The sequence below is a fragment of the Kitasatospora sp. MAA4 genome (assembly GCF_029893355.1).
GTDB lineage: Bacteria > Actinomycetota > Actinomycetes > Streptomycetales > Streptomycetaceae > Kitasatospora.
On record NZ_JARZAI010000021.1, the window covers coordinates 57,672 to 139,874 of the forward strand.

Annotated in this window: 75 protein-coding genes, 1 tRNA gene and 1 rRNA gene (1 of these 77 cut by a window edge); 46 read left to right on the forward strand and 31 right to left on the reverse strand. The window is 72.1% G+C overall.

Annotated features, from left to right (window positions below):
• The 9 genes from P3T37_RS25925 to P3T37_RS25965 form a co-directional block, all read left to right on the forward strand.
• A protein-coding gene (locus tag P3T37_RS25925) for an ATP-grasp domain-containing protein (protein ID WP_280726272.1) crosses the window boundary here: on the forward strand, positions 1-204 show its 3' portion. The gene continues 1,029 nt to the left of window position 1, outside the view; the window shows 204 of its 1,233 coding nt (coding positions 1,030-1,233); its start codon lies beyond the left edge, outside the window; the stop codon is at positions 202-204.
• 1 nt (position 205) lies between these two features.
• A complete protein-coding gene (locus tag P3T37_RS25930; protein WP_280726273.1) occupies positions 206-1,474 on the forward strand; it encodes an ATP-grasp domain-containing protein in 1,269 nt (422 codons plus the stop codon).
• Positions 1,475-1,530: 56 nt separating this feature from the next.
• Positions 1,531-2,280 (forward strand): FAD-dependent thymidylate synthase, encoded by a 750-nt coding sequence (gene thyX, locus P3T37_RS25935; RefSeq protein WP_280726274.1) that lies wholly within the window; start codon positions 1,531-1,533, stop codon positions 2,278-2,280.
• Positions 2,280-2,840 carry a TIGR00730 family Rossman fold protein gene (locus P3T37_RS25940; protein WP_280726275.1) on the forward strand — a complete coding sequence of 187 codons (561 nt, stop codon included), beginning with the start codon at positions 2,280-2,282 and terminating at the stop codon, positions 2,838-2,840. The genes thyX and P3T37_RS25940 overlap by 1 nt, the downstream gene beginning before the upstream one ends.
• Before the next feature lie 48 nt (positions 2,841-2,888).
• Positions 2,889-3,878: an aspartyl/asparaginyl beta-hydroxylase domain-containing protein gene (locus P3T37_RS25945; protein ID WP_280726276.1), complete on the forward strand. Its 990-nt coding sequence runs from the start codon at positions 2,889-2,891 to the stop codon at positions 3,876-3,878.
• A 30-nt stretch (positions 3,879-3,908) separates the two neighbouring features.
• Positions 3,909-4,952, forward strand: a complete 1,044-nt coding sequence (locus tag P3T37_RS25950; RefSeq protein WP_280726277.1) for a 2-oxoglutarate and iron-dependent oxygenase domain-containing protein — start codon at positions 3,909-3,911, stop codon at positions 4,950-4,952.
• 78 nt (positions 4,953-5,030) lie between these two features.
• The gene (locus P3T37_RS25955) at positions 5,031-6,326 is read left to right on the forward strand and encodes an MFS transporter (RefSeq protein ID WP_280726278.1); all 1,296 of its coding nucleotides are present in this window, start codon (positions 5,031-5,033) and stop codon (positions 6,324-6,326) included.
• Between the two features lies 1 nt (position 6,327).
• The gene (locus P3T37_RS25960; RefSeq protein ID WP_280726279.1) at positions 6,328-7,101 is read left to right on the forward strand and encodes an alpha/beta fold hydrolase; all 774 of its coding nucleotides are present in this window, start codon (positions 6,328-6,330) and stop codon (positions 7,099-7,101) included.
• 66 nt (positions 7,102-7,167) lie between these two features.
• Entirely contained in the window at positions 7,168-8,544 is a 1,377-nt protein-coding gene (locus P3T37_RS25965; RefSeq protein WP_280726280.1) for a hypothetical protein, read from the forward strand.
• A gap of 3 nt (positions 8,545-8,547) precedes the next feature.
• On the opposite strand, the gene P3T37_RS25970 is transcribed toward P3T37_RS25965, so the two are convergent.
• The 6 genes from P3T37_RS25970 to P3T37_RS25995 form a co-directional block, all read right to left on the reverse strand.
• A complete protein-coding gene (locus P3T37_RS25970; RefSeq protein WP_280726281.1) occupies positions 8,548-9,075 on the reverse strand; it encodes a helix-turn-helix domain-containing protein in 528 nt (175 codons plus the stop codon).
• Between the two features lie 49 nt (positions 9,076-9,124).
• Positions 9,125-9,490: a hypothetical protein gene (locus P3T37_RS25975; protein ID WP_280726282.1), complete on the reverse strand. Its 366-nt coding sequence runs from the start codon at positions 9,488-9,490 to the stop codon at positions 9,125-9,127.
• Positions 9,491-9,558: 68 nt separating this feature from the next.
• Positions 9,559-10,185, reverse strand: coding sequence for a DedA family protein (locus tag P3T37_RS25980; RefSeq protein ID WP_280726283.1), 627 nt, complete (start codon positions 10,183-10,185; stop codon positions 9,559-9,561).
• Between the two features lie 29 nt (positions 10,186-10,214).
• Entirely contained in the window at positions 10,215-10,820 is a 606-nt protein-coding gene (locus P3T37_RS25985) for a DUF4291 domain-containing protein (protein ID WP_280726284.1), read from the reverse strand.
• Positions 10,817-11,389: a nucleosidase gene (locus P3T37_RS25990; protein ID WP_280726285.1), complete on the reverse strand. Its 573-nt coding sequence runs from the start codon at positions 11,387-11,389 to the stop codon at positions 10,817-10,819. The genes P3T37_RS25985 and P3T37_RS25990 overlap by 4 nt, the downstream gene beginning before the upstream one ends.
• A gap of 19 nt (positions 11,390-11,408) precedes the next feature.
• Positions 11,409-12,422: a cytochrome c oxidase assembly protein gene (locus P3T37_RS25995; protein ID WP_280726286.1), complete on the reverse strand. Its 1,014-nt coding sequence runs from the start codon at positions 12,420-12,422 to the stop codon at positions 11,409-11,411.
• A gap of 263 nt (positions 12,423-12,685) precedes the next feature.
• Here P3T37_RS25995 and P3T37_RS26000 point away from each other — a divergent pair, with 263 nt between their 5' ends.
• The 7 genes from P3T37_RS26000 (at position 12,686) to P3T37_RS26030 (ending at position 22,628) form a co-directional block, all read left to right on the forward strand.
• A complete protein-coding gene (locus P3T37_RS26000) occupies positions 12,686-14,068 on the forward strand; it encodes a hypothetical protein (RefSeq protein WP_280726287.1) in 1,383 nt (460 codons plus the stop codon).
• Between the two features lie 14 nt (positions 14,069-14,082).
• Positions 14,083-15,027, forward strand: coding sequence for a glutamate ABC transporter substrate-binding protein (locus P3T37_RS26005; RefSeq protein WP_280726288.1), 945 nt, complete (start codon positions 14,083-14,085; stop codon positions 15,025-15,027).
• 32 nt (positions 15,028-15,059) lie between these two features.
• On the forward strand, positions 15,060-16,436 hold the full coding sequence (locus P3T37_RS26010) for a hypothetical protein (protein ID WP_280726290.1): 1,377 nt from the start codon (positions 15,060-15,062) through the stop codon (positions 16,434-16,436).
• A gap of 5 nt (positions 16,437-16,441) precedes the next feature.
• The gene (locus P3T37_RS26015; protein WP_280726291.1) at positions 16,442-18,943 is read left to right on the forward strand and encodes a serine/threonine-protein kinase; all 2,502 of its coding nucleotides are present in this window, start codon (positions 16,442-16,444) and stop codon (positions 18,941-18,943) included.
• Between the two features lie 4 nt (positions 18,944-18,947).
• Positions 18,948-20,123 carry a PP2C family serine/threonine-protein phosphatase gene (locus P3T37_RS26020; protein ID WP_280726292.1) on the forward strand — a complete coding sequence of 392 codons (1,176 nt, stop codon included), beginning with the start codon at positions 18,948-18,950 and terminating at the stop codon, positions 20,121-20,123.
• Between the two features lie 54 nt (positions 20,124-20,177).
• On the forward strand, positions 20,178-21,527 hold the full coding sequence (locus tag P3T37_RS26025; protein WP_280726293.1) for a VWA domain-containing protein: 1,350 nt from the start codon (positions 20,178-20,180) through the stop codon (positions 21,525-21,527).
• A 216-nt stretch (positions 21,528-21,743) separates the two neighbouring features.
• Positions 21,744-22,628, forward strand: a complete 885-nt coding sequence (locus tag P3T37_RS26030) for an FHA domain-containing protein (protein WP_348533282.1) — start codon at positions 21,744-21,746, stop codon at positions 22,626-22,628.
• Positions 22,629-22,672: 44 nt separating this feature from the next.
• On the opposite strand, the gene P3T37_RS26035 is transcribed toward P3T37_RS26030, so the two are convergent.
• A complete protein-coding gene (locus P3T37_RS26035) occupies positions 22,673-23,476 on the reverse strand; it encodes a YhjD/YihY/BrkB family envelope integrity protein (RefSeq protein ID WP_280726296.1) in 804 nt (267 codons plus the stop codon).
• Positions 23,477-23,695: 219 nt separating this feature from the next.
• Here P3T37_RS26035 and P3T37_RS26040 point away from each other — a divergent pair, with 219 nt between their 5' ends.
• Positions 23,696-24,028 carry a VOC family protein gene (locus tag P3T37_RS26040; protein WP_280726297.1) on the forward strand — a complete coding sequence of 111 codons (333 nt, stop codon included), beginning with the start codon at positions 23,696-23,698 and terminating at the stop codon, positions 24,026-24,028.
• 10 nt (positions 24,029-24,038) lie between these two features.
• On the opposite strand, the gene P3T37_RS26045 is transcribed toward P3T37_RS26040, so the two are convergent.
• Complete coding sequence (locus tag P3T37_RS26045; RefSeq protein ID WP_280726298.1) at positions 24,039-25,274, reverse strand: hypothetical protein; 1,236 nt, start codon at positions 25,272-25,274, stop codon at positions 24,039-24,041.
• A gap of 54 nt (positions 25,275-25,328) precedes the next feature.
• The gene (locus P3T37_RS26050) at positions 25,329-25,865 is read right to left on the reverse strand and encodes an HAD domain-containing protein (RefSeq protein ID WP_280726299.1); all 537 of its coding nucleotides are present in this window, start codon (positions 25,863-25,865) and stop codon (positions 25,329-25,331) included.
• A 338-nt stretch (positions 25,866-26,203) separates the two neighbouring features.
• Here P3T37_RS26050 and P3T37_RS26055 point away from each other — a divergent pair, with 338 nt between their 5' ends.
• From P3T37_RS26055 to P3T37_RS26075, 5 genes are all read left to right on the forward strand, one after another.
• Positions 26,204-26,443, forward strand: a complete 240-nt coding sequence (locus P3T37_RS26055; protein WP_280726300.1) for a hypothetical protein — start codon at positions 26,204-26,206, stop codon at positions 26,441-26,443.
• Complete coding sequence (locus P3T37_RS26060) at positions 26,418-26,936, forward strand: DUF6879 family protein (protein ID WP_280726301.1); 519 nt, start codon at positions 26,418-26,420, stop codon at positions 26,934-26,936. Before P3T37_RS26055 ends, P3T37_RS26060 begins: the two co-directional genes overlap by 26 nt.
• A 39-nt stretch (positions 26,937-26,975) precedes the next feature.
• The gene (locus P3T37_RS26065) at positions 26,976-27,824 is read left to right on the forward strand and encodes a helix-turn-helix transcriptional regulator (protein ID WP_280726302.1); all 849 of its coding nucleotides are present in this window, start codon (positions 26,976-26,978) and stop codon (positions 27,822-27,824) included.
• A 146-nt stretch (positions 27,825-27,970) separates the two neighbouring features.
• On the forward strand, positions 27,971-28,447 hold the full coding sequence (locus P3T37_RS26070; protein WP_280726303.1) for a hypothetical protein: 477 nt from the start codon (positions 27,971-27,973) through the stop codon (positions 28,445-28,447).
• 280 nt (positions 28,448-28,727) lie between these two features.
• A complete protein-coding gene (locus P3T37_RS26075; RefSeq protein ID WP_280726305.1) occupies positions 28,728-29,321 on the forward strand; it encodes a phosphotransferase in 594 nt (197 codons plus the stop codon).
• Positions 29,322-29,356: 35 nt separating this feature from the next.
• Here P3T37_RS26075 and P3T37_RS26080 read toward each other — a convergent pair whose 3' ends face one another.
• Entirely contained in the window at positions 29,357-29,866 is a 510-nt protein-coding gene (locus P3T37_RS26080; RefSeq protein ID WP_280726306.1) for a carbonic anhydrase, read from the reverse strand.
• Positions 29,867-29,988: 122 nt separating this feature from the next.
• Between P3T37_RS26080 and P3T37_RS26085 the strand changes: the two genes are divergently transcribed.
• A complete protein-coding gene (locus P3T37_RS26085) occupies positions 29,989-31,032 on the forward strand; it encodes a helix-turn-helix domain-containing protein (RefSeq protein ID WP_280726308.1) in 1,044 nt (347 codons plus the stop codon).
• Here P3T37_RS26085 and P3T37_RS26090 read toward each other — a convergent pair.
• Positions 30,993-31,394: a VOC family protein gene (locus P3T37_RS26090; RefSeq protein WP_280726309.1), complete on the reverse strand. Its 402-nt coding sequence runs from the start codon at positions 31,392-31,394 to the stop codon at positions 30,993-30,995. The two genes, P3T37_RS26085 and P3T37_RS26090, sit on opposite strands and share 40 nt — an antisense overlap.
• 41 nt (positions 31,395-31,435) lie before the next feature.
• Between P3T37_RS26090 and P3T37_RS26095 the strand changes: the two genes are divergently transcribed.
• A complete protein-coding gene (locus tag P3T37_RS26095; protein WP_280726311.1) occupies positions 31,436-31,942 on the forward strand; it encodes an NUDIX domain-containing protein in 507 nt (168 codons plus the stop codon).
• Here the strand turns inward: P3T37_RS26095 and P3T37_RS26100 are convergent.
• Entirely contained in the window at positions 31,864-33,351 is a 1,488-nt protein-coding gene (locus P3T37_RS26100; RefSeq protein ID WP_280726312.1) for a PLP-dependent aminotransferase family protein, read from the reverse strand. The genes P3T37_RS26095 and P3T37_RS26100 overlap by 79 nt on opposite strands.
• Before the next feature lie 47 nt (positions 33,352-33,398).
• On the opposite strand from P3T37_RS26100, the gene P3T37_RS26105 reads away from it, so the two are divergent.
• Positions 33,399-33,872: a carboxymuconolactone decarboxylase family protein gene (locus tag P3T37_RS26105; RefSeq protein ID WP_280726313.1), complete on the forward strand. Its 474-nt coding sequence runs from the start codon at positions 33,399-33,401 to the stop codon at positions 33,870-33,872.
• A gap of 35 nt (positions 33,873-33,907) precedes the next feature.
• Positions 33,908-34,882, forward strand: coding sequence for a magnesium transporter CorA family protein (locus tag P3T37_RS26110; protein WP_280726314.1), 975 nt, complete (start codon positions 33,908-33,910; stop codon positions 34,880-34,882).
• A gap of 7 nt (positions 34,883-34,889) precedes the next feature.
• Here P3T37_RS26110 and P3T37_RS26115 read toward each other — a convergent pair whose 3' ends face one another.
• A complete protein-coding gene (locus tag P3T37_RS26115) occupies positions 34,890-36,338 on the reverse strand; it encodes a prolyl oligopeptidase family serine peptidase (RefSeq protein ID WP_280726315.1) in 1,449 nt (482 codons plus the stop codon).
• A gap of 180 nt (positions 36,339-36,518) precedes the next feature.
• Here P3T37_RS26115 and P3T37_RS26120 point away from each other — a divergent pair, with 180 nt between their 5' ends.
• The 6 genes from P3T37_RS26120 (at position 36,519) to P3T37_RS26145 (ending at position 46,425) form a co-directional block, all read left to right on the forward strand.
• On the forward strand, positions 36,519-37,370 hold the full coding sequence (locus tag P3T37_RS26120; RefSeq protein WP_348533283.1) for an ABC transporter ATP-binding protein: 852 nt from the start codon (positions 36,519-36,521) through the stop codon (positions 37,368-37,370).
• Entirely contained in the window at positions 37,367-38,479 is a 1,113-nt protein-coding gene (locus tag P3T37_RS26125; RefSeq protein WP_280726317.1) for an ABC transporter permease, read from the forward strand. Before P3T37_RS26120 ends, P3T37_RS26125 begins: the two co-directional genes overlap by 4 nt.
• 71 nt (positions 38,480-38,550) lie before the next feature.
• Positions 38,551-38,955 carry a globin gene (locus tag P3T37_RS26130; protein ID WP_280726318.1) on the forward strand — a complete coding sequence of 135 codons (405 nt, stop codon included), beginning with the start codon at positions 38,551-38,553 and terminating at the stop codon, positions 38,953-38,955.
• A 155-nt stretch (positions 38,956-39,110) separates the two neighbouring features.
• Entirely contained in the window at positions 39,111-42,461 is a 3,351-nt protein-coding gene (locus tag P3T37_RS26135; RefSeq protein ID WP_280726320.1) for an FtsX-like permease family protein, read from the forward strand.
• Entirely contained in the window at positions 42,458-45,448 is a 2,991-nt protein-coding gene (locus P3T37_RS26140; protein WP_280726321.1) for an FtsX-like permease family protein, read from the forward strand. The genes P3T37_RS26135 and P3T37_RS26140 overlap by 4 nt, the downstream gene beginning before the upstream one ends.
• The gene (locus P3T37_RS26145) at positions 45,445-46,425 is read left to right on the forward strand and encodes an ABC transporter ATP-binding protein (protein WP_280726323.1); all 981 of its coding nucleotides are present in this window, start codon (positions 45,445-45,447) and stop codon (positions 46,423-46,425) included. The genes P3T37_RS26140 and P3T37_RS26145 overlap by 4 nt, the downstream gene beginning before the upstream one ends.
• Positions 46,426-46,460: 35 nt before the next feature.
• On the opposite strand, the gene P3T37_RS26150 is transcribed toward P3T37_RS26145, so the two are convergent.
• From P3T37_RS26150 to P3T37_RS26170, 5 genes are all read right to left on the reverse strand, one after another.
• Complete coding sequence (locus tag P3T37_RS26150) at positions 46,461-47,165, reverse strand: hypothetical protein (protein ID WP_280726324.1); 705 nt, start codon at positions 47,163-47,165, stop codon at positions 46,461-46,463.
• Between the two features lie 53 nt (positions 47,166-47,218).
• Positions 47,219-47,662 carry a thioesterase family protein gene (locus tag P3T37_RS26155; RefSeq protein ID WP_280726325.1) on the reverse strand — a complete coding sequence of 148 codons (444 nt, stop codon included), beginning with the start codon at positions 47,660-47,662 and terminating at the stop codon, positions 47,219-47,221.
• A gap of 109 nt (positions 47,663-47,771) precedes the next feature.
• On the reverse strand, positions 47,772-49,436 hold the full coding sequence (gene ettA, locus P3T37_RS26160; protein WP_280726327.1) for an energy-dependent translational throttle protein EttA: 1,665 nt from the start codon (positions 49,434-49,436) through the stop codon (positions 47,772-47,774).
• 235 nt (positions 49,437-49,671) lie between these two features.
• Positions 49,672-50,892 carry a thioester domain-containing protein gene (locus P3T37_RS26165; protein WP_280726328.1) on the reverse strand — a complete coding sequence of 407 codons (1,221 nt, stop codon included), beginning with the start codon at positions 50,890-50,892 and terminating at the stop codon, positions 49,672-49,674.
• Between the two features lie 361 nt (positions 50,893-51,253).
• On the reverse strand, positions 51,254-52,198 hold the full coding sequence (locus P3T37_RS26170) for a single-stranded DNA-binding protein (RefSeq protein ID WP_280726330.1): 945 nt from the start codon (positions 52,196-52,198) through the stop codon (positions 51,254-51,256).
• Between the two features lie 620 nt (positions 52,199-52,818).
• Here P3T37_RS26170 and P3T37_RS26175 point away from each other — a divergent pair.
• Both P3T37_RS26175 and P3T37_RS26180 read left to right on the forward strand, forming a co-directional pair.
• A tRNA-Arg gene (locus P3T37_RS26175) sits at positions 52,819-52,894 on the forward strand.
• Positions 52,895-53,222: 328 nt separating this feature from the next.
• Entirely contained in the window at positions 53,223-54,893 is a 1,671-nt protein-coding gene (locus P3T37_RS26180; RefSeq protein WP_280726331.1) for a DUF262 domain-containing protein, read from the forward strand.
• A gap of 14 nt (positions 54,894-54,907) precedes the next feature.
• Here P3T37_RS26180 and P3T37_RS26185 read toward each other — a convergent pair whose 3' ends face one another.
• The 4 genes from P3T37_RS26185 to P3T37_RS26200 all read right to left on the reverse strand — a co-directional run bounded on the left by P3T37_RS26185 (position 54,908) and on the right by P3T37_RS26200 (position 58,853).
• Positions 54,908-55,924 (reverse strand): TIGR03842 family LLM class F420-dependent oxidoreductase, encoded by a 1,017-nt coding sequence (locus P3T37_RS26185; RefSeq protein WP_280726332.1) that lies wholly within the window; start codon positions 55,922-55,924, stop codon positions 54,908-54,910.
• Between the two features lie 30 nt (positions 55,925-55,954).
• Complete coding sequence (hydA, locus tag P3T37_RS26190; protein WP_280726333.1) at positions 55,955-57,364, reverse strand: dihydropyrimidinase; 1,410 nt, start codon at positions 57,362-57,364, stop codon at positions 55,955-55,957.
• Positions 57,365-57,395: 31 nt separating this feature from the next.
• Positions 57,396-58,238 (reverse strand): nitrilase-related carbon-nitrogen hydrolase, encoded by an 843-nt coding sequence (locus P3T37_RS26195; protein WP_280726334.1) that lies wholly within the window; start codon positions 58,236-58,238, stop codon positions 57,396-57,398.
• 123 nt (positions 58,239-58,361) lie between these two features.
• Positions 58,362-58,853, reverse strand: a complete 492-nt coding sequence (locus P3T37_RS26200) for an NUDIX hydrolase (protein WP_280726335.1) — start codon at positions 58,851-58,853, stop codon at positions 58,362-58,364.
• A gap of 105 nt (positions 58,854-58,958) precedes the next feature.
• On the opposite strand from P3T37_RS26200, the gene P3T37_RS26205 reads away from it, so the two are divergent.
• Positions 58,959-59,774: an enoyl-CoA hydratase/isomerase family protein gene (locus tag P3T37_RS26205; RefSeq protein ID WP_280726336.1), complete on the forward strand. Its 816-nt coding sequence runs from the start codon at positions 58,959-58,961 to the stop codon at positions 59,772-59,774.
• Between the two features lie 104 nt (positions 59,775-59,878).
• On the forward strand, positions 59,879-60,073 hold the full coding sequence (locus tag P3T37_RS26210) for a DUF1918 domain-containing protein (protein WP_280726337.1): 195 nt from the start codon (positions 59,879-59,881) through the stop codon (positions 60,071-60,073).
• Positions 60,074-60,084: 11 nt separating this feature from the next.
• On the opposite strand, the gene P3T37_RS26215 is transcribed toward P3T37_RS26210, so the two are convergent.
• Complete coding sequence (locus P3T37_RS26215) at positions 60,085-61,323, reverse strand: acyl-CoA dehydrogenase family protein (RefSeq protein ID WP_280726338.1); 1,239 nt, start codon at positions 61,321-61,323, stop codon at positions 60,085-60,087.
• A 147-nt stretch (positions 61,324-61,470) separates the two neighbouring features.
• Between P3T37_RS26215 and P3T37_RS26220 the strand changes: the two genes are divergently transcribed.
• Entirely contained in the window at positions 61,471-62,106 is a 636-nt protein-coding gene (locus P3T37_RS26220; protein WP_280726339.1) for a TetR/AcrR family transcriptional regulator, read from the forward strand.
• A 70-nt stretch (positions 62,107-62,176) separates the two neighbouring features.
• Positions 62,177-63,619: a cellulase family glycosylhydrolase gene (locus P3T37_RS26225; protein WP_280726341.1), complete on the forward strand. Its 1,443-nt coding sequence runs from the start codon at positions 62,177-62,179 to the stop codon at positions 63,617-63,619.
• On the opposite strand, the gene P3T37_RS26230 is transcribed toward P3T37_RS26225, so the two are convergent.
• The gene (locus tag P3T37_RS26230; protein WP_280726342.1) at positions 63,616-64,584 is read right to left on the reverse strand and encodes a LuxR C-terminal-related transcriptional regulator; all 969 of its coding nucleotides are present in this window, start codon (positions 64,582-64,584) and stop codon (positions 63,616-63,618) included. The two genes, P3T37_RS26225 and P3T37_RS26230, sit on opposite strands and share 4 nt — an antisense overlap.
• Before the next feature lie 255 nt (positions 64,585-64,839).
• Between P3T37_RS26230 and P3T37_RS26235 the strand changes: the two genes are divergently transcribed.
• Positions 64,840-65,547, forward strand: a complete 708-nt coding sequence (locus P3T37_RS26235) for a G1 family glutamic endopeptidase (protein ID WP_280726343.1) — start codon at positions 64,840-64,842, stop codon at positions 65,545-65,547.
• Between the two features lie 72 nt (positions 65,548-65,619).
• On the opposite strand, the gene P3T37_RS26240 is transcribed toward P3T37_RS26235, so the two are convergent.
• Positions 65,620-67,647: a M3 family metallopeptidase gene (locus P3T37_RS26240; protein WP_280726344.1), complete on the reverse strand. Its 2,028-nt coding sequence runs from the start codon at positions 67,645-67,647 to the stop codon at positions 65,620-65,622.
• 152 nt (positions 67,648-67,799) lie between these two features.
• On the opposite strand from P3T37_RS26240, the gene P3T37_RS26245 reads away from it, so the two are divergent.
• The gene (locus P3T37_RS26245; RefSeq protein ID WP_280726345.1) at positions 67,800-69,512 is read left to right on the forward strand and encodes a bifunctional 3'-5' exonuclease/DNA polymerase; all 1,713 of its coding nucleotides are present in this window, start codon (positions 67,800-67,802) and stop codon (positions 69,510-69,512) included.
• Between the two features lie 28 nt (positions 69,513-69,540).
• Here P3T37_RS26245 and dhaM read toward each other — a convergent pair whose 3' ends face one another.
• Entirely contained in the window at positions 69,541-69,936 is a 396-nt protein-coding gene (gene dhaM, locus P3T37_RS26250; protein ID WP_280726346.1) for a dihydroxyacetone kinase phosphoryl donor subunit DhaM, read from the reverse strand.
• 78 nt (positions 69,937-70,014) lie between these two features.
• Here dhaM and dhaK point away from each other — a divergent pair, with 78 nt between their 5' ends.
• Both dhaK and dhaL read left to right on the forward strand, forming a co-directional pair.
• Positions 70,015-71,010, forward strand: coding sequence for a dihydroxyacetone kinase subunit DhaK (gene dhaK / locus P3T37_RS26255; protein ID WP_280726347.1), 996 nt, complete (start codon positions 70,015-70,017; stop codon positions 71,008-71,010).
• Between the two features lie 21 nt (positions 71,011-71,031).
• Positions 71,032-71,658 (forward strand): dihydroxyacetone kinase subunit DhaL, encoded by a 627-nt coding sequence (gene dhaL, locus P3T37_RS26260; protein ID WP_280726349.1) that lies wholly within the window; start codon positions 71,032-71,034, stop codon positions 71,656-71,658.
• Between the two features lie 10 nt (positions 71,659-71,668).
• On the opposite strand, the gene P3T37_RS26265 is transcribed toward dhaL, so the two are convergent.
• Positions 71,669-72,838, reverse strand: coding sequence for a PP2C family protein-serine/threonine phosphatase (locus P3T37_RS26265; protein WP_280726350.1), 1,170 nt, complete (start codon positions 72,836-72,838; stop codon positions 71,669-71,671).
• Between the two features lie 180 nt (positions 72,839-73,018).
• On the opposite strand from P3T37_RS26265, the gene P3T37_RS26270 reads away from it, so the two are divergent.
• Positions 73,019-73,237: a cation transporter gene (locus tag P3T37_RS26270; RefSeq protein ID WP_280726351.1), complete on the forward strand. Its 219-nt coding sequence runs from the start codon at positions 73,019-73,021 to the stop codon at positions 73,235-73,237.
• 61 nt (positions 73,238-73,298) lie between these two features.
• Entirely contained in the window at positions 73,299-75,572 is a 2,274-nt protein-coding gene (locus tag P3T37_RS26275) for a heavy metal translocating P-type ATPase (RefSeq protein WP_280726352.1), read from the forward strand.
• A gap of 28 nt (positions 75,573-75,600) precedes the next feature.
• Here P3T37_RS26275 and P3T37_RS26280 read toward each other — a convergent pair whose 3' ends face one another.
• The 3 genes from P3T37_RS26280 to P3T37_RS26290 form a co-directional block, all read right to left on the reverse strand.
• The gene (locus P3T37_RS26280; RefSeq protein ID WP_280726353.1) at positions 75,601-76,320 is read right to left on the reverse strand and encodes an SDR family oxidoreductase; all 720 of its coding nucleotides are present in this window, start codon (positions 76,318-76,320) and stop codon (positions 75,601-75,603) included.
• A 500-nt stretch (positions 76,321-76,820) separates the two neighbouring features.
• The gene (locus P3T37_RS26285) at positions 76,821-78,125 is read right to left on the reverse strand and encodes a citrate synthase (protein ID WP_280726354.1); all 1,305 of its coding nucleotides are present in this window, start codon (positions 78,123-78,125) and stop codon (positions 76,821-76,823) included.
• Between the two features lie 242 nt (positions 78,126-78,367).
• Entirely contained in the window at positions 78,368-80,599 is a 2,232-nt protein-coding gene (locus tag P3T37_RS26290; RefSeq protein ID WP_280726355.1) for an ATP-dependent RecD-like DNA helicase, read from the reverse strand.
• A gap of 188 nt (positions 80,600-80,787) precedes the next feature.
• Between P3T37_RS26290 and P3T37_RS26295 the strand changes: the two genes are divergently transcribed.
• Both P3T37_RS26295 and P3T37_RS26300 read left to right on the forward strand, forming a co-directional pair.
• On the forward strand, positions 80,788-81,579 hold the full coding sequence (locus tag P3T37_RS26295; protein ID WP_280726356.1) for a VOC family protein: 792 nt from the start codon (positions 80,788-80,790) through the stop codon (positions 81,577-81,579).
• A 29-nt stretch (positions 81,580-81,608) separates the two neighbouring features.
• Entirely contained in the window at positions 81,609-82,061 is a 453-nt protein-coding gene (locus tag P3T37_RS26300) for a GNAT family N-acetyltransferase (RefSeq protein ID WP_280726357.1), read from the forward strand.
• A 57-nt stretch (positions 82,062-82,118) separates the two neighbouring features.
• Here P3T37_RS26300 and rrf read toward each other — a convergent pair.
• Positions 82,119-82,203 (reverse strand): 5S ribosomal RNA (gene rrf, locus P3T37_RS26305); the annotation flags it as partial.

Below are 82,203 nucleotides of genomic sequence, written 5' to 3' on the forward strand. Positions count from 1 at the left end.
GGCGTGTTCCACGGCCTCTCCGGCATCCCCCAACTGCCGGAGCTGGTCGCCGAGGTGCGCTATGTCGAGCCCGGCCGGGAGATGGGCCGGCTCCAGGACAACATCTCCCGGATCGGCCACGTCATCCTCAAGGCCGGCGCGCCCGCCGAGGTCAACCGGCTCGCGGCGGACGTGATGGCCGCCGTCACGATCGAGATGGACTGACATGGCGCGCATCGCTCTCCTGCGGTCCATCGAGATCCAGCAGACCGACCCGTACGTCGGCCAACTCTCGTCGCTGTGCAAGGAGTTGGATCTCCAGCTCAAGCTCTTCTACACGGACGGGGAGTGCGCCCCCGGCGACTTCCCCGGCGAGTCCGAGAAGCTGGCGAGCGACCTGTCCAGCGAGGCGATCGCCGAGCTGATCCTGGCCTGGGGCGCCGACGGCGTGATCTCGCTGTCCATCCCGGACGAGAACTCGCTGCGCGACGCGGTGGTCAAGGAGCGGCTGGCCGCGCACGGCGTACCCATGGTGATGCACGGCCTGGACGCGACCTGCGCACTGGCCAACAAGTGGGAGACCAAGCTGGTGCTGGCCGCCCACGGGCTCGCCTCCCCGGCCGGGCTGCTGATCGACGGCGACGTGCTGAACGGGCGCAACGTCCCGGTGCCCGCCTACCGCGACTTCCTCACCGCCAAGGCGTCCGAGATCGGCTACCCGGTGCTCAGTAAGCCGCTCTGGGACTGCCTGGGCACCGGCATCCGCTTCCTCCCCGACCAGGACGCGCTGGTCGCCTACCTGGACGACCCCTACGACGGCAACACCGTGCTGGAGAAGTGCCTGTCCGGCGAACTCTGCTCGGTGGAGATCATCGGCAGGACCGGCAGCTACGCGGTGCAGCCGCTGATCTGGAAGGGCCCGACCGGCGGCGCGCCCTCGTTCGCGTTCGGGACGGTGCGCTACACCGCGCCCCGCCAGGAGCCGGACGCGCACTTCGAGCCGGTCGCCGAGCGACTGCGCGGGCTGTGCGAAGGGCTGGGCATCGAGGGGGCCATCGAGGTCGAGATGATCTACGCCGACGGGGACTACCACGTCATCGAGATCAACCCCCGGGTATCCGGCTCGACCACGCTCTCGATCGCCGCCTCCGGCAGCAACACGTACGCCGGACTGATCCACCTCCTGCTCGGCAACTGGGCGCAGGAGTCCCGGGGTTTCGGCGAACGACGGCGGCTGGCCTTCCAGTTGCCGATCTGCCCGCCGACCCCGGCCCTGAGCGCCGTCCTCGGGCAGCGGCTCGACCTGATCCGGGCCAGCAGCTTCCACATCGACGGCCGGACCTACGCGAACATGGTCGTCACCTGCGAGTTCGACGGCACGGCCACGCTCGCCGCCACCCTGCTCGAACTCACCCTGGAGCACGGCCTGCTGGCCCCACCGGTGCTCGCCGAGCTGGAGAACCTGCTGGATCAGCAGGTCCCGGCCACCGTCTGACCGCCACCCGATCACGCATCAATTCAGCACCCCCTCTACTGGATTGGAACTCCACCATGTTGGTGACCGAAGTCAACACCCCGCTGCTCGACGAGCCGGGGGTCGAACTCCGAAGCGACATCACGGTCGAGCTGGTCGACCACTCGGCGAGCGACGCCGGGGTGGTCCGGGCCGCCCGGGTCTCGACCATCGGCGAGAGCGCGCAGCTGGAGGACAAGGGCGAGGGCTACAGCGCCGGACTCATCAACTACCTGATGAAGAGCCGGCACGGCAGCCCGTTCGAGCACAACTACCTGACCTTCCTGATCACCGCGCCGATCTTCACCGTGCGGCACCTGATGCGCCATCGCACCTGGTCGTTCAACGAGGAGAGCGCCCGCTACCGCGAGATCCGCCCGGTATTCTACGTGCCGGACAGCGACCGCCTGCTGCGCCAGGAGGGCAAGCCGGGCGACTACACGTACGTCGCCGGGGCAGCCGACGACCACGAGCACGTGCTGACCTCCGCGCACTCGGTCTACTCCAAGGCGTACGAGGAGTACAGCTCGATGCTGGAGGCCGGCATCGCCCGCGAGATCGCCCGGATGGTGCTGCCGGTGGCGACCTACTCCTCGGTCTACGCGACCTGCAACTCCCGGGCGCTGATGCACTTCCTGAGCCTGCGGACGAACCGCCAGGACGCCAGCTACATCTCGCACCCGCAGCGCGAGATCGAGCTGGTCGCGGAGCAGATGGAGGCCGCCTGGAAGGAGCTGATGCCGGTGACCCAGGCGGCGTTCGAGGCCTACGGCCGGGTCAGCCCGTAATGCGGGTCACCGTCTACGCCGGATCCTCGGCCGGCCACCAGCCGGCGTTCGCCCAGGAGACCGCCGTCTTCGCACGTGAACTCGCCGGCGCGGGAGTGGAGATCGTCTACGGCGGCGGCAGCGTCGGACTGATGGGCGTCCTCGCCGACAGCGCGCTCGCGGCCGGCGGCAAGGTCACCGGGGTGATCCCGCAGTCGCTGGTCGACGCCGAGGTCGCCCACCTGGCGCTGACCGAACTGCGCGTCGTCGACTCGATGCACGAGCGCAAGGACACCATGGCGCAGCTGGCCGACTGCTTCGTCGCGCTGCCCGGCGGGCTGGGCACGGTGGAGGAGCTGTTCGAGGTCTGGGCCTGGCTCATCCTCGGCCACCACGCCAAGCCGGTCATGCTGCTGAACATCGACGGCTACTGGGACCGCCTGCTCGACCTGGTCGACGGGATCGCCCGGGCCGGCTTCATGAAGCCCGAGGAGTGCGCCTCGCTGGTACCGGTGGCCAACGCCGCCGAACTGTTCGACGTCGTCGCCTCCTGGCAGCCCCCCGCCCCTCGCTGGGGCTGAACCCGTCGCTGGGGCTGAACCCCCACGCCTTCCCCGAAGGGATCAACGATGCACGAGAGCATGGTCGTTCCGGCCTTCTCCAACCTCCCGGGCGCGGCCCGCCTCAAGGGCGACTTCGACGTCGCCCGGCTGGAGGCCGACCTCCAGACCCTGCGGCACGAGAGCTGGAGCCGCCAGCGCAGCTACAGCTCGGACGGGGTCACCACCGTCGCCGAGGTGGACTGGCGGATTCTGCCGCTGCGCAACGCGGGCGGCAACGCCGAGCGCACCGACCCGGGCGGCCCCGGCCTGGTGGACTTCGAGTTCACCCACTGGGTGGCCGAGGCGCCCTACCTCCGGGAGATCCTGGAGAGCATTCCGGCCCAGCTCCGGACGGTCCGGCTGATGGCGCTGGGCCCCGGCGCCTCCAGCTGGGTGCACTACGACAACAAGTACGGCATGGCCTGGGGCATCGTGCGGATGCACATCCCGATCACCACCTACCCCGATGCCAAGCTGTTCATCGAGGGCGAGCTGCACCAGTGGCAGCCCGGCAGCTTCTGGTTCGGCGACTTCACCCGGATGCACCAGGTGGAGAACACCGGCTCCGAGACCCGGGTGCACCTGGTGATCGACGCCTTCCCCAGCCGGGAGCTGCTCGAGTGGTTCCCGGCCGAGTTCCGCGAGCCGAAGGTGCTCGACGAGATCCTCTTCGGCCGGGCCGTCCAGCCGCTGACCGAGGCCGAACTGGCGGGCTACCAGGTCGAGTTCGACCTGCCGGAGTCGTTCGCGGACTGGGAGGAGGAGGACGGCGCGTTCCTCAAGCACCAGCGCAGGCTGACCGCCTCGGTCGCGCCGGTGGACGGGCAGCTGCTGCTCTCGCTGGACGGCGAGCCGACCTTCGTCCTGGTCCACCACGGCGACGGCGAGTTCCGCTTCGCCGGCTGGACCGACGAGCGCACCGTCCAACTCCCGCCGGCAGGTGCGGAGCAGGTGGTGCTGCGGACCCGCCGGGGCAGCCAGGTGCGCGAGCTGACCGTGAAGGCCCGCCGGGGCTGAGCCTCACACGAACCGAAACGAGGTGTGACTGTGGAGACCACGGAGGCGACGACCGCCGCGCCGGTGACGCTGGTGGACGGCTATGTGCCGGTCATCGACCTGAGCGGCGCCCGGATCGGCGACCCCGATCGGCGGGCGCTGGTCGCGGAGACCATCGACAAGGTCTGCCGTACCAGCGGCTTCCTGGTGATCGCCGGGCACGGTGTCCCGGAAGCGACGATCACCGAAATGTACCGCGCCACCCGCGAGTTCTTCGCGCTGGCAGCGGAGGAGAAGAACGCGCTGCGCTCGGAGCCGGGCGACCCGCTGATGCGGGGCTTCGGGCGCCAGGGCAGCCTGGCCGCCTCCAACCCAGACGCGGCGGTCGAGGCGGAGCGGGCACTGCCCGATCTCTCCGAGACCTACACGATCAACCGGCTCGGCCAGCCCGAGGGAGCCCGCTCGCTCCCGGCCGAGGCGGACCCCCGGCTCGGTTCGCCCAACCTGTGGCCGGACCTGCCCGGCTTCGCCGAGGCGTACCTGGCGTACTACCGGGCGATGGAGGAGCTGGCCGGGGAGCTGATGCGGCTGTTCGCGCTCGGACTCGGGCTCCCGGAGGGCTGGTTCGACGACAAGATCGACCAGCACATGACCAACCTGACGGCGAACTACTACCCCGCGCAGCAGGTCGCCCCCGAGCCCGGCCAGCTCCGCAAGGGCGCGCACAGCGACTGGGGCAGCCTGACCATCCTGTACCAGGACAGCGCCCCGGGCGGTCTCCAGGTGCTGGACCGGGCGGCCGACCGGTGGCTGGACGTGCCGGTGGTGGAGGGCTCGTTCGTGGTCAACATCGGTGACCTGATGGCGATCTGGACCAACAACGCCTGGGTGAGCACGGTCCACCGGGTGGTCAACCCGCCCAGGGCGCTGGCCCACACCGAGCGCTACTCGGTGCCGTTCTTCCATCAGCCCAACTACACCGCCCTCATCGAGTGCATCAGCACGTGTACCGACGAGAGCAACCCACCCCGGCACTGGCCGGTCAGGTCGGGTGCGTACATCATGGGCAAGTTCTCCAGGGCATACGGCACCTGAGACACAGTCATGCAGGTGGCCGCCGGCACCCCGGCGGCCACCTGCCCCAGACACCCCGGCAGTAGAAGCAGGAGCACCATGGACAGCAGCTCAGCCGCGCCCCGACCGCAGCGGGGCCTGCGGAACGCCCTCGGCCTTCCGGATCTCACCGGCAACGGCCGATTCCTCTCCGCCAACATCATCGACAGCCTCGGCAACGGCCTCGTGCTGGCGTTCACCCTGGTCTACTTCACCAGGACCACCACACTCCCGCTGGTGGAGATCGGCGCCGCGCTGACGCTCGGCCAGCTGCTCTCGCTGCCCGCGCCCGCGCTGGTCGGGCCGCTGCTCGACCGGATCGGCCCGCGCGCGATCGTCGCGGTCGGCAACCTGGTGTCGGCCGTGGGCTTCCTCGGCTTCCTGTTCTCCGACACCCTCTGGCTGATCGTGGTCTTCCAGGTGGTGGTGCAGATCGGCTCCAACCTCTACTGGACCTCCAGCCGTTCGCTGGTGGTGCTGGCCGCCGCCAACAGCGGGGAGCGGCAGCGCTGGTTCGCGATGATCGGCGCGCTGCGCAACATCGGGGCCGGCTTCGGCGCGGCCGTGGCGGCGCTGATGGTCCAGTTCGCCGGGGCCGACGGTCTGCGCGCCGTGCTGCTGGCCAACACCGGAACCTTCCTCCTCGCGGCCTGGCTGATCCAGTCCTGGCGGCCGGCCGGCGAGGCCCCGAAGGCTTCGACCGGGGCCGGAGCCGAGGCCGCACCCGCCGGCGGCTACCTCGACGTACTGAAGGACACCGCCTACCTGCGACTGGTCGGGGCCAACCTCGGCCTGGTGTTCGCCGGGATGGTGCTCCCGGTGCTGCTCGCGGTGTACGCGACCGAGGCCCTGCACGCGCCCGCCTGGATCGTCGGCGTGCTGGTGGTGCTCAACACCGCTCTGGTGGCGGGCACCCAGACCCTGGTGAACCGCTGGGGCGAGCGCTTCCGGCCGAACCGGCTGCTCGCGCTGGCGGGCGTCGTGAACGCGGTGTCCTTCACCGTCTTCGGCGCGCTGGGCTCCCTGCCGTCCTGGGCCATGGAGGTCGGCCTGGTGCTGGCGGTGCTGGTCTACACGCTCGGCGAGATGCTGTCCGGACCGCCGTCCAACGAGTTGAGTGTCGCGATGGCCCAGGACCACATCCAGGGCCGCTACCAGGCAGCCTTCCAGCTCTCCTGGACGCTGGGCGGCGCGCTGTCCCCCGTACTGCTGACCGCCCTGCTGGCGCGCGGTCCGCTCTGGCCGTGGATCTTCCTCGGCGCGTTCAGCCTGCTCAGCGTCCTGCTGGTGCAGGGGCTCGGCCCCCGTCCGGCCCAGCAGCAGGACTCCGAGCAGCCCGTCCGACAGGAGGTCTGAGATGGCGATCGAATCAGCCGCGACCGGCGCGGCGGGTGCCGTGATCCGCTGGATCGAGCTGCCGGGCAGCGGGCCCGTCCGGGTCTACCTGCACGGGCTCGGGGCGATGGCGGCCCCCTACTTCACCGAGATCGCGGCGCACCCGCTGCTCGCCGGGCACCGCTCACTGCTGGTGGACCTGCTCGGCTTCGGCCTCAGCGACCGCCCGGCCGACTTCGACTACCGGCTGGAGTCGCACGCCGACGCCGTCGCGGACGCGCTGCGCGCCGCCGGGGTCTCCGGGGCCGATCTGATCGGCCACAGCATGGGCGGCGCGGTCGCCATCGTGCTGGCGCACCGCCACCCCGAGCTGGTCGCCCGCCTGGTGGTGGTCGAACCCAACCTCGATCCGATCACCCCCTCCCGGCGGCCCGGCAGCAGTGGCCTGGCCACCTACACCGAGTCCGAGTTCCTGGCCGGCGGCTGGGCCGAGGTGCTCGACCGGGTCGGCCCGTACTGGGCCGCCACCATGCGGCTGGCCGATCCGCTGGCCGTGCACCGCAGCGCCGTCGAGCTGTTCCGGGGCAGCGTGCCGATCATGCGCGAGCTGCTCACGGCGCTGCCGCAGCGCCGGACCCTGCTGGCCGGCGAGGAGTCCGGACTGCCCGACCGCGCCGACGAACTCGAAGCCGCCGGCGTCGAGTTGATCACGATCCCGGCGGCCGGCCACAACGTGATGCTCGACCAGCCGGACGCCTTCGCCCGAGCCGTCGCCGAAGTCCTCGGACGCGCCTGAGGCCGGCCCCGCGCCGGCTGCCCCTCGCACCACCGCACACCTCTCATCACAAGGAGAACCCGAGCCATGACGCGCACTCAGACCGGCGGTCCCACCGTCACCGAGAACGCCGTGACCGCCGCCTACCTGGCGAGCCGCCCCTCCGCCGAGTCGCTCGCGGCGCTCTGCTCCGGCGACGACGCGTTGCGCGCCGCACTCGGCCCCCACTACCTGAACCGGCCCGTCTTCCTGGACGGCAGCGTGACCAGGGACCTGGGCGAGCGGCTCAGCCGGCTGTACGACATCCTGCTGTCGCTCCCCGAGCGGCTCTACGGCAACGACGTCCGCAAGCTGGCCACCGCCGTCGGCTGGTCACCCCTGCTGATCGACACCGCGCTGCGCCCGGACGGCACCCCGCGCAAGGTGCCGCGCGCCGCCCGCTCCGACTTCTACCAGGAGGCGAGCGGCTTCCGGCTGCTGGAGCTCAACGTCGGCAGCCCGCTGGGCGGTTTCGACACCCCGCTGATCAACCGGGCGATGCTCCGCGACCCGCAGCTGGCCCGGTTCGTCGCGGAGCACAAGCTCCAGTACGCCGACACGCTCGCGCTGCTGGTCGAGCTGTGGCGGGAGAACTTCCCCGCGCTGGACTTCGACAACGCGCCGCTGGTCGCCCTGGTGGACTGGCCCAACAGCTTCCCGACCCTCGGCCCCCGGCTGGAGACGATGGCCTCGATGCTCGCCGAACTGGGCATCGAGGCGATACCGTGCCACGCCGGCCAGGTGGAGGACCGGGCCGACGGCCTCTACGTGCACGGCCGCCGGATCGACCTGGTGCACCGCTGGTTCGTCAGCGAGGACATGATCGAGAGCGCCGACGCCGCCCTGGCCCGGCCGATCCTGGCCGCCGCCGAGCAGGGCCGGGTCGAGCTGTTCGCCACCCTGGAGACCGAACTGTACGGCGCCAAGGGCTGCCTGGCCGTGGTGAGCGACGAGCGCCACCGTTCGAGCTTCGACGCGGCCGAGCTCGGGCTGATCGACACGCTGCTGCCCTGGACCCGGATGCTCGCCGACCGCAAGGTCGACGCGGAGGGCGAGTGGGTCGACATGGTGCCCTATGTGCTGGCACACCGCGAGGAGTTCGTCCTCAAGGCCACCGCCGGGCACGGCGGCCTCGACGTGCTGGTCGGCTGGGAGGCCGAGCCGGAGCAGTGGCGCAGCCGGGTGCTCGCGGCCGCCGACGGCCCGTACGTCGTGCAGCGCCGGGTCCGCCCGCTGGTGGAGCGGTTCCCGGTCGGCGACGGCTCCGGGGCGACCGAGCCGGTGGTGATCAACTGGGGCGTTTTCCTGCTCGGCCGGCAGTACGGCGGCGCGTTCAACCGCGGCATCGCCAACCCGGACCCGGGCGTGATCAGCCTGGCCAACGGCGCGAGCTTCACCGCCGCATTCCACACCACCGACTCCTGACGGTCAGACGGCGTCCAGCTCGAACAGCACCACCGTCGCCGCCACCCGCACCGCGCCCTCGTGGTGCGGGGGCTTGGCGGCGTCGTGCAGCAGAGCGCCCAACTCCCGTGCCATCGCGAGCGCTCGGTCCCAGACCTCGGGGTCGACCCAGAGCTCCGCATCGGTCAGCGCGTCGGGCGCGCCGACCACGCGCTCGCCCGTCCGGCGGCGCAGCTCCTCGCCCAGCGCGGCCGCGAGCAGCTGGTGCTCGGCCCGCGCGGTCGCGCCGACCCTCTCGCCGCTCTCGGGGTCGTGCCGGTAGCGCTTGGCCCGCCCGCCGCGCACCGACACCTCCTCCACCACCTCCAGCAGCCCGGCCGTGTGCAGCCGCCGCAGGTGGTAGCTGACGTTCGCCTGGCTCTCCCCCACCGCCCGCGCCGCCTCGGCCGCACTCATCGCGTGCCGGGTCAGCAGCGACAGCAGCCGCAGCCGCAGCGGATGGGCCAACGCCCGCAGCCCCTCGGCCATCTCGCCGTTTCCTCGTTCGGTCACGCCAAGCAGCATGACCGCCCCGACTCCCGCGGTCAAAGATCCACGGGACTCAGCGCAGGTCGGTGAGTTCGGCGGCGAAGACCGTACCGAGCGGCTCGGGGCCGATGTACTGCTGGCAGTTGCAGGGGCGGGGTTCGTACTGGAGGGGCTTGCGGTCGGCGTCCCAGGCGGTGGGGGCCTGGACCAGCTCGTGGCACTTGCCCTGCCTGTCGTGCTTGGCCAGGTGGTGGGTGCAGCCGCAGATCGGCTCCGGCGGGCGGTTGGCCGCCTCAAGGGCGATGCGCTGGCGCTCGTCGGCCTGGAGGATCTCAAGCTTGCGCTCGTGGCGGTGCTTCAGTGCGGCCCGCCCGTTGTTGACGATCCAGTTGCCGCCGATGAGCAGCGGGATCACCGCGGACCACAGCCATCCACCCATTGCCGTACCTCCCCCTCGAACCGATGGTCCCAGGCTACCGACCGTCGGCGGCGGCCGGTACCAGGAGGTCAGTCGGAGTCGGAGTCGTCGGGCCGGTTGCGGCGGCGGGCGATCAGCCAGAGCGCGAGCGTCCCGACCACGAACAGGCCGATCAGCACGGTCGCCACCGTGCCCACCACGTTCTCCACCCGCCGGTACGCCGAGCCGAGCGCGTACCCGAGCAGGCAGTAGCCGACGCCCCACAGCGTGCCGCCGGCGATGTTGAAGGCCGAGAACCTGCCGTACGGCATCCGCGCGATGCCGCACAGGGTCGGCACGAGGGCGCGGAACAGCGTGAAGAACCGCCCGAAGAAGACCGCCGCCGCGCCCCGCTCGTGGATGAAGCGGCGGGCCCGTTCGATCGTCTGCCGGTGCCGGACCGCGCTCCCGGTGCGCAGCAGCCGCGGGCCGAAGTGCCGCCCGAGCCAGTACCCGGCCGCGTCGCCCAGGATCGCCGCGACCACCACGACCACGATCAGCACCGCCAGGTTCACCCCGCGGTTCGCGGAGGCGATGGTCCCGGCGATCAGCAGCGCGGTCTCGCCCGGCAGGACGAAGCCGACGAAGAGCGCGTCCTCAGCGAAGATCAGCAACCCCACCACGGCGTAGACCAGAGGGCCGGAGAGTCCGAAGAGCCAGTTGCTGAGCGACTGCACGGGGTGAGGCTCCTTCCCGAAGGACGGCTCTACCCCACCGTAGACGAACCGGCCGCCCGGGCCCCGATCGAGTAAGGCGCCTCCGCAGGCAGCAGGGCCGCCGCGGCCTCCCGCTGCCCCGCGCGGACCAGCTCGTGCACCTGGTGCGCCAGCGGCGTGACGTCGCGGACGCCGACCAGCCAGTGGTCGGCGTAGTCCCTGGTCGCGCTCCCGCTGAGGCCGAGCTGGAGCGAGCGGTACGGCAGCGGGCGCAGGTCCAGGTCGCGCTCCGGGTCCCACTGCACCCGCACCGGCGACTCGCGCAGCAGGGCCTTCCACTGGGCGCGGTCGGCGTGCACGGCGGAGTCGTAGTGCGAGAGGCAGGCCTGCGCGAGTGCCTGGTCGAAGCCGGTCCGGCTGATCTCCAGGGCGAGCACGCGCTCCTGGCCGGGCTTGGTGCCCCAGCCGCTGCGGTACATCATCCACAGGAAGCTCGGCTTGATCCAGGTCATCCGGGACCGGCTCCAGCTCTCCGGGAAGCGCCCGTCCCGCGCGGTGGGGTCGCCGATCTCGGGGTTGTACGCCTGGTAGACCGTGACCGTGTCGGCGGTGTGGAGGGCGCGGATCTCCCGAGGAGGGGCGTCGCGGACGGTCATCGGTGGTCGCGGACCCAGCCGGCCAGCACCTTGGCGCAGTCGTCCACCGCGTCCCGCCAGGCGCGGGCGGCGCCCTCGCCGGCCTCGTCGCTGACGTACTTGACCAGCCGGACCGGGACGTCCGCGCGCCGGGCGACGCTGGCGAGCGCGTAGCCCTCCATGTCGACCAGGTCGGCCAGCTCGGCGAGCCGGTCGCGGGCGGCGGGGTCGGAGACGAAGAGGTCGCCGGTGGCCAGCGTGACGCCCTCGGCGGCGAGGGTGAGCGGCCCGCCGACGTGGTGGCCGGTGAGGCTGGTCAGCAGCGCGGCGTCCAGGTCGTGCTCGATGACGGTGCCGATCTCGTGGACGCGGCCCTGCAGGCCGGGGCGCAGCGCGCCGGCGGTGCCCAGGTTGACCACCTCGGACGGCAGCGGGCCGCGCGCGAGGACCGACGCCAGCGCCGCGGTCGCGTTGACCTTGCCCATGCCGGTGAGCAGCACCGGGAGGTCCGTGTCCAGGTGGGCGGCCTCCTCGGCGACGGCGAGGACGAGGAGCGGGCGGTCGGGGGCTACGGTTCCGGTCAGCTGCATGGCGGCCATGGTAGAGCGGTCAGCCCTCGGCGCCGTAGCGGTGGCGCAGGTTGGGGTCGTCCAGCCACCAGGGGCGCATGCCCTGCTCGTCCTCGGGGGCCGCTCCCCCGACGGCCGCAGCCTCGGCGGCGGCTTCGAAGCGGGCGTCCAGCTCGGCGTCCACCGCGGCGGTCTCCGCCTTGCCCTGCACCATCATCCGCCGCACCAGCGCCCAGACGAACGGCAGGCCGACCAGGTCGCCGAGCACCCACAGCGAGTTGCCGCCCCAGGTCTGGTCCTGCGCGATGCTGGGCCCCCAGGGCCGGGCCAGTTCGGTGTAGTAGTGGCCGCCGACCAGGTGGCCGCCGTAGATCAGCACGATGCCGAGGCCGGCGTCGAAGATCACTTCGGCGAAGGTGATGAAGAGGCCGACCAGGTGCGGGTACTCGTGGCCGACCGGGTCGATCTGCAGCCGCGGCCAGAAGTAGGCCAGGCCCAGCGCGACCAGCGACAGGTGCAGGCCGATGTTCCAGGCGCCGCTGGTGAGGGTCCTCTCGTACCAGGGGGTGAAGTAGAGCAGCCACGGCGGCGCCATCAGCAGCGCGGTCGAGATGGCGGGGAACATCAGCAGCTTGGACGGTCCGCTGCGCAGCGCCCGCAGGATGCGCTCGCGGCGGGCCGGCGGCGCGGTCTCCACCAGCAGCGAGACCGGGGCGCCGAGCGCGAGCAGCAGCGGGACGACCATCAGCAGCAGGACGACCTGCACGGCGCGGTCGGTGAACAGGATCCGCTCGTACACGCCGAGCCCGGAGCAGGTGACCCAGATCCAGAGCAGCAGCCCACCGAGGAAGGCGGCGGTGCGGGTGGGCTGCCAGGGCGTTCCGGCCCTGGCCAGCGCCCGTACGCCGAGCAGGTAGCCGCCGCCGAGCAGCACGGCCAGGGCCAGCACGACCGGCTCGGCCTGCCAGGAGGTGGCCAGGTCGGCCCACTGCCACGGCGGCGGGCCGTGGTAGCCGGTCGCCAGGACTCCGGTGGCCAGGACTGTGCTCTGCATCGTTCGCGCTCCATGCTCCGCCCGGGCGCGACGGTCTCCCGGGCATGGAGCCATGATGGCCGACTCGCGGACGATCACGGGCGGCGGGGCACCCGCGCGGCGGCCGGCAATCCGTACGGCATAGGGTGCCCCTCGCACGAGCGGCGAAGCGGGCGAAGCTCAAGTCCGGCGCAAGTCACGTGTGGCCGTCGGAGCGGGTGGCCATACTGCTGGCAACGGGCCGGTACCCGATCGTCGGGCGGCCCCAGGGGAGGGTGGGGCAGGTGGCGACACCACTGATGACGGGGGCACGACCTCCGAGACCGGACGGCGCCCCGGCGCTGCCGCCGCAGCCGTCGGGTCCACCGGCCCGGCGCCGGACGGGTTTGACGGACCGGCTGCGCCGGGCGGCCAGTACCGCACCGGGTCGGCTGCGGCTCTCCGCGGTGACGCTCGTCGTGCTGGTGCTGGCCTTCGGGGCGCTGACGGGCTGGCAGGTGACCACGCGCACCCAGGCCGCCGACCAGGTGCTGTCGAGCAGTCAGCCGCTGAGCCAGAACGCCGCCGAGATCTACCGCTCGCTGGCCGACGCGGACACCACCGCGGCGTCCGGGTTCCTGCTGGCCGGCAACGAGCCGGCGGCGGTCCGCCAGCGCTACCAGGGCGACCTGGCCAACGCCTCCCAGCTGCTCACCCAGGCCGCCGCGCACGCCGGCAGCTCCGCCGACGCGCAGTCCTGGGTCAGCCAGCTCAACCAGCAACTCCCGGTCTACGCGGGCCTGGTGGAGACCGCCAGGGCCAACGACCGGCAGGGCCTGCCGCTCGGCGCGGCCTATCTGCGGTACGCCTCCGACCAGATGCAGAACACCCTGCTGCCGATCGCCCAGAAGCTCTCCGACTACGAGACGGCCCGGGTCGGCCAGGACTACGGCGACGCGCAGAGCACGCCGTGGTTCGCCTACGCGCTCGGCGCGGTGGTGGCGCTGACGCTGATGTGGTTCCAGGTCATGCTGTTCCGCCGCACCAACCGGGTGTTCAACCTGGGCCTGCTCGGGGCCACCGCCGCGGTGCTCGCCACGCTGGTCTGGCTGACGGCCGGGGTCACCGGAGCCGACTCCGCACTGTCCCGCAGTCGCGCCACCGGGGCCGGCCCGTTGCAGGCGCTGGACAGCGCGCGGATCGACGCGTTGCAGGCCCGTACCGCGGAGAACCTCAACCTGGTCGCCCGCGGCTCGACCACCGCCTACGCCGACCAGTGGACCAAGTCCACCGACCTGCTGGCCACCGCGACCTCGGGCGGACAGCTCGGCCGGGCCCAGCAGCTCGCACCCGGCGGGGCCGGCCAGGACGTGGCCGACGCCCGCACCGAGTTCTTCACCTGGAAGCAGCGCCACGACGCGGCCTCGGCCAAGAACGACGGCGGCGACTACCAGTCCGCCCTGGACGCCACGGTGGGCACCGGCGCGGACACCAGCCAGCAGGCGTACCAGGCGCTGGACGCCAAGCTGGCGCAGGCGGCGGACGTCGAGAAGGCCGACTTCCTGAGCGCGGCGAGGAGCGGGCGGGACGCGACCGGCCTGGTCGTGGTGGCGGCGGGCGTGCTCGCGGTGCTGGCGGCCGCAGGGGTGCTGACCGGGATCGGCCGACGGCTGGCGGAGTACCGATGAAGGGGGCTGGGACGATGGCGAGGACGAGAACGCGGATCCGCTCGGCGGTGCTGGCGGCGGCCCTGCTGGTGCCGCTCACGCTGACCATGAGCGCGAGCGCGCAGAGCGGTGCTGGGGGCGTCCGCATGGCAGCTGCACCGGTGCTCGCACCGGGGGCAACCCCGACCTGCGACCCGACCAAGAGCGTGCGGCCGAGCCTGGACGAGAGCGGTCCGGCGGTCAGCGCCATCAAGCGGCGCGGCGTGCTGATCGCCGGCGTCGACCAGAACAGCTACCGCTGGGGCTTCCGCGACCCGGCCAGCGGCCAGTTGGAGGGCTTCGACATCGACCTGGTGCACGCGGTGGCCAAGGCGATCCTGGGCGATCCCAACAAGGTCCAGTTCAAGACCGTGCCGACGGATCAGCGTATTAATGCCATTAAGAACGGCCAGGTCGATCTGATCGCGCGTACGATGTCGATCACTTGTGATCGACTCAATGACGTCGCCTTCTCGACGGCGTACTTCGAGGCGGGACAGCAGGTGGTGGTGCCGCGGTCGGCCAGGGCGACCGGCATCGACCAGGCGCTGAAGGGGAAGACCGTGTGCGTGGCGGACTCCTCGACCGCGCAGACCGAACTGAAGAGCAATCAGCACGGCGCCGCGAAGGTCAGGGTGGTGGGCAATCAGCTGGACTGCCTGGTGCTGATGCAACTGGGTCAGGTGGACGCGACCATGACCGACAACGCGCTGGCCGTCGGCCAGGCCGCCCAGGACCCGACCGTCCAGGTGATCGGCCCCTCGCTCACCTCGGAGCCGTACGGCATCGCCATGGCGAAGGGGGCCACCGACCTGGTGGCCCGCGTCAACCAGGTGCTGGCGGACTACCGGCAGAGCGGTTGGCAGGCCAGCTACGACAAGTGGCTCGGCCCCTACCTGGGCCCGTCCAACGGCCCGCCGCCCGCCAACTACCTTCCATAGCAGGACAAAGAGCAGAGGACGAGAGTGAGGGCGTGGCGTTGACAGGATCCGCGGGCCCGGTGATGAGCCGGGAGGAGGTGGACCGCGAACTGGCCCGGCTGAGCGCCGAGCGCGAGGCCGTCGAGGCCGCGCTGCTGGCACTCCAGGACCACCCGGGCCGGCGGCTGCTGGAGGGCGCGGTCCTGTCCGGGCGCACCGAGGAGCGCTGGTCCGTGGCCGAGCCCGGCCTGACGCTGCTCTGGGCGCTGTTCGACCGGTACGTCGAGGCGCTCGCCTCGGCGCGCGCCGTCCGTTCGCGCCGGGTGCGCCCCAGCTCTCCCGAACTGGCCGAGCTGAGCGAGCTGCTGCGCGGCCGGGCGGTCACCGTCCCGGGCGGCCAGCTGCCCGACGTGCCCCGCCAACTGGGTGGGCCGGCCCGGCTGGTGGAGCAGGTCAGCCTGGCCCAGCTGCTGGACCGGATGAACGCCTGGTACGCCACCGTGCTGGACGTGGTGAACGCCGCCGACGCCGTCTGGTCGGCGCTGCCCGCCCGGATCGACCTGCTGCTCGCCGAGCTGCGCCGGGTCCGCACGCTGGCCGGATCGGTGGGCGTACAGGCCGGGGCGCACCCGCTCGGCGACGACATCGGCTCGCTGGAGCGCGAGTTGACGGCGCTGCGGGCCGAGGTGCTGACCGACCCGCTCGCGCTCTGGCGCCCCGCCCGGGTGCCGGCCCAGCGCGGCACCGACCCGGGAGCAGCCACCACGCAGGGCGTGGTGGACACCGAGCGCTTCGACCGGGCCGGCCGCGCGCTGGACGGCGTCCGGGTCGAGTTGGAGCAGCTGCTGCGGCTGCGCGACGAGGCCGACGAGCGGTTGCAGCAGGTCGCCGACCTGCTGCAGCGCGCCGACGCCACCCTCGTGGAGGCCCGCCAGGCGCGCGGCGAGGTGCTGGCGAAGATCGCGGCCACCGAGGTGCCGGCCGTCCCCGGTCCGCTCTCCGCCCTGCGCGAGCGGATCCACCAGGCGGCCGAACTCCAGCAGAACGGCCAGTGGCACCGGCTCGCGCCCCTGCTGGACACGCTGGAGGAGCAGGCCGCCAAGGAGCTGACCCGGGCCCGCCAGTCGCTGGGCGAGGTGACCGCGCCGCTGGCCGTCCGGGCCGAGCTGCGCGGCCGGCTGGACGCGTACAAGGCGATGGCGGCGCGGCTCGGGGTGGCCGAGGACCCCGAGGTGATCGAGCGCTACGAGAAGGCCCGCTGGCTGCTGTGGAGCGCTCCGTGCGATCTGCGGGCGGCTGCGGCGGCGGTCGCCCGGTTCCAGCAGGCGCTGCGTCCCGCGAGCGGGGCGCACGGGGCAGCACCGCGGGACGCCCCACCCAGTGGCGGCGGACAGCATTACTACGGACAGCAGAACGGTCAGGGGGTCTGAGAGTCATGGGCGAAACGTGTGTACGGCCGGGGTGCTCCGGCGGGGTCATCGACGCGGACGGCTACTGCAGTGAGTGCGGGCTCGCGGCGGCAGCGCCGGTGAGCAGTCCGGTCAGCAGTCCGACCGGCTCGTTCGGCAGCCCGCGCTGCGCACAGCCCGGCTGCACCGGTGCCATCGACGCGGACGGCTACTGCGACGAGTGCGGCATCGCGGCATCGGCCGGAGCCCCGGCCGCCTCCGGCGCCGCCGCGATCCCGACGGCCCGCCACGCGCCCGACTCCGCCCGCTCCTCGCGCACCGGCTCGGCCCGCTCGATGTCCGGCCGCTCCCGCTCGCACCGCTCCTCGCGGACCGGCACCGGCACCCGCGGCTCGGTCTCGGTGCGCAGCAGCAAGGGCACCACCACCGGCAGTTCGCGCTCCCGGCTCGGCGCCGGACTCGTGACGGTCCCTCCGGTACCCCGGCTCGACCCCGCCTCGGCGGTGCTGGCCAACCCCGAGGTGCCCGAGCGCAAGCGCTTCTGCAGCAAGTGCGAGTCGCCGGTGGGCCGGGAGAAGAACGGCGTGCCCGGCCGCCCCGACGGCTTCTGCACGCAGTGCGGCACGGCGTACTCGTTCACCCCCAAGCTGCGCCACGGCGACCTGGTCGGCGGTCAGTACGAGGTGCTGGGCTGCCTGGCGCACGGCGGCCTCGGCTGGATCTACCTCGCGGTGGACCGCCGGGTCAGCGACCGCTGGGTGGTGCTCAAGGGCCTGCTGGACACCGGGGACGAGGACGCCCTGGCGGTGGCCATCGCCGAGCGCCGGTTCCTGGCCGAGGTTGACCACCCGAACATCGTGCGCATCATCAACTTCGTCGAGCACCCCGACGGCTCCGGCTCGGTCGACGGCTACATCGTGATGGAGTACGTCGGCGGCAAGTCGCTCAAGGACATCGCCAACGAGCGCCGCACCCCGGACGGCCGGCGCGCGCCGCTGCCCGTCGAGCAGGCCATCGCGTACGCGCTGGAGGCGCTGCCGGCGCTCGGCTACCTGCACAGCCGCGGCCTGATCTACTGCGACTTCAAGATCGACAACGTGATCCAGAGCGAGGACTCGCTCAAGGTCATCGACATGGGCGCGGTGCGGCGCTTCGACGACGACGGCCCGATCTACGGCACCAAGGGCTACCAGGCGCCGGAGATCGCCTACGACGGCCCGTCGCCGTCCTCCGACCTCTACACGGTGGCCCGCACCCTCGCGGTGCTCACCTTCGACTTCCAGGGCTACAGCACCCAGTACCTCGACGAGCTGCCCGGCCCCGAGCTGGTCCCGATCTTCGAGCAGTACGAGTCCTACTACCGCCTGCTGGTGCGCGCCACCGACCCCGACCCGAGCCGCCGGTTCTCCTCCGCCGAGGAGATGGCCGACCAGCTGACCGGCGTGCTGCGCGAGATCCTGGCCCTCCAGGACGGCCTGCCCAGGCCCGCGCTCTCCACCCTGTTCGGCCCCGAACTGCGGGTGGTGGACACCGAGTTGCTGGCCGAGGGCAGCGGCTCGGCGCCCGGCCTGCCCAGGGTCGGCGCACTGGACGCGGCCGCCGCGGCACTGGCCCTGCCGGTGCCCCGGGTGGACCCGAACGACCCCAACGCCGGCTTCCTGGCCACCCTGATGGCCACCCGGCCGGGCGAGGCGATCAGCGCCCTGCAGAGCGCGCCGACCCACTCGGTGGAGCGCCAGCTGCGCGAGCTGCGGGCCCGGATCGAGCTGGGCGACCTGGCGGCCGTGCAGCGCGCGATGGCCGCGCTGGAGGCCGACCAGCCCGACGACTGGCGGGTGGTCTGGTACCGCGGGCTCGCCTCGCTGGTCGCCTCCGGCGCCACTGGTGACCGAACGCAGATTCAGGCCGCCGCCGAGGCCTTCGACGCGGTGTACGACGCGTTCCCGGGCGAGGCCGCGCCGAAGCTGGCGCTGGCCGTCTGCGCCGAGCTGCTCGGCAACGGCGAGGACGCCGCCGAGTTCTACCGCCTGGTGTGGAGCACCGACCACTCCTACGTCAGCGCCGCATTCGGCCTGGCCCGGGTCCGGCTGGCGGCCGGCGACCGGGCCGGGGCCGTGCTGGCACTGGAGTCGGTGCCGGAGACGTCCAGCCACTTCACCGCCGCCCGGATCGCCGGCGTGCGCTCGCGGCTGCGCGAGCGCGCGCCGCACGAGCCGCTCGCCGCCGACCTCGGCGCGAGCTCGGCGCAGCTGACCGCGCTGGGCCTGGACGACCGGCGCCGCGAGGAGCTCTCGGTGGAGCTGCTGGGTGCCGCGCTGGGCTGGGTGCTGGCCGGGCGCCCGGCCGGAGCGCCCGGGGTCGCGGCCCAGGGGGAACTCACCGTCCTCGGACATCCCGCCGACGAGCGGGAACTGCGCTTCGCCCTGGAGCGCTCCTACCGGGTACTGGCCCGGTTGTCCGATCGGGCGGAGAGCAGGATCGCGATGGTGGAGCGGGCGAACCGGACCCGTCCCCGGACTTGGGTGTGAGCTGATGCCGCAACAGACCGTGTGCCCGACCTGTGCGGAGCCGCTCGACCCGGACGACGTCTTCTGCGGCGTCTGCGGGATGAACCTCTCCGCGCCCCCGCCCGTCCCCGCCCCTTCCACCGAGCCCGACTTCGAGCTGGAGCCGGCCGCGGGCGCCGGCCCCGGCTGCGTGCACTGCGGCGGCCGGCAGGTGGCCCCCGACGGCTACTGCGAGGCCTGCGGGGGTGTCCAGCCGCGCCCGCGCGACCACATGGAGCAGTCGCTGCCGGGCGTCGCGGGCGTCAGCGACCGCGGCGTGCGCCACCACCGCAACGAGGACTCCTTCATGCTCGCGGCCACCTCGCTGCCCGGCGGCGCGTCCGCCGTGCTCGCGGTGGTGTGCGACGGCGTCTCCTCCGCCTCGCGCCCCGACGAGGCCTCGCAGGCCGCCGCCGAGGCCGCCTCGCAGTCGCTGCTGAGCACGCTCGAACAGGGTGTCGCGGCCGAACCGGCGATGCGCCAGGCGATCCTGACGGCCGCCGACGCGGTCGCCGCGCTGGCCTACGACGGCACCGCCCCGACGCCGCACTCCAACTCCCCCGCCTGCACCTTCGTCAGCACCGTCGCCGCGGCCGGCGTGGTGACGGTCGGCTGGGTCGGCGACAGCCGCGCGTACTGGATCCCGGACGACCGCGAGGGCGCCGAGCCGTACCGGCTGACCGAGGACGACTCCTGGGCGGCCCGGATGGTCTCGGCCGGCCTGATGGGCGAGGCCGAGGCGTACGCCGACGCCCGGGCGCACGCGATCACCGGGTGGCTGGGCGCCGACGCGGAGGAGGTCGAGCCGCACACCGTCAGCTTCACCCCGCACGTCCCCGGCGTGCTGCTGGTCTGCACCGACGGCCTGTGGAACTACGCCGAGGCCGCCACCCAACTCGCGGACCTGGTACGGGCCGACGCCCGGGCCGACCCGCTGCGGGCGGCCCGGGTGCTGGTGGACTTCGCGATCACCGCGGGCGGCCACGACAACATCACCGTCGCCGTGCTGCCGGTCGCGCCGCTGACCGTCGAGGGATACACCGAGACGCTGCTGGACATGAAGGTGCTGGGGCCGCTGCCCACGCAGCCGGCCGCCCCGCTCGCACCTCCCATGCCGCCGGTACCGCCGGCCGTCCCCGCACCCGCTGTCCCGTCCGACTGACGCTTCGGCAGGCCCGTCCCACCCCTTCTCGTCCCCGAATCAGGAGCTCTCGGCATGGCCAAGCTGTCGAAGTCGAACCCCCCCACTTTCAACACCGACATCTTCCAGAACGAGTACCTCGCCGACGGCGCCCGCGAGGTCAACGCGATCGTCACCGTGACGTCGACCGGCGGCGGCACCACCGGCGGCCGCCCGCTCGGCTCGCTGGACGCGGCGGCCGCCGCACCGAGCGGCGACTCCGCCGTCGTGATCATGGTCGACTGCTCGGGCTCGATGGACTACCCGCCGACCAAGATGCGCAACGCCCGGGACGCCACCGCCGTCGCCATCGACACCATCCGCGACGGCGTCGCCTTCGCCGTGGTCGCCGGCACCCACGAGGCCAAGGACATCTACCCCGGCGACGGCACCCTCGCGGTGGCCGACGACCGCACCCGGGAGGCCGCCAAGCAGTCGCTGCGCAAGCTCAGCGCGGGCGGCGGCACCGCCATCGGCACCTGGCTGGACAAGGCCGACAAGCTCTTCCTCAGCCGCCGCGAGATAGCGATCCGGCACGGCATCCTGCTCACCGACGGCCGCAACGAGCACGAGAAGCCCGAGGACCTCCAGCGCGTGCTGGACCGGGTGACCGGCCACTTCACCTCGGACTGCCGCGGTGTCGGGACCGACTGGGAGCTGCCGGAGCTCCGCCGGATCTCCTCCGCGCTGCTGGGCACCGTGGACATCGTCGCCGAGCCGTCCGGCCTGGCCGAGGACTTCCGCGGCATGATGGCGACCGCCATGAGCAAGCAGGTCGCCGACGTGGCCCTGCGGATCTGGACGCCGGCCAACGCCTCCGTGAAGTTCGTCAAGCAGGTCGCGCCCGACCTGGAGGACCTGACCGGGCGCCGGGCCGAGGCGGGCCCGCGGGCCGGCGACTACCCCACCGGCTCCTGGGGCGACGAGAGCCGCGACTACCACGTCTGCGTCGAGGTCCCCTCGGCCGGCGTCGGCAACGAGATGCTGGCCGCCCGGATCAGCCTCGTCCTGCCGCAGGCCGACGGCAGCACCGAGGTGCTCTCCCAAGGACTGGTCAAGGCGGTCTGGACGGACGACCTGGCCTCCTCCACCCGGATCAGCCCGCAGGTCGCGCACTACACCGGCCAGGCCGAGCTGGCCGAATCCATCCAGGTCGGACTGGAGGCGCACCGCGCCGGCGATCTCGACCTGGCCACCGCCAAGCTGGGTGCGGCCGTCCGACTGGCCCACCAGACCGGGAACGAGGGCACGTACCGGCTCCTGCAGAAGGTGGTGGATGTGGTGGACCCGAAGGAGGGTACGGTTCGGTTCCGTAAGGATGTCAGCGAGGCCGACTCGATGACCCTGGACACCCGCTCCACCAAGACCGTACGTGTGAAGAAGTGACCTGACCGTTTACCGTGACCTGGTTCCTGTCAGGGCCGGACCTGCTGAGATGTGGGGGACTTGATGCCGATCTGCCCTAGGGGCCATGAGTCGCAGGCCGAGGACTGGTGCGACTTCTGTGGCTTCCCGATGACGCCGCCGGGCGCTGCCGGACCCGGCGGTGCGGGCGCCGCCGGGCCGTTCGGCGCGCCGCCACCGCCCTCGCACCTGCCCCCGATGCCCGGGTCCGGGGGGATGAACGGCGGCATGGGCATGGGCATGGGCATGGGCGCGAGCATGGGCGGCGGCATGACCGAGGGCCTGGTCAACTGCCCGATCTGCCGGACGCCGCAGACCGGGCGGTACTGCGAGGAGTGCGGGTACGACTACGATCTCGCCGCCCAGCAGGCCCCGCCGCAGCATCAGCAGCATCAGCAGTACCAGCCGCCGCAGCAGCCCCAGCCGCCTCAGCAGCAGAACGGCTACGGGCAGCAGCAGGCGTACGGCTACCCGCCGCCCGCCCCCCAGTCGCCTCCCCCGCCCCCGCCGTCCCACCAGCCGCCGGTCTCCGGCTACGGCTACCCGCAGCAGCAGGAGCCGGAACAGAACGGATACGGCCAGCAGCAGCCCCCGATGGGCGGCGGCGAGCCGTACGCGACCTCGTTCCACCTGTCCCCGCCGTCCCAGCCGGTACGGCCGGAGCCGCCGGCCCGGGCCAACTGGATGGCCGTGGTCAGCGCCGACCGGGACTACTTCACCGACATGATGGCGCGCAGCGGGCCGGAGGCCTCCGGCCTCTTCTTCCCGCCGTACTGCCCCGAGCGGCGGATCCCACTGACCGGCCGCGGCCAGCTGCGGATCGGCCGGCGCAGCCAGCACCGCGGCACCGTGCCGGAGATCGACCTGTCGGTGCCGCCGGAGGACCCGGGCGCCTCGCACCAGCACGCCCTGCTCGCCGAGCAGCCGGACGGCAGCTGGGTGCTGGTGGACCAGGACTCGACCAACGGCACCACGGTCAACGGCGGCGCGGAGCCGATCGCCCCGCACACCGCCATCCCGCTGAACGACGGCGACCGGATCCACGTCGGCGCCTGGACCACGATCACCCTGCACCGCGCGTAGGCTCCCGGGGGTTCCGTCCTACCGGACGGGACCCCTTCGCGTTCCTACTCCTCCTGCTCCTGCTGCTGCTCCTGCTGCTCCTCCCAGCTGACCTGCCCCACCAGCGCCCCCGCGAAGACCGTGAACCCGACGCCGATCAGCCAGGACTGCACCACCAGCACCGTGCCGATCGCGCCGTAGGAGAGCGCGCTGGAGATGATCAGCGGCGAGAACACCAGCCAGGAGAAGACCCGCAGCCCCACCAGCGCGAGCATCGTGTAGCACGCCCCGGGAAAGAGCGCGCGCCACTCCACGCGCCCGCTCAGCAGCAGCCGCTGGAGCCACCAGAAGAACAGCACCCCGACCAGCAGCGTCCAGGTCAGCCCGAGCCACGGCTGGATCGCGTCGCCGCGCCACGGCGTGCCCGTCCAGGAGGCGGCCAGCAGGTACGCCGTCAGCCCGGCCAGGCCCAGCGTCTGGCGCCAGGCCGAGTGCCAGGGCGCGCTCTTCAGCCGCCAGATGCGCTCATAGCCGTTCTGCACGGCCGCCATGAACGAGACCCCGAAGAAGGCCACCGCCGCGAGGCTCAGCGCCGTCGTCGTGCTCAGCACGTTGCGGGGGGACGAGAAGAGCTGGCGGACCGCGTCGGCCGACCGCCCCGACACCCCAAGACCGTCCACCATCCAGCCCGCGAACCCGGCACCCCGTCCCGGCGAGGCCGCCGCCACCACGATCAGCAGCGGCACCAACGTCACGAACCCGAGCGCCGCGAACCCCAGCGCCCGGTGCATCAGCTCCAGCTCCCGGCCCCGGGCCCACACCCGCTGCCCCAGCACGCTCAGCTTCGTGCCCAAGGACGTGCCGGCCATGCCACCCACCACCTCCGCCTCGTAGTCCGCCGCCCACAGACTCTCAGCACCCCCAGGCCCACGACAGCCCCCGCGCCGCACGCTCGTCCGACCCGAGCTGCCACGACGCCCGGACGGCCCTGGCGCGAGAGATCACCGATGTGGTGGGCTGGGGGCGGCAGACGACGAGACCGGCGAACTCCTGTAGGAGGACTGGTGTTCCGATCCGTGAGAAGCGTCATGGTGTTCACGCCCGACCCCGAGCAGGCGGCCCGCTGGTGGGCCGGCATCCTGGACTCGGACGTCCACCTCGACCGCGACGGCGACTCCGTCTTCGCCTGGCTGGACATCGCCGACACCGAGTTCGCCTTCCACCCCGCCGACGACGAACGCAACCCCCGCGGCGGCAGCCCCGTCCCGTACTGGTCCGTCGACGACCTCAGCGCCGCCCGCGAACGCCTGCTGACCGCCGGCTGCACCCACCACCGCGGCCCGCTGGAAGTCGGCCCCGACCGCCGGATCTGCCAGATCGTCGACCCCTTCGGCACCGTCATCGGCCTCGACGGCCCCTGACGGCGGCGCCCTACGCCGGAGGGCGCACCGGTAGGAAGTACTTCTCGGCCCAGCCGAGGCGCACCAGCACCTCGTACTCGGCAGGGGGATCGTCGGTCGTTCTGCTGATCGCCTCGAACTTCTCCGCGGCTTCGCTCAGAAACTTGAGGCCGAGCTCGTACCCGGCGACGGCCTCGCGCACGTCGGCGCGCGCGGCCACCCGCTCGCGAACCTCGGGCATCCGGGCCGCCCAGCGGATCCGCAGGTCGCTGTGGGAGAGCCCGGTCAGGGAGGTCAGCCACAGGTCAGCGTGCGACTGCAGGATGGCGTCGAAGTCGCGATAGTCGAACAGTTTCCCGCAGCTCCAGGACAGCAGCTCCTCCGGGACGGTGGTGAGTTCGCCGGGCCAGGCCGAGACCGGCTCGGCGTGCTCCGGGCACAGGTAGAGGCAGTACTCCCTCGTGCCCGTGTGCGGGATCACGCGGCCGTTGATGATGTGGGTGGCCGGCTCACCGCAGGCGCTGACCTCCCGGGTGGACCGTGGCGCGGGTGCCGGAGGTGCCTCGCTCCCGGCATCGTCGGTGTCACGGGTACCGCGCTTCACGAATGAGCGGATTCGCTCGGATATCTCCTGCTGCTCGCGCTCGCCGTACCCCTCTTGTTCGAGGCGCGCCTGCAGCAGCACGATGTTCCCGATCTCGCGGGCGACGGATGCCGGACGCTGCTCGGCGGGCACCTCCCGGTAGCAGAAGAGGGCGGTGTCGGCGGCGTCGCGCGCCCCACGGCGCCTGCCCTGGTCGAGCAGACGGGAGGCGAGCATCATGTAGGACTGGCCCAACCCGATGCAGTACTCGGCCTTCCCGCGTTCGGCGCGGTCCAGCTTCTCCCAGATCCGGACGGCCTTGCGTGACCAGCGGACTCCGCCGAACCCCGACCGGGCCGTCCACAGCCCCAGGTTGCCGTAGCAGCGGGCGAGCTGGGCGGCCGCCTGCGGATCCTGTACCGGGTCACGCGGAGCCAGCCGCCGGAACACGCGCATCGCGGCCCAGTTGAGCCTGGCGGCCTGGCGGTACTTCCGCCGCTCTCCCTGACGGGAGCTGAGCACGAAGAGCGCCTCGGCCAACTCCCCCCGCTGCCCGCGGTCCTGCCGCGCGGCACGCCTGAACGTCGGGATCGCCCTGCGCAGCGCCTGCACGTCCTCGTCATCGGCGTACGGGCTCATCGCGACCCGCAGCACCTCCCCTGGTGACCGTCCCGCTGCCGCCATGAGCATCCCCTCGGCTTGCCGAATCTGTAGTCTGAAGTGAAAATTGACGGTTAGTCAATCCATTTGAGCAGCAGACTGACAGTCAGCCAACCACGCGGCAATGACAGCGAAGTCCGCATCGACGAGCCCCCGGCGGGGGTCAACGCGGTGGAGCAGCGCCGGTCCCCGGTGCTGGGCCGACACCCAGGCCCGGTCGGCATCGGTGATCTCGTCGTCGACCCAGACAAACGGACGTCCCGCCGCCCACGCGACCAGGGCACGGGTCTTCCAATGCACCCCGTGCCGCCAGTCCCACTCCTCCTCGTCGGACGGCTCCGGCCAGCTCACCACCGCCAGCTCCGGCAGGCCCAGGCGCGGCGCGACGTACGCGTTCGCGTCCTCCATCCACGCGGTGGCCCAGACCAGTTCGCACGGGAGCGCCGCCAGCCGGGGCCCATGGTCGGGGTTGATCCTGCCGAGCAGGCTGTCCTCGTCGCCCGCCTGCGGTTCGGAGCGCCACCGGAACGTCGGATACCCGTCCGGCGCCCCGAACGGGATGAGCGGGCCGTCGACATCGAGGAAGAGCAGCGGACGCTGCGCGAGAACGCTCATGGCTGCATTGTCGTAGCTGCTCAGTAGCATCGGCAGCCCTGGCAGACCACCGACGGCCTGATCAGCGAGGTCTGGTCGGTCTCCAGTCCGCGTCACGTGCGGATGCCCGACGGCACCGAGGGCCGTCGGGCACCTGTCGGCAGGCCAGCAGTCGGCGGGAAAGCCCCCGGAGCGCCCACTCGGTCGGCTGTCGACGCAGCGTGACTTGAGTTCTGCATCAATGGGGCATATCCCACCTGACTGACCATAAGAATCGGATACGCCTGACGAGCCCTTGGCTCCAGGTCCACGATGGAAACTGAGCAAGATCTCGCAACCTCTTCGGAGAGTGGGCCAACATGTCGCTACGGTTCATCGCAAAAGACCCGAACTCGCCGGACGGCGACTCGCCGACGGTGTGGGTGGACGAGGAGAACAACGACCTGGTGATTCAGGGGTGGAAGGCCGACGACGCCACCGAGGCCGAGTGTCGCAAGGTCGGCAACATCCCGGAGCATGAGGGCGTGTTCCGAGTGCCTGCGCGGCTCGCGCAGGCGATCAGGGAGGCGTGCGATGTCGCAGAGCGGGGCACGGATTGACGAGTTGCTGAGGGGGACCCAGCACTCCGCCGTTCACCTGGAGATGCGGGACGGTTACATGCAGGACGATCCAGCCCTCCATGCCTGGCGGGCCGGGCACCGGCTGGATCCCGGAGATCGGGCATCCTGGTGGCGGCCGTGGTTGGATGTGATCGCCGCAGCGACCAGTCGGGGCGTTGAAATCCGGCGCGCTCGGATCGTCTCCGAGCCCGTCAGCGAGTACATCCACTACGAGTACGACGTCACCTTCCCCAACGTCGCGGCGGGGGAACAGGTCCGCTGGTTGCCGAGGCGCAACGCCTCAGATCTCACCCTGCCGGGCAATGACTTCTGGCTGTTCGACGGCAAGCTCGTCCGCTGGGGACACTTCTCCGGCGACGGGGACTCGCTCGGCGGTGAGCTGACCGAGGACCCGGTAGCAGCCCGACTCTGTGCTGAATCGTTCGACGCCGTGTGGGCCAGGGCGATCCCACATGACAAGTACAGCGTTTGACCCTCAGCGAGAAAGTACAGAGCACCGGACCCACCAGTTATGTCGTATACGCCGTCATCAAGCGTGGTCGCCGCCCGAAAGGCCCTGGCGGTACGCCTTCAGGATCTCCGAAAGGATGCGGGCCTCACCGGGCGCAGACTCTCGGAACTGTGCGAGTGGAACCCGTCCAAGACCTCTCGTATCCAGGACGGGCAGGCTGCTCCGTCCGAGAGTGACATTCGGGCCTGGTGCCATGCCTGCGGTGCGGACGACCGGGCGGAAGAACTCATCACGGCGTCCCGGGCCGTCGACTCCATGTACGTCGAGTGGCGACGGATGGAGCGGTCCGGGCTCCGTCAAGCCCAGGAATCAGTGTTCGACCTGTACCAGCGCACACGCGCGTTCAGGGTCTATGCCAGTCGAGTTGTGCCCGGCATGCTCCAGACCCGCGCCTACACCGAGGCGGTCCTCAGGGCTGTGCAACGCGCCCGAGTCACGGTGGACGACGTCGAGGCGGCAGTGGAGGCGCGGATGGAACGCCAACGCATGCTGTTCTCCGGTGGCCGGACCTTCGCGCTGGTCATCGAGGAGGCTGTTCTCCGTGGTGCCGTCTGCGACCCCGACGCGATGGCCGGCCAGCTCGGGCACCTGATCACCGTAAGCACGCTCGCGAGCGTGAGCCTCGGTGTGATCCCTCTCGCGACTGGCCGCATCCGATCGCCGGCTGAGGACTTCTACATGTTCGACGATGTCCAGACATCCGTTGAACTCGTCTCTGGCTACTTGAGGTTGACGGAACCCAACGAGGTTTCCATGTACGCGCGAACCTTCAACGAGCTGGCAGGGATGGCTGTGTACGGGGTGCGCGCCCGTGCTTTGATCACATCGGCGATCAGCTCTCTCAGGTGATGCGCTCGCAATTACTCGCAAGCCCCTGGAGGCCGACTCAGGCCACTCCCTAGCGTCTACCCATGACCACCCCGCCCCGCTGCCTCTGCGGGATGTGACGGGGTGATCTGCAAGTTCAAGCACTTCGATGCCTGGAGGTACGCGCCATGAGCGAAACCGTCACGCCGGTGTCGGCGGGTAGTGACCCGCGCACCCTCATCCTCCCGGAGGTCCGCGCCCTGATCATCACCACGATGCGGGCGCAGCACCCGGAGGTGACCGAGGAGCGCGCGGAACTGGGGGCGGGCCAGATGGCGGCGTTCCTGACCGCCTGCGCCACCAGCGACCGGCCGCTGAGCCCGTCGCCGGAGGTGGACGACTACTGGCACGCGTTCGTCCTCAACACCGAGGCTTACATGGCCTGGTGCATGGCCTCGTTCGGCAGGATGGTGCACCACAAGCCGGGCTACCTGGACCCGGAGGAGCACGGCGGCGGCAAGGTGCTGCGGGCCCGCGCCATCGACGCCATCGCGGAGTTGGGGTTCCTGCTCGAACCGGACTTCTGGCCGGAGATCGAGTTGGCGGACTGCTCGCAGTGCCACGCCAACTGCTCTGACAGCCCGTTCACGGGCAAGAGGAGCTGACTTCCCAGGCCCGGCCGGTGCCCCGAACCGGGGCACCGGCTCCCCCGGTTCAGGCAAAGGAACATCAGTGGCGTCGCAGCGAACCGAATGGACCCAACTCCCGCGCGAAGCAAGGGAAGCGGTTCAGGAGCGCACCGGTCCGGTACTCAGCGCGCAGAGCGCGGAGGCCGGAGTCATGTCAGCCTTCGCCAGCATGCTGGGCACCCGATCCGGCGCCGTCTTCGTCAAGGCAACTCCGGCGGAAAGTCCTACGGCATGGGTCTACCGGCACGAAGCACGGGTGACTGCTGTCGCTCCGCAGGCGCCGCCGTTGCTCTGGCAGGCCGAGGGCGGGGGCTGGCTGCTCTACGGGTACGGCGCACTCGCGGGCAGGCATCCCAGCTTCGCCCCCGACTCCCCGGACCTGCGCCCGATCGTCCACGCGCTGACGGTCGTGTCGGGTCACCCGTGGCCGATCGAGATCAGTAAGAAGCCGCTGAGTGACCGGCTGGCCCGGTTCGTGCCCCCTGGCGGGGAGGGAGCGTTGGATGGCAGCACACTGGCTCACACCGACGCGGGGGAGTTCAATCTCCTCGTGACCGCCTCCGGTGTCCGGCTGATCGACTGGGCCCTCTCCTGCCCAGCGCCGGAGTGGACGGACGCAGCCCTGTTGGTGCCCAGACTGATCGCTGCGGGACACACATCCGATCAGGCGGACTTCGTCGCCCGCCACGTCCCGGCCTACCGCGACGCCGACCCGGAGCGGCTGGCCGTGTTTGCCCGGACCATCCATGCGTTCTGGGCCAGCCGGACTGCTGAGGACCCCTTGCCGCAGCGGGTGAGACTCACAGAGGCGGCCGAGCGGTGGACGCGGACGGCGCGCTTGTACGGCTAGGAAGTGCATCTGGGCGACCGTGGCGCGCCGAGGGCTCAGACCTGTGTGACCGCGCCGGTCGCCACGTCGTACACGAGGCCGGTCAGCCGCAGGCCGGCGGGGATGGACGGGGCGCTGCGCAGGAGTTCGAGGTCCGCCTGCACCGCGGCGACCGGGTCGGTGAGGTGCTTGGCGGCGAGTTCGTCCTCGGCGATGCCGAAGATCCGAGCAGCGAGGGCGGTGTGCTCGGGGGCTGCCAGGCGCGAGGTGCCGCAGTCGGTGTGGTGCATCACGATGATCTCGACGTCCAGGGCCAGGTTCTCGACCATGGCCACGGTGGCGAGAGTGGTGAGCGTCCGCAGCACGTCCGGCGTGACCCGGCCGCCCTCGTTGCGGATCACCACGGCCTCGTCGAGCCGCAGGCCCAACACGTGGGCGGGGTCGGCGCGGTGGTCGCAGCAGGTGATCAGCACCGTCTGGAGCGACGGCACCAGGGACGAGGCGCGGCCGGGGTGGCCGGCTGCGTGGGTCCTGTTTCGCTGCAGCAGGTCTGCGATGACGGTCATGGGTGGTCTCCTCCTGTGCTGGGCCGGCGAGTGGCGCGCCGACCTCCGAAGAAGATCGTCGCTCGGTGACCACAGCCGTGCCGAGAGGCGGGATCGCCCCCTTCGAGGGGTAATCTCGCCACATGAACACGTATCGGGTCGGCGTGCTGGCCTTCGACGGGTGCTTCGCCTCGGAGGTGTTCGGCTTCGCCGACCTGCTGACGGTGGCCAACCAGATCGCCGCGCACCTCCACCACGACGCGGCGCCGAGGTTCGAGGTCGCGGTCGTGGCCGCCCGCCGCCGGGTGACCGCCTCGGGCGGCGTCTCCCTCTCCGTCGGCGCCGTGCCCGACGCGCTCGACCTGCTCGTCGTGCCGGGTTTCGAACTGCTCCCGGCCCAGGACCTGGACGCCCGACTGCGGGCCCTCGGCAGGGAGGTGGAGATGATCCGCCGGGTCGCCGGACGCGCGGTGCCGATCGCGTCGATCTGCCTCGGGGCGTTCCTCCTCGGCGAGGCCGGACTGCTCGACGGGCGCCGCGCGACGACCGCCTGGCTGTTCGCGCGGGCGCTGGCCGAGCGCTACCCGCAGGCGGCGGTGGACGGGAAGGCCCTGCTCGTGGACGACGCGGGTGTCACCACCACCGGGGCGTTCAGCACCGCCTTCGATCTCGCCATGGCGGTGATCAGCCGCTCCGCCGGGGAGGCGGCGGAGGAGCGGGACGAGATCGCCCGGCTGACGGCCCGGGTCACCCTGGTGCCCGGTGGTCGCACCAGCCAGGCGCCCTATGTGGACGACGCGATCGCGGCGGTGACCGGTCGGCGGTTCTCCGGCGAGGTGATGCAGTGGCTCGACGCCCGGGCCCCGCAGCCCTACAACCTGTCCGAACTCGCGGCGGCCTTCCACGTGAGCACCCGGACGATGCTGCGCCGGTTCCGGACCGAGACCGGCCAGAGCCCGCTCGGCTACCTCCAGGGCGTGCGGGTCGGCCGGGCGAAGACGCTGCTGGAGAGCTCCGACCTGCGCCTGGTGGACGTCATGGCACAGGTCGGCTACCTCGACCAGGGGACGTTCCGGCGCCTCTTCGCCGCGCACACGGGTCTGAGCCCGGCCGAGTACCGCCGCCGGTTCGGCGCAGGCCGCGCCGCTCAGGAGCTCCAGGTGCGCGAGCAGAGCACCAGGCGGTAGCCGTCCGGGTCGGCGACGGTCACGCCGTGCTGGTCCCAGTAGGGGTTGTGCGCGGCCACCCGGGTGCCGCCGGAGGCGAGCAGGCGGTCCGTCAACTCCTCGGTGACGGGTTCACCCAGGTAGAGCACGAAGAGGTCGTCCACCGTGGGGGCGGGGTCGAGCGGGTGGTCCGGGTCGCGGGTCAGCTCGAAGTGCCAACTCCCGCCGGACGGGCCGACCATGAGCAGGTCGTGCTCGCCCGCCACGCGCTCGGTGGTGCGCCAGAGGATGGTCAGGCCGAGCCCGTCGACGTAGAACCGCTCGGCGGCGGCGAGGTCGCGCGACGGGCGGGCGATGCGGACGTGCGTCGTTGAATCGATCATGACCGAGAGCCTAGGACAGTCGGCGGGATAGGGTCATCGGCATGCCGACTCCTCCCTTCATCACCGAGCTGCGCACGCTGATCGGAACGCGTCCGCTCTGGCTGTCCTGTGCCGTCGCCGTCGTCCTGGACGACGACGGCCGGCTGCTGCTGGGACGTCGCACGGACACCGGGGCCTGGGCGCTGCCCGGTGGGATCATCGACCCGGCCGAGGAGCCGGCCGACGCGGCTGTCCGCGAGTGCTTCGAGGAGACCGGGGTGATCGCCGTCCCGCAGTCGCTGACCTCGGTGAGCGTCTCGCCGCTGACCACGTACGCGAACGGCGACCAGACCCGCTACCTCGAACTCACCTTCCGCTGCAAGGCGGTCGGCGGCAGGGCCCGGGTGAACGACTCGGAGTCGCTGGAGGTGGCCTGGTTCCCGCTGGACGCGCTGCCCGAGCTGGACGCGCGCGGCCTGACCCAGCTCGCTCAGGCGCTGGAGGGTGGCGGCGAGGCGGCCTTCACCTTCTCCGGGCTCGCCGAGGTGCTGCCGCCCGACGCCTCCTGAGGCTCCAGCAGCACCCGGCACAGGGCTTCCAGCGCCGCACCGTAGCCGTGCTCCGGCGCGGCGGCGTAGCCGACGACCAGGCCGTCGGCGGCGAGCGGCGCGGCGTCCGGGTGCCGGAAGGCAGCCAGCCCGTCCAGGGCCAGGCCCTGCCGGGCAGCGGCCTCCAGCGTGCCGGGCTCGGTGCCGGGCGGCAGGCGCAGCACCGCGTGCAGACCGGCGGCGATGCCGATGGGGGCGATCTGCGGGGCGTGTTCGGCGAGCGCCGCGACCAGCCGGTCGCGGCGCCGGCGGTAGTGCTGGCGCATCCGGCGGACGTGGCGGTCGTAGTGGCCCGAGGCGATGAACTCGGCCAGGGTGAGCTGGTCGAGCACGCTCGCCCAGGCTTCCCGTTCGCCCTTGACGGCCAGCACGGCGGGGACCAGGTGCTCGGGGAGGACCATCCAGCCCAGGCGCACCGCCGGGGACAGGCTCTTGCTGACCGAGCCGAGGTACACCACCCGTTCGGGGTCCAGTCCCTGGACGGCGCCGACCGGTTCGCGGTCGTAGCGGAACTCGCCGTCGTAGTCGTCCTCGACGATCAGCCCGTCGCGGGCGCGGGCCCGGTCGACGACGGCGGCGCGCCGCTCGCGGTGCAGCGGTACGCCGGTCGGGAACTGGTGGGTGGGCGTGAGCAGCACGTTGCGCACGCCGGCCGACTCCGCCACCCGGGCGCCGAGTTCGTCCACCTCCAGCGGCACCGTGCGGACCGCGGCCGCCGCCAGGACCGAGCGGTGGAAGGGGAGCCCGTACGCCTCGACGGCCAGCGGTCCGCGCAGCACCCCGCCGCCGAACAGCAGCCGCAGGGCGTGGGCGACGCCCGAGCAGACCACGATCCGCTCGGGTGCGGTGCGCACCCCGCGGGCGCGGGCGAGGTAGTCGGCGAGCGCGCGGCGCAGTTCGATCCGTCCCTGCGGGTCGCCGGGGCCGAACGCCTCGTTGGGCGCGGTGTTCAGCGAACGGCGGGCGGCGGCCAGCCAGGCGGCGCGCGGGAAGGAGGCGGCGTCGGGGCGGCCCTGCCGCAGGTCGTGCACGGGGGCGGCGGGTGCCATGGGTGCAGCGGCGGAAGTCGGCGGGCTCGACTTCTGCCGCACTGCTCGCGGCGCGACGCGGGTGCCGGAGCCCTGGCGCGCGGTCAGCCAGCCCTCGGCGACCAGCTCGGCGTAGGCCTCGGCGACCGTGTTCCGGGCCAGGCCGAGGTCCGCGGCCAGTGAGCGGTAGGGCGGCAGCCGGGTGCCCGGCGCCAGCCGTCCGTCCTGGACGGCCTCGCGCAGCGCCTGGCCGAGGGCAGCACGGCGACTGCCTGCGGCGGACAGCTCCAGGTGCAGGTCGGCACCGATCCGCTGCGCCGAATTGACCCATGATTCCGCCACGGGAGTGCACCCTATCCAAGGTCGGCGAGGCGCCTAGATTCATGGTCATGACGCACACCGCAGACGCTCCCCGCATCGACTTCGCCAAGGCCGCCCCGAAGGCGTACCGGGCGCTGGTCGGCCTCGACGCCGCCGCCCGCGAGGGCCTGGACCCGGCGCTGGTCGAGCTGGTCCAGATCCGCGCCTCCCAACTCAACGGCTGCGCCTACTGCCTGCACCTGCACACCTCCGACGCCCGCAAGGCCGGCGAGAGCGAGGAGCGGCTGCACCTGGTCGCCCTCTGGCCGGAGGCCGGGCACTTCTTCACGCCCAGGGAGCAGGCCGCGCTCGCCCTGGCCGAGGCCGTCACGCTGGTCTCGCACGGCGGCGTCCCGCAGGAGGTGTACGCCCGCGCCACCGCGCACTTCACCGAGGACGAACTCGCCGGCCTGCTGGCCGTGATCGTCACCATCAACGCCTGGAACCGGATCGCCCTCACCTCGGCCAAGGTGGCCGGCACCGACCTCCGCCCGGGCCGCTGACGGACTCCGCACAATGGCTGGTTACCCTGTCCCGCATGGCTAGAACCAGGCTGTACCGCAGCGGCAACCTCGTGCTCGAGGACTTCCCCGTCGAGGACATCTCCGAGTACGTCTCCGACCCCTCCGCACTGGTGTGGCTGGACCTGTGCGCACCCGGTCCCGCCGACCTCGCGATGATCAGCGAGGAGTTCGGCCTGCACGAGCTGGCCGTGGAGGACGCCCGCAACGATCACCAGCGCCCCAAGCTGGACCGCTACCGCACGCACTCCTTCCTGAGCGCGTACGCGATCGGCATCGACCAGGAGACCGGCCAGCTGACGAGCAGCGAGGTCTCGGCCTTCATCACCGACACCGCGCTGATCACCGTCCGCAAGGACGACGGCTTCGACATCGAGCAGGTGGTCGCGCGCTGGGACGACACCCCGGACCTGGTCAAGCACGGCGTCGGCTTCCTGCTGTACGGCCTGCTCGACTTCGTCGTGGACAGCCACTTCACCGCCGTCCAGGAGCTCGACGACCGGATAGAGGAGGTCGAGGACATCCTGTTCGAGGACAGCGCCAAGGAGATCGAGTCGGTCCAGCGCCGCTCCTTCGAGCTGCGCAAGAGCCTGGTACGGCTGCGCCGGGTGGTCCTGCCGATGCGCGAGGTGGTGAACAGCCTGCTCCGCCGCGACCTGCACATCGTCGGCGACCCGCTGATGCCCTACTACCAGGACATCTACGACCACGTCCTGCGGGCCACCGAGTGGACCGAGTCGCTGCGCGACATGGTCACCTCGATCATGGAGACCAACCTCACGGTCCAGGGCAACCGGATGAACCTGATCATGAAGAAGGTCACCAGCTGGGCCTCGATCATCGCCGTCCCCACCGCCATCACCGGCTTCTACGGGCAGAACGTCCCCTACCCGGGCTTCGGCACCGAATGGGGCTTCCTGCTCTCCACGGGCCTCACCGTCGTGCTCTCCGCCGTGCTGTACGTCAGTTTCAAGCGCAAGGACTGGATCTGAAGCCCGGCTACGGCCTCAGCAGACCCCAGTACAGCGCCCACGGCACGAAGACCGCACCGGCGGTGATCAGGAGTCCCAGCCGGCACCGGGCGCCCCGGCCGAGCTCGGTGCGGTGCAGCCAGGACACCCGGGCCGTTCTCGCCGTGGCCAGGACGGTGCAGACGGCGAGGAGTTGCAGGACCAGCCAGGGGAGCGGCCGGCCCAGCACGACGGGCCCGACGAACCCGGCCGCGGTGAGCACCAGGAAGAGGAAGTAGCCCAGCCAGCCGAGCACGGTGGCCGCGCCGAACACGGCGAGCAGGCGCGCGGCGCCGCGGGTCGGCAGCGGTGTCCGCGTGGCCACGCGGACCCTGCGGATCCGCCGCACCGCGGCCGTCAGCGGGTAGCCGAGGAAGGCGAGTGCGAACAGGACCAGCGCGCCGAGCTGCCCCCAGGGCGACTCGTACCAGGCGAGCGGGGCAAGCGCGCTGCTGACCCGGTCCTGCTGCGGCGGCGCCGCACCGGCCGGCACCGGCCGACCGTCGATCCAGGACGCGACCAGGTCGGCGCTGCCGGGCGCGAGGCCGTCGGGCCGGTCGAACCCGCCGTCGGCGGTGACGTGCAGGTCGTGCCGGGCCCCGGGAACGAACCGGATCGTCCAGTCGGTGTTGCCACCGCGCTCCAGGGCCTGCCGGACGATGCCGGAGCTCTCCACCGGCGCCGCCTCGCGGTCCAGCGTCCCCCACAACGCGAGCACCGGCTGCCGGACCTGCTCCCAGGACGGGACGGGGTCGTAGTCGGCCTCCGGGAACAGGCCGGCGGCGACGGTCTGGCGCACGCCGGTGTTCTGCATCATCTGCCGCAGCGACCCCGACACCCCGGCGTGCTGGAGGAACTCGCCGTAGCTCCAAGCCTGTTGCCGGGCCGGGGAGAGGCCCACCGCGCCGACGGTGACCAGGAACGACACGTCGGTGGAGCGGTCCGCCGCGAGCGCGGCCACCCAGGCGCCTTCGCTGAGCCCCCAGATCCCGGTCCGCGCCGGATCCACCCCCGGTCGGGCCCGCAGCAGGAGCACCCCCGCGAGCGCGTCGTCGGCGAGCACGGAGTAGTCCCGGTGCACCGAGGAGTACCCGGCCGTCCGCTTGTCGTAGACCAGGGTGACGATGCCTCGGCGGGCGAACGCCTCGGCCTCGGCGGCGAACTCCCCGCGGGTGACGGGTCCAGCGCCCTGGACGAGCACGACGGCCGGATGTGCGGTGCCGTCGGCGGGCGGCGCCACCACACTGCCGTGCAGGGTCACTCCCCCGTTCCCGGTGAAGGACACCTCCGTCGTGCTGAGGCCGGGAAACGACAGTGACGTGCCGCCGCCGCGCGGGACCCCGCACGAGGAGAGCGCCACCGCCAGTAACGCCGTCAGGACGGCCACCCACAGCGCTTTCCAGCGGGCGGTCTTCGAGGAACGACTGAATCGCGTCATGGTCCAAGACTGGCGATCGGCGCAGCGGCGCTCCATGGTGGCGGCAGGCGTCCGCGGGCGGGGGCTGGCCCCCGTAAGCCCGGATGCGGGGGCTCGAAGATAGGGTCTGCCCTCATGACAACAGCAATATCCGCTGAAGGAATCCGGAAGCGGTACGGGGATGTCCAGGCTGTCGACGGGGTGTCACTCACCGTCGAGACTGGCGAGTTCTACGGTCTGCTCGGCCCGAACGGCGCGGGCAAGACCACCACACTGGAAATCCTGGAGGGGATCCGCGAGCCCGACGAGGGCCGGGTCGAGCTGCTGGGCATGGCGCCCTGGCCGCGCAACAAGGCCCTGCTGCCGCGGATCGGGGTGCAGTTCCAGGCCTCCGCCTTCTTCGACAAGCTGACGGCGCGTGAGACCATCCGCACCTTCGCCTCCTTCTACGGCGTCGGCCCCAAGCGGGCGGACGCGATGCTGGAGCGGGTCGGGCTGACCGACTCCGCGGGCATCCTGACCGACAAGATGTCCGGCGGTCAGGCGCAGCGGCTCTCGATCGCCTGCGCCCTGGCGCACGACCCCGAGTTGGTCTTCCTGGACGAGCCGACCACCGGCCTCGACCCGCAGGCCCGCCGCAACCTCTGGGACCTGCTGAAGGACATCAACGCCGAGGGCCGCACGGTGGTCCTGACGACCCATTACCTGGACGAGGCGGAGATCCTCTGCGACCGGGTCTCGGTGATGGACCACGGCAAGGTGCTGCGCACCGGTGCCCCGGCCGCGCTGGTCCGGGACCTGGACGACACCGTGCGGGTCAGCGTGGAGTCCGGCCAGCTCGGCGCCGAGGCGGCGCGCGAGCTGTTCACCGCGGCCGGCGCCGAGATCGCCAACCTGGAGGACAACGGCGTCTCGCTCTCGGTCTCCACCAGGGCTCCCGGCCCGATCCTCACCGTGCTCGCCGACCAGGGCGCCCTGCGCGGCCTCGAAGTGCGCGGCGCCACCCTGGAGGACGTCTTCCTCCACCTGACCGGACGGGAGTACCGGGCATGAGCACTGCCGCTCCCGCGGTCGAGAAGGTCGAGAAGGAACGGGCCAGCGCGTTCCTCAACCTGTCGCGCGTGATGATCGTGGCGTTCGTCCGGGACCGGATGGCGCTCTTCTTCGTGCTGCTGATGCCGCTGATCTTCCTGGTGATGTTCGGCGTCCTCTTCAAGGGCGCCACCAGCCCGCACGTCAAGGTCGCCCAGTTCGGACCGGTGCAGGTGCTGGACGACATCCAGGGCCCGGGCCGGGCGGACCTGGACAAGGTGCTCACCATCACCAAGGTCCCCGACGAGGCGACCGGCCTGGAGAAGGTGCGCAAGGGCACCCTGGACGCGCTGATCGAGACCGGTCCGGACGGCCAGCCGGTGCTGCACTTCAGCGCCTCGGACCAGGTCAAGGCCGGCGCCGTGCAGGCCGTGCTGAACTCCGTCGTCCAGCAGGCCAACCAGGACGCCACCCACCAGCCGGCGAAGTACACCCTGACGACCGCCTCGGTCGAGGACAACTCGCTCAAGCCGATCCAGTTCCTCACCCCCGGCCTGCTGGGCTGGGCGATCGCCACCGGCGCGATCTTCGGCGCCTCGCTCACCCTGGTGAACTGGCGCAAGAAGCGGGTGCTGCGGCGGCTGCGGCTGGCACCGGTGAGTGTGGCGGCGGTGGTCGGCTCGCGGGTCGCGGTCAGCCTGCTGGTCGCGCTGACCCAGACGGCGATCTTCCTGGCGGTCGCCACCACACCGGCGTTCGGGCTGAAACTGACCGGCAACTGGTGGCTGGTGGTCCCGCTGGTGCTCTGCGCGACCCTCGCCTTCATGTCGATCGGGCTGGTCACCGGCGCCTTCGCGAAGACCGAGGAGGCGGCCAACGGGATCAACCAGCTGATCATCCTGCCGATGTCCTTCCTCTCCGGCTCGTTCTTCCCGCTGGACAACTCCCCGGGCTGGCTGCAGAGCCTCTCGAAGGTGTTCCCGCTGCACTACCTGGTCACCGCCGCCCAGTCGGTGCTGAGCCGCGGCGGCGGAGTGATGGACGCCCTGCCGGCGATGGGCGGCCTGCTCGCCTTCGCCGCGGTGATGACGCTGATCGCGCTGCGCCTGTTCAACTGGGACGACGCCTGACGCCAGTCGCGCGGGGTCGTACGCCGGAAGTCCCGGTGTACGGCCCCGCGGGCGTCTGCGACGATGGTCGGGTGAACGAGATCCAGCGGGGAACGCTGCACGAGGAGAGCTTCTTCGAGGCGGTCGGCGGCGAGCCCGTCTTCCGCCGGCTGGTGCACCGCTTCTACCAGGGGGTGGCCGCGGACGAGCTGTTGCGGCCGATGTACCCCGAGGAGGATCTCGGTCCGGCCGAGGAGCGGCTCGCGCTGTTCCTGATGCAGTACTGGGGCGGCCCGCGGACCTACAGCGACGAGCGCGGCCACCCGCGACTGCGCATGCGGCACGCACCGTTCAAGGTCGACCGCGCCGCGCACGACGCCTGGCTGCACCACATGCGGGTCGCGCTGGACGAGTTGGAGCTCGCCCCGGAGGCCGAGCGGCAGCTGTGGGACTACCTCACCTATGCCGCAGCGTCGATGGTCAACTCCGCCGAGTAACCGCCGATCGGTGACACCCGGCGGCCCGATGTGCCCGTTGGGACACTCTTCAAACCAGCCCCTTCTACCCGGCTGCCCGCTCTGACACCATCGCCCGATATTCGGTACGCCTGATTCCGTACGGCGGAGTCCGGTCGGGGGAGGGGACTGACGCGATGGGCGGCTTCGTCCTGCGCAGACTGCGCAGCCGACTGGCCCTGGCCGGTGCCGCGTTGCTCACCGTCCTGCTGACGGCGGGGGTGCTCACCGCGCTCTCGGCCTTCGACGGCGGTGTCGGCGACGCCGGCCTGCAACGGGCGCTCGGCAGCCGCGAGCGGGCCCAGGCGACCGTCCAGGTCGACGCGAATCTCGCGCTCGACGGGCGGGCGGACGCCGACCGGAAGGCCCGCCGGCTCGCCGCCGACCTCTTCGGCGCCCATGCCGCCCCGATCCGCGAACTCGCCGTCAGCAACCCGTACGGGCTGCCGCCCGGCGCCGGTCCGGTCGGCGCCTACCCCGACCTCACCGTGCTCGCCACGCTGGACCCCGCCCGGGTCCGGCTGACCTCCGGGCGGCTGCCCGCGCCCGCCGCCGGCAGCGGCGCGCCGACCGAGGTCGCCGTCCCGGACATCGCGATGGCCCGGCTCGGCCTGACCCCGCAGGCGCTGCCGGCCCGCCTCCAGCTCGCCGACCGCTACACCGGCGCAGCGCTCAGCGTCACCGTCACCGGCAGCTACCACCCGCTGGATGCCGGCGACCCGTACTGGCAGCTGGACCCGCTTGGCGGGCACGGCCTACAGGTCAACGGCTTCACCAGCTACGGCCCGCTGCTCACCGACGACACCGCGTTCACCAGCGGCGCCGCCACCCAGCACGACCAGCACTGGCTGATCACCGCGGACTTCAGCCGGATCGGCACCGCCGACCTCGGCGCGCTGCGCACCCGGGTGGCCACCGCGACCGCCGACGCCCAGGCCGACTACGGCCTGCACGCCACCAGCCAACTACCCGCAGCCCTGGACGAGTTGCGCTCCGACCTACTGGTGGCCCGCTCGACGCTGCTGATCGGCGCGCTGCAACTGGTGGTGCTGGCCGGCGCCGCGCTGCTGCTGGTCACCCGGCTGCTGAGCGAGCGTCAGCAGGCCGAGAACGCGCTGCTCACCGCGCGCGGCGCGGCCCGCAGCCGGATGGTCGCGCTGAGCGCCGCCGAAGCCGTGCTGCTCGCACTGCCCGCCGTGCTGCTCGGCCCGCTGCTCACCCCGCTGCTCTTCGACCTGCTCGGCTCGTACGGCCCGCTGGCCGCAGCCGGGGTACGGCTCGGCAGCGGACTGTCGCTCGGCGACTGGGCGGTGTCGCTGGCCGTCGGCTGCTGCTGCGTGGTCGGGGTGCTGGCGCCCACCGCGCTGCGCGCGGCGGCCTCGGTCGCGCTGCGGCGCGCCGGCCGGCGCCAGGCGCTGGTCTCCGGGCTGGCCCGCTCCGGCGCGGACCTGGCGCTGATCGCCCTCGCGGTGCTGGCCTACCTCCAGCTCGCGCACTACGGCGGCGGCGCGCTCTCCGCCGACGCGAGCGGACGGCTCGGAATCGACCCGGTGCTGGTCACCGCGCCCACCCTGGCGCTCTGCGCGGGCACCCTGCTGGTGCTGCGGGTGCTCCCGTTCGTGGCGCGGATCGGCGAGCGGCTGGCCCCCCGGGGCCGCGGGCTGGCCGCCGCGCTGGCCGGCTGGCAGTTCGCGCGGCGGCCCGCACGGCAGTCCGGCCCGGTGCTGCTGCTGGTGCTCGCCGTCGCGACGGGCATGCTGGCGATCGGTCAGGGCGCCACCTGGAACCGTTCGCAGAGCGACCAGGCCGAGAGCGCGACGGCCGGCGGCCTGCGGGTGACCAGCACCGCGCTCCCCTCGCTCGGCCAGGGCGGCGTGCTCGGCGCGCTGCCCGGCGGCGAACGGCTGGTGCCGGTCTCCCGGCAGCAACTGCCGCTGAAGAACGGGAAGTCCGGCGTGCTGCTCGCGCTGGACAGCGCCGCGGCCGCGCGCTACGTCCGGGTCCGCCCCGACCTGACGGACGGGCACACCCCGCAGCAGCTGTTCGGGCCGCTGGCCGCACCGGTCCCGGCCGGGGCCGCCGGCGGGATCGTCCTGCCGGGCAAGCCGGTCCGGATCGACCTGGACGTCTCGGTGCGGACCACCGAACCGGACAGCCGGTCCCACCAGGACTCCTCGCAGGACGACACCCCGCCGCCGGGCCCGACCCTGCGCCTCGAGCTGCGCGACCGCTTCGGGGTGCCGTACGAGGTGGCGGTCCCGGCCCTGCCGCACGACGGCGACGCAACGGTCTCGGTGGACCTCGGCCCCCTCGTCGGCCTGCCGCTGGGCTCCGCCGCCTACCCGCTCACCCTGACCGGCGTCGAGAGCAGCTACCGGGAGCCCGACTGGAGCGCGTTCAGTCTGGCCCTGACCCTGCGCCGGATCGCCGGCGCGGACACCCCGACCGGGCCGGCCACCACCGCCGCCGCGCCCGCCGACCTGCGGTGGTCGGTGCGCTGCCTCGGCTCGTCGAACACCGACCAGTCCGGCAGCCGGTCCGACACCACCACCTGCGCGGAGCAGATCAGCGCGCAGGCCCCGCTGAACCTCGTCTACAGCGCCGGTGCGGGCGGCCAGGGCAGCACCGCGGTGATCGGCGCCGCCGGCCCGGACGGCGGGCCGGCGCCCGTCCCGAGCACCGTGGACGCCGTCGCCACCGACGACTACCTGCACGCCACCGGGTCGGCGGTCGGCCAGACCGTGCCCGTCCAGTTCGACACCAGCACCGTGCGATTCCACATCGTGGCCGCCGTCCGCGGCCTGCCCACCCTGAACGGCGAGGAGCCCGGCGGCACCGGCGCCGGGCTGCTGGCCGACCTGGCCTCGATCGACCGGGTCATCACCGCCGCCCGCCAGCCGGCCCTCACCCCGACCGAGTGGTGGCTGCCCGGCGACAGCCCCACCGACCCGCAGCCCGCCCGGGCCGCCGCCGCGCTGCGGTCGAGCAACGCCTCCGCGCTGTTCCAGGTCGACTCCGAACAGGCCGCCGCCCTGCGCACCGACCCGCTGGGCGCGGCGCCGCAGAGCGCCCTGCTCGCGCTCAGCGTGATCGCCGCCGCGATCGCCGCGATCGGCTTCGCCGCCGGGGCGGCCGGAGCGGCCGGCGAGCGCGCCGCGGAGTTCGCGGTGCTGCGCGCGCTCGGCACCCCGCAACGCCGGCTGGCTCGGACCACCGCCGCCGAGCAGGCGCTGCTGATCGTGCTCGGGCTGGGCGTCGGCGCGGGCCTGGGCACGCTGCTGGTCCGCCTGGTGGTGCCGCTGGTGGTGCTCACCCCGACCGCGCACCGGCCGGTCCCCGCGGTGCTGGTGCAACTGCCGCCGGACCAGGTCGCCCTGCTGCTGCTCGCGGTCGCCGCGCTGCCCGTCCTGCTGACCGTACGAGCCGTGCTCAAACCGACCCGTGCCGCCGATACCGCCGCCCGGTTGCGCTACTCGGAGGACACATGAACCCGCTGAAGCCCTCCGGGCGCACGACGGCGCCGTGGGTGCGCACCCGCCTGCGCACCAGCCGGGCCGCCGCGCTGCTGCTGGCCGTCCTGGTGCTCGGCACCGCCTTCCTGGCCACCGCGCTCCCCCGCACGCTGGACCGCGACGCCGACCGGGCGGTCAGCGGGCTGCTGAGCGGCAGCGCCCCGCTGGGCCGCAGCCTGGTGGCCCGGGCCACGATGCCCTCCTCCGGCGACCCGGACCCCGACCAGGTGCGCGCCTACTACAGCGACACCCGCCTCACCGCCGGCGCCCAGGCGATCCGGGCCGACCTCGGCGCTCCGCTGCGTCCGGCTCCCGCCGCCGAGGACACCGTCGGCGGGCGCACCACCGGCGTCCGGGTGCTGACCGACCCCGCCCTGCCGCGCCCCGACGGCCTCCTCCCCGAGCTGAAGCTGTTCTACCTGCACGGGCAGGCCGACCAGGTCCGCCTGGTCGCCGGGACGCTGCCGACCGCCGCAGCGCTCGTCAACGCCAACGGCTACACCACCAGCTACCAGATCGCGCTGTCCAAGGAGACCGCCGACCGGCTCGGGGTCACGGTCGGCGCGGTGCTGAGCACCGCGTCACCGACCCTGCTGCACGACGACGCGCCCGCAGTGCACGCCGTGGTGGTCGGGATCTTCCAACCCCTCGACGCCCAGAGCCCGTTCTGGAGCGCCACCACCTGTCTGACCGGCCCCTGCCTGAGCACGAAGCCCGCGACGGCCCTGGACCCGCCCGCGCTCTACTGGAGTGCGAGCGCGCTGGTCGGCGCCGCCCAACTCCCGGTGCTGCCCTACTGGCAGGGCAGCGCCGAACTGTTCTGGCAGATCCCGGCCGAGCCGAACGGCCTGCCCGCCCACCAGTTGGGCCGGGCGCAGTCGGTGCTCGCCTCGGCGCTGGACGGCGCCCACGCGGACGCGCTGCCGCAGCAGTCCGGAGTCCCCGGGCTACAGCTCAGCTCGATGCTGCCCGGCCTGCTGACGCAGGCCCAGCAGGAGCAGTCGGCCGCGGCGGCGCTGTACGCGATCGGTCCGCTGGGCGCGGGCGCCGTCGCGCTGGTGGTCCTGCTGCTGGCCGCCGCGCTGGCCGCCGACCGGCGACGGGCCGAACTCGTGCTGGTACGGGCCCGCGGCGGCTCGCTGCGCGGCATCGGCGCGCGGCTGCTGGGCGAGAGCGTGCTGGTGGTGGCGCCGGCCGCGGTGGCGGGCACGGCGCTGGCGCTGCGGCTGCTGCCGACCCAGCGGTGGACGGCGGCGGTGCTGGCCGGCGGCGCGGTCGGCCTGCTCGCGCTGCTGGCCTTCCCGCTGCGCGCGGTCGGCCTGCTGTGGGGCGCCCGACTGCGCCGCGGGGCGGGCGGTACGGCGGGCGGCGGCGCCCGGCGCGGCCGTAGCAGGCTGCGGATCGGCGATCCGCGGCGGCTGATCGCCGAGGCGGCCGTGCTGGCGGCGGCCGCGGCGGCCGTCCTGGCGCTCCGGCGGCGCGGTGCGGCGGCGCCCGGGACCAGCCTGGACCTGCTGCTGAGCGCGGCTCCCCTGCTGCTGGCCGTGGCCGGGGCGATCCTGCTGGCCCGGCTCTTCCCGCTGCTGCTGGCGCCCGCCGCGCGCTGGGCGCGGCGCCGACCGGGAGCGATCGGGTTCCTCGGGCTGGCCCGGGTCGCCCGCGGGTCGGGCGGCGGGCGGCGCACCCCGACCGTCCTGCCGCTGCTGGCCCTGCTGCTGGCGGTGACCACGGCCGGTTTCGGCGTCACCGTGCTCGCCTCCGCCGACGCCGGGCGCATCCAGGCGGTGCGCCAACTCGTGGGCGGGGACGCCCAGGTGGAGGCGATCCGGCCGGACGGGCTGCCGCCGGGCTTCGCCGCGGCCGCCGCCGCGCTGCCGGGTGTGCGGGGCGGCACCACCGCGGTGGTGGACGGGGTCGCGCCGGTCGGCGCGGTCGCGGGCGTCAGCCTGGTGATCGTGGACCCGACGTCCTACGCCGCGCTGGCCCGGCACATCGGCATCGGACGGTTCGACCCCGCGCAGCTCTCCGACGCGGGCTCCGCACCGGGCGACCCGGTGCCCGCGCTGGCCAGCCCGCAGCTGGCCGCCCGACTGGGCGACGGCTTGAACTTCACCGAACTACCGCTCCCGTACGGCCGGTTGAGCCTGAAGGTGGTCGGCACGGTGGACGGCACGCCGGCCCTGCCGAACGGCGGCGGCGACAAGCCGGTGCTGCTGGTCTCCGGCCCGGCCGTGCTGCGCCAACTGCCCGGCGCCCAGCCGCTGTGGGACCACCCGACCACCTGGTTCGGCACCGGCGGCGGCAGCAGCCTGGAGGCCGCGCCGCTGCGGGCGCTGCTGAGCAGGCTCGACGCCGCACGGCCCGCCCAGCCGCCGGACCCGGTAGCCCTTGCCGTGGCCGGCGGCGATCCCCGCCAGATCCCGACGACGAGCACACCCGGGACGCCGTCTCCGGACGAGGTGTTCACGGACTCCTCGTACACCATCCTCACCCGCGCGAGCTACACCCGACTGCTCGGCGCCGACCCGCTGGAGCGCGCGGCCACCCGGCTGTTCTGGGGTTCGGTGGGCGGCGCCGCCGGCTTCACCGTGCTCTCGCTGCTGCTCACCCTGCTCCGCGCGGCACCCGAACGGGCCGCCCTGCTGGCCCGGTTGCGCACCATGGGCCTGCGGCCCCGGCAGGGCCTGGCACTGATCCTGATCGAGGCGCTACCGCAGGCGCTGATCGCCGCCGTGGCCGGTGCGGGCATCGCCTGCCTCGCGGTGCCGCTGCTCGGCCGGTCGATCGACCTGTCGGCGATGGACGGCGCCACGGTGACCGGCGGCCTGCAACCGGCGGTGCTCCCGGTCCTCCAGCAGGCGGCGGCGCTGGCCGCCCTGGCCGTCGTGGTGGTGTGCGTGGAGACCGCGATCTCCGGACGGCGGCAGATCAACACCGAACTGAGAGCAGGTGAACAGCAGTGAGCAGCACCGAGACCGACAAGCCCGCTGAGCCCACGTACGAGGAGCTCCAGCGGCGCGCCAAGGCCTCCCGGGACGTCCCCACGTACAGCCACGACGCCGTCATCGTCTGCGACCGCCTGGTCCGCATCTTCACCACCGACACCGTCGAGGTCCAGGCCCTCCAGGGCCTGGACCTGACCGTCACCAAGAGCGACCTGGTCGCGCTGGTCGGCGCCTCCGGCAGCGGCAAGTCCACGCTGCTCAACATCCTGGCCGGCCTGGACGCCCCGACGGCCGGCTCCGCCACCGTCGACGGCAACGACCTGCTGCAGATGACCTCGCGGCAGCGGCTCGACTACCGGCGCCACACCATCGGCTTCGTCTGGCAGCAGACCGCCCGCAACCTGATGCCCTTCCTGACCGCCGCGCAGAACGTCACCCTGCCGATGCAGCTCAACGGGCGTCGCTTCAGCCCCGGTCTCGGCAAGCAGCGCGCCAACCGCACCAATCAGCTGCTGGAGACCCTCGGGATCGGCCACCTCGCCGACCGCCGGCCGGCCCAGCTCTCCGGCGGGGAGCAGCAGCGGGTGGCGATCGCCGTCGCGCTGGCCAACAACCCGGCGCTGCTGCTCGCCGACGAACCCACCGGCGAGCTCGACACCGAGACCGCCGACGGGATCTTCCAGGCGTTCCGCACCGTCAACCAGGAACTCGGCACGACCGTCGTCATCGTGACGCACGACCCGATGGTGGCCGGCGAGGTGCGCCGCACCGTCGCCGTCCGCGACGGGCGTACCAGCACCGAGATCCTGCGGCACACCCTCACCGGCGACGACGGTGCCCGGCACACCAGCCACACCGAGTACGCGATGCTGGACCGCAGCGGGCGCGTCCAGCTCCCACGGGAGTTCCTGGAGGCGCTCGGCATCCGGCACCGCGTCGCGCTCAACCTGGGCACCGACCACATCACCGTGCACCCGCACAACGAGCCGGCTTGACGCTGCGCCAGAGCAGCAGCCTCAGAGCAGCGGCCTCAGAGCAGCGGCGTCAGGCCCAGGCCCGCGCCCGGAGCCGCCGCGGCGCGCACCGCGACCGAACCGTGCGGCGCGTTCAGCCGCAGCCAGCTCCCGGCGCGGTGCGCGGAGAGCGGCGTGCCCGGGTGCAGGAACCCGATCACGTACGCGGCGTGGGCCGCCCGCAGGGGCAGCTCGGGCACGGCGTCCAGCGGGCGCGACCAGATCTCGTCGGCCAGCTCGTCGAGCACCGCCCGACTGCGGTGGTGCTCCGGAACGGCCGCGCTGCGTTCCTTGAACTCCCGGACACCGGACATCAGTTGAGGGAACACCTGGTCGGTGGCGGCCGCGCCGAGCGGCTTCCAGCCGGTCCGCGGCGGGAGCAGTCCGGCCCAGGCCGGACCGGTCACCGGCGCGGGCACCGCGACCGTACCGCCGTCCTCGTCCACGCCCTCCAGCAACTGGCCGGCCGAGACCGTCAGATCGGCCGCCTGCGCGAGCGCGGCCAGCCGAGCCGTGCGGACCGCGATCACCCCGGTCGTACCGAGCGGCAGCCGTCCGAACACGGCCAGCACGCCGGCGCCCTGCTCTGCCGTCTCAGGGCTCTGGACCGCCTGGAGCCGAACCGCCGCCGCCCGGTCGAAGCGCAGCAGCCGGGTCAGGAAGCCGCCGAGGTCGGCCGCCTCCGCGGGATCGGCGAGGGCGAGCGTGGCAGTGCTGGTCACAGGGTGCTCACTTCGTCGGGTTTCGGTTACGGGTTCCACGTTCGGTCCGCGGCTCAGGCCGCGGTCCGCAGCTCCTCGCCCACCAGGAACCGGCCCAGGAACTCGCGCTCCACCGGGCTGATCCGCCGCGGCCGGCCGGCCGCCAGGTCGTACGGGACGACCACGCTGGACGCGCGCACGTACACCCGCTCGGAGCCGTCCTCGTCGGTGTCCTTCACCTCGTAGGCGACCGTCACCGAGGCGCCGCCGATCCGGGTCACCCAGGTCTCGATGGTCACCGGCGCGGGGCGGTGCACCAGCGGCAGCTTGTAGTCGATCTCGTGCCGGGCCACCACCGAGCCGCCGGCGAACTCGCCCGCCCCGGCCTCGGCGGCCTGGGTGAACATGAAGTCGATCCGGGCTTCCTCGAGGTAGCGCAGGAAGACCACGTTGTTGACGTGACCGAAGGCGTCCATGTCGGACCACCGCATCGGGCAGGCGTAGATGTGGCGTGCCACGACAGTTCTCCTTCGTACTTCACAGATGACGGGCATCGGCCCGGCAGGCCACCTTTTCAGGCGCCCTGCCGGGCCGGTACTGCTCCCTGCTGCGCGGCCGGTCGGCCGATCAGCCGCGGGTCAGCTTCTTGTAGGTCGCGCGGTGCGGGCGAGCCGCGTCGGCGCCCAGCCGCTCGATCTTGTTCTTCTCGTACGACTCGAAGTTGCCCTCGAACCAGAACCACTTGCTCTCGCCCTCGTAGGCGAGGATGTGGGTGGTCACCCGGTCCAGGAACCAGCGGTCGTGGGAGATCACCACGGCGCAGCCCGGGAACTCCAGCAGGGCGTTCTCCAGCGAGGAGAGCGTCTCGACGTCGAGGTCGTTGGTGGGCTCGTCGAGGAGCAGCAGGTTGCCGCCCTGCTTGAGGGTGAGCGCCAGGTTGAGGCGGTTGCGCTCACCGCCGGAGAGGATGCCGGCCCGCTTCTGCTGGTCCGGACCCTTGAAGCCGAAGGCCGAGACGTAGGCCCGCGAGGGCATCTCGACCTGGCCGACGTTGATCCAGTCGAGCTCGTCGGAGACCACGGCCCACAGCGACTTCTGCGGGTCGATGTTGGCGCGGCTCTGGTCGACGTAGCTGGTCTTGACCGTGTCGCCGATCTTGATGCTGCCGCCGTCCGGCTTCTCCTCGCCCAGCAGCATCTTGAACAGCGTGGTCTTGCCGGCGCCGTTCGGGCCGATCACGCCGACGATGCCGTTGCGCGGCAGGGTGAAGCTGAGGTCGTCGATCAGGATCTTCTCGCCGAAGGACTTCGAGAGGTTGTTGACCTCCACGACGATGTTGCCCAGACGCGGGCCCGGCGGGATCTGGATCTCCTCGAAGTCCAGCTTCCGCATCTTGTCCGCCTCGGCCGCCATCTCCTCATAGCGGGCCAGACGCGCCTTGGACTTGACCTGGCGGCCCTTGGCGTTGGAGCGGACCCACTCCAGCTCTTCCTTGAGGCGCTTGGCGCGCTTCTGGTCCTTCTGGCCCTCGACCTTGAGACGGGACTGCTTGGTCTCCAGGTACGTGGAGTAGTTGCCCTCGTACGGGTACGTGCGGCCGCGGTCGATCTCCAGGATCCACTCGGCGACGTGGTCCAGGAAGTACCGGTCGTGGGTGACCGCGACAACGGTGCCGGCGTACTTGGCCAGGTGCTGCTCCAGCCAGTTCACCGACTCGGCGTCGAGGTGGTTGGTGGGCTCGTCGAGGAGCAGGAGGTCGGGGGCCTCCAGCAGGAGCTTGCACAGCGCGACGCGGCGGCGCTCACCACCGGAGAGCTTGGTCACCGGCCAGTCGCCGGGCGGGCAGCCCAGCGCGTCCATGGCCTGCTCCAGCTGGGCGTCGAGGTCCCAGGCGTTGGCGTGGTCCAGCTTCTCCTGGAGCACGCCCATCTCGTCGAGCAGCGCGTCGGAGTAGTCGGTCGCCATCAGCTCGGCGATCTCGTTGAACCGGTCGAGCTGGCCCTTGACCTCCTTGACGCCGTCCTGGACGTTCTCCAGGACCGTCTTGGACTCGTCGAGCGGGGGCTCCTGGAGGAGCATGCCGACGCTGAACCCGGGCGAGAGGTAGGCCTCTCCGTTGGAGGGCTGCTCCAGGCCGGCCATCATCTTCAGCACGGTGGACTTACCGGCGCCGTTGGGGCCGACAACGCCGATCTTCGCTCCGGGGAGGAAGTTGAGCGTCACGTCGTCAAGGATGACCTTGTCGCCGTGTGCCTTGCGCACCTTGCGCATGGTGTAGATGAATTCCGCCACGTGAGATCGCTCCGGCGTCGTCTAGGGGTAAGTCGAGGAGTGTTGAGGCTTGCAGCGTTCCATTGTGCCGCACCGAGGCAGCCAAGCCGAACTCCCGTCCTGCCTGCTGCCGTGACAACGGCAGTGGCCCGGGTCACCCCACTCCAGGAGTGGGGTGACCCGGGCCACCGAACCCGCCGCTACCGGCCGATCATGCTCGGTCGATCACTGCGGGTCACTGCATGCCACTGCGTGCTCAGGCCGCGGTACGACCGTGGCGACCACGGCGACGCATCGCGAACACCGCGCCACCGCCGGCCAGCACCAGCGCACCGGCGATACCGGCGATCATCGGAGCCTGGCTGCCACCACCGGTGAAGGCGAGGCCGCCCGAGGCGGGGGTGGAGCTGGCGGACGGGACCGGAGCGGCCGAGTGGCTCGGGGTGCTGCTCGGCGTCGCCGAAGCGCCGGTGGTCGGCGTGGCCGACGGGGTGGAGCTCGGCTTGGTCGACGGGGTCGGGGTCGGGCTCGTCGACGTCACGGCGGCGGTCCAGCTCGCGCCGGCGGTGGCCTGCACGGTCTCGGTCGAGCTACCGGCCAGGATGAGGGTCTGGCTGTGGTTGCTCGGGGTGTAGTTCAGGCTGATGAAGGCCCGACCGAGCTCGACCGCGGTGGTGCTCGACGCGTTGATCGTGGCCTTGCCCGCGGCAGCGGCCGCCGGCGCCTTCACGAACAGCTGGTCGTTCGACTTCGCCGGCTTCAGGAGCTTGCCGTCCGCGCCGGTGAGCACGGTGCCGGACTTGTCCGTCAGGACGACGCCGGCCTTGGCCGACGACGAGTCCAGCGCGACGTCGACCTGACCGCCGCTGCTGTTGACGGTGATCGGGCCGAGGCCCGCACCGGCGGCACCGCTGACCGTGTCCGGCGTCAGCGAGAGCGACGGCGCCGGCTCGGTCACGCTGGTCGCGTGAGCGATCAGGTAGTCCGTGAGGAGCTTGGCCTGGCTGTCCGTCGGCGCCGCATTGACGTTGTCGGAGAAGTGCCAGATCGCCGCCTGGGTGGCCGCGGCCGCCTGGCCGGTGTCGAGGGACCCGGCACCGGCTTCCTTGGCGAGGGCACCGAGGTCACTGATGTGGGGGTAGGAGTTCTGGAGGATCCAGAGGACCTTGCCCTTGTTCGGGTTGGTGTCGAGGGAGGTGGCCTTCCAGTCGGCCTCCTGGTACTTCGAGTGCGGCTTCGTCTCGTGGCCGAGGTCGATGCAGTACGTCTCCAGGAACTTGCCGGGAGCCGTGTCCAGCTGGATCAGACCGCCGGCCGTGTCACCGCTGTCCCCGTTGATGCTGATCGGGCCGCTCATGCCCGCGATGAGCTCGGGCTCGTGAAGAGTGGCAACCGCACCGGAACCGGTGCCGGTGTCAGCGGCGGCCGCACCCGCCAGGGCGAGACCGCTGCCGACCACCACGCTGGACGCGAGCATGACAGTGGCTATGCGGGAGATTCCCCGCCGTTGCATGTGGAACATTTGACTGAACCCCTCCGGGCAGGGCCGCGCCCTGACGGCCCGCCGCGCATTTTCGCGCTCCGTGTGGCGCTGCTGCACTTGTGTGAACCAGACGCATCATATTGATTGCGCAAGGCATGCAAACCTCCGTGTCAAACGATGACGATTCCGTATCTGGATCGTTATCAAGCGGGAGGACTACCCTGGAAGCTGACGGGGTGCCAGTTTTTCGTCACTTTATCGACTATCCGAGGCCCATTGCGCTGGCAGCGCCAAGAAGTGCCGCGCCTCGCTCAGTTGACGCCAGGTCGGCGATCAGCTCACGGTCAGCCGGTGATCACACGGTGATCACCTCTTCCGTCTCCGCACGATCCGATGACATCCCGACCTCATCGGCAGCGCCCTGCGACTCCCCCGCACTGCGCGAACGGCGTCCGGCCGTCGGCCTGGACGGACGCGCAGCCCGCCCCGGACGCACAGCCCGCGCCCCCGCCACCAGCTGCCCGGGCGGCCCTGCCGAGGCCACCCCTGACGCACTGCCACCACCGCCCCCCGCATCCACCCCGACCGCTCCTCCGCCCCCTCCCGGCCCTCCCGCTGCTCCGACTGCTTGCGCCGCCTCCGGCCCTCCCGCCCGGGCCTCCTCGGCCGCCCGGCGCGCCTGCACCGCCGCCACGATCCACTCCGGCACCGCCTCCCCCACCGGCAGAGCGCCCTGACGCGGCCTCGCTTCGTCAGCGAACCGCCCCGACCCGCGCACCGCCCCCGGCCACCCGCCCGACCCGGCGTCAGCCTTCCCCTCGGGGCCGACTCCCCACGGGTCGACGACCCCGACGCCGCCACCGCCCGCTCCGGCTGCTCCGGACGCTCCACCGCCCGCCGTCACCGCTCCGGCCGCCGCACCCACCGCCTCCGGCCTCCCCCGCACCGCCCAGCGGAACGCCGAGGTGCCGCGACCGAGGTCGTGGCCCACGACCCGCGCATCGATCTCCACGGCCGACCGCCGCTTGCCGCCGTCGTCCCACTCCCTGATCCGCAGCCGACCGCTGACCACCACCGGATCGCCCTTCCCCAGCGAACTCACCACATTCGCCGCCAGCCAGCGCCACGCGACGACCGTGACCCAGTGCGTCTCCCCGTCGACCCAATCCCCGCGGTTGCGGTCATAGCGCCGCTCGGTGGCCGCCAGCCGGAAGTTGGCCATCGGCACCCCGCCGGCGGTCTGCACATAGCTCACCGTGGAGGCCACATTGCCGATCATCGTCACCAGGGTCTCATTCATGACGCTTCCTCACTTCTCCTCGACCCTTGCCTTTCGGACCGTCAGAAGTGAGGATCCACCTACCCACCGGACCGCGCCAGACTTTCTTTTTTCCTGTGGACAACCAGGGGGGTGTGGATAACTTTTTCCCATTCCTTGGCAGATAACATGCCCGGATAATCACGAACGGCCCAGTCTGACATTCAGCGTTCATGACAACTTTTCCCGCGCTACTCCCCCGCGACCACCGGAGCACCCCCTGAACGGGTGGCCCCGAAGACGTTCTGTCCACGTCATCCGACCGGACGAACCGAAATCCCACCCAGCCCGATGCTCCACCCCCGTCACCTTCCCAGCACGCCCCGCAACCGGCGCCCCAAGTCCATAACGGCTGAGGCGACAGCGCCGTAACGACTGCACAACGTCCGGCGCCAAGACTCCCCGGAGCGCTGCGCTCAGACCCTCCACCTGCGATTATCAGACCGCTCTCTCATGGCCGACACACCCGCTACAGCGGCGACAAAGCCAAGAGAGGCACCAGTGCACCCTTATCCTGTCCCCGACAGGTCGAGGGTCCCACCAACCCCAACCCATCCCCATGGGAATAGGCACGGGAAGCCCCCGGGCCCCACGCCCGCCCCGCCCCCGTAGCTCAGCGGATAGAGCAGGTGCCTTCTAAGCACTTGGCCGCAGGTTCGAGTCCTGCCGGGGGCACCAGCACGGCCCACCGATCGAAAACCGATCGATGGGCCGTTTTCGCACTTCAGAGGCCTGCCGAAGCCATTGGCCCCGAGCCAGTGGACCACTCGGCCACCGATCGTTGAACGTTTTAGTGTCCAGTTGCGTGCGGTCCGTAGCGGGCGTTTCCGACTGTTTGCGTCGTATTCGCGTCGCGGTTTCCGATACGAGCAGCCCGCCGGCACCGGTCCTGGGTCGCCCCGATCGCCCGGCCGCCCGTACGCGCCGCCCCGAGCCCGGTCGACGCCGGCGGGCATCATCGGCGTTCCCTGGCGACCGTGGGACCGGATGCGAGATCATGCCGGTCATGCCACAACTCGAGGCCCGCGAGGTCCCACTCCACAAGGTCTTCTGCAGCGACTACGACTTCCGCATCCCCGACTACCAGCGTCCGTACGCCTGGGAGACGGAGCAGGCGGAGCAGCTGCTCACCGACCTCGAAGAAGCCCTCTCGCGCGGGACCGACGAGCCCTACTTCCTGGGTTCCGTCGTGCTGGTCAAGGACAGCGGCGCCGCTGAGGCCGAGGTCATCGACGGCCAGCAGCGGTTGACCACCCTGACCATCCTGCTGGCCGTGCTGCGGGACCTGGCGGACAACCCGGACGTCGTCAACGACCTCACGGCACTGATCGCGGAGCCCGGCAGCACCGTTCTCGGGCTGCAGGCCAAGCCCCGGCTCACCCTGCGCCCGCGCGACGCCGACTTCTTCCGACGACACATCCAGACCCCCGGCTCCACTGCCGGGCTCATGGGCCTGAATCCGCACACGCTCAAGACCGACTCGCAGCGTGCCCTGCAGGCGAACGCCAACGCGCTGCACACCACCCTCGCCGGCTGGACCGACACACAACGCCTGGCGCTCTGCCGGGTACTGAGTGTCCAGACGTTCCTGGTGGTGGTCAGCACTCCCGATCTCGACAGTGCGCACCGCATCTTCAGCGTGATGAACTCACGCGGCCTGGACCTCTCACCCGCCGACATCTTCAAGGCACGCGTCATCGGCGAGATCGACGACGACGCCTCCGAGATCTACGCCGCACGGTGGGAGGACGCGGAGGAGGCATTGGGGCGCAATGACTTCTCCGATCTCTTCCAGCACATACGCATGGTCTTCGCCCGTGAGCGAGCCCGCCAGGAACTGCTGAAGGAGTTCCAGACGCAGGTCCTGTCGCACTACCAGCAGGGGCGCGCAAAGGAATTCGTCGACGAGGTCCTGGTGCCCTATGCCGAGGCTTTTGCGACGATCCGTGATCAGCGCTATCAGGCGGGGGCCGGGTCCGAGACCGTCAACCACTGGTTCCGCCGCCTTCTCCAGCTCGACAACAGCGACTGGTGGCCCGCGGCCCTCTGGGCGCTGCGCCACCACGGCGGTGACCCGCGGTGGCTCGGGGAGTACTTCGGTTCGCTGGAGCGGCTGGCTGCCAGCATGTTCATCCGACGTGTCTATACCACTCCCCGTGTCCAGCGATTCGCCGAGCTGCTCAAGGAGTTGACGAACGGCATGGGTCTGCGGGCACCGTCGTTCCAGCTGACGGGAGACGAACGTGCCGAAACGCTCAGGCGCCTTGACGGCGATGTCTACCATGAGACCAAGACGCGCCGGTACATCCTGCTGAGGCTGAACGAACTGGTCTCCGAAGACGGAGTGGTGACGACCTATCATGCTCCGCGGATAACCGTCGAACACGTCCTGCCGCAATTTCCCAGGTTCGGCTCCCGATGGGCGACGGATTTCACCCTGACCGAGCGCCATGAGTGGACTCATCGACTCGCCAACCTGGTGCTTCTCAGTGACCGGAAGAACGCTCAGGCACAGAACTTCGACTTCGCGGTCAAGAAGGAGAAGTACCTCAAGCGAGGCGTTGTCACATTCCCACTCACCACCCAGGTGCTGGGTCACAGCACCTGGAATCCCCAGGACCTGGAGAGGCGGCAGACCGAACTGCTCGGCCTCCTCGCCAAGGAATGGCGACTGTAGGCGTCTCAGCACACCTACGGAAGCTGCGGAATGACGTCCTTGCCGTAGGCGTCGATAGTGGGCTCGACGGCGTCGTGCATGGCGTAGACGGCGAACTGGTCGACGCCGAGGTCGCGCAGTTGGGCGAGTTTGGCCCGGTGGGCGGCGGGTGGGCCGATGAGGCAGAAGCGGTCGACGATCTCGTCGGGGACGAAGGCGGTGTCGGGGTTTCCGGCGCGGCCGTGGTGGCTGTAGTCGTAGCCGTGGCGGTCCTTGATGTACGCGGTGAGGGCCTCGGGGACCAGGCCGGAGTGCTCGCCGTAGCGGCTGACCAGGTCGGCGACGTGGTTGCCGACCATGCCGCCGAACCAGCGGCACTGCTCGCGGGCGTGCGCGAGCGCCTGCGGCGAGTCGTCGGCGGTGACGTACGCGGGGGCGGCGACGCAGACGGTGACGGCGGCCGGGTCGCGCCCGGCCTCGGCGGCGGCCGTCCGGACCGCCTTGACCATCCACTCGGTCAGGTAGGGGTCGGCGAGCTGGAGGATGAAGCCGTCCGCCTGCCGGCCGGCCAGGGCGAGCGCCTTGGGCCCGTACGCGGCCATCCAGACGGGCAGTTCGGCGCCGGGCCGCACCCAGGGGATGCGCAGCACGGTGCCGTCGACCTCGGCCTCGCGGCCCTCCGCCAGCTCCTTGACGGCGTGCATGGCCTCGCCGAGCCGGGCCAGCGTGGCGGGACTGCGGCCGGCGACCCGCATCGCGGAGTCGCCGCGGCCGATACCGCACACCGTCCGGTTGCCGAACATGTCGTTGAGCGTGGCGAAGGTCGACGCGGTCACCTCCCAGGTGCGGGTGCCCGGGTTGGTGACCATCGGGCCGACCCGCAGGCGCTCGGTCCGGGCCAGGATCTGGCTGTAGATGACGAACGGCTCCTGCCAGAGCACGGCGGAGTCGAAGGTCCAGCCGTGGGTGAAGCCCGCCCGTTCGGCACGGACCATCCGTTCGACGAGCAGCTCGGCGGGCGGGTCGGTCTGGAGCACGAGGCCGATGTCCACGGAATCCACCTTTCAGGGGCGTCGGGTCGGTCAGTCGATGAACTGGCAGGTGGCGCGCGGCTGGTAGCGGCCGTGGCCGGGGCGGCCGAGGTAGGCGCCGTCGTCCACGATCACCGCGCCGCGGGAGATCACCGTGCGGGCGCGGCCGGTGATCCGGCGGCCCTCGTAGGCCGAGTAGTCGACGTTCATGTGGTGGGTGGCGGCGGAAAGGGTCTGCTGGGCCTGCGGGTCGTAGACCACCAGGTCGGCGTCCGCGCCGGGCGCGATGGTGCCCTTGCGCGGGTAGAGGCCGAACATCCGCGCGGGGGCGGCGCAGGCGATCTCGATCCAGCGGCGGCGGGAGAGGTGTCCGTCCAGCACGGCCTGGTGCAGCAGGTCCATCCGGTTCTCCACGCCGGGCAGGCCGTTGGGGATCTTCGAGAAGTCCCCGCGGCCGAGTTCCTTCTGCCCGGCGAAGCAGAACGGGCAGTGGTCGGTGGAGACCACCTGCAGCTCGTTGGTGCGCAGGCCGCGCCAGAGCGCCTCCTGGTGTTCGCGGGGGCGCAGCGGGGTCGAGCAGACGTACTTGGCTCCCTCGAAGCCGTCGGCGCCGCGTTCGGCCAGGTTGTCGGTGGAGAGGAAGAGGTACTGCGGGCAGGTCTCGCCGAAGACGTCCAGGCCCTGGCTGCGGGCGGCGGCCAGCTCGGCGAGCGCCGAGGCCGCCGAGACGTGGACGACGTACAGCGGGGCGCCCGCGACCTGGGCGAGCTTGACCGCCCGGTGGGTTGCCTCGGCCTCCAGCAGCTCGCGGCGGACCTCGCCGTGGTAGCGGGGGTCGGTGCGCCCGGCGGCGAGGGCCTGTTCGACCAGCACGTCGATGGCGATGCCGTTCTCCGCGTGCATCATGATCAGGCCGCCGTTGTCGGCGCTGCGCTGCATGGCCCGCAGGATGCGGCCGTCGTCGCTGTAGAAGACGCCGGGGTAGGCCATGAAGAGCTTGAACGAGGTCACGCCCTCCGCGACCAGGAGGTCCATCTCCTTGAGGCTGTCCTCGGTGACGTCCGACATGATCATGTGGAACGCGTAGTCGATCGCACAGCGGCCCTGGGCCTTGGCGTGCCAGGCGTCCAGGCCCTCGCGCAGGGCGGCGCCGACGCTCTGGACGGCGAAGTCGACGATGGTGGTGGTGCCGCCCCAGGCGGCGGCGCGGGTGCCGGTCTCGAAGGTGTCCGAGGCGGCGGTGCCGCCGAACGGCAGCTCCATGTGGGTGTGCGCGTCCACGCCGCCGGGGATCACGTAGTGGCCGGTCGCGTCGATCACCCGGTCCGCGGTCCAGCCGGCGGCGACGGCGGAGTCGGTGCTGGCGAGCGCGACCACCCGTTCGCCCTCGATCAGTACGTCGGCCGCGGTCTCCTCGGCGGCCGTGATCACCAGGCCGTTGCGAATCACCGTACGGGTCATGGGAGTTCCTCGCCCTCTGCGCGGTTCTGGGTCAGGCCTCGGTGAGCGGTCCGTAGGCGTCCGGACGGCGGTCGCGGTAGAACGCCCACTGCTGGCGCACCTCCTCGATCAGGTCGAGGTCGAGGTCGCGGACGACCAGCTCCTCGTCCTTGTCCGAGGCCGGCTCGCCGACGAACTGCCCGCGCGGGTCGACGAAGTAGGAGGTGCCGTAGAAGTCGTTGTCGCCGTACTCCTCCACGCCGACCCGGTTGATCGCGGCCACGAAGTACTCGTTCGCGACGGCGGCGGCCGGCTGCTCCAACTGCCAGAGGTAGGCGGAGAGTCCGCGGCTGGTGGCGGACGGGTTGTAGACGATCTCGGCGCCCGCCAGGCCCAACGCCCGCCAGCCCTCGGGGAAGTGCCGGTCGTAGCAGATGTAGACACCGACCTTGCCGACCGCGGTGTCGAAGACCGGCCAGCCCAGGTTGCCGGGCTTGAAGTAGTACTTCTCCCAGAAGCCCTTGACCTGCGGGATGTGGTGCTTGCGGTACTTGCCGAGGTACGAGCCGTCCGCGTCGATGACCGCGGCGGTGTTGTAGTAGAAGCCCTGCTGCTCGACCTCGAAGACCGGCACCACCATCACCAGGTTCAACTCCCGGGCCAGCGCCCGCATCCGGACGACCGTCGGGCCGTCCGGGACGGACTCCGCCCAGCGGTAGTGCTCGGCCTCCTGCACCTGGCAGAAGTACGGTGCGTTGAACACCTCCTGGAAGCCGATGACCTGCGCGCCCTGGGCCGCGGCCGCCCGGGCGGCGCGCTCGTGGGCCGCGATCATCGACTCGGCGTCGCCCGTCCACGCGGTCTGGAAGAGGGCTGCGCGTACTACTCGACTCATGGGCACGTCTCCTCGGTCGGCGCGGCGAAGCCAGGGCTGCGCGAACGCGGTCGCAGCAGCCCTGGAGCTGAGACTAGGAGCCCCAGTGTGCGAGTTCGCAGCGCCACGCGGTAGAGGCCGCCGTCAGATCCCGGTGATGGTGGAGGCGACGATTCGCACCTCGCCGTCCTCCCGCGCGGCCAGCGCCGCCCGCAGCCGCAGCTCGCGCGCCGGGCCGAGCAGCACCATCGCCTCCGCGGGCTCCACCCAGCGGTACTCCTCCAGCTCCTCCTCCTGGAGGTCGATCGGCGTGCCGACCGGGACCGTCCCCGCGTCGAAGATGAAGTGCACGGCAGGGTGGTTGAGTTCGGCGGACGGGTGGGTCCAGGAGACCACCAGCAGCCGGCCCGGCTCGATCCGCAGGCCGGTCTCCTCCAGCAGCTCGCGGCGGGCGCACTCGTACGCGTCCTCACCGCGGTCCACCGTGCCGCCCGCGAACTGCCAGCCGGGGCGGTAGTTGGGCTTGAGGACCAGGACGCGACCGGATTCGTCGGTGAGCAGGGTCCCGGCGGCGGTGTACGAACGCGGCAGCGAGGCCAGCCACTGGTCGCGGGGAAGCAACGGCTCTTGGGCCATGGTCGGTCGACTCCTTGACTGGCTCAACACGGTCTGCGGGACGCTCTGTCGCGGGCATTCAACCATGTGGTCGGACTCGAGCGGCGACCTGGCAGAGTGGGGGCCATGACCGACCAGATCCTGCTCGCAGGCCGCAGCGCGCTCCCCTCCCAGGTGACCGGCCTGCAGGCGTACGTCCCCGAGGGTGTGCGCCACGACGGCGTCGCCGTCCTCGTCATCGACCGGCCCGAGCGGCGCAACGCCGTCACGCTGGCGATGTGGCGGGCCCTGCCGGACGTGCTGGGCGCTCTCGCCGCGCACCCGGGGGTGCGCGCCCTGCTGCTCACCGGCGCGGAGCGGACGTTCAGCGCGGGGGCCGACATCGCCGAGCTGTCGCAGGTGTACGGCGACAGCGCGAGCGCGGACGCGTACCACGCGCAGAACGTCGCGGCCGAGCAGGCGCTGGCCGCCTTCCCGCACCCGACGCTCGCCGTCGTGCACGGCTCCTGCGTGGGCGGGGGCTGCCAGTTGGCGGTCGCCTGCGACCTGCGGTTCGGCGCCGAGGACGCCCGGCTCGGCATCACGCCGGCCAAGCTCGGGGTGGTCTACCCGGCCGTGCCGACCACCCGGCTGGCCCGCCTGGTCGGACCGGCCCGGGCCAAGTACCTGCTGTTCTCGGGCGAGTTGGTGAGCGCTCGGCGCGCCGAGCTGTTCGGACTGCTGGACGAGGTCCACCCCGCCGACCAACTGGACGGACGCGCGCTGGAGTTCGCCCAGCTGCTGGCCCGGCGCTCACCGCAGACGATCGGCGCCGCGAAGGCGGCGCTGGAGTCCGAGGACCCGGCGGCCGCCCTCGCCGACTGGGAGCACCGCTCCCGCCGGACGCCGGACGTCCGGGAGGGGCTGGCGGCCTTCCTGGAACGGCGCGAACCCCGTTTCTGATCCCGGCCCCCGCTGCCGTACGGAGTAACGCGAGGCGTGCACCCGGCGGCTCTCTGGTGAGATGCATTCCAGGAGCTGTCCTCTCACCAGCAAGGAGTCCCGGCATGCAGGCAACAGTGGGCGACCGGTTGCACATCCACAGCAACGCGGTCGGCGTCGCCGACCGCACCGGCGAGATCGTCGAGGTGCGCGGTGCGGACGGCGGGCCGCCGTACATGGTCAGGTACGACGACGGAACCGAGGCGCTGGTCTTCCCCGGCCCGGACGGCATCGTCGAGCACCCCGGCGACCAGGGCTGATCCCGAGGAGATCAGCGGATCGGCAGGCCCGAGATGGTCCGCGCGATGACCAGCCGCTGGATCTCGCTGGTCCCCTCGAAGATGGTGTAGATCGCGCTGTCCCGGTGCATCCGCTCCACCGGGTACTCGCGGGTGAACCCGTTGCCGCCCAGGATCTGCATCGCCTGCGCGGTGACCCACTTGGCGGTCTCACCCGCGTAGAGCTTGGACATCGAGCCCTCGGCGGCGGTGAACGGCTGCTGGTTGGCGGCCATCCAGGAGGCCCGCCAGACCAGCAGCCGTGCCGCGTCGATCCGGGTCCGCATGTCCGCCAGGGTGAACGCGACGCCCTGGTTGTCGATGATCGGGCGGCCGAACTGCACCCGGGTCTTCGCGTAGTCGAGCGCGACCTCGTACGCGGCCCGGGCGATCCCGATGGCCTGCGCTCCGACGGCCGGCCGGGAGGCCTCGAAGGTGGCCATCGCGGCGTTCTTCCCAGCGCCCGAGCCGGTCTTGCCCCCGCCCGCCGCCCGCTCGCGGGCCCGCGCGAGCCGCTCGTCGAGCTTCTCCTTGCCGCCCAGCAGGCAGTGCCCCGGCACCCGGACGTTGTCCAGGACCACCTCGGCCGTGTGCGAGGCGCGGATGCCGTGCTTCTTGAACTTCTGTCCCTGGCTGAGCCCTGGCGTGGCCGGCGGGACGACGAACGAGGCCTGGCCGCGCGCGCCGAGCGCCGGGTCGACGGTGGCGACGACGACGTGGACGGCGGCGATCCCGCCGTTGGTGGCCCAGGTCTTGGTGCCGTTGAGCACCCACTCGTCCTTGGCCTCGTCGTAGACGGCACGGGTGCGCAGCGCCGAGACGTCCGATCCGGCGTCCGGCTCGGAGGAGCAGAAGGCCGCCACCTTGACGTCGTCGGGGGTGCCGAACATCTGCGGGGCCCAGGTGCCGATCTGCTCGTCGGTGCCGTTCGCCAGCACCGCGACGGCGGCCAGCGTGGTGCCGACGATGGCCAGGCCCAGGCCCGCGTCGCCCCAGAAGAGCTCCTCCATGGCGACCGGGATGCCGACGCCGGACGGGTCGAAGTACTGCTGGGCGTAGAAGTCCAGCGAGTAGATGCCGATCTTGGCGGCCTCCTGGATGATCGGCCAGGGGGTCTCCTCGCGCTCGTCCCACTCCGCGGCGGCCGGGCGCATCACGTCGGCGGCGAAGCCGTGCAGCCAGTCGCGGACGGCGAGCTGGTCCTCGCCGAGCTCCAGTGAGAAGGGGCTCATGGTGCCTCCAGGGATCATGGGTCGAAGATCGGGGGTGGCGAGGGCTCAAGGTCGCGCCGCCAGGTGTTACCGCGGGTAACATCGGTGGGAGTCTGCTACTCATAGGTAACGGATGTCAACGAGCGCACGAGAAGACGGAGGGGCCGGGTGGCAGCCCTGGAGGCACCGCGCAGGGAGCAACTGCTCAACGCCGCAGACCGAGTGGTCCGCCGGGACGGGCCGGGGGCGAGCATGAACGCCATCGCCGCCGAGGCGGGCATCACCAAACCGATCCTGTACCGGCACTTCGGCGACCGCAACGGCCTCTTCCAGGCGCTGACCGAGCGCCACACCTCCGGCCTGCTGGACGCGATGCGCGCCGCGCTGGCCGAGCCGCTGGAACGCCGCGAACGCGTCGAACTCGTCCTGGACACCTACCTCGCCGGGATCGAATCCCGGCCGCAGGTCTACCAGTTGCTGACCCATCCCGAGGCGGGCGACCCGAACGGCGTCGGCAGCGCACTGGCGCCCGCGATGCGGCAGATCGCCGACGAGATCACCCGGGCGGTGACCGCGCAGGTCGACCTCGGCCCGGACGCGCCGCTGCTCTCCGAGACCTGGGGCCGGGCCATCACCGGGATGGTGCTGGCGGCCGGTGACTGGTGGCTGGAGCAACGCCCGTGCCCGCGGGCCCGGATGGTGCAGGCGCTGGCCGACCTGCTCTGGGGACGGCTCGCAGCCGCCGCCCCGCTCCCGGCCGCGCCCCTGCCCTCCGCACCCCCGCCGACCCCGCCCACGCCGTAACCCTTGTGCAGCTCCGGACGATCCGGCAGGATCGGCGATCCCTCATCACCGAGCCCCGTGCGAGGTGCCCGTGCGCGTCCGCCGAACCGCCGCCGCCCTGTCGCTGACCCTCGCCGCCGCCCTCACCACCGGCGCCGCCGCGCCGGCTGCCACGAGTAGTCAACTCCACTACAGCCAAGCCGAGTTCCCCACCGGAACGACGACCGCCCCGGACGGCAGCACGCTCTTCACCGACCCGGCCGGCCGCACCCTCCAACTGCGCGGCTTCAACGTGGACAAGTACGACGAGACCACCGAAGCCGACGTCCGCTCGATCGCCGCACACGGCTTCACCCTGCTGCGCGTCGCGATCTCCTGGAACCGCCTGGAGCCCGCCCGCGGCCGGTACGACAGCACCGAACTCGGCAAGCTGCGCCAACTCCTCTCCTGGGCCGACCGATACGGCCTGCTCGCCCTGATCGACTTCCACCAGGACGTCTACGGACCGCAGTTCGGCGGAGGCGACCGCGGCATCCCGGTCTGGGCCACCCGCGACGACGGGCTGCCGTTCGTCCCCGACCCGAGCGACTGGTTCGCCGGCTACTTCCAACCCTCCGTCCAGGCCGCCTTCCGGCACCTCTACGACGACCCCGACCTACGGCAATGGCAGGCCGAGTTCTACACCCGGATCGCCTCCGAACTGCGCGGCTACCGCTCGCTGCTGGGCTACGACCTGTTCAACGAGCCGTTCGGCCCGATCGACGGCGACCCCACCGACCCGAGCGTGCTGGCGGCCTCCTCCGCCGTCCTCGAACAGGGCCGGCTCGCCGCCATGTACCAGCGGCTGATCGGCGCCATCCGCTCGGTGGACAACCGCAGTTGGCTCTTCGTCGAGCCCACCGTGCTGGTCGGCCAGGGCGTGCCGACCCAGCTGCCCGGCTTCACCGACCCGCGCGCGGGCGCGCCGCGGCTCGGCTACGCACCGCACTTCTACGACACCGCGGTGGAGAACGGCGCCGACTGGAACCCCTCCGACGGCTTCATCGGGGCCTACACCGCCGCCATCACCGGCTACCCGCGCGCCCACCGGCTGCCCGTCCTGGTCGGCGAGTGGGGGCCGCCGAACCCGCGCACGCCGGGCAACACCGAGCTGGTCCGCGAGCAGGTCGCTGCGATGTCCGGCTTCGCGACCGGCTGGACCATGTGGTACTGGTGCCAGGGGGACGGCGGCTACTGCGCGCTCGGGACCGACGGCCGTCCCGCACCGGGTGACGGGCCCGCCTTCGCGCCGTACCCGATCGCACTGGCCGGCCGGCCGGTCACGGTGTCCTTCGACGGCACCACCTACACCCTGGAGTTCAGCACGGGCCAGGGCGGCTGGAGCGAGCTGGCGATCCCACCCGGCGCCCGGGTACGGGTCACCGGCACCCCGGTGGCGGTCGTCGACACCAGTCGGCCCGGCCACGCCCGCGTCCTGCTCCCCCGCGCCCGCCCCGGCACCGCGGTCACCATCACCGTCACCGCAGGGTCTTAGAGCAAGTCCGCCCTGGCCGCCTGGATACCGGCCTGGAACCGGGTGCGGGCGCCGAAGCGGTCCATCAGCTCGCGCACCCAGCGCTGCACGGTACGGGTGGAGACGCCCATCTGACGGGCGATGCTCTCGTCCGTCAGACCGGCGGCCAGCAGCGCGAGCAGCTGGCGGTGGCGGTCCTGCGGCAGCTCGGCGGACTCCGGCGCGGGCATCCGCATCGCGCGCGACCAGTACAGCTCGAAGAGCCCGGCCAGCGCGTCCAGCAGCGAGGACGGCCGGACCAGCAGCACGCTCTCCAGCTCGGTGCCCGAGCTGACCGGCAGCAGCGCCCAGCGATCGTCCACCAGCGCCAGTTTCAAAGGAAGTTCGGGCAGCACCCGGGCCAACTCGCCGGCCTCCATCACGGGATAGATCTCGGCCAGCCGGGACGGCTCGCGCAGTACCCGGCTCTCGTACACCGTCTTCAGCCGCACCCCGCGGGCCAGCATGGAGAATTCGAGTTCCGGGTCGGATCGCCGGATGTACGGGGGCTTGTCCATCACCCGCAACTGGGTGCGGACGCCGAGTTGGAGACTGCGCCAGAGCTCCGCGACCGACTCCCGGCCGCTGATGATCTCGACCAGCTCGCCGGCCTCCGAACCCGGCCGGGAGCGGCGGTAGGTGCGCATCAGCTCGTTGATCCGGCCGCGGGTGCGCCGCAGTTCGACCTCGCGCCGCAGCAGCAACTCCTCCAGCGCCACGTCCGGCGCCGCCGCGCTCCACAACAGGCCGTCGGTGCCCGGCCGTTCCACCAGGCCGTGGACGGCCAGCGCCGCCAGCGCGGCCAGCGCCCGCTCGATGCCGAGGCCGAGTGCGGTGCCGAGCTGCTGGGCAGTGCCGGCCGTGGTCCCGAGCAGGTGCAGATAGATCAGTTCCTCGTCGGCGGCCAGCCCCAGGCCGCTGAACCGTGCGGTCCGCTGCTCCGCCACCCGGCACCACTCCCCGCTGTCCAGGCTGCCGTTCCGTTCGGCCCGAGAGACCCGACTGTGGTCCACGTCAGGCCGGAAATCAAGAGCTTGATCGAATGACATGTTTCCGCCATGTCGGGTTCCGGCCCCGCCCACCACCTTCCTGTAGGTCGTCCACCGACCCCAGGCTGATCCGCATCACTCAGGAACTCCGCCGGTCCCCCACCCGGCGGTGCGCCGGAGCACATCCACGTACCCCCACGCGAGGAGACCCCCATGTCCAGCCTTCGCACTGTCCGGGCCGCCCGCGCAGGGCTCGCCGCCCTGCTCGCCCTCTCCGGCGCGGCGATCGCCGCACCCGCGACCGCGGCCACCGCGACGAGCTTCGGAACGGCCCACCACTACGGCAACCCGGCCAACTTCTCGGGCAACAGCACCTGGGGTGGCTACGTCGCCCAGGGCCGCAACTTCACCAGCATCTCCGGCTCCTGGACGATGCCGCAGGTCCAGTGCAACACCACCAACGACCTGTTCGCCCCCTGGGTCGGCATCGACGGCTACGGCTCGCAGACCGTCGAGCAGACCGGCGTGCAGGTGGACTGCTCCAGCGGCTCCCCGGTCTACTCCGGCTGGTACGAGATGTACCCGGCGGGGCCGGTCTACTTCAGCAACCCGGTGAGCGCCGGCGACAACTTCACCGCCAGCGTGGTCAGTGCCAGCCGGGGGAGCTACACCCTCAAGCTGACGGACAACACCCAGGGCTGGACGAAGACCACCACCAAGCGCCTGAACGGCCAGAACGTCAGCGCGGAGGCGGTCATCGAGTCGCCGAGCCAGAGCTACCCGTCGTGGGACAGTCTGAGCTTCTCCAACATCAAGGTCAACGGCCAGGTCTTCGACAACTACAGCCCGGAGTCCATGGACAGCGGCCCGTACACCGAGACGGCCCTGCAGAACGGCGCCTTCTCGATCATCCCCGGCTGACCACCGGCTCCCTGAACTGCCCGGTGCGCCGCGGGGATTCACCCCGCGGCGCACCGGTGCACCAGTCTCTCGCTAGCCGGCCAGCCCGCGCCGGGCCAGCAGCGGCATGGTGTCGGGGTCGCGACCGACCACCGCGCGGAACGCGTCCATCGCGTCCACGCTGCCGCCCCGGGCCAGGAGTTCGCGCCGGAAGATCTCGCCGCTCTCGCGGATGGTCAGCCCGTTGCCGCGGAACCACTCCACCGAGTCGGCGTCCAGCACCTCCGACCAGATGTACGCGTAGTAGGCCGCGCTGTAGTCGTGGGTGAAGATGTGGTTGAAGTAGGTCGACCGGTAGCGCGGCGGGATCGCGGCGACCGCGAGCCCCGCCTCCTTGAGCGCGTTGGCCTCGAACTCGGCGGCGTCCGCGATCGGCGCACCGGCCGGGACGGAGTGCCAGGCCCAGTCCAGCAGCGCCGCCGCGAGGTACTCCACGGTCCGGAAGCCCTGGCCGAAGTTCCCGGCCGCGGCCAGCCGTTCGACCAGCTCGGCCGGGAGCGGCTCGCCCGTCACGTGGTGCTTGGCGAAGTTGGCCCGCACCGCCGGCCAGCTCGCCCACATCTCGTTGACCTGCGAGGGGAACTCCACGAAGTCCCGCGGCACGGCCGTGCCGGCCAGCAGCGGGTAGCGGACGTCCGAGAAGAGCCCGTGCAGCGCGTGGCCGAACTCGTGGAACAGGACGGTGACTTCGTCGCCGGTGAGGAGCACCGGCTCGCCGGGCCCGGCGTGGCCGATGTTGAGGTTGTTGAAGACCACCGGCTTGCGGTCGAACAGCCCGCACTGCCCGACGAGTTCGTCCATCCAGGCGCCCCCGCGCTTGGAGGGGCGGGCGTGCAGGTCGGCCAGGTAGAGGCCCAGCGGGCTGCCGTCCTCCTCGAAGACCTCGAAGACCCGGGTCTCGGGGTGGTAGCCGACCAGGTCGGTCCGCTCGCTGAAGGTCAGCCCGTAGACCTGCCCGGCGGCGTGGAACACCCCGTCCCGCAGGACTCGTTCGAGCTCGAAGTAGGGCTGCAGGGCCGCCGCGTCGAGGTCGTACTCGGCCTTGCGGACCTGCTCGGCGTAGTACGCCCAGTCGTGCGCCCCGAAGTCGGTGACACCGTCCGCGGCGGCGGCCCGGACCAGCCGCTCGGCCTCCCGCTCGGCGTTGGCGACGGCCGGCGCGACCAGCCGGGCCAGCAGGGCGTCGACCGCCTCGACGGTGCCCGCCGTCTCGTCCGCGACCACGTACGCGGCGTGGCTCGGGTAGCCGAACAGGGCGGCCCGCTCGGCCCGCAGGCCCGCCAACCGGACGGCGACCGGGCCGTTGGTCCGCTCCGCCCGCCCCAGCGAGGCCGCCATCAGCCGGCGGCGCACCTCGCGGTCGGTCAGAAAGGCCAGCTCGGGCTGGGCGGAGAAGTTCTTCAGGCTCAGCACGTACTTGCCGGGGTGGCCGAGCTCCCGGGCGCCGGCGGCCGCGGCGGCGATCGCGCCGGCCGTCAGTCCCGCCAACTCCTCGGCGCTGTCCAGCACCAGCGCGTCGGCCGCGGTCGCCTCGAAGACGTTCCGCTCGAAGTCGCCGCCGGCGGCCGCGATCTGCGCGTTCAGCTCGCGCAACCGCTGCTGGTCGGCCGCCGGAAGCTGCGCCCCGGCCCGGACGAACCGGTTGTGGCGGCGCTCCACCAGCCGCAGCGACTCCGGGTCGAGGTCGAGTTCGGCGCGCCGGCGGTACACCGCGTCGATCCGCTCGAAGAGCGCCTGGTCGAGGTGGACGGCGTCGCGATGCGCGGCCAGCCTGGGCCGGAACTCGGCGTCCAGCGCCTGCACGGCCGGGTTGGTGACCGCGGAGTTCTGGTTGTCGAAGACCGCCAGCACCCGCCGGAGCAGGCCACCCGAGCGCTCCAACGCGACCACGGTGTTCTCGAAGCTCGCCGGCTCGGGACTGCCGGTGATCTCGGCGATCTCCGCCAACTGCTCGTCCATGCCCTGTTCGAGGGCCGGCCGGAAGTGCTCTTCACGGATCGCGGCGAAGTCCGGCAGCTGGTACGGCAGTGCGCTGGGCGCGAGGAAGGGATTTTTCGTCACCCGCAGACCCTACGCGCCGTCATCGCGCCCGACGAGGCCCTCGCGGGCAGAGCCCGTCCGGCTCGGCCTGGCGTCCACTGTCAGTACCACCGGCTAACGTCGCACCGACCACCCGCATCATCCGTACCGACCCACCCAGGGAGGAGGCCGCCATGGCGCCCCGGATCGCCCTTGTCCCGGATGCCCACGGCCCCGGCGGCCGCCTGCAGCGGCTCACCGACGACGGCACGGCGCTCGGCGCCCCGATCACCGTCACCGAGCTGGCCGGCCCGGTGGCCGAGCTGGAGGCCGCCGACCATCCGCGCTGGGTCTGGGCCGCCACCGAGCCCGCCTACGGCCCGCTGCTGCCCGACCTGCCGGACCGGCTGGGCCGCTGCCACGACCTGCGCCTGGTCGAGGCCCTGCTGCTGGCCCACGAGGGCCGCTTCGGCGCGCCCCGCTCGCTCGGCGCCGGCTGGGCCCGGCTGCACGGCCTGCCGGTGCCGGCCGACCTGCCCGACACCGCCGGCGCCGAGCTCCAGGACACCCTCTTCGCCCCCGACCGGTTGCAGCTCCCGCCCGGCACCGACCCGCTGGCAGCCGTCCTGGCCGTCCACGCCGACCAGCAGCGACGGCTGGCGGCGATCGAGGACGACGCCGAGCGCTCCCGGTTCCGCCTGCTGGTCGCCGCCGAGTCGGCCGGCGCCCTGGTCGCCGCCGAGATCCAGCAGGACGGCCTGCCCTGGCGTACCGAGGTGCACGACGCGCTGCTGACCGAGCTGCTCGGCCCGCGCCCGCAGATCCCCGGCACCCAGCCCGCCCGGCTGGCCGAGCTGGCCACCCAGCTGCAACAGGCGCTCGGCGGGCGCCCGTTCAACCCCGACTCGCACAGCCAGGTGCTGCGCGCCTTCGCCGACCAGGGCATCCAGCTGACCTCCACCCGGTCCTGGGAGCTGCGCCAGGTCGACCACCCGGCCGCCGAGCTGATGATCCGCTACAAGGAGCTGGCCCGGATCCACGCCGCGCACGGCTGGGCCTGGCAGGACGCCTGGGCCCGCGGCGGCCGGTTCCGCCCCGAGTACGTGGTCGGCGGCGTGGTCTCCGGCCGCTGGGCCAGCCGGGGCGGCGGGGCGCTGCAGATCCCGCGGATCCTGCGCCGCGCGGTGGTCGCCGACCCCGGCTGGGAGCTGGTGGTGGCCGACGCGGCCCAGCTGGAGCCGCGCGTGCTCGCCGCGCTCTCCGGCGACACCGGCCTGATCCGCACCGCGGCCGGCGGCGACCTGTACGAGGCGCTGGCCGCCTCCGCCTTCCGCGGCGACCGGGACAAGGCCAAGCTCGGTCTGCTCGGCGCGATGTACGGGCAGACCAGCGGCGACATCGGCCCGCTGCTCGCCACCCTGCGCCACCGCTACCCGGCCGCGATGGGCTACGTCGAGGCGGCCGCCCGCACCGGGGAGGACGGCGGGATCGTGCACTCCCGGCTGGGCCGCACCTGCCCGCCGCCGTCCGACGCCTGGCTGGATCTCACCGAGGCGCTGGCCCCGGGCACCGACGCCTCCGACCCAGCTGGGCGCTCGGCCCGCGCCCGCGGCCGGTTCACCCGCAACTTCGTCATCCAGGCCAGCGCCGCTGACTGGGCGCTGGCCCTGCTCGCCGCGCTGCGCCGAAGGCTCCTGGCGCTGGACGCCCCGCCCGCCGACCGGCCGCACCTGGTCTTCTTCCAGCACGACGAGGTGGTGGTACACACCCCGGCCAACCTGGCGGACGAGGCCGCCGCCGCCGTGGCCGAGGCCGCGGTCGAGGCCAGCCGGCTGGTCTTCGGCGACACGCCCGTGCAGTTCCCGATGAGCACCGCCGTGGTGGAGTGCTACGCGGACGCCAAGTAGCCCCGGGGCCCAGAACTTCCGCCGGGGCCTAGAACTTCGGTGCGTGCCGGGCGTCCTGGGCCGCCGCGAGCACCTCGGCCAGCTCGGCCCCGGTCGAGGCGGTGACCACCGCGGCCACCGCCCCCTCCACGAACGGCGCGTCCACCAGCACGACTTCGTCCCGCCCGAGGTCCTGCAGCGCGGCCCGCGCGGTCAGCACCGAGCTGCCGAGGTCGGGCAGCACCAGCACGCCCGCGCCGCTGTCGGCCTGCCGCACCGCGCTCAGCACCAGGTCGTAGCTGGTGCCGAGCGCCCCGTCCGCCGTCCCGGCCGCGACGGCCACCGCGACCCTCCCGCCACCCAGTTGCCCGACCAGCTCGCTCAACCCGGCCGCCAACAGCGGACTGTGCGAGACCAGGACGATTCCCACCGATACCGTCGTCATGCCACCAGCGTAGAACCACCGCGGTGGGCTAGCGTCGAGGGCGAGCCCGGTTCGACCGCCCCCACCGGAGACGCCGCCATGAAGAAGCTCATCAACACCCCGGAGTCCGTTCTCGACGACGCCCTCGCCGGAATCGCCGCCGCCCACCCGGAGTTGACGGTGGACCGGGCCGCCCGGGTGGTCCTTCGCGCCGGCGGCCCGCGGCCCGGCAAGGTCGCCGTGATCTCCGGCGGCGGCTCCGGCCACGAGCCGCTGCACGTGGGCTTCGTCGGCCCCGGCATGCTGGACGCGGCCTGCCCGGGCGAGGTCTTCACCTCCCCGGTGCCCGACCAGCTGCTCGCCGCGATCAAGGCGGCCGACGGCGGCGCCGGAGTGGTCTTCGTGGTGAAGAACTACACCGGCGACGTGCTGAACTTCCAACTCGCCGCCGAGCTGGCCGCCGAGGACGGCATCGAGGTGCGCACGGTCCTGGTGAACGACGACGTCGCCGTCCGGGACTCCACCTGGACGGCCGGCCGCCGCGGCACCGGCGCGGCGGTGGTGGTCGAGAAGGCGGCCGGCGCCGTGGCCGAGCGCGGCGGGACGGCCGCCGAGGTGGCAGCGGCCGGCCAGCTCGCCAACTCGGCCTCCCGCTCGTTCGCCGTGGCGCTGTCGGCCGCGACCGTCCCGGCCGCGGGCAGGCCGGGCTTCGAGCTGCCGGAGGACCAGGTCGAGGTCGGCGTCGGCATCCACGGCGAGCCCGGCCGCCGCCGCGCACCGCTGCGCCCGGCCCGCGAGCTGGTGGCCGAGGTGGTGGAGGCCGTGCTCTCCGAGCACACCCTGAGCGCCGGCCACGAGACGATCGTGCTGGTCAACGGCCTGGGTGCGACCCCGCTGCTGGAGCTCTACATCGTCTTCGGCGAGGTCGCCGCCAAGCTGGCCGAACGCGGCATCCGGATCGCCCGCAGCCTGGTCGGTAACTACGTGACCAGCCTGGACATGGCAGGCTTCTCGCTCACGCTCACCAAGGCCGACGCCCGCCTGCTGGACCTCTGGGACGCCCCGGCCAGCACCCCGGCCCTGCGCCGACCGTAGCCCCGGCTCAAAAGGAGAGAGATGGACACCGATCTCGCCCTCGGCTGGCTGCGCGCCGCCGCCGCGGCCGTCGAGCAGCACGAGCCGGAACTGACCGCACTGGACGCCGCGATCGGCGACGGCGACCACGGCGCCAACCTGCGGCGCGGCTTCACCGCCGTCCTCGCCGCCCTCGACGCGCTGCCGCCCGACACCCCGGTGGGCGGGGTGCTGAGCAGGGCCGGCACGACGCTGATCTCCACCGTCGGCGGGGCCGCCGGCCCGCTGTACGGCAGCGCACTGCGCACCACCGGCGCCGCGCTGCCCGCGCCGGCCGCCGACATCACCGACCTGGCCGCCGCCCTGCGCGCGGGCCTGTCCGCCGTCCAGAAGCTCGGCGGCGCGGTGCCCGGCGACAAGACCATGGTGGACGCCTTCGAACCGGCGGTGGCCGCGCTGGAGCGGGCCGCCTTCGACGGCTTCAGCCTGCGCGAGGCCGCCGCGCTGGCCGCCGAGGCCGCCGAGCGCGGCGCCCGCGACACCGTCCCGCTGGAGGCCCGCAAGGGCCGCGCCTCCTACCTCGGCCCGCGCAGCGTCGGCCACCAGGACCCGGGCGCCACCTCCACCGCCCTGCTCTTCCGCGCACTGGCCCGCGCCGCCGGAGCCTAGAAGCCAACCATCACCGCGTGCGGCTGAGGAGCAGCAGCAGCGCGTCGTCCCTCAGCTCGCCGCCGGTGTGCTGCAACAGGTCCGCGTAGAGCCGCGCGAGCGCCGCGTCCAGGTCGGCGCCCGAGTCCCCGCAGCCCGCCACCAGCGCGCCGACCCGCTCCTCCAGCGGGTAGAACGCGCCGCTGGTGCGCTGCCGGGCCTCGACCACCCCGTCGGTGCAGAGCACCATCACGTCGCCCACCTCGAAGGGCTGGTCCCAGCTCTGCGGCTTGCCCGGCGCGAGGCGCCCGAGCCCCAGCGGCACCCAGGGGTCGGGGGCCTCCAGCACCGTGGTCTCGCCGTCCTTGCGCACCCGCAGCGGCGGCACGTGCCCGTACTGCAGCAGTTCGACCACCCCGGGGCCGCGGAACTCGGCGAACAGCGCGGTGGTGAACTCGCCGTCCGGCACATGGCGCTCCACACTGGCTTCGATCCGCGCCGCGACCCCGCGCAGCCCGGCCTCGTCGTAGGCCGCCTCGCGGAACGCGCCGAGCACCACGGCCGCCGTCTGGACCGCCTCCAGGCCCTTGCCCCGGACGTCCCCGATCACCACCCTGGTCGCGGCCCCGGTGTCCAGCGCCGAGTAGAGGTCGCCGCCGATCCGCGCCTCGTCGGCCGCGGAAGCGTAGCGCGCCGACAGCCGCAGCTGCCCGACCTCCGGCCCCGGCTGGCGCAGCAGCGCCCGCTGGGCCGCCTCGGCCACCGAGCTGACCGCCGCGAAGGCCGCCGCGCGGCGCATCCGGATCTTGGCGACATACGCGCTGAACAGCGTCAGCGAGACGTAGGTGATCATCGAGCCGAAGAGGAACCGCCGGTCGTGCGGGTCGGTGACGTGGTCGTAGTGGTTGAGGCCGATCAGCGCGCCCAGCCCCACCGTGCAGATCATCAGCACCTCGGTGGCCGAGAGGGTCAGCGAGGCGATCGACGGCACGACGATCATCAGCGGTGCCAGGTAGCGCTCCTGACCGATCGCCAGATCCGCCGCCGTGACGGCCAGGATGGCCAGCACCGCCGGCGCCACCCTGCGGTGCAGCGGGACGTCCCGGAGATCGACGGCGAGCAGTGCGCGGCGGCGGCGCGCCCGGGGCAGCCCGGAGGCCTCGGGCGCAAGCGCGGTGACAACGCGGCGGAGACGGGACACGAGGGGAACATTACGCGGCGAGTCGGACAGAGGGTACCCGTACGACTACTGTCTGCTAGCGGACGGTGCCATCACCCGATCCGCCCCGAGACCCCCCGCCTTTTCGGAATACCCCTGGGGGGTATCGTGTTCTTGACTGTGCGGGTGCGAGCCGCACCCTGACCCCTACGGAGGCCCACGATGTCCAACATCACCACCTACACCGTCACCGGCATGAGCTGCGGCCACTGCGAGAAGTCGGTGAGCAGCGAGATCTCCACGATCGCCGGCGTCACCGAGGTCGCCGCCGACGCCAAGGCCGGAACCGTGACGGTCTCCTCCCAGCAGCCGTTGGACGAGAGCGCCCTGCGTGCCGCGATCGACGAGGCGGGCTACGAACTGGTGGGCCGGTCAGCCTGAGCACCGTACGGGGGCGACCCCGCGGCCGCCCCCGTACTCTCTCCCCCAAGGAGCGGAACTGATGAGCACACTTTCCCCAGGCATAGACAGCCCGATCGTGCGGGACCGGATCGAGCTCTCGATCGGCGGGATGACCTGCGCCTCCTGCGCGGCCCGGATCGAGAAGAAACTCAACCGGATGGACGGCGTCGAGGCGACCGTCAACTACGCGACCGAGAAGGCCCGGGTCGACTTCGGGCCGGCGGTGACCGTGGCCGACCTGATCGCCACCGTCGAGCGCACCGGCTACACCGCCGAGCTGCCCCCGCCGCCGCCCGCGCCCGCCGAGCCCGCCGATGCCGAAGGAGAGACCGCTCAGGCGCCCGACCCGCTGCTCGACCGGCTGCGCGTCAGCGCTGTGCTCACCGTCCCCGTGGTGCTGCTCTCGATGGTGCCCGCCCTGCAGTTCAACGACTGGCAGTGGCTGGCCTTCGCGCTGACCGGCCCGGTCGTGGTGTACGCCGGGTGGCCGTTCCACCGGGCCGCCTGGACCAACCTCAAGCACGGCGCGGCCACCATGGACACCCTGGTCTCGCTGGGCACGCTGGCCGCCTTCGGGTGGTCGGTCTGGGCGCTGTTCCTCGGCACCGCGGGCATGCCCGGGATGCGCCACGAGTTCCGCCTCTCGGTGGGCGGCCAGGACACCTCCTCCGCCCTCTACCTGGAGACCGCGGCCGCCGTCACCACGCTGATCCTGCTCGGCCGCTGGCTGGAGGCCCGCTCCAAGCGACGGGCCGGCGCCGCCCTGCACGCCCTGCTCGACCTCGGCGCCAAGGACGTCGCGGTGCTCCAGGACGGCCGCGAGGTGCGGATCCCGATCGGCCGGCTGACGCTGGGCAGCCGCTTCGTGGTCCGCCCCGGCGAGAAGATCGCCACCGACGGCGTGGTGGTCGAGGGTGCCTCCGCCGTGGACGCCTCGATGCTGACCGGCGAGTCCGTCCCGGTCGAGGTGACGGTCGGCGACCAGGTCACCGGCGCCACCGTGAACGCCGGCGGCCGCCTGGTCGTCGAGGCCCGCCGGGTCGGCGCCGACACCCAGCTGGCCCGGATGGCCAAGCTGGTCGAGGAGGCGCAGAACGGCAAGGCCGCCGCGCAGCGGCTGGCCGACCGGATCTCCACGGTCTTCGTACCGGTGGTGATCCTGATAGCGCTGGGCACCCTGGTCGGCTGGCTGCTGGTCACCAGCAGCCCCACCGAGGCCTTCACCGCCGCCGTCGCCGTGCTGATCATCGCCTGCCCGTGCGCGCTCGGCCTGGCGACCCCGACCGCGCTGATGGTCGGCACCGGCCGTGGCGCCCAGCTGGGCATCCTGATCAAGGGCCCCGAGGTGCTGGAGACCACCCGCCGGGTGGACACCGTGGTGCTGGACAAGACCGGCACGGTCACCACCGGCCGGATGTCGCTGGCCGCCGTGCACACCGCCGAGGGCGTCTCCCGGGCCGAGGCGCTGCGGCTGGCCGGCGCGCTGGAGCACGCCTCGGAGCACCCGATCGCGGCGGCCATAGCGGCTGCCGCGGCGGCCGAGCAGCTCGGCGCCCTGCCGCCCGTCGAGGGCTTCGAGAACCTGCCCGGCCGGGGCGTGCAGGGCGTGGTGGACGGCCACGCGGTGATCGCCGGACGGGCGGAGCTGCTGGCCGACCGGTCGCAGCCGCTGCCCCCCGCGCTCGCCGAGGCCAAGGCCGCCGCCGAGGCCGCCGGGCGCACCGCGATCGCGGTCGGCTGGGACGGCGCCGCCCGCGCGGTCCTGGTGGTGGCCGACACCGTCCGGCCCACCAGCGCCGAGGCGGTGCGCGAGCTGCGGGCGCTGGGCCTGCGCCCGGTGCTGCTGACCGGCGACAACCGCGCGGTGGCCGAGGCGGTCGCCGCCGAGGTCGGCATCGACGCGGCCGACGTGATCGCCGAGGTGCTGCCCGAGGACAAGGTGGCCACCGTGCGGCGGTTGCAGGCCGAGGGCCGCTCGGTGGCGATGGTCGGGGACGGCGTGAACGACGCCGCCGCGCTCGCCCAGGCGGACCTGGGCCTGGCCATGGGCACCGGCTCGGACGCCGCCATCGAGGCCGGCGACCTGACCCTGGTCCGCGGCGACCTGCGCTCGGCGGCCCAGGCGATCCGGCTCTCCCGCCGGACGCTGGCCACCATCAAGGGCAACCTGTTCTGGGCCTTCGCCTACAACGTGGCGGCGATCCCGCTGGCCGCCGCCGGCCTGCTCAACCCGGTGGTGGCCGGGGCCGCGATGGCCTTCTCCTCGGTCTTCGTGGTCACCAACAGCCTGCGCCTGCGCCGCTTCGCCGCCTGAGCACACCCCGCGGACGAGATGCTGGAGCCTAGTGCCCCAGCATCTCGCCGCCGTTGCAGTGCAGGATCTCGCCGGTGATGAAGCCGGCGTCCGCCGAGGCCAGGAAGAAGACCGCGGCGGCGACCTCGCCGGTCTCGCCGATCCGGCCGAGCAGGGTGCGGGCGGCCCGCCGGGAGACCTCCGCCTCGTCCAGCCGGGGGCCGAAGAACTCCGTCCCGGCCACGGTGCCCGGGGCGACGATGTTGGCGGTGATGCCGGACGGGCCGACCTGCGCGGCCAGGAAGTTGTTCCAGGCGTGCAGCGAGGCCTTGGCGGCCCCGTACGAGCCGGCGCCGCGCAGCGCGGCGATCGAGCTGACCGTGACCACCCGGCCGGAGCCCTGGGTGAGCCGGTCCCGGACGGACTCGGTGAGCAGTACCGCGGTCAGCACGTTGCGCTCGAAGTCCCCGCGCCAGCGGGCCAGCAGCGCGTGCGGTCCGGCGACGAAGCCGGTCTCCCGGCTGCCCGCGTTGTTCACCAGGACGTCGATCCGGCTCGGCAGCGCCCCCAGCGCGGCCTCCACGGCGTCCGGGTCGGCCAGGTCGCAGACCAGCGGCGTGACGGATCTGCCCAGGCTCGCGGCGGCCGCCTCCAGGACCGCGCGCCGACGGCCGACGATCACCACCCGGTCGCCCGCCTCGGCGAACCGCCGGGCGATCTCGAAGCCGATGCCCGTGCCACCGCCGGTGACGACTACGTTTCTGGCCATCTGCACAACTCCCGCCCTTCCGTACCGGAATGCCACGATTCCTATCACGCTGGGTTGCGAGAGTTACGGGGAGGGTGACGTAACTCCGGCCGGGCGGTGTGGTATGAGCAGACTGTCCATCCGTATACGGAATGTAGCGAGAGCCAACTCACACTGCCCAAACGTAACTTTGCCGACCCCAATACGTCTTACCTTGTGAAGTGCGGCAGGGAACTGCGGAACGGCAACTGTGCGGCCCACCCCCCTCCGGGGCCCGCACGATCGCGGTGACTGCCGCCGACGGGGCTCCGGCGGGCCCCGGGACGGCCGTCCCATCCGGACGGCCTCGCGCACGGCGCCGGGGACCGGTGTGGTCGGGGATGCTTTGAGCGGCCTTCCCCGGCAGCACCGACTCCCTGGGCGTCGTGCGCCGCACCACGTCGCCGGCTGCGGCCGGTACGTCGAAGGGCCCCACTGCCAGCAGCAGTGGGGCCCTTCGGCTGAAGCGTGAGCGGGAGCGGTCAGCGCTCGCCCAGGGCGACGTAGTCGCGGATCGCGGTGCCGGTGTAGATCTGGCGCGGACGCCCGATCCGGCTGCCCGGGTCGTTGATCATCTCGTGCCAGTGGGCGATCCAGCCCGGCAGCCGGCCGATCGCGAACAGCACGGTGAACATGCTGGTCGGGAAGCCCATGGCGCGGTAGATCAGGCCGGTGTAGAAGTCCACGTTCGGGTACAGCTTGCGCGAGATGAAGAAGTCGTCGTTCAGCGCGTGCGCCTCGAGCTTGAGCGCGATCTCCAGCAGCTCGTCGGACTGGCCGAGCTGCGCGAGCACGTCGTGCGCCAGGCCCTTGACCAGCTGGGCACGCGGGTCGAAGCTCTTGTACACGCGGTGACCGAAGCCCATCAGCTTCACGCCGTCCTCGCGGTTCTTCACCTTGCGGATGAAGGCGTCGACGTCGCCGCCGTCCTGCTGGATCTGCTCCAGCATCTCCAGCACCGCCTGGTTGGCGCCGCCGTGCAGCGGGCCCCAGAGCGCCGAGATGCCGGCCGAGATCGACGCGAACTGGTTCGCGTGGCTGGAACCGACCAGGCGCACGGTGGAGGTCGAGCAGTTCTGCTCGTGGTCCGCGTGCAGGATGAACAGCTTGTCCAGCGCGTCGACGATCACCGGGTTGAGCTCGTAGTCCTGGGCGGGGACCGCGAAGGTCATCCGCAGGAAGTTCTCGACGTAGCTCAGGTCGTTGCGCGGGTAGACGAACGGCTGGCCGACCGACTTCTTGTACGCGTAGGCCGCGATGGTCGGGAGCTTGGCGAGCAGCCGGACGGTCGACAGGTGGCGCTGGCCGGCGTCGAACGGGTTGTGGCTGTCCTGGTAGAAGGTCGACAGCGCGCCGACCACCGAGGACAGCATCGCCATCGGGTGGGCGTCCCGCGGGAAGCCCTGGTAGAAGCGCTTGACGTCCTCGTGCAGCAGGGTGTGCTGGGTGATCTCGTTGCTGAACTCCGCCAGCTGGTCGGCGGACGGCAGCTCACCGTTGATCAGGAGGTACGCGGTCTCGATGAAGCTGCCCTGGTTGGCCAGCTGCTCGATCGGGTAGCCGCGGTAGCGCAGGATGCCGTTGTCGCCGTCCACGAAGGTGATCGCGGACTTGTAGGCAGCGGTGTTGCCGAAGCCGTTGTCCAGGGTGACCAGGCCGGTCTGCGGCAGCAGCTTCGAGATGTCGAAGCCGGCGTTGCCCGCAGTGCTCGCGACGACGGGGTACTCGTACTCGCCGCCCTGGTACCGCAGTACTACTGCGTCCTGACTGTTCTCGCTCACGCTCATCCTCACCAACGAAATGAATCCTCTTCCAAGGTGCCCTGACTGTCTCCACCCTCCCCCATCCGGAGGACGGTCGCGCACCCGGGGTGGCCCGAAAGAGCCTTGTTCTACAAAAGCTGACGCCTCAGCCACTACGAACCGGACAAGATCGCGTCAAGACTAGGCTGGTCCATCAATTTCTTCACGTCAAGATACCCTCGCCGGAGCCCGCGGCCCGCCCCGCGCCTTCAGAGGTCATCCGATGGTCACCCGGTGGCCAGCCGGTGATCCAGCGCCGAGTGCCGCCGGCCCGCACTGACCGTACGGACCGCCTGGCCAAGGGCCTTGCGGGACCCGACCAGCACGACCAGCTTCTTGGCGCGCGTGACGGCGGTGTAGAGCAGGTTGCGCTGCAGCATGGTCCAGGCCGACGTAGTGACGGGAATCACCACCGCGGGGTACTCGCTGCCCTGCGAGCGGTGGATGGTGACGGCGTACGCGTGAGCCAGTTCGTCCAGCTCGTCGAAGTCGTAGGGCACCTCCTCGTCCTCGTCGGTGAGCACGGTGAGCTTCTGCTCCTCGACGCTCAGCGCGGTGACCACGCCGACCGTGCCGTTGAAGACGCCGTTCTGCCCCTTCTCGTAGTTGTTGCGGATCTGGGTGACCTTGTCGCCGACCCGGAAGGTCCGCCCGCCGAACCGCCGCTCGGGCAGCCCCTCCCGGCCGGGAGTCACCGCGGCCTGCAACAGCGTGTTGAGGTTGCCCGCGCCGGCCGGGCCGCGGTGCATCGGGGCCAGCACCTGGACGTCGCGGCGCGGGTCCAGCCGGAACTTCTGCGGGATCCGGCGCGCCACCACGTCCACCACCAGACCGGCCGCCCGCTCGGTGTCGTCCTCCACGAAGAGGAAGAAGTCCGGCAGGCCCTCGGTGATCGGCGGCAGTCCCTCGTTGATCCGGTGCGCATTGGTCACCACGCCGGACTGCTGGGCCTGCCGGAAGATCCTGGTCAGACGCACCGACGGGATCGGGCCGCCGTCCGCCAGCAGGTCGCGCAGCACCTCCCCGGCGCCGACCGAGGGCAGCTGGTCCACATCCCCGACGAACAGCAGGTGCGCACCCGGTGCCACCGCCTTGACCAGCTTGTTGGCGAGGATCAGGTCGAGCATCGAGGCCTCGTCCACCACCACCAGGTCGGCGTCCAACGGACGGTCCCGGTCGTAGGCCGCGTCACCGCCCGGCCGCAGCTCCAACAGCCGGTGCACGGTAGAAGCCTGATGTCCCGTCAGCTCGGCCAGCCGCTTGGCGGCCCGCCCGGTCGGCGCGGCCAGCAGCACCTTGGCCCGCTTCGCCAGGGCCAGCGTCACGATGGACTTGACGGTGAACGACTTGCCGCAGCCCGGGCCACCGGTCAGCACCGCGACCTTCTCGGTCAGCGCCAGCCGCACCGACTCCTGCTGCTCCGGCGCCAGTTCGGCCCCGGTCTGCCGGGCCAGCCAGCCCAGCGCCTTCGGCCAGTCCACGTCGGCGAAGCCGGGCATCCGGTCGGTCTCCGCCCGCAGCAGCCGCAGCACCTGGTTCGAGAGGGAGATCTCGGCCCGGTGGAACGGCACCAGATAGACCGCGGTGACCCGCTCCCCGCCGTCGCCCGGCAGGCTCTCGCGGACCACGCCCTCCTCCGCCACCAGCGCGGCCAGGCAGTCGATCACCAGGCCGACGTCCACCTGGAGGAGCTTCACCCCATCGGCGATCAGCCGCTCCTCCGGGAGGTAGCAGTGGCCCTGGTCGCTGGACTGCGACAGTGCGTACTGCAGGCCCGCCTTGACCCGCTCGGGGCTGTCGTGCGGGATGCCGACGGCCTGCGCGATCCGGTCCGCGGTGAGGAAGCCGATGCCCCAGACGTCCGACGCCAGCCGGTAGGGCTCGTTCTTCACCACACCGATCGAACTGTCGCCGTACTTCTTGTAGATCCGCACCGCAAGCGAGGTGGAGACGCCGACGCCCTGGAGGAAGACCATCACCTCCTTGATCGCCTTCTGCTCCTCCCAGGCCGCGGCGATCATCTTCGTCCGCTTCGGCCCGAGCCCGGGGACCTCGATCAGCCGCTTCGGGTCCTGCTCGATCACCTCCAGGGTGTCGGCGCCGAACTTCTCGACGATCCGCTCCGCGAAGCGCGGGCCGATGCCCTTGATCAGGCCCGAGCCCAGGTAGCGCTGGATGCCCTGGACGGTGGCCGGGAGCACGGTGGTGTAGTTCTCCACCACGAACTGCTTGCCGTACTGCTGGTGGGAGGCCCAGCGCCCGTGCAGCCGCAGCGACTCGCCCGGCTGGGCGCCCAGCAGGGACCCGACCACCGTCAGCAGGTCGTTGGCACCGCGGCCGGTGTCGACCCGGGCCACCGTGTAGCCGGTCTCCTCGTTGGCGTAGGTGATCCGCTCCAGCACCCCCTCCACCTGGGCGAGCTGCCGCGGAGCCGCCGCCTGCACCGGCTGCGCACCCATCCGGGACCCCCTCGTGGTACTCGTGAGCTTCCGCTACGCACCGTACCGTCCCGCGGCGACAGCCCGGGCCGAGCCGGTCGAAGCGCAGGTGTCAGTACCTGGTGCCAGGCTGAAGTGGCAGAGGGAACACTTCGTCCTGCCCGGGGCCGCCGACGCGGCGTCCGGGCCCGCAAAGGAGCGGAACGACCATGCTGACGACCAACTTCATTCCCGGCACCCCGAACTGGCTCGACCTCGGCAGCGCCGACAGCGAGGCCTCGCAGGCCTTCTACGGCGGCCTCTTCGGCTGGACGTTCGCCTCTGCCGGCCCCGAGTCCGGTGGCTACGGCTTCCTCCAGCAGGGCGGGCGGACGGTCGCCGCGATCGGCCCGCTGACCGAGGAGGGCGCCAAGAGCGCCTGGACGATCTACTTCCACACCGCCGACGCCGACCAGACCAGCAAGCTCGTGGAGCAGGCCGGCGGAACGGTCCGGTTCGGACCGTTCGACGTCTTCACCAACGGCCGGATGGCTGGGTACACCGACCCCACCGGCGCCGAGTTCGCCGTCTGGCAGCCCGGCGAGACCGCCGGTCTCGAGGCCGTCACCGAGGTCGGCACGCTCTGCTGGACGGAGCTGCACACCAGCGACCCGGCCGCTGCCAAGCCCTTCTACCGCACCGTCTTCGGCTGGCAGGAGCAGGACGTCCCGTTCGGCGACTTCACCTACACCGTGGTCACCCCGGTCGGCGGCGGCACGGACGCCAGCCAGGGCGGCATCGCCGTGCTGCTCCCCGAGCGCACGGCGGCCGGCACCGGCTCGCACTGGCTGCCCTACTTCGAGGTCGCCGACGTCGACGCCGTCGTCGCCAGGGCCACCGAGCTCGGCGGCGCCGTCCGGGCCCCTGCGTACGACGCCCCCGGCGTCGGCCGCTTCGCCCAACTCGCCGACCCGCACGGCGCGGTGTTCTCCGTCATCACGAGCGCCGCCCCCGGGGAGTGACCCCTCCAGGCCCCTTCTAGGCTGGGCCAATGAACGATCTCGTGATCCGCCCGGCGACACCGCAGGACATCCCCGCCATCGTCGCCATGCTCGCGGCCGACTCCCTGGGAGTCGGCCGCGAGTCCCCCGACGATCTGACGCCGTACTACGAGGCCTTCGAGCGGATGGCCGCCGATCCGAACCAGCATCCGACCGTGGCCGTCCGGGACGGCCGGGTGGTCGGTACTCTCCAGCTCAGTGTCATCCACGGACTCTCCCGCCGCGGCGCGACGCGGACCGTCATCGAGGCGGTCCGCGTCCACGCCGACGAGCGCGGCAACGGCCTGGGCAGCCGGCTCATCGAATGGGCGATCGCCGAATCCCGCTCACTGGGAGCCAATCTGGTGCAGCTCACCTCGGACGCGAGCCGGGCCGACGCGCACCGCTTCTACGAGCGGCTGGGCTTCACCGGATCGCACGTCGGCTTCAAGCTCCAGCTCTGACCGGAAACGCAAAGAACCCCCATCCGATTTCTCGGATGGGGGTTCTTTGGAATGATTGTTCGGCGGCGTCCTACTCTCCCACAGGGTCCCCCCTGCAGTACCATCGGCGCTGTGAGGCTTAGCTTCCGGGTTCGGAATGTAA

What these genes read in the sequence shown, in the direction of transcription:
- P3T37_RS25930 (WP_280726273.1), top strand. Translation starts at nt 206, where the DNA reads ATGGCGCGCATCGCTCTCCTGCGGTCCATCGAGATCCAGCAGACCGAC.
- thyX (WP_280726274.1), top strand. Translation starts at nt 1,531, where the DNA reads ATGTTGGTGACCGAAGTCAACACCCCGCTGCTCGACGAGCCGGGGGTC.
- P3T37_RS25940 (WP_280726275.1), top strand. Translation starts at nt 2,280, where the DNA reads ATGCGGGTCACCGTCTACGCCGGATCCTCGGCCGGCCACCAGCCGGCG.
- P3T37_RS25945 (WP_280726276.1), top strand. Translation starts at nt 2,889, where the DNA reads ATGCACGAGAGCATGGTCGTTCCGGCCTTCTCCAACCTCCCGGGCGCG.
- P3T37_RS25955 (WP_280726278.1), top strand. Translation starts at nt 5,031, where the DNA reads ATGGACAGCAGCTCAGCCGCGCCCCGACCGCAGCGGGGCCTGCGGAAC.
- P3T37_RS25960 (WP_280726279.1), top strand. Translation starts at nt 6,328, where the DNA reads ATGGCGATCGAATCAGCCGCGACCGGCGCGGCGGGTGCCGTGATCCGC.
- P3T37_RS25965 (WP_280726280.1), top strand. Translation starts at nt 7,168, where the DNA reads ATGACGCGCACTCAGACCGGCGGTCCCACCGTCACCGAGAACGCCGTG.
- P3T37_RS25975 (WP_280726282.1), bottom strand. Translation starts at nt 9,490, where the DNA reads ATGGGTGGATGGCTGTGGTCCGCGGTGATCCCGCTGCTCATCGGCGGC.
- P3T37_RS25985 (WP_280726284.1), bottom strand. Translation starts at nt 10,820, where the DNA reads ATGACCGTCCGCGACGCCCCTCCTCGGGAGATCCGCGCCCTCCACACC.
- P3T37_RS25990 (WP_280726285.1), bottom strand. Translation starts at nt 11,389, where the DNA reads ATGCAGCTGACCGGAACCGTAGCCCCCGACCGCCCGCTCCTCGTCCTC.
- P3T37_RS25995 (WP_280726286.1), bottom strand. Translation starts at nt 12,422, where the DNA reads ATGCAGAGCACAGTCCTGGCCACCGGAGTCCTGGCGACCGGCTACCAC.
- P3T37_RS26005 (WP_280726288.1), top strand. Translation starts at nt 14,083, where the DNA reads ATGGCGAGGACGAGAACGCGGATCCGCTCGGCGGTGCTGGCGGCGGCC.
- P3T37_RS26015 (WP_280726291.1), top strand. Translation starts at nt 16,442, where the DNA reads ATGGGCGAAACGTGTGTACGGCCGGGGTGCTCCGGCGGGGTCATCGAC.
- P3T37_RS26020 (WP_280726292.1), top strand. Translation starts at nt 18,948, where the DNA reads ATGCCGCAACAGACCGTGTGCCCGACCTGTGCGGAGCCGCTCGACCCG.
- P3T37_RS26025 (WP_280726293.1), top strand. Translation starts at nt 20,178, where the DNA reads ATGGCCAAGCTGTCGAAGTCGAACCCCCCCACTTTCAACACCGACATC.
- P3T37_RS26030 (WP_348533282.1), top strand. Translation starts at nt 21,744, where the DNA reads ATGCCCGGGTCCGGGGGGATGAACGGCGGCATGGGCATGGGCATGGGC.
- P3T37_RS26035 (WP_280726296.1), bottom strand. Translation starts at nt 23,476, where the DNA reads ATGGCCGGCACGTCCTTGGGCACGAAGCTGAGCGTGCTGGGGCAGCGG.
- P3T37_RS26040 (WP_280726297.1), top strand. Translation starts at nt 23,696, where the DNA reads ATGGTGTTCACGCCCGACCCCGAGCAGGCGGCCCGCTGGTGGGCCGGC.
- P3T37_RS26045 (WP_280726298.1), bottom strand. Translation starts at nt 25,274, where the DNA reads ATGGCGGCAGCGGGACGGTCACCAGGGGAGGTGCTGCGGGTCGCGATG.
- P3T37_RS26050 (WP_280726299.1), bottom strand. Translation starts at nt 25,865, where the DNA reads ATGAGCGTTCTCGCGCAGCGTCCGCTGCTCTTCCTCGATGTCGACGGC.
- P3T37_RS26055 (WP_280726300.1), top strand. Translation starts at nt 26,204, where the DNA reads ATGTCGCTACGGTTCATCGCAAAAGACCCGAACTCGCCGGACGGCGAC.
- P3T37_RS26060 (WP_280726301.1), top strand. Translation starts at nt 26,418, where the DNA reads ATGTCGCAGAGCGGGGCACGGATTGACGAGTTGCTGAGGGGGACCCAG.
- P3T37_RS26065 (WP_280726302.1), top strand. Translation starts at nt 26,976, where the DNA reads ATGTCGTATACGCCGTCATCAAGCGTGGTCGCCGCCCGAAAGGCCCTG.
- P3T37_RS26070 (WP_280726303.1), top strand. Translation starts at nt 27,971, where the DNA reads ATGAGCGAAACCGTCACGCCGGTGTCGGCGGGTAGTGACCCGCGCACC.
- P3T37_RS26080 (WP_280726306.1), bottom strand. Translation starts at nt 29,866, where the DNA reads ATGACCGTCATCGCAGACCTGCTGCAGCGAAACAGGACCCACGCAGCC.
- P3T37_RS26085 (WP_280726308.1), top strand. Translation starts at nt 29,989, where the DNA reads ATGAACACGTATCGGGTCGGCGTGCTGGCCTTCGACGGGTGCTTCGCC.
- P3T37_RS26090 (WP_280726309.1), bottom strand. Translation starts at nt 31,394, where the DNA reads ATGATCGATTCAACGACGCACGTCCGCATCGCCCGCCCGTCGCGCGAC.
- P3T37_RS26095 (WP_280726311.1), top strand. Translation starts at nt 31,436, where the DNA reads ATGCCGACTCCTCCCTTCATCACCGAGCTGCGCACGCTGATCGGAACG.
- P3T37_RS26105 (WP_280726313.1), top strand. Translation starts at nt 33,399, where the DNA reads ATGACGCACACCGCAGACGCTCCCCGCATCGACTTCGCCAAGGCCGCC.
- P3T37_RS26110 (WP_280726314.1), top strand. Translation starts at nt 33,908, where the DNA reads ATGGCTAGAACCAGGCTGTACCGCAGCGGCAACCTCGTGCTCGAGGAC.
- P3T37_RS26115 (WP_280726315.1), bottom strand. Translation starts at nt 36,338, where the DNA reads ATGACGCGATTCAGTCGTTCCTCGAAGACCGCCCGCTGGAAAGCGCTG.
- P3T37_RS26125 (WP_280726317.1), top strand. Translation starts at nt 37,367, where the DNA reads ATGAGCACTGCCGCTCCCGCGGTCGAGAAGGTCGAGAAGGAACGGGCC.
- P3T37_RS26135 (WP_280726320.1), top strand. Translation starts at nt 39,111, where the DNA reads ATGGGCGGCTTCGTCCTGCGCAGACTGCGCAGCCGACTGGCCCTGGCC.
- P3T37_RS26140 (WP_280726321.1), top strand. Translation starts at nt 42,458, where the DNA reads ATGAACCCGCTGAAGCCCTCCGGGCGCACGACGGCGCCGTGGGTGCGC.
- P3T37_RS26165 (WP_280726328.1), bottom strand. Translation starts at nt 50,892, where the DNA reads ATGCTCGCGTCCAGCGTGGTGGTCGGCAGCGGTCTCGCCCTGGCGGGT.
- P3T37_RS26170 (WP_280726330.1), bottom strand. Translation starts at nt 52,198, where the DNA reads ATGAATGAGACCCTGGTGACGATGATCGGCAATGTGGCCTCCACGGTG.
- P3T37_RS26180 (WP_280726331.1), top strand. Translation starts at nt 53,223, where the DNA reads ATGCCACAACTCGAGGCCCGCGAGGTCCCACTCCACAAGGTCTTCTGC.
- hydA (WP_280726333.1), bottom strand. Translation starts at nt 57,364, where the DNA reads ATGACCCGTACGGTGATTCGCAACGGCCTGGTGATCACGGCCGCCGAG.
- P3T37_RS26195 (WP_280726334.1), bottom strand. Translation starts at nt 58,238, where the DNA reads ATGAGTCGAGTAGTACGCGCAGCCCTCTTCCAGACCGCGTGGACGGGC.
- P3T37_RS26200 (WP_280726335.1), bottom strand. Translation starts at nt 58,853, where the DNA reads ATGGCCCAAGAGCCGTTGCTTCCCCGCGACCAGTGGCTGGCCTCGCTG.
- P3T37_RS26205 (WP_280726336.1), top strand. Translation starts at nt 58,959, where the DNA reads ATGACCGACCAGATCCTGCTCGCAGGCCGCAGCGCGCTCCCCTCCCAG.
- P3T37_RS26210 (WP_280726337.1), top strand. Translation starts at nt 59,879, where the DNA reads ATGCAGGCAACAGTGGGCGACCGGTTGCACATCCACAGCAACGCGGTC.
- P3T37_RS26215 (WP_280726338.1), bottom strand. Translation starts at nt 61,323, where the DNA reads ATGAGCCCCTTCTCACTGGAGCTCGGCGAGGACCAGCTCGCCGTCCGC.
- P3T37_RS26235 (WP_280726343.1), top strand. Translation starts at nt 64,840, where the DNA reads ATGTCCAGCCTTCGCACTGTCCGGGCCGCCCGCGCAGGGCTCGCCGCC.
- P3T37_RS26245 (WP_280726345.1), top strand. Translation starts at nt 67,800, where the DNA reads ATGGCGCCCCGGATCGCCCTTGTCCCGGATGCCCACGGCCCCGGCGGC.
- dhaM (WP_280726346.1), bottom strand. Translation starts at nt 69,936, where the DNA reads ATGACGACGGTATCGGTGGGAATCGTCCTGGTCTCGCACAGTCCGCTG.
- dhaK (WP_280726347.1), top strand. Translation starts at nt 70,015, where the DNA reads ATGAAGAAGCTCATCAACACCCCGGAGTCCGTTCTCGACGACGCCCTC.
- dhaL (WP_280726349.1), top strand. Translation starts at nt 71,032, where the DNA reads ATGGACACCGATCTCGCCCTCGGCTGGCTGCGCGCCGCCGCCGCGGCC.
- P3T37_RS26270 (WP_280726351.1), top strand. Translation starts at nt 73,019, where the DNA reads ATGTCCAACATCACCACCTACACCGTCACCGGCATGAGCTGCGGCCAC.
- P3T37_RS26275 (WP_280726352.1), top strand. Translation starts at nt 73,299, where the DNA reads ATGAGCACACTTTCCCCAGGCATAGACAGCCCGATCGTGCGGGACCGG.
- P3T37_RS26280 (WP_280726353.1), bottom strand. Translation starts at nt 76,320, where the DNA reads ATGGCCAGAAACGTAGTCGTCACCGGCGGTGGCACGGGCATCGGCTTC.
- P3T37_RS26285 (WP_280726354.1), bottom strand. Translation starts at nt 78,125, where the DNA reads ATGAGCGTGAGCGAGAACAGTCAGGACGCAGTAGTACTGCGGTACCAG.
- P3T37_RS26290 (WP_280726355.1), bottom strand. Translation starts at nt 80,599, where the DNA reads ATGGGTGCGCAGCCGGTGCAGGCGGCGGCTCCGCGGCAGCTCGCCCAG.
- P3T37_RS26295 (WP_280726356.1), top strand. Translation starts at nt 80,788, where the DNA reads ATGCTGACGACCAACTTCATTCCCGGCACCCCGAACTGGCTCGACCTC.
- P3T37_RS26300 (WP_280726357.1), top strand. Translation starts at nt 81,609, where the DNA reads ATGAACGATCTCGTGATCCGCCCGGCGACACCGCAGGACATCCCCGCC.